Source organism: Azospirillum rugosum (genome assembly GCF_017876155.1).
GTDB lineage: Bacteria > Pseudomonadota > Alphaproteobacteria > Azospirillales > Azospirillaceae > Azospirillum > Azospirillum rugosum.
In genome coordinates this window covers 1-112038 of the sequence record NZ_JAGINP010000021.1, presented here as the reverse complement: position 1 = coordinate 112038, position 112038 = coordinate 1, and the positions used below count along the sequence as shown (strand labels likewise).

The 112038-nt window shown below is 69.1% G+C and carries 101 protein-coding genes, 3 tRNA genes, 1 other RNA gene, 1 pseudogene and 1 riboswitch (1 of these 107 only partly in view); of the genes and pseudogenes, 52 read left to right on the top strand and 54 right to left on the bottom strand.

Annotated features, from left to right (window positions below; genetic code table 11):
* Together J2851_RS25605 and J2851_RS25600 are read right to left on the bottom strand one after the other, a co-directional pair.
* On the bottom strand, positions 1-538 hold the 5' portion of the coding sequence (locus J2851_RS25605; RefSeq protein WP_209769833.1) for a LuxR C-terminal-related transcriptional regulator. It extends 131 nt beyond the left edge of the window; 538 of the gene's 669 nt are visible here — the first part of the coding sequence; it begins with the start codon at positions 536-538; its stop codon lies beyond the left edge, outside the window.
* A gap of 258 nt (positions 539-796) precedes the next feature.
* On the bottom strand, positions 797-1486 hold the full coding sequence (locus tag J2851_RS25600; RefSeq protein ID WP_209769832.1) for a LuxR C-terminal-related transcriptional regulator: 690 nt from the start codon (positions 1484-1486) through the stop codon (positions 797-799).
* Between the two features lie 520 nt (positions 1487-2006).
* On the opposite strand from J2851_RS25600, the gene J2851_RS25595 reads away from it, so the two are divergent.
* The 11 genes from J2851_RS25595 (at position 2007) to recN (ending at position 15367) form a co-directional block, all read left to right on the top strand.
* Positions 2007-4319: an ATP-dependent helicase gene (locus tag J2851_RS25595; protein WP_209769831.1), complete on the top strand. Its 2313-nt coding sequence runs from the start codon at positions 2007-2009 to the stop codon at positions 4317-4319.
* 126 nt (positions 4320-4445) lie between these two features.
* The gene (locus tag J2851_RS25590) at positions 4446-5642 is read left to right on the top strand and encodes a hypothetical protein (RefSeq protein WP_209769830.1); all 1197 of its coding nucleotides are present in this window, start codon (positions 4446-4448) and stop codon (positions 5640-5642) included.
* Positions 5643-5735: 93 nt separating this feature from the next.
* Entirely contained in the window at positions 5736-6125 is a 390-nt protein-coding gene (locus J2851_RS25585) for a GxxExxY protein (protein ID WP_209769829.1), read from the top strand.
* A gap of 94 nt (positions 6126-6219) precedes the next feature.
* Positions 6220-7134: a 50S ribosomal protein L11 methyltransferase gene (locus tag J2851_RS25580; RefSeq protein WP_209769827.1), complete on the top strand. Its 915-nt coding sequence runs from the start codon at positions 6220-6222 to the stop codon at positions 7132-7134.
* 97 nt (positions 7135-7231) lie between these two features.
* Positions 7232-7696 carry a tellurite resistance TerB family protein gene (locus J2851_RS25575; protein ID WP_209769825.1) on the top strand — a complete coding sequence of 155 codons (465 nt, stop codon included), beginning with the start codon at positions 7232-7234 and terminating at the stop codon, positions 7694-7696.
* Positions 7697-7948: 252 nt separating this feature from the next.
* The gene (locus J2851_RS25570; protein ID WP_209769823.1) at positions 7949-9970 is read left to right on the top strand and encodes a M24 family metallopeptidase; all 2022 of its coding nucleotides are present in this window, start codon (positions 7949-7951) and stop codon (positions 9968-9970) included.
* 398 nt (positions 9971-10368) lie between these two features.
* Positions 10369-10734, top strand: a complete 366-nt coding sequence (locus J2851_RS25565; RefSeq protein ID WP_012974572.1) for a chemotaxis response regulator CheY — start codon at positions 10369-10371, stop codon at positions 10732-10734.
* Positions 10735-10770: 36 nt separating this feature from the next.
* A complete protein-coding gene (locus J2851_RS25560; RefSeq protein WP_209769821.1) occupies positions 10771-11826 on the top strand; it encodes a hypothetical protein in 1056 nt (351 codons plus the stop codon).
* Between the two features lie 180 nt (positions 11827-12006).
* Complete coding sequence (locus J2851_RS25555; RefSeq protein ID WP_209769819.1) at positions 12007-12735, top strand: protein phosphatase CheZ; 729 nt, start codon at positions 12007-12009, stop codon at positions 12733-12735.
* A gap of 134 nt (positions 12736-12869) precedes the next feature.
* Positions 12870-13688: an outer membrane protein assembly factor BamD gene (locus J2851_RS25550; RefSeq protein WP_209769912.1), complete on the top strand. Its 819-nt coding sequence runs from the start codon at positions 12870-12872 to the stop codon at positions 13686-13688.
* An 8-nt stretch (positions 13689-13696) separates the two neighbouring features.
* Positions 13697-15367 (top strand): DNA repair protein RecN, encoded by a 1671-nt coding sequence (gene recN, locus J2851_RS25545; protein WP_209769817.1) that lies wholly within the window; start codon positions 13697-13699, stop codon positions 15365-15367.
* 112 nt (positions 15368-15479) lie between these two features.
* On the opposite strand, the gene J2851_RS25540 is transcribed toward recN, so the two are convergent.
* Positions 15480-15884 (bottom strand): response regulator, encoded by a 405-nt coding sequence (locus tag J2851_RS25540; protein WP_209769815.1) that lies wholly within the window; start codon positions 15882-15884, stop codon positions 15480-15482.
* A 238-nt stretch (positions 15885-16122) separates the two neighbouring features.
* On the opposite strand from J2851_RS25540, the gene J2851_RS36025 reads away from it, so the two are divergent.
* Positions 16123-17958, top strand: a complete 1836-nt coding sequence (locus J2851_RS36025; protein WP_246500921.1) for a carbohydrate-binding domain-containing protein — start codon at positions 16123-16125, stop codon at positions 17956-17958.
* A gap of 168 nt (positions 17959-18126) precedes the next feature.
* Here J2851_RS36025 and J2851_RS25530 read toward each other — a convergent pair whose 3' ends face one another.
* A complete protein-coding gene (locus J2851_RS25530; RefSeq protein WP_209769813.1) occupies positions 18127-18669 on the bottom strand; it encodes a hypothetical protein in 543 nt (180 codons plus the stop codon).
* A gap of 160 nt (positions 18670-18829) precedes the next feature.
* Between J2851_RS25530 and ligA the strand changes: the two genes are divergently transcribed.
* The gene (ligA, locus tag J2851_RS25525) at positions 18830-21205 is read left to right on the top strand and encodes an NAD-dependent DNA ligase LigA (protein WP_209769810.1); all 2376 of its coding nucleotides are present in this window, start codon (positions 18830-18832) and stop codon (positions 21203-21205) included.
* A gap of 122 nt (positions 21206-21327) precedes the next feature.
* Positions 21328-21747: a bacteriohemerythrin gene (locus J2851_RS25520; RefSeq protein WP_211114436.1), complete on the top strand. Its 420-nt coding sequence runs from the start codon at positions 21328-21330 to the stop codon at positions 21745-21747.
* 402 nt (positions 21748-22149) lie between these two features.
* On the opposite strand, the gene lpxC is transcribed toward J2851_RS25520, so the two are convergent.
* From lpxC to J2851_RS25405, 23 genes and pseudogenes are all read right to left on the bottom strand, one after another.
* On the bottom strand, positions 22150-23088 hold the full coding sequence (gene lpxC, locus J2851_RS25515; protein ID WP_209769808.1) for a UDP-3-O-acyl-N-acetylglucosamine deacetylase: 939 nt from the start codon (positions 23086-23088) through the stop codon (positions 22150-22152).
* A 332-nt stretch (positions 23089-23420) separates the two neighbouring features.
* Positions 23421-25217, bottom strand: a complete 1797-nt coding sequence (ftsZ, locus tag J2851_RS25510) for a cell division protein FtsZ (protein WP_209769806.1) — start codon at positions 25215-25217, stop codon at positions 23421-23423.
* A 122-nt stretch (positions 25218-25339) separates the two neighbouring features.
* Positions 25340-26602, bottom strand: a complete 1263-nt coding sequence (gene ftsA / locus J2851_RS25505) for a cell division protein FtsA (RefSeq protein WP_209769804.1) — start codon at positions 26600-26602, stop codon at positions 25340-25342.
* Between the two features lie 96 nt (positions 26603-26698).
* Complete coding sequence (locus J2851_RS25500) at positions 26699-27664, bottom strand: cell division protein FtsQ/DivIB (RefSeq protein WP_209769802.1); 966 nt, start codon at positions 27662-27664, stop codon at positions 26699-26701.
* A complete protein-coding gene (locus tag J2851_RS25495) occupies positions 27649-28587 on the bottom strand; it encodes a D-alanine--D-alanine ligase (RefSeq protein ID WP_209769800.1) in 939 nt (312 codons plus the stop codon). The genes J2851_RS25500 and J2851_RS25495 overlap by 16 nt, the downstream gene beginning before the upstream one ends.
* A 149-nt stretch (positions 28588-28736) precedes the next feature.
* A pseudogene (gene murB, locus J2851_RS25490) lies at positions 28737-29651 on the bottom strand (UDP-N-acetylmuramate dehydrogenase); the annotation flags it as partial.
* 11 nt (positions 29652-29662) lie between these two features.
* Positions 29663-31081, bottom strand: coding sequence for a UDP-N-acetylmuramate--L-alanine ligase (murC, locus tag J2851_RS25485; RefSeq protein ID WP_209769795.1), 1419 nt, complete (start codon positions 31079-31081; stop codon positions 29663-29665).
* 6 nt (positions 31082-31087) lie between these two features.
* Positions 31088-31345: a hypothetical protein gene (locus J2851_RS25480; protein WP_209769793.1), complete on the bottom strand. Its 258-nt coding sequence runs from the start codon at positions 31343-31345 to the stop codon at positions 31088-31090.
* The gene (murG, locus tag J2851_RS25475; RefSeq protein ID WP_209769791.1) at positions 31342-32487 is read right to left on the bottom strand and encodes an undecaprenyldiphospho-muramoylpentapeptide beta-N-acetylglucosaminyltransferase; all 1146 of its coding nucleotides are present in this window, start codon (positions 32485-32487) and stop codon (positions 31342-31344) included. Before murG ends, J2851_RS25480 begins: the two co-directional genes overlap by 4 nt.
* Before the next feature lie 8 nt (positions 32488-32495).
* The gene (gene ftsW, locus J2851_RS25470; protein ID WP_209769790.1) at positions 32496-33617 is read right to left on the bottom strand and encodes a putative lipid II flippase FtsW; all 1122 of its coding nucleotides are present in this window, start codon (positions 33615-33617) and stop codon (positions 32496-32498) included.
* 1 nt (position 33618) lies between these two features.
* Entirely contained in the window at positions 33619-35007 is a 1389-nt protein-coding gene (gene murD, locus J2851_RS25465; RefSeq protein ID WP_209769789.1) for a UDP-N-acetylmuramoyl-L-alanine--D-glutamate ligase, read from the bottom strand.
* A gap of 13 nt (positions 35008-35020) precedes the next feature.
* On the bottom strand, positions 35021-36106 hold the full coding sequence (gene mraY, locus J2851_RS25460; RefSeq protein WP_209769788.1) for a phospho-N-acetylmuramoyl-pentapeptide-transferase: 1086 nt from the start codon (positions 36104-36106) through the stop codon (positions 35021-35023).
* Between the two features lie 10 nt (positions 36107-36116).
* On the bottom strand, positions 36117-37589 hold the full coding sequence (locus J2851_RS25455) for a UDP-N-acetylmuramoylalanyl-D-glutamyl-2,6-diaminopimelate--D-alanyl-D-alanine ligase (RefSeq protein WP_209769787.1): 1473 nt from the start codon (positions 37587-37589) through the stop codon (positions 36117-36119).
* Positions 37586-39046, bottom strand: a complete 1461-nt coding sequence (locus J2851_RS25450) for a UDP-N-acetylmuramoyl-L-alanyl-D-glutamate--2,6-diaminopimelate ligase (protein ID WP_209769786.1) — start codon at positions 39044-39046, stop codon at positions 37586-37588. The genes J2851_RS25455 and J2851_RS25450 overlap by 4 nt, the downstream gene beginning before the upstream one ends.
* Complete coding sequence (locus tag J2851_RS25445) at positions 39009-40844, bottom strand: peptidoglycan D,D-transpeptidase FtsI family protein (RefSeq protein ID WP_209769785.1); 1836 nt, start codon at positions 40842-40844, stop codon at positions 39009-39011. Before J2851_RS25445 ends, J2851_RS25450 begins: the two co-directional genes overlap by 38 nt.
* Complete coding sequence (gene ftsL, locus J2851_RS25440) at positions 40841-41644, bottom strand: cell division protein FtsL (RefSeq protein ID WP_209769784.1); 804 nt, start codon at positions 41642-41644, stop codon at positions 40841-40843. The genes J2851_RS25445 and ftsL overlap by 4 nt, the downstream gene beginning before the upstream one ends.
* On the bottom strand, positions 41641-42618 hold the full coding sequence (rsmH, locus tag J2851_RS25435; RefSeq protein ID WP_209769783.1) for a 16S rRNA (cytosine(1402)-N(4))-methyltransferase RsmH: 978 nt from the start codon (positions 42616-42618) through the stop codon (positions 41641-41643). Before rsmH ends, ftsL begins: the two co-directional genes overlap by 4 nt.
* A gap of 6 nt (positions 42619-42624) precedes the next feature.
* Positions 42625-43119, bottom strand: a complete 495-nt coding sequence (locus J2851_RS25430) for a division/cell wall cluster transcriptional repressor MraZ (protein ID WP_209769782.1) — start codon at positions 43117-43119, stop codon at positions 42625-42627.
* A gap of 666 nt (positions 43120-43785) precedes the next feature.
* Positions 43786-44201, bottom strand: an RNA gene (gene rnpB / locus J2851_RS25425) — RNase P RNA component class A.
* A gap of 235 nt (positions 44202-44436) precedes the next feature.
* Complete coding sequence (locus J2851_RS25420; protein ID WP_209769781.1) at positions 44437-45117, bottom strand: N-acetylmuramoyl-L-alanine amidase; 681 nt, start codon at positions 45115-45117, stop codon at positions 44437-44439.
* Positions 45114-45992: a DMT family transporter gene (locus tag J2851_RS25415; protein ID WP_209769780.1), complete on the bottom strand. Its 879-nt coding sequence runs from the start codon at positions 45990-45992 to the stop codon at positions 45114-45116. Before J2851_RS25415 ends, J2851_RS25420 begins: the two co-directional genes overlap by 4 nt.
* Positions 45989-47815 carry an ATP-binding cassette domain-containing protein gene (locus J2851_RS25410; RefSeq protein WP_209769779.1) on the bottom strand — a complete coding sequence of 609 codons (1827 nt, stop codon included), beginning with the start codon at positions 47813-47815 and terminating at the stop codon, positions 45989-45991. The genes J2851_RS25415 and J2851_RS25410 overlap by 4 nt, the downstream gene beginning before the upstream one ends.
* A gap of 235 nt (positions 47816-48050) precedes the next feature.
* On the bottom strand, positions 48051-48812 hold the full coding sequence (locus J2851_RS25405; RefSeq protein ID WP_209769778.1) for a TerB family tellurite resistance protein: 762 nt from the start codon (positions 48810-48812) through the stop codon (positions 48051-48053).
* Positions 48813-49064: 252 nt separating this feature from the next.
* On the opposite strand from J2851_RS25405, the gene J2851_RS25400 reads away from it, so the two are divergent.
* A complete protein-coding gene (locus J2851_RS25400) occupies positions 49065-49622 on the top strand; it encodes a GNAT family N-acetyltransferase (RefSeq protein ID WP_209769777.1) in 558 nt (185 codons plus the stop codon).
* A gap of 144 nt (positions 49623-49766) precedes the next feature.
* A complete protein-coding gene (locus tag J2851_RS25395) occupies positions 49767-53375 on the top strand; it encodes a hydantoinase B/oxoprolinase family protein (RefSeq protein WP_209769775.1) in 3609 nt (1202 codons plus the stop codon).
* A gap of 232 nt (positions 53376-53607) precedes the next feature.
* Here J2851_RS25395 and J2851_RS25390 read toward each other — a convergent pair whose 3' ends face one another.
* A complete protein-coding gene (locus J2851_RS25390) occupies positions 53608-54480 on the bottom strand; it encodes a manganese catalase family protein (protein WP_209769774.1) in 873 nt (290 codons plus the stop codon).
* Positions 54481-54614: 134 nt separating this feature from the next.
* Positions 54615-55622 carry a GNAT family N-acetyltransferase gene (locus J2851_RS25385; protein ID WP_209769773.1) on the bottom strand — a complete coding sequence of 336 codons (1008 nt, stop codon included), beginning with the start codon at positions 55620-55622 and terminating at the stop codon, positions 54615-54617.
* A 282-nt stretch (positions 55623-55904) separates the two neighbouring features.
* Here J2851_RS25385 and J2851_RS25380 point away from each other — a divergent pair, with 282 nt between their 5' ends.
* Together J2851_RS25380 and J2851_RS25375 are read left to right on the top strand one after the other, a co-directional pair.
* Positions 55905-57308: an FAD-binding oxidoreductase gene (locus J2851_RS25380; RefSeq protein ID WP_209769772.1), complete on the top strand. Its 1404-nt coding sequence runs from the start codon at positions 55905-55907 to the stop codon at positions 57306-57308.
* 242 nt (positions 57309-57550) lie between these two features.
* Entirely contained in the window at positions 57551-59200 is a 1650-nt protein-coding gene (locus J2851_RS25375; RefSeq protein ID WP_209769771.1) for a hybrid sensor histidine kinase/response regulator, read from the top strand.
* Here the strand turns inward: J2851_RS25375 and J2851_RS25370 are convergent.
* Positions 59197-60084, bottom strand: coding sequence for an NAD(P)-dependent oxidoreductase (locus J2851_RS25370; RefSeq protein WP_209769770.1), 888 nt, complete (start codon positions 60082-60084; stop codon positions 59197-59199). The genes J2851_RS25375 and J2851_RS25370 overlap by 4 nt on opposite strands.
* Positions 60085-60386: 302 nt before the next feature.
* Here J2851_RS25370 and J2851_RS25365 point away from each other — a divergent pair, with 302 nt between their 5' ends.
* Together J2851_RS25365 and J2851_RS25360 are read left to right on the top strand one after the other, a co-directional pair.
* On the top strand, positions 60387-60617 hold the full coding sequence (locus J2851_RS25365) for an SMc00767 family acetate metabolism repressor (RefSeq protein WP_209769769.1): 231 nt from the start codon (positions 60387-60389) through the stop codon (positions 60615-60617).
* A gap of 132 nt (positions 60618-60749) precedes the next feature.
* Positions 60750-60944, top strand: a complete 195-nt coding sequence (locus J2851_RS25360) for a hypothetical protein (RefSeq protein ID WP_209769768.1) — start codon at positions 60750-60752, stop codon at positions 60942-60944.
* Positions 60945-60957: 13 nt separating this feature from the next.
* On the opposite strand, the gene J2851_RS25355 is transcribed toward J2851_RS25360, so the two are convergent.
* The 8 genes from J2851_RS25355 to J2851_RS25320 form a co-directional block, all read right to left on the bottom strand.
* A complete protein-coding gene (locus J2851_RS25355) occupies positions 60958-63075 on the bottom strand; it encodes a hybrid sensor histidine kinase/response regulator (protein WP_246500920.1) in 2118 nt (705 codons plus the stop codon).
* Positions 63076-63240: 165 nt separating this feature from the next.
* On the bottom strand, positions 63241-64353 hold the full coding sequence (locus J2851_RS36620; RefSeq protein WP_209769765.1) for a 4Fe-4S binding protein: 1113 nt from the start codon (positions 64351-64353) through the stop codon (positions 63241-63243).
* A gap of 89 nt (positions 64354-64442) precedes the next feature.
* Positions 64443-65144 (bottom strand): TorD/DmsD family molecular chaperone, encoded by a 702-nt coding sequence (locus J2851_RS25345; RefSeq protein WP_209769764.1) that lies wholly within the window; start codon positions 65142-65144, stop codon positions 64443-64445.
* A 145-nt stretch (positions 65145-65289) separates the two neighbouring features.
* Positions 65290-65955 carry a 4Fe-4S dicluster domain-containing protein gene (locus tag J2851_RS25340; protein WP_209769763.1) on the bottom strand — a complete coding sequence of 222 codons (666 nt, stop codon included), beginning with the start codon at positions 65953-65955 and terminating at the stop codon, positions 65290-65292.
* A 15-nt stretch (positions 65956-65970) separates the two neighbouring features.
* Positions 65971-68511 (bottom strand): molybdopterin-containing oxidoreductase family protein, encoded by a 2541-nt coding sequence (locus tag J2851_RS25335; RefSeq protein WP_209769762.1) that lies wholly within the window; start codon positions 68509-68511, stop codon positions 65971-65973.
* Positions 68512-68521: 10 nt separating this feature from the next.
* A complete protein-coding gene (locus J2851_RS25330) occupies positions 68522-69649 on the bottom strand; it encodes a cytochrome c3 family protein (RefSeq protein ID WP_209769761.1) in 1128 nt (375 codons plus the stop codon).
* A gap of 129 nt (positions 69650-69778) precedes the next feature.
* Positions 69779-70447, bottom strand: coding sequence for a hypothetical protein (locus J2851_RS25325; protein ID WP_209769760.1), 669 nt, complete (start codon positions 70445-70447; stop codon positions 69779-69781).
* A 130-nt stretch (positions 70448-70577) separates the two neighbouring features.
* The gene (locus tag J2851_RS25320; RefSeq protein ID WP_209769759.1) at positions 70578-70886 is read right to left on the bottom strand and encodes a hypothetical protein; all 309 of its coding nucleotides are present in this window, start codon (positions 70884-70886) and stop codon (positions 70578-70580) included.
* Positions 70887-71284: 398 nt separating this feature from the next.
* On the opposite strand from J2851_RS25320, the gene J2851_RS25315 reads away from it, so the two are divergent.
* Entirely contained in the window at positions 71285-71674 is a 390-nt protein-coding gene (locus J2851_RS25315; RefSeq protein WP_209769757.1) for a carboxymuconolactone decarboxylase family protein, read from the top strand.
* Positions 71675-71710: 36 nt separating this feature from the next.
* Here J2851_RS25315 and J2851_RS25310 read toward each other — a convergent pair whose 3' ends face one another.
* The 6 genes from J2851_RS25310 to J2851_RS25285 form a co-directional block, all read right to left on the bottom strand.
* On the bottom strand, positions 71711-72583 hold the full coding sequence (locus tag J2851_RS25310; RefSeq protein ID WP_209769755.1) for an HNH endonuclease family protein: 873 nt from the start codon (positions 72581-72583) through the stop codon (positions 71711-71713).
* 9 nt (positions 72584-72592) lie between these two features.
* Positions 72593-73906 (bottom strand): AAA family ATPase, encoded by a 1314-nt coding sequence (locus J2851_RS25305; RefSeq protein WP_209769753.1) that lies wholly within the window; start codon positions 73904-73906, stop codon positions 72593-72595.
* A 100-nt stretch (positions 73907-74006) separates the two neighbouring features.
* Positions 74007-74399: a hypothetical protein gene (locus J2851_RS25300; protein WP_209769909.1), complete on the bottom strand. Its 393-nt coding sequence runs from the start codon at positions 74397-74399 to the stop codon at positions 74007-74009.
* 117 nt (positions 74400-74516) lie between these two features.
* Positions 74517-74593, bottom strand: a tRNA-Pro gene (locus J2851_RS25295).
* A 311-nt stretch (positions 74594-74904) separates the two neighbouring features.
* Positions 74905-74981, bottom strand: a tRNA-Pro gene (locus J2851_RS25290).
* A gap of 108 nt (positions 74982-75089) precedes the next feature.
* Positions 75090-76106 (bottom strand): polyprenyl synthetase family protein, encoded by a 1017-nt coding sequence (locus tag J2851_RS25285; RefSeq protein WP_209769751.1) that lies wholly within the window; start codon positions 76104-76106, stop codon positions 75090-75092.
* Between the two features lie 99 nt (positions 76107-76205).
* Between J2851_RS25285 and J2851_RS25280 the strand changes: the two genes are divergently transcribed.
* From J2851_RS25280 to J2851_RS25270, 3 genes are all read left to right on the top strand, one after another.
* Positions 76206-76421, top strand: a complete 216-nt coding sequence (locus J2851_RS25280) for a putative signal transducing protein (RefSeq protein WP_209769750.1) — start codon at positions 76206-76208, stop codon at positions 76419-76421.
* A gap of 183 nt (positions 76422-76604) precedes the next feature.
* On the top strand, positions 76605-77354 hold the full coding sequence (locus tag J2851_RS25275; protein WP_209769749.1) for a tRNA1(Val) (adenine(37)-N6)-methyltransferase: 750 nt from the start codon (positions 76605-76607) through the stop codon (positions 77352-77354).
* 38 nt (positions 77355-77392) lie between these two features.
* Positions 77393-78250: a S49 family peptidase gene (locus tag J2851_RS25270; RefSeq protein WP_425514325.1), complete on the top strand. Its 858-nt coding sequence runs from the start codon at positions 77393-77395 to the stop codon at positions 78248-78250.
* Between the two features lie 98 nt (positions 78251-78348).
* Here J2851_RS25270 and J2851_RS25265 read toward each other — a convergent pair whose 3' ends face one another.
* A complete protein-coding gene (locus J2851_RS25265) occupies positions 78349-78624 on the bottom strand; it encodes a type II toxin-antitoxin system HicB family antitoxin (protein ID WP_209769747.1) in 276 nt (91 codons plus the stop codon).
* Positions 78625-78711: 87 nt separating this feature from the next.
* Here J2851_RS25265 and J2851_RS25260 point away from each other — a divergent pair, with 87 nt between their 5' ends.
* The 7 genes from J2851_RS25260 (at position 78712) to J2851_RS25230 (ending at position 84858) form a co-directional block, all read left to right on the top strand.
* On the top strand, positions 78712-79509 hold the full coding sequence (locus J2851_RS25260; RefSeq protein ID WP_209769746.1) for a sulfite exporter TauE/SafE family protein: 798 nt from the start codon (positions 78712-78714) through the stop codon (positions 79507-79509).
* Between the two features lie 31 nt (positions 79510-79540).
* Positions 79541-79840 (top strand): FitA-like ribbon-helix-helix domain-containing protein, encoded by a 300-nt coding sequence (locus tag J2851_RS25255; protein ID WP_209769745.1) that lies wholly within the window; start codon positions 79541-79543, stop codon positions 79838-79840.
* A complete protein-coding gene (locus tag J2851_RS25250; protein WP_209769743.1) occupies positions 79837-80271 on the top strand; it encodes a type II toxin-antitoxin system VapC family toxin in 435 nt (144 codons plus the stop codon). The genes J2851_RS25255 and J2851_RS25250 overlap by 4 nt, the downstream gene beginning before the upstream one ends.
* A 33-nt stretch (positions 80272-80304) precedes the next feature.
* Positions 80305-80598 (top strand): hypothetical protein, encoded by a 294-nt coding sequence (locus J2851_RS25245; protein ID WP_209769741.1) that lies wholly within the window; start codon positions 80305-80307, stop codon positions 80596-80598.
* A gap of 89 nt (positions 80599-80687) precedes the next feature.
* Positions 80688-81575 (top strand): glycine--tRNA ligase subunit alpha, encoded by an 888-nt coding sequence (locus J2851_RS25240; RefSeq protein ID WP_209769739.1) that lies wholly within the window; start codon positions 80688-80690, stop codon positions 81573-81575.
* A gap of 4 nt (positions 81576-81579) precedes the next feature.
* Entirely contained in the window at positions 81580-83667 is a 2088-nt protein-coding gene (gene glyS, locus J2851_RS25235; protein ID WP_209769737.1) for a glycine--tRNA ligase subunit beta, read from the top strand.
* 327 nt (positions 83668-83994) lie between these two features.
* Positions 83995-84858: a DUF2189 domain-containing protein gene (locus J2851_RS25230; protein ID WP_209769735.1), complete on the top strand. Its 864-nt coding sequence runs from the start codon at positions 83995-83997 to the stop codon at positions 84856-84858.
* Positions 84859-84940: 82 nt separating this feature from the next.
* Here J2851_RS25230 and J2851_RS25225 read toward each other — a convergent pair whose 3' ends face one another.
* Positions 84941-86212 carry an esterase/lipase family protein gene (locus tag J2851_RS25225; RefSeq protein ID WP_209769733.1) on the bottom strand — a complete coding sequence of 424 codons (1272 nt, stop codon included), beginning with the start codon at positions 86210-86212 and terminating at the stop codon, positions 84941-84943.
* Between the two features lie 458 nt (positions 86213-86670).
* Here J2851_RS25225 and ppdK point away from each other — a divergent pair, with 458 nt between their 5' ends.
* Entirely contained in the window at positions 86671-89364 is a 2694-nt protein-coding gene (gene ppdK / locus J2851_RS25220; RefSeq protein WP_209769908.1) for a pyruvate, phosphate dikinase, read from the top strand.
* Positions 89365-89450: 86 nt separating this feature from the next.
* Entirely contained in the window at positions 89451-90494 is a 1044-nt protein-coding gene (locus J2851_RS25215; RefSeq protein WP_209769731.1) for a serine hydrolase domain-containing protein, read from the top strand.
* Positions 90495-90628: 134 nt separating this feature from the next.
* Here J2851_RS25215 and J2851_RS25210 read toward each other — a convergent pair whose 3' ends face one another.
* Both J2851_RS25210 and J2851_RS36390 read right to left on the bottom strand, forming a co-directional pair.
* A complete protein-coding gene (locus tag J2851_RS25210; protein WP_209769730.1) occupies positions 90629-91297 on the bottom strand; it encodes a chemotaxis protein in 669 nt (222 codons plus the stop codon).
* Positions 91298-91308: 11 nt separating this feature from the next.
* Complete coding sequence (locus J2851_RS36390; protein ID WP_209769729.1) at positions 91309-91869, bottom strand: cold-shock protein; 561 nt, start codon at positions 91867-91869, stop codon at positions 91309-91311.
* A gap of 298 nt (positions 91870-92167) precedes the next feature.
* Here J2851_RS36390 and J2851_RS25200 point away from each other — a divergent pair, with 298 nt between their 5' ends.
* The 4 genes from J2851_RS25200 (at position 92168) to J2851_RS25185 (ending at position 95119) form a co-directional block, all read left to right on the top strand.
* Positions 92168-93880, top strand: coding sequence for a long-chain-fatty-acid--CoA ligase (locus J2851_RS25200; protein ID WP_209769728.1), 1713 nt, complete (start codon positions 92168-92170; stop codon positions 93878-93880).
* Entirely contained in the window at positions 93877-94137 is a 261-nt protein-coding gene (locus tag J2851_RS36005; RefSeq protein WP_209769727.1) for a 2TM domain-containing protein, read from the top strand. Before J2851_RS25200 ends, J2851_RS36005 begins: the two co-directional genes overlap by 4 nt.
* The gene (locus J2851_RS25190; RefSeq protein ID WP_209769726.1) at positions 94130-94447 is read left to right on the top strand and encodes an acylphosphatase; all 318 of its coding nucleotides are present in this window, start codon (positions 94130-94132) and stop codon (positions 94445-94447) included. Before J2851_RS36005 ends, J2851_RS25190 begins: the two co-directional genes overlap by 8 nt.
* Before the next feature lie 186 nt (positions 94448-94633).
* On the top strand, positions 94634-95119 hold the full coding sequence (locus J2851_RS25185; protein WP_246500919.1) for a hypothetical protein: 486 nt from the start codon (positions 94634-94636) through the stop codon (positions 95117-95119).
* Positions 95120-95153: 34 nt separating this feature from the next.
* Here the strand turns inward: J2851_RS25185 and lipB are convergent, their stop codons facing one another.
* Positions 95154-95873 carry a lipoyl(octanoyl) transferase LipB gene (gene lipB, locus J2851_RS25180; protein ID WP_246500918.1) on the bottom strand — a complete coding sequence of 240 codons (720 nt, stop codon included), beginning with the start codon at positions 95871-95873 and terminating at the stop codon, positions 95154-95156.
* 124 nt (positions 95874-95997) lie between these two features.
* Between lipB and J2851_RS25175 the strand changes: the two genes are divergently transcribed.
* Positions 95998-96084 (top strand) — tRNA-Leu (locus J2851_RS25175).
* A 77-nt stretch (positions 96085-96161) separates the two neighbouring features.
* On the opposite strand, the gene J2851_RS25170 is transcribed toward J2851_RS25175, so the two are convergent.
* Complete coding sequence (locus J2851_RS25170; RefSeq protein WP_209769725.1) at positions 96162-96464, bottom strand: STAS domain-containing protein; 303 nt, start codon at positions 96462-96464, stop codon at positions 96162-96164.
* 262 nt (positions 96465-96726) lie between these two features.
* On the opposite strand from J2851_RS25170, the gene mgtE reads away from it, so the two are divergent.
* The 7 genes from mgtE to J2851_RS25135 all read left to right on the top strand — a co-directional run bounded on the left by mgtE (position 96727) and on the right by J2851_RS25135 (position 102432).
* On the top strand, positions 96727-98184 hold the full coding sequence (mgtE, locus tag J2851_RS25165) for a magnesium transporter (RefSeq protein WP_209769724.1): 1458 nt from the start codon (positions 96727-96729) through the stop codon (positions 98182-98184).
* 44 nt (positions 98185-98228) lie between these two features.
* Positions 98229-98332, top strand: a riboswitch (TPP riboswitch).
* Positions 98324-99478, top strand: a complete 1155-nt coding sequence (thiO, locus tag J2851_RS25160; RefSeq protein WP_209769723.1) for a glycine oxidase ThiO — start codon at positions 98324-98326, stop codon at positions 99476-99478. It overlaps the preceding riboswitch by 9 nt.
* The gene (gene thiS, locus J2851_RS25155; RefSeq protein WP_209769721.1) at positions 99475-99684 is read left to right on the top strand and encodes a sulfur carrier protein ThiS; all 210 of its coding nucleotides are present in this window, start codon (positions 99475-99477) and stop codon (positions 99682-99684) included. Before thiO ends, thiS begins: the two co-directional genes overlap by 4 nt.
* 164 nt (positions 99685-99848) lie before the next feature.
* A complete protein-coding gene (gene thiG, locus J2851_RS25150) occupies positions 99849-100634 on the top strand; it encodes a thiazole synthase (RefSeq protein ID WP_209769719.1) in 786 nt (261 codons plus the stop codon).
* Positions 100635-100688: 54 nt separating this feature from the next.
* Complete coding sequence (locus J2851_RS25145; RefSeq protein WP_209769717.1) at positions 100689-101132, top strand: PaaI family thioesterase; 444 nt, start codon at positions 100689-100691, stop codon at positions 101130-101132.
* Between the two features lie 54 nt (positions 101133-101186).
* Entirely contained in the window at positions 101187-101660 is a 474-nt protein-coding gene (locus J2851_RS25140) for a hypothetical protein (protein WP_209769715.1), read from the top strand.
* Between the two features lie 73 nt (positions 101661-101733).
* Positions 101734-102432 carry an NnrU family protein gene (locus J2851_RS25135; protein WP_209769713.1) on the top strand — a complete coding sequence of 233 codons (699 nt, stop codon included), beginning with the start codon at positions 101734-101736 and terminating at the stop codon, positions 102430-102432.
* Between the two features lie 153 nt (positions 102433-102585).
* Here the strand turns inward: J2851_RS25135 and J2851_RS25130 are convergent, their stop codons facing one another.
* The gene (locus J2851_RS25130) at positions 102586-104742 is read right to left on the bottom strand and encodes a DUF4139 domain-containing protein (RefSeq protein ID WP_209769711.1); all 2157 of its coding nucleotides are present in this window, start codon (positions 104740-104742) and stop codon (positions 102586-102588) included.
* A gap of 235 nt (positions 104743-104977) precedes the next feature.
* Here J2851_RS25130 and J2851_RS25125 point away from each other — a divergent pair, with 235 nt between their 5' ends.
* Positions 104978-105385 carry a Rid family hydrolase gene (locus J2851_RS25125; RefSeq protein ID WP_209769709.1) on the top strand — a complete coding sequence of 136 codons (408 nt, stop codon included), beginning with the start codon at positions 104978-104980 and terminating at the stop codon, positions 105383-105385.
* Positions 105386-105406: 21 nt separating this feature from the next.
* On the opposite strand, the gene J2851_RS25120 is transcribed toward J2851_RS25125, so the two are convergent.
* Both J2851_RS25120 and J2851_RS25115 read right to left on the bottom strand, forming a co-directional pair.
* Positions 105407-105556 (bottom strand): hypothetical protein, encoded by a 150-nt coding sequence (locus tag J2851_RS25120; protein ID WP_209769707.1) that lies wholly within the window; start codon positions 105554-105556, stop codon positions 105407-105409.
* A 56-nt stretch (positions 105557-105612) separates the two neighbouring features.
* Complete coding sequence (locus J2851_RS25115) at positions 105613-105798, bottom strand: hypothetical protein (RefSeq protein ID WP_209769706.1); 186 nt, start codon at positions 105796-105798, stop codon at positions 105613-105615.
* A 233-nt stretch (positions 105799-106031) separates the two neighbouring features.
* On the opposite strand from J2851_RS25115, the gene J2851_RS25110 reads away from it, so the two are divergent.
* From J2851_RS25110 to J2851_RS25095, 4 genes are all read left to right on the top strand, one after another.
* Positions 106032-106745: a response regulator gene (locus tag J2851_RS25110; RefSeq protein ID WP_209769704.1), complete on the top strand. Its 714-nt coding sequence runs from the start codon at positions 106032-106034 to the stop codon at positions 106743-106745.
* 105 nt (positions 106746-106850) lie between these two features.
* Positions 106851-107453 (top strand): 2-hydroxychromene-2-carboxylate isomerase, encoded by a 603-nt coding sequence (locus tag J2851_RS25105; RefSeq protein ID WP_209769702.1) that lies wholly within the window; start codon positions 106851-106853, stop codon positions 107451-107453.
* A 94-nt stretch (positions 107454-107547) separates the two neighbouring features.
* The gene (locus J2851_RS25100; protein WP_209769700.1) at positions 107548-108540 is read left to right on the top strand and encodes a CHAD domain-containing protein; all 993 of its coding nucleotides are present in this window, start codon (positions 107548-107550) and stop codon (positions 108538-108540) included.
* Between the two features lie 204 nt (positions 108541-108744).
* Positions 108745-109728, top strand: coding sequence for a potassium channel family protein (locus J2851_RS25095; protein ID WP_209769698.1), 984 nt, complete (start codon positions 108745-108747; stop codon positions 109726-109728).
* Here J2851_RS25095 and J2851_RS25090 read toward each other — a convergent pair.
* Positions 109676-110611 carry a DMT family transporter gene (locus J2851_RS25090; RefSeq protein ID WP_209769696.1) on the bottom strand — a complete coding sequence of 312 codons (936 nt, stop codon included), beginning with the start codon at positions 110609-110611 and terminating at the stop codon, positions 109676-109678. The two genes, J2851_RS25095 and J2851_RS25090, sit on opposite strands and share 53 nt — an antisense overlap.
* A 116-nt stretch (positions 110612-110727) precedes the next feature.
* Here J2851_RS25090 and J2851_RS25085 point away from each other — a divergent pair, with 116 nt between their 5' ends.
* Entirely contained in the window at positions 110728-111066 is a 339-nt protein-coding gene (locus J2851_RS25085; protein WP_209769694.1) for an acyl carrier protein, read from the top strand.
* A gap of 103 nt (positions 111067-111169) precedes the next feature.
* Positions 111170-111598, top strand: coding sequence for a DUF1489 family protein (locus tag J2851_RS25080; RefSeq protein WP_209769692.1), 429 nt, complete (start codon positions 111170-111172; stop codon positions 111596-111598).
* The last annotated feature ends 440 nt before the right edge of the window (positions 111599-112038 follow it).

Here is a 112038-nt window from a genome sequence, read left to right as displayed (position 1 = left end):
TGCCGTCGCGCAGGCGGTTCAGCACGTCGCGCTGGCGCGGCGTCAGCGTCTCGCTGCCGGCCAGCTGGCCCAGCGCGTCGTCCTCGCCGGCCCCACCACCGCCCATTCCGTAGGCCGCCGCCCCGTGGTCGGCCATGCGCTCGCCGCGGATCGCCTGCTCCGGCAGGTAGACGCCGCCGGCCAGCACGAGCTGAAGCGCGCCCAGCAGAACCTTGGCGCTGCTCGACTTCGGGATGAAGCCGGCCGCCCCGTTCTCCAGCGCGGCCAGCAGGTCGGACCGCTTTTCCGACGCGGAGACCACCACCAGCAGGGCGCGCGGCAGCCGCGCGTGGATCTCCCCCAGCGTCTCGAACCCCGTCCAGCCGGGCATGCCGAGGTCGAGCAGGATCAGGTCGAACGCGGTTTCGCCGTCGCACATCCGCCGTACGTCGTCGAAAGAACTCGCCTCGAAAAAGGTCATGTTCTCGTTCGACAGCACCAGCAGGCGACGCAGGCCATCGCGGAAAAGAAGATGATCGTCGGCGAGCAAAACATTCAAGGCGGGCTTATCCAAGGTTTTGTCCATGGTCTTCCTTGCTGCTGCGCCGCAAGTTCGAAACAAATTGCGCCGTCTTGCGCAGGATATCCAAGCAAGCCTGGGGTGGAAGAGTGTCTTTGGTCTTATGGCGCACCACCTAAGTCGGGAAAGCCACACCTCCTATGGACGCCGTTCAGGCTGCGCAAAACGGCAGGACGCCGGCCGCGGGATGGCGCGGCCGGCGTCCTGGATCACCGGATGGAGAGAGGGAAGGGGGCGTCAGACCACGCTGGCGCTGACCCCCGCCGCTTCGGCCGGCTGGTCGCCGATGCCGTTGTTCAGCGCCCAGATGGCCGCCTGGGTGCGGTTGGAGGCGTTGATCTTGCGCAGCAGGCTCTTCAGATGGACCTTCACCGTCGCCTCCGTGATGTGGAGGTGGTTGGCGATCATCTTGTTGGAGTTGCCGTTCAGCAGGCAGCGCAGGATCTGGATCTCGCGCTGGGACAGGCCCTTGCGGCGGGCGGGGACCTCGGTCGCCAGCTCCTCGGTGCGGCCGCTGACCAGCAGCTCGGCCAGATGGGTCGGGAACACCTTCTCGCCCATCATCACCAGCTTCAGCGACTGCATCAGCGCCTCGCAGGCGATGTCCTTCATCAGGTAGCCGTCGGCGCCGGCGCCCAGCGCGCCGGACAGGCGGCGGGTGCACAGGTCGGTGGTCAGGATGACGATGCGGATGTCCGGATGCTCGGCGCGCAGCTCGCGCATCAGATCGACTTCGTCGTCGCTGCCGTTGGCGAGATCGATGAGGATCAGTTCGGGGCGGGTGCCGGCCGCTTCCACCGCCGGTACGCCTTCACGCAGGCTGCCGGCCTCGCCGATCACGTGGAAAGGCGTGGTCTCGAACAGGCGCTTCATGCCTTCGCGGAAGAGCTTGTTCGCATCGATGAGGAAAACGTTCACGGGATCCATTGTTCCAACCCGCCTTCTGTTTGGTTCAAGTCGGTTGTGTCTATGTCTCGTCCGTGGACACCCGCTCCGCCGATGGGCCGCCTTGAGCGGCTGTCCGTTCGGCATCGGGGTGCCACGATTTGAATGCACCTTACCCCGGATTTGCGGAAACTAAAATTTCCCCAAAGGAGAAGTCGTGTCTCGCAATGGGCATATGTCATAAGCCAAAATAAGACAAAGCGCTCATCGGGTGATCGTCGCGTTTCAGTCGTGGAATAATGGCTGAGACAATGCAGTGAATAGGCCTGTGATCTTCTTGTGACGTTGGCGCGTTGTGGGGAACGTTTCTAAAAGGGACTTGCGGCTGTCGATGTAAGACCGAGGTCGCACAGCGTAACCACGATGGAGATTCGGCCGACCGACGCTAAGCATACATATCATCGGCCGTTCGGCGTGGATCCGGCCCGTTTCATCAAGGGAAGGGGTTCGATGCGCCATCGCGCGTGCTATATACGGGGGCTCTTCAGGAATCCGGTGCCTCATGTCCGACCCCTACGCCTATGACGACCCGCTGAGCCACGCCGCTCCCCCGGCACCCGCGCCGATGCAGCGTTTCGCCTATCTGGACGGCCTGAACCCGGTCCAGCGCGAGGCGGTGGAGGCGCTCGACGGCCCGGTGCTGGTGCTGGCCGGCGCCGGCACGGGCAAGACGCGCGTCCTGACGACGCGGCTGGCGCACCTGCTGATGACGCGCCGGGCGGCCGCCTTCCAGATCCTGGCGGTGACCTTCACCAACAAGGCCGCGCGCGAGATGCGCGAGCGCGTCGCCCATCTGGTGGGGATCGAGCCGGAGGGCTGGTGGCTGGGCACCTTCCACGCGCTCGCCGCGCGCATCCTGCGCCGCCATGCGGAGCTGGTGGGGCTGAAGTCCAACTTCACCATCCTGGACACCGACGACCAGATCCGCCTGATCAAGCAGCTTCTGGAGGCCGAGAACATCGACTCCAAGAAGTGGCCGGCCCGACAGGTGCTGGGCGTGATCGAGCGCTGGAAGGACCGCGGCCTGACCCCGGACAAACTGGGCGAGGCCGACGGCGGCGACGTGGCCGGCGGCCGGGTGGTCGCGCTCTACCGCCAGTACCAGGAGCGGCTGCGCACGCTGAACGCCTGCGACTTCGGCGATCTTCTGCTGCACAACCTCGCCATTTTCCAGAAGCACCCGGACGTGCTGGCCGAGTACCACCGCAAGTTCAAGTACATCCTGGTCGACGAGTACCAGGACACCAACGTGGCGCAGTATCTCTGGCTGCGCATCCTCTCCCAGGCGCACAAGAACATCTGCTGCGTGGGCGACGAGGACCAGTCGATCTACGCCTGGCGCGGGGCGGAGATCGGCAACATCCTGCGCTTCGAGGCCGACTTCCCCGGCGCCAAGGTGATCAAGCTGGAGCAGAACTACCGCTCCACCGGGCATATCCTGGCCGCGGCCTCCGGCCTGATCGCCAACAACAAGGGGCGGCTCGGCAAGACGCTGTGGACCCAGGCCGACGGCGGGGATCCGGTGCGCGTGCGCGGCGTCTGGGACGGCGAGGAGGAGGCGCGCTGGGTCGGCGACGAGATCGAGGCGATGCAGCGCCAGGGCACCCCGCTCTCCCAGGTCGCCGTGCTGGTCCGCGCCGGCTTCCAGACCCGCGAGTTCGAGGAGCGCTTCATCACGCTGGGCCTTCCCTACCGCGTGATCGGCGGCCCGCGCTTCTACGAGCGGCAGGAAATCCGCGACGCCATGGCCTATCTGCGCGTGGTGCACTCGCCCGACGACGACCTCGCCTTCGAGCGCATCATCAACCTGCCCAAGCGCGGCATCGGCCCGGCGGCGCTGCAATGCCTCTACCAGGCGGCGCGCGGGCGCGGCGTGTCGCTGACCGAGGCCGGCTGGGCGCTGACCGAGACGGACGAGCTGAAGCCCAAGCTGCGCGCGACGCTCCGCGCGCTGCTCCAGGACTTCTTCCGCTGGCGCACCATGATGGCGACGGTGCCGCACACCGACCTCGCCCGCACCATCCTGGACGAGTCCGGCTACACCCGCATGTGGCAGCAGGACAAGACGCCGGAGGCCCCGGGCCGGCTGGAGAACCTGAAGGAATTGATCACCGCCATGGCGGAGTTCGAGAACCTGCCGGGCTTCCTGGAACATGTCGCCCTGGTCATGGAGAACGCGGAGGCCGCCGGCACCGACCAGGTCACGGTGATGACCCTGCACGGCGCCAAGGGGCTGGAGTTCGACATGGTCTTCCTGCCCGGCTGGGAGGAGGGCGTGTTCCCCAACCAGCGCGCGCTGGACGAGACCGGCATCGCCGGCCTGGAGGAGGAGCGGCGGCTCGCCTACGTCGGCCTGACCCGCGCCCGCAAGCGCGCCACCATCAGCCACGCGGCCAACCGGCGCCTCTACGGCAACTGGGTCAGCGCCATCCCCTCCCGCTTCGTGGAGGAAATCCCCAACGACCACGTCGACGCCGAGGCCGCCAGCGGTCTCTACCCCGGCGGCGGTGGCGGGAACGCCTACGGCGGTGGTGGCGGCTTCCGCGAATCCTCCGCCTATTCGGCCTTCCGCAGCGCGTCTCGCCAGCAGGCCCCCGCTCCGCGCACCATCACGCTCGACGGCAGCTCCTACCATGTGGAGCCGCGCGCCCGGCCGAACGCGCCCTTCCCCAAGGGCGCGCGCGTGTTCCACCAGAAGTTCGGCTACGGCACCGTCACCGCGGTGGAGCAGGACAAGCTGGAAATCGACTTCGACCACGCCGGCGTGAAAAAGGTGATGGATAGCTTCGTGGTCCCGGCCGAGAAGGCGGGGTGAGGGCCCAACGCGACCACCCTCCGGTGCTGCCGAATGTCGCACCCGTGACGACCATCACAGCCCAAAGGCTTTCCAACCGGTAAATATGGGTTTCCGAGTTGCAGAAATCAGTCGGGAACCCAACCGGTGTTCGGCAAGAGCAGCACAGCGTTCGAGGTCCAGGTCCGTCGCGAGGGCCGGTGGGTGATCGAGGCCTCCTTCTTCGAGGAGGCCTCGGCGCTGTCCTGCGCCCGGGTTCAGATGACCAGCGGCGGCGTGGAGGAGGTGAAGGTCTTCAAGCACCGCTCGCTCGCCGGCCTGTCGCTGGAAACGCTGGTCTTCCACAAGACCGTGCCGGTGGTGAAGGACAAGCCGATGCTGCTCGGCGGCACGGCGGAGGGGGCGCCGGTCTGCACCGGCCCCGACGGCCTCTACAGCTTCGAATCGCGCGTGGTGATCAACCGGCTGCTGCGCGCCTTCCTAGACAAGTTCCGCATCACCCCGACCGAACTCCTCCACTCCTTCACCTACCTGCGCAAGCTGGACGAGCAGGGCATCCTGCTGGGCGCGGCCCTCCAGGCGGTGGCGCGCCACCACGCCGACCTGCACGGCTTCGCCGTCCCGGCGCGGGCGCGGGAGCTGCGCGGCTTCACCGACGTCGTGATGACCCGCGCCCGCGACTTCCAGGCGGAGCGCAAGCGCCTGCCGGCCTTCGACCCCAAGGACCTCCCCGCCACCAGCCGGGCCATCGAGCTTGCGGTGGGGGAGGCGCGGCACGACGCGGTCTTCCTCGGCCAGCTCACCCACCATCTGGCCGACCGCAACTCGCTGGGCGGCAAGCTCGACCTGCTGCTGGACCTGATCGACGACGACAGCGAGCCGCGCCACCTCGCCCTGATCGACGGGGTGATGGCCGACACGCTGGGCTCGGCCGACGTGGTGAAGGACCTGCTGGGCGCGCAGCCGAACCTGGCCATGGGGCTGTGCGTGCTGGCCGACCACATCCTCGGCCGCGACCCCGACCCCAAGGGCGAGCCGGCGAGCGCGCTGCTGGCCCGCGTCGGCGACCTGATCGTGCACGGCCGCACGCCCTGCTGCCGCGCCGTCCTGGTGGACCGCATCCGCCACGCCCTGAACGGCGCCCAGCCGCTCGACCGCCGCGACCCGAAGAAGGAAGCGCTGCTCGCCGACCACCTCGCCACCCACCTGCGCGACGGGCAGGGGCGGATGCTGGGCGGCCCCGACTCCGAAAAAGCGCTCGCCCGCCGCCTGATCCGCCACCGCCAGACCATCCTGCGCGAACAGGGCATGCACGACATCGCGGACCGCCTGTCGGGGCGGTGAGGGGCGTCGAGTGTTGCTGGGGTGCTTCGGTGTTGACGGGGATTCACCACAAAGACACAAAGGGCACAAAGAATTTCACAAAGGGGTCCTGGCTTGGAAACGGCTGTCTCCGCTTCGCTGAACGGCTTGTCGCGCGAGGTGGTGGACGCGGCTTACACGGTCCACAGCCGGCTCGGCCCCGGTCTGCTCGAGTCCGTTTACGAGACATGCCTCGCCTATGAACTGTCCAAGCGTGGCATCGGGGTCAAACGCCAGCTGGTTGTTCCCGTCTATTACGACGACATCCGGATCGACGAGGGATTTCGGATTGATCTCCTGATCGAAGACTCAATCGTCATCGAAATCAAGTCGGTCGAGCGTTCCCTGCCGGTCTACGAAGCACAGCTTCTGACCTACCTGAAGATGACCGGGCATCGTCTGGGATTCCTGATGAACTTCAACGTGTCGCGCTTCAAGGACGGTGTCCGGCGCATGGTGCTTTGACGGGCCGGAACCGCTTTGTGAAATTCTTTGTGTCTTAGTGTCTTAGTGGTAAAACCCCCGCCATCGCGACGATCATCCGAAAAGCGGATCCCCCATGTCCCCCACCAAGCTCTGGCGCATCGCGCTCGTCGTTCCCGAGGCCCATGCCCCCGCTTTCGCCGACGCGGTCGGCGACCACGCCGATGCGGTTTCGACCTTCGAGCTGGAGGAGGGCGGCAACTGGCTGGTCGAGGCGACGCTCTACGGCCAGCCGGACGAGGCGCGGCTGAACGCCCGCGTCGCCGTGCTGGCGGAGGCCGTGGGCATCCCTGAGCCGGCGCTCGCCATCGAGGAACTGCCGGCGATCGACTGGGTCTCGCACAGCTACCAGGGTTTTCCGCCGATCCAGGCCGGGCGCTTCTTCGTGCACGGCTCCCACCACGAGGGCATCGTGCCGGCCGGCAGCATCCCGCTGCTGGTGGACGCCGCCACCGCCTTTGGCACGGGAGAGCACGGCTCGACCAAGGGCTGCCTGCTGGCGCTCGACCGTCTGGCGCGGCGCATGACGCTGCCGCGCGGCGGGCGGGGCGGGGCGCTCGACATGGGCTGCGGCTCCGGCATCCTGGCGCTCGCCGTGGCCAAGCGCTGGGGCATCCCGGTGACCGCCGTGGACATCGACCCGGAGGCGGTGCGCGTCACCCGCGTCAACGCCGCCCTCAACGGCGTGAAGGCCCGCATCCGGGCGCAGGGCGGCGACGGCTACCACACGCCGGTCGTGGGCAAGCACAAGCCCTATGGCCTGATCACCGCCAACATCCTGGCCCGCCCGCTGGCCCGCATGGCGCCGAAGCTGACCCGCCACCTGAAGCGCGGCGGCGTCTGCGTGCTGGCCGGCCTGCTGAACCGGCAGGAGCGCCACGTCATCCAGGCCCACCGCACCCAGGGCCTGCACCTCGTCTCCCGCATCCCGGTCGGCGAGTGGACCACGCTCGTGATGAAGCGGCCGAAGCGGAAGGCGGCTAAGGGCTGATCGCCTTTTTGCGGCCGCGCCCTCCGTGCGCCATGTGCCTCTTGCCGGGGACAAGCGTTATGTCCCCAGCAACCAGGACGATTTTTGCGGAGGACCGATGCTGAACCGGATCAGGGCGCTGTTCAATGAGACCGACACCGGCGACGCCGACCACGAAACCCTTCAGGCCGCGGCGGCCGCCCTGCTGGTCGAGGCGGCCCGCACCGACGACACCATTTCGGCGCCGGAGCGGAACCGCATCATCGACGTGACGCGCCGCCATTTCAAACTGACCCAGGAGGAAGCGCAGGAGCTTCTGTCCGCCGCCGTGTTCGACACGGAGGGCGCCTCCCCCTACCACCGCTACGTCACCGTCATCAACGACCGCTGCCCGCCCGACAAGCGCCTCTGGATCATCGAGATGCTGTGGGAGGTGGCCTACGCCGACGGCACCCTGAACGACCTGGAAGCCAACCTGCTGCGCCGCATCGGCGGCCTGCTGCACGTCTCCGAAGTCGAACGCGGCGAGGCCCGCAAGCGCGTGCTGGAACGGCTGGGCCTGCCGGAAGACACGGGGTTGTAGCGCCGGCTGGAGGGTTTTCACCACAGAGGCACGGAGACACAGAGACTTCCTCTAATACGCGTTCTGGCACCTGCCCGCTGGTCGAGGAGGGGAGGAGTCTCTAAAATTTGTCTGTGTCTCCGTGTCTCTGTGGTGAATCGCTCCCCCCACCGACACCCCGCACCCCGCCTACGCCCTTTCCCGCGCTTGCGCCCCGCGGCGTCCCTGCCTAGCCTGTTGCGCATCGGCTTCACCGGACGAGGATAAGGACCCGTGTCCAGCGCGTACCGCGGCGACGAAACTCTGGCGCAACTTCTGGCGGGGGCGGGGCTCGCGCAGACCCCCGCGGGGATCCGCGACCTCGTGGCGGGCGTGCTCGCCGCGCCCGAGGGCACCGATCCCGACGCTTGGCTCGTTCTGGTCGGGGATAAGCTCCCGGACGACCTCGCCGGCCAGCTCCGCGCGCTGAAGGCGCAGCTCGCCGCCGCGCACGCGGTCACGCACGCGCCGGACCACGCCGCCCGCCTCGCGTCCCTGCGCGCCGCGCTGAAGCGGCGCGGGCTGGACGGATTCGTCGTCCCGCGCGGCGACGAGCATCAGGGCGAGTATGTCCCGCCGCGCGCCCAGCGCCTCGCCTGGCTGACCGGCTTCACCGGCTCCGCGGGCCAGGCCGTGGTGGCGGCGGAGCGTGCGGCCATCTTCGTGGATGGCCGCTACACGCTCCAGGTCCAGGCCGAGGTGTCGCGCGACCTCTACGAGTACAAGCATCTGGTGGAAGACCCGCTGCTGGACTGGGTGGCCGACGCGCTGCCGGCCGGCGGGCGGCTCGGCTACGATCCCTGGCTGCACACCGCCGGCTGGGTGGAGCGCACCCGCCAACAGGCGGAGCGCGCCGGGCTGACGCTGGTCGCCTGCGAGGACAACCCGGTGGACTCCGTCTGGGCCGACCAGCCGCCGCCGCCGCTCGCTCCGGTCGAAGCGCAGGATCTTCCCTTCGCCGGCGTGCCCGCGGCGGAGAAGCGCGCGCGCCTTGCCGACGATCTGGCCCGCAACGGCATCGGCGCCGTGGTGCTGACCCAGCCCGACTCCATCGCCTGGCTGCTGAACATCCGGGGCGCCGACGTGCCCTGCACGCCGCTGCCGCTGTCTTTCGCCATCCTGAAGGACGACGGGGCGGTGGACCTGTTCATCGACCGCCGCAAGCTGGCGCCCGGCGTCGAGTCCCACCTCGGCAACCAAGTCGCCGTGCGCGCGCCGGAGGAGCTGGGCGCGGCACTCGACGCGCTCGGCCGCGGCGGGCGCAAGGTGATGGCCGATCCGGCCTCCACATCGGCCTGGATCTTCGACCGGCTGCACATGGCAGGATCGAAGATCGAGCGCGAGCCCGACCCCTGCGCCCTGCCCAAGGCCTGCAAGAACGACGCGGAGTTGGCCGGCACCCGCGCCGCCCACGCCCGCGACGGCGCGGCGCTCGTCCGCTTCCTGCACTGGCTGTCGGAAGAGGCGCCCAAGGGAACCGTGACGGAGATCGCCGCGGCCGAGCGCCTGTACGAGTTCCGCCGCACCAACGACCGCTTCCGCGGCCTCAGCTTCGAGACCATCTCCGGGGCGGGCCCGAACGGCGCCATCGTCCATTACCGCGTGTCGGAGGCGACCGACCGCCGGCTGGAGCCGGGCAGCCTCTTCCTGCTGGACAGCGGCGCGCAGTACCGGGACGGCACCACCGACGTGACGCGCACCATCGCCATCGGCACGCCGACGCCGGAGATGAAGGAGCGCTTCACCCTCGTGCTGAAGGGGCACATCGCGCTCAGCACCGCGCGTTTCCCGCGCGGCACGACCGGGTCGCAGCTCGACGCGCTGGCGCGCCGGCCGCTGTGGTCGGCGGGGCTCGACTACGACCACGGCACGGGGCACGGGGTCGGCAGCTTCCTGTCGGTGCACGAGGGGCCGCAGCGTGTGTCCAAGGTGCCGAACACGGTGGCGCTCCAGCCCGGCATGATCCTGTCGAACGAGCCCGGCTACTACAAGACCGGCGCCTACGGCATCCGCATTGAGAACCTGGTCGTCGTGCGGCCGCTCGACCTGCCCATGGCGGAGCGGCCGATGCTGGAGTTCGAGGTGCTGACCCTGGCCCCGATCGACCGCACCCTGATCGAGCCGACCCTGCTGACCCAGGAGGAGGTCGTCTGGCTGAACGCCTACCACGCCCGCGTGCGCGAGGCGCTGGCGCCCCGGCTCGACCCTGTGGTGGCGGAGTGGCTGGGGCAGGCAACCTCCCCGATCATCCTATGACCGCCGGAGTGCGCATCGGTTTGATATATCACGCATCGTAAAGCCTGGGGCGGCAAAACATCCCGTGCGTTCGGGCGTGAAATCTGGCAAGGTCCGCACCCGGCGCATTGCCTGCCCGTTCGGGCTGCCCCGGCCGTGACCGTTGCCGATCCCCTGGGGATTCCCTGGCGATCCGCGACGTTTCGGCGCGGTTGGTAACCCGAAATTTACGAGCATGCTGCACTGTGCCGCAGAGGGATGACTTTTCGGCAGACTTAGGGCACAGAGTCCTTGAGGTATCACAGTCGGAACCAGTCCTCGACGATCGGCGCGTGGCGGCGGCACCGGCCGCACCCAGGGGCCGGTCGGGATGAGCGCCGGGCCGGGGCCTAGCAACGGAAGAATGCGGAGACGCGTAGATGAAGATCCTTGTCGTCGATGACTACGCCACCATGCGGCGCATCGTGCGGAACCTCCTGACCCAGATCGGCTACACGGACATCGACGAAGCCGGCGACGGCGTCTCGGCGCTGGCGAAGCTGCGCGAGAGCAAGTTCGGCCTCATCATTTCCGACTGGAACATGGAGCCGATGACCGGCCTGCAGCTCCTGAAGGAAATCCGCGCCGACGCCAAGCTCGCCGCGACGCCCTTCATCATGGTCACCGCCGAAAGCAAGACGGAGAACGTGATCGCCGCCAAGCAGGCGGGCGTGAACAACTACATCGTCAAGCCCTTCAACGCCGACACGCTGAAGCAGAAGATCCAGGCCGTTATCGGCGGGTAAGGCCAAGCCGCTATCGGTGCTTAAGGAGAGTCCGGTTTGGACCAGCTTCCGCAGCTTTCCGAGGAAGAGTTCGACCAGATCGAGGAAGCGATCGCCCGCACCACCAAGGGGCGCGCCTTCCTCCGCCGCTTCCACCGCCGGGCCCACGGGGCCGCGGCGGAGGAGGTGCGCAAGATGCTCGTGGAGTTCCGCGACTCCTGGCATCGGCAGAACCAGGTGGTCGAGGCCGCCAAGCACGTCGAGGTGCTGCGGCGCGAGCTGATGGAGATGGCCGCCTCCATCGAGCAGGCCCGGCGCGAGGTGGCGGCACTCCGCCCGCCCGACGGGTCGAGCGACAAGATCACCTCGGCCACCAACGAGCTGGACGCCATCGTCATCTCCACCGAACGGGCCTCCTTCGAGATCCTGAACGCCGCCGAACGGCTGATGGATCTCTCGGGCAAGCTGCGGGCGGAAGGCGCCAACGCGGGCCTGTGCGGCGAGATCGAGGGGGAGGTGACCAACATCTTCACCGCCTGCTCGTTCCAGGACCTGACCGGCCAGCGCACCAGCAAGGTCGTCAACGCGCTCCGCTACATCGAGCAGCGCGTCAACGCCATGATCGGCATCTGGGGTGCGGAAGGGCTGGCGGACTTCAAGATCCAGACGGAGGTCACCGACCACCGGCCGGACGCCCACCTGCTCAACGGCCCGCAGCTGGATGGGCTCGGCGTCAGCCAGGCGGACGTCGACAGCATGTTCGACAGCCCCGCGGTGGCCGCGGCGCCCCCGCCGCCGCCCGCGCCGGAACCGCCCCCGGCTCCGGCCCCGGTTCAATCCAGCCAGGCGGACATCGACAGCCTGTTCGACAGCCCGGCGCCCGCCGCGGCCCCCGTTCAGGCGAGCCAGGCGGACATCGACAGCATGTTCGACGCCCCGGCGCCCGCCCCGGCGAAGAAGCCGGTGCCCAAGCCGCCGTCGGCGGCAAAGCCGGTGCCGAAGCCGGCGCCCAAGCCGGCCGCCAAGCCGGCGGCACCGCCACCCCCGGCCGCCGCTTCCGATGAACCGCCAGCCCCGCTCGACCAAGCGGCCATCGACGCCCTGTTCGGGTGACGGAGCGGCCAGGACCTGGGGAGAGCGAGCAACCGTCACGAAACCGTAGGCAAAATTTTACGAAAAGCTTGATAATCCTATCGCCGCCCGCCGGGGCCACCGCAAACCCGGTTCGACGCTTCGGCGGGCTGTGCCCACCTGACGGCCCATTGGCCGCGTGATCGGAAAGGCGCAGCCTGCATGAGGAATTCCTCGAAGCCCTTCATGGCCGAGATCCAGAAGGCCCGCCGCAACGGCCATCCCTTCCAGGCGCCGGCGGACGAGGCGGCGGCGGCCCCCGTCGCGCTGCCGGCCGGCCCCTTGCAGGTGGACCACAGCGAGGTGATGCGCGCCATCGACCATCTCGGCGCGAAGCTCGACCGCTTCCTGACCATGGACGCGCAGCAGATCGAGCACATCCAGGTCGAGATCGCCGACATCTCCGGCCGAATCAAGGCGACCAAGGTGGAAATGGCGGCCATCCGCCACCCGCTGGCCGGCGACGACAAGTTCCAGCAGGCCTCGCAGGAGCTGAGCGCCGTCGTCTCCGCGACGGAGGCCGCGACCAACACCATCATGGCCTGCGCGGAGGAGCTGGAGGAGGTCGTCCACGAGCTGAAGTCGTCGTTGCCGGAGGGCTACCACAACGACCGCGTCAACGACATGAACGAGATCATCGTCCGCATCTACGAGGCCTGCAACTTCCAGGACCTGACCGGACAGCGCATCACCAAGGTCGTCCGCGCCCTGACCTTCATCGAGGAGCGCGTCGACGCCATGATGGGCCACTGGAACAAGCGCGAGTTCGAAGCGATGCCCCTGCCGCCGACCGTCACCAAGATGGACGAGAGCCTGGAACTGCACGGCCCCGGCGACCACCAGGAAATGGGCAACATCAGCCAGGCCGACATCGACGCCCTGTTCGCGTAAGCGCTTCTTCCCCTCTCCCAGCGGGGCTGGGAGAGGGGAAGAAGCGCCAAGTCTCACTCTTTCGCCCAAGCGACTTGCCGCGTCCGTGCCTGGGCGTGCTATACAGGGGCAATTCCGAAAGCATCGTGACGACCATGCCCTCCCGTCTTACCCGTCTGCCGCTCGCGGCCCTTCTCCTCGCCTCGGCCCTCTCCGCCTGCTCCTCGACCAAGGACGAAGACAAATACGTCGAGCGTCCGGCCGAAAGCATCTACCGCGAGGCGGACGCCGCCATGCAGGAGGACCGGTTCAAGACCGCGGCCAAGCTGTATGACGAGGTGGAGCGCCAGCACCCCTATTCCGAATGGGCCGGCAAGGCGCAGATCATGGCCGCCTACGCCCATTACCAGGACCTGAAGTACGACGACGCCATCCTGGCGCTCGACCGCTACATCCAGCTCCACCCCGGCAGCCAGGACGTCGCCTACGCCTACTACATGCGGGCGCTGTGCTATTACGAGCAGATCACCGACGTGCGGCGCGACCAGCGCATGACGCGCCTGGCGCTCGACGCCCTGTCGGAGGTCGTGCGCCGCTTCCCGGACAGCCAGTACGCGCGCGACGCCAAGATCAAGATCGACCTGACCAACGACCACCTCGCCGGCAAGGAGATGGAGGTCGGGCGCTTCTATCTGAAGCAGGGTCAGTACACCGCCGCCATCGGCCGGTTCCGCACGGTGATTGAAAACTACCAGACCACCTCCCATGTGCCGGAGGCTCTGCACCGCCTGGTGGAGTGCTATCTGGCGCTGGGCATCACGGACGAGGCGAAAACCGCCGCCGCCGTGCTCGGCCACAACTTCCCCGGCAGCGAATGGTACACGGACAGCTACGCACTGCTGGTGGACGCCAACGTGCGTCCGGAGCGAAACGAGAAGTCTTGGATCAGCAAAGCCTGGAGCTCCCTGTTCTAGGCCGATCCGTGCTGGCTTCGCTGACGATCAGGGACGTCGTCCTGATCGAACGCCTCGCCTTGGGCTTCCGGAAGGGCCTTTGCGTCCTGACCGGCGAGACCGGCGCGGGCAAATCGATCCTGCTCGACGCGCTGGGCCTCGCGCTCGGCGCGCGCGCCGATTCGGGGCTGGTGCGCCACGGCGCCGACCAGGCCTCCGTGACGGCGGAGTTCGAGCTGTCGGGCGACCACCCGGCGCTCGCCATCCTGAAGGAGCAGGGCCTGGACCCGGAGGAGCGGCTGGTGGTCCGGCGGACCGTCAGCGCCGATGGGCGCAGCCGCGCCTGGGTCAACGACCAGGCGGTCGGCGTCGGCCTGCTGAAGCGCCTGGGCGAGGAACTGGTCGAGGTGCACGGCCAGTTCGACACCCACGGCCTTCTCAATCCCCAGACCCACCGCGGCGTGCTCGACGCCTACGCCGGGCTCGACTCCCAGGCCGCCCAGGTGGCGGCCGCGCACCGCGCTTGGCGCCAGGTCGAGGACGCGCGCGCCAACGCCGCCGCGGAGATCGCCCGCGCCCGCTCGGAGGAGGAATACCTCCGCCACGCCGTGGCAGAGCTGGACGCGCTCGCGCCGAAGCAGGGCGAGGAGGAGGAGCTGGCGGAGACCCGCGCCGTGCTGATGCACCGCGAGAAGCTGGTCGACGCCCTGAACGCCGCCTTCGGCGACCTGTCCGGCGACCGCGGGGTGGAACGCGCCCTGTCCTCGGCCATCCGCACGCTCAGCCGCATCGCCGACAAGGCCGGCGGCAAGCTGGACCCGGTCATCGCCGGGCTCGACCGCGCGGCGGCCGAGGCGTCGGAGGCCATCGCCGGGCTCCAGGCCGTCTCCGCCGACGTGGACATGGACCCGCAGGCGCTGGAGAAGCTGGAGGAGCGGCTGTTCGCGCTGCGCGCCGCCGCCCGCAAGCATGGCGTGGACGTGGACGCGCTGGCGGGCCTGCGCAAGGACATGGCCGACCGGCTGCTGCTGATCGAGGACCAGGGCGACCTGCTGAGCCGCCTCGCCCGCGAGGCGGAGGCCGCCCGCGCTACCTACCGCAAGGCCGCGGAGGCGCTGAGCGCGGCCCGGCAGGAGGCCGCCGGCCGCCTGGACAAGGCCGTCGCCACCGAACTCGCCCCGCTGAAGCTGGAAAAGGCCAAGTTCCGCACGCTGGTCGAACCGCTGGCCGACGAGGCCGACTGGACCGCCGCCGGCCTGGACCGCGTGGCCTTCCAGGTCGCCACCAACCCCGGCTCCCCGCCGGGGGCGCTGAACAAGATCGCGTCCGGCGGCGAGCTGGCGCGCTTCATGCTGGCGCTGAAGGTGGTGCTGGCCCAGACCTCCACCGTCGGCACGCTGGTGTTCGACGAGGTGGACACCGGCATCGGCGGCGCCGTCGCCGCCGCGGTGGGCGAGCGGTTGAAGACGCTCGGCAACGGCCTCCAGGTGCTGGTCGTCACCCACAGCCCCCAGGTCGCCGCCCGCGGCTCCACGCACCTGAAGGTGCAGAAGTCGGTGAAGGGGGAGCAGGTGACCACCGGCGTGATCGAACTGGACGGCGACGACCGCCGCGAGGAGATCGCCCGCATGCTGAGCGGCGCCACCATCACCGCCGAGGCCCGCGCTGCCGCCGACAGCCTGATCGCCGGCCGGGGGTAAGGTGTCCACGTAGGTTGGGTGGAGCGTCAGCGAAACCCAACACACGTTGCCATGGTGAGGCTGTTGGGTTGCGCAGCGCTCCACCCAACCTACGAAGCTGCAAACGATTTGCCTACACCTGGAATCCCAACCCCTTCGACAGGGCGGTGCGCAGCCCCTCCTGGGTGAAGGGCTTGGTCACGATGTCCACGATGCCCAGGCGGCGGGCCGACTCCATCACCTTGTCCCGCGTGTCCTCGTCGGCCAGCTTGGGGTCGGCGGTGATGAAGATCACCGGCAGCTGCCGCCCTTTCAGCCGCGGGTTCTTCTGCACGGCGGTGCAGAAGGACAGGCCGTCCATCGGCTCCATGTGCCAGTCGCTGATCACCGCGTCGATGTCGTCGCGCTTCTTCAGGACGTTCAGCGCCTCCTCGCCGTTGGCGGTCATCACGACTTCCTTCATCTTCAAGCCCAGCAGCTGCTGGCGGACGATGGCGCGGATGGCGGAGCTGTCTTCCACCAGCAGGATGGTGAACATGGCGGGCACCGGGGGCGTCGGAACGGGGCGGTCGAAACACTTTGTATTTGAAGGAAATTGCGCTTATCGACGTGCATAATGTCGCGGCCGGCGCAACCGCGGAATCCCGCCGAAAACGCGCCAAAGTCACAGCAATCGCCCACAGCGGTCTCACGGCGGCCACAGCGAAACCCGCATAGTCCAGCCTTGTCGCGTCCGGTTCCGGGCGTCGGTTCGTAAAAAGAGCAAGGTTGGCAAGATGTCGAGCACCTCCACAAGCACTGGCAACAAGGCCGGCACGATCGTCGTGATCGACAGCGGCCTGTCCTCGGCCTGGAACTCGGGCAATCTCGTCTACCAGCATGACTTCTACGACAACGACGACAACGTCACGGTCGCTTCCAACGCGAACACGCACGGGGCCATGGTGACGTCGCAGATCGTGGCGGCCGATCCCGACGCCGACATCGTCATGCTGAAGGTCATGCCCGACGACGGCAGCGCCACCAGCGAGGCGACGATCGAAAAGGCGCTGCAGTGGGTCGTCGCCAACGCCGACGCCTACAACGTCACGGCGGTGAACCTGTCGCTGGGCGGCGGCAACCAGACGTCGGTGACCACCACCTCCATGTCGGACGAGTTGGCGGCGCTGGCCGCCAAGCGCGTCCTGACCGTGGCGGCGGCCGGCAATTCCGGCGACGGTGGTGCGACCCAGGGCGTTTCGAGCTTCGCGGCCGACCCCAACCAGATCTGCGTGTCCGCCACCACCGGCAGCGGCGCCTTCCCGACCTGGTCGCAGCGCAGCCCGCTGCTGACCGACGTCTGCGCCGACGGCACCGACATCAAGCTGACCAACCTTGCCGGCACCTCCTATGCGGCCAACGGCTCCTCCTTCGCCGCCCCGACGGTGACCGCCGCCGTGGCGCTCGCCCAGCAGGAGGCGATGGAACTGACCGGCCAGCGCCTGACCCAGCAGCAGTTCCTCGACCTCGCCAAGAGCACCGGCACGGCCATGGGCACGACCGGCTATTTCGAGATCAACACAGACGCCCTGCTGGCGAAGATCGCCCAGACGGCCACCCCGACCCCCACGGCGGAAACCAGCGGCACGACCATCACGGTCAACGCCTCGGGTGCGGCGGCCGGCGGCGTGAACGCGCATTTCAAGCTGCTGGTCGACGGCCAGAAGGTGGGCGAGGCCACGGTCGGCACCGCGTCGAAGGACTTCACCTTCACCACGAACCTGACGGCCGACCAGGCCCACAAGGTGCAGGTCCAGTACGACAACGACGGCAGCGTGAACGGCGTCGACCGCAACCTGTTCGTCAACAAGGTGACGATCAACGGCCACGCCTTCGCCCCCACCGACTCCGCCGTGACCTACGACAAGGGCACGCTGGACGGGCTGGACGTGGCGAAAGGCCAGTCGGCGATGTGGTGGGGCGGCACGCTGGTGGTCGCGGCCCCGGCCGCCGACTTCCCGGCCGGCAACGCCGCCCCGGTGGCCACCGCCGCCTCGACCATCACGGTCAACGCGTCGGGCGCGGCCGCGGGCGGCGTGAACGCCCACTTCAACCTGCTGGTCGACGGCCACAAGGTGGGCGAGGGCGTCGCCGGCAGCACGGCGAAGGACTTCACCTTCAAGACGGACCTGACCGCCGACCAGGCGCACAAGGTGCAGGTCCAGTACGACAACGACGCCGTCGTCAACGGCCAGGACCGCACGCTGTTCGTCAACAAAGTGACGATCAACGGCCACGCCGTGGCCTCCACCGCGTCCAACGTCACCTACGACAAGGGCGCGCTGGACGGTAAGGACGTCGTCGCCGGCCAGTCCGGGATGTGGTGGAACGGCACGCTCCAGGTCGCCGCGGACAAGTCGTGGTTCCCCTCCGCAACCGCCGCCACGGCGACTGCCCAGGCGGAGAGCGGCCAGGACGCCGTGTACCAGCATCTGGTGACCCAGGGCCTGGAGACCGCCGCCCACGCCGACCACCTCGCCGCCGCGATGGTCGATCACACGGGTGCGGCCGACCTCTACGGGATGGACCATCACCTCGACGCGTCGCACCTGCACCACTACGACGCAGCGTAAATGGGTGATGGGGAGTGGTCGTGTTGGGCCCCCACCCTAACCCTCCCCCACCTTCGGCGAGGGAGGGGACTGCCGCCGCTCCGTTGCTTAAAGCCCTCCCCCGCGAAGTGGGGGAGGGTTGGGTGGGGGCCCAGCGCCACCACTCCCCATAGAACCGCTCAATAACCCCTACGCCGCCTTCTTCCACGGCTGCCAGCCGCCCAGCCGCAGGCCCACGGCAATCCCGGTAAACGGTATCCGCAGCTCCAGGTCCTTCGGCTGGAAGAAGGTCAGGCGTTCCGGCGTGCCGGTGGGGCCGAACTCCAGGCGCGCGCCTTTTGGCTCCTCGGCGAATTCGTCGCTCATCACCTGCCAGATCTCCAGGTCGTCGCCGTGGTTGGAGATCTTGTACTGGCCGCAGCGCCACACGGCCGATTCGCCGACGCCGCCCTCGGTCACCTTCTTGTCGCCGTCCATCTTCACGTCGCCCACGCCGGCCGCGCGGCCGGACATGGACGGCCCCTGGCTTTCCGCGCGGAAGCCCAGTCGCAGCCAAGCCGTGCGCGTGCGCGGGATCATGCGCCGCAGCAGCCGCGCGTCCTCCGCCGCGAAATGGTCCGGATCGTCGTAGAGGATGCGGTCGAGCGCGGCGGCGATGACGAACCGGTCGTCGATGCTCAAGGAGTTGGGGCTCAAGGCGTTGGGGTTGAGGCTGTTGGCGGGCTCGGTCATGCGGCACTTCCCTGCGCGGGTGCGGCGGCATCATACACGCAACCGCATCCCTTCGTACCTCTCAAGGTTGGCGCACCCGTTCGGAAAAGCCAGACTCCCCCCTGCGGTCCCGGGACGCTATGCTGCGCGTCCAAAGAGCAAGGGACAGAAGAGACCCGCGATGACCGACCTGTTCGACACCCCCGCCGGCTTCCGCAGCATTCCCGTGGAGGGGCTGACGGTCGAGCAGGCGCAGGCCGAACTGGCCGCCCTGGCAGCCGAGATCGCCCACCATGACCGGCTCTACCACCAGCTCGACAAGCCGTCGATCTCCGACGCCGACTACGACGCGCTGGTCCGCCGCAACAACGCCATCGAGGCCCGCTATCCGGAGCTGCGCCGTTCCGATTCGCCCAGCCTCCGCGTCGGCTCCGCCCCGGCGGCCGGCTTCAAGAAGGTGCGGCACGCCGTGCCCATGCTGTCGCTCGGCAACGCGTTCGAGCCCGACGACGCGCGGGAGTTCGTGGCCCGCGTGCGCCGCTTCCTGGGCCTTGCGGACGACGCGCCCGTGGAGTTCGTGGCCGAGCCGAAGATCGACGGCCTGTCCTGCTCGCTTCGCTACGAGAACGGCAAACTCGTGCTGGCCGCCACCCGCGGCGACGGGGCGGAGGGGGAAGACGTCACCGCCAACGTCCGCACCATCAAGGACGTGCCGCAGACCCTGACCGCCCCATACCCCGCAGTGCTGGAGGTGCGCGGCGAGGTCTACATGAACCGCGACGACTTCCTGGACATGAACCGGGGCTATGCGGAGAAGGGCGAGGACCTGTTCGCCAACCCGCGCAACGCGGCGGCCGGGTCGCTGCGCCAGAAGGACCCGAAGATCACCGCGTCGCGCCCGCTCTGCTTCTTCGGCTACGCGCTGGGCGAGCTGTCGGAGCCGATCGCCGACACGCAATGGGGCATCCGCGAACGGCTGAAGGGCTGGGGCTTCTCGCTGAACCGCCCGGCGGAGCTGTGCGACGGGGCGGACAAGCTCCTCCAGTATTACGGCCAGATCGGCCAGCGCCGCTCCTCGCTGCCTTTCGACATCGACGGAGTGGTCTACAAGGTCAACAGCCTGGAGCTTCAGCAACGGCTGGGCTTCGTCAGCCGCGCGCCGCGCTGGGCCATCGCCCACAAGTTCCCGGCGGAGCAGGCGCAGACCCGCCTGAAGGCCATCACCATCCAGGTCGGCCGCACCGGCGCCCTGACTCCCGTGGCGGAGCTGGAGGACATCACCGTCGGCGGCGTCGTGGTCAGCCGCGCCACCCTGCACAACGAGGACGAGATCGCCCGCAAGGACATCCGCGTCGGCGACCTCGTCACCGTGCAGCGGGCGGGCGACGTCATCCCGCAGATCGTCGGCGTGGTGGAAGGCCAGCGCCCGGCCGACGCCGTGGCTTACGTCTTCCCCGACCATTGCCCGGTCTGCGGCAGCCTTGCGGTGCGCGAGCCGGACGAGGCGGTGCGCCGCTGCACCGGCGGGCTGATCTGCGCCGCCCAGGCGAAGGAGCGGCTGCGCCACTTCGTCGCCCGCAACGCCTTCGACATCGAAGGGCTGGGCGAGAAGACAATCGAGGAGTTCTGGGAGATCGAGCTGATCCGCTCCCCCGTCGACATCTTCACGCTGGAGAGCCACCGCGACACCATCCTCGGCCGGCCGGGCTGGAAGGAGAAGTCGGTCGAGAACCTGTTCAACGCCATCAACGAACGGCGCCGGCGCATCGACCTGCACCGCTTCATCTTCGCGCTGGGCATCCGCCACATCGGCGAGGTGACGGCCAAGGCGCTGGCCCGCCACTACGGCTCCATCGACGGCTGGCTTGAGGGGATGGACCGCGCCGTCGCCGCCATGCCCGGCCAAGCGTGGCTGGATCTGCACGGGCTGAGCGGCCTCGGTCCCGTGAAGGCCGACGCGCTGCTCGCCTGGTTCGCTGATCCCGAGAATCTGCCGAAGTTGGACTTCTACGCCGGGCAGGAGGCGCTGCGCCTGGAGAGCGTGGTCAAGATGCTGGGCATCAAGAAGGTGGACAGCCGCGCCGCCCAGGCGCTGGCCGAACGCTACGGCACGCTCGCCGCCTGGAAGGAGGCGATGATCGCCGCCGTCGGCGCGCAGCCCGCGCCCGGCTGGCACGAGCTGGTCGCCATTCCCGACGTCGGCCCCGTGGCCGCGGAGGAACTGGCCGGCTTCTTCCGGGAGGAGCGCAACCGCGCCATCATCGACGGCCTGCGCGCCGCCGGGGTCACCGTCGTCGACGCGGAGCGGCCCAAGGCGGCCGCCGGCTCCCCCGTGGCCGGCAAGACCGTGGTCTTCACCGGCACGTTGGAGACCATGACCCGCACGGAGGCCAAGACCCGCGCCGAATCACTGGGCGCCAAGGTCGCGGGTTCCGTCTCCGCCAAGACCGACTATGTCGTCTGCGGGGCCGACGCCGGCAGCAAGGCCACCAAGGCGCGCGAGCTGGGCGTCACCATCCTGACCGAGCAGGAGTGGAGCGACCTCATCGCGGGGTAAGTCGGACAGCCGAAAGGCGGTCGGCACATTGTCGCACCGCCTTTTGGCCGCGTTGACGCTCCGCCGCGGGCGGTTCCATAAATTTCCCAAACGTCGCAAGAACGAGAATTTGGGGGACCGCCATGCACATCGATTCGATCCAGTGGTCGCGCTGGATGAGCGTCGGCATCCAGGAGCTGGACGACGACCACCGCGTCCTGGTGGAGATCGTCAACAAGCTCGCCGCCGACGACAGCCGCAACTCCCCCGACGTGATCGAGGCCATCCTCGACGAGCTGATCCACTACACCAAGGATCACTTCGCCCGCGAGGAGGAGTACATGCAGCGGGCCAACTACCCGACCTTCACGGCGCACAAGGCCCTGCACGACGCCCTGACCCGCCAGGTGGAGACCTACCGCGAGCGCTTCCGCGCCAGCCGCGACACCATCCCCGGCGACGAGGTCTTCGATTTCTGCGCCGACTGGCTCGGCAAGCACATCCTGAAGGAAGACACGCGGTTCGGTGAGTACGCCACCGGGCCGGGTGTGGCTGCGCAGTAGGTTCGGGGTTTTGGGGGGAGGGGAGTGGTCGTGTTGGGCCCCCCTCCCAACCTCCCCCCACTTCGCGGGGGGAGGGGTTTTGGTCGCGGAGCGGCGGAGTTCCCTCCCCCGTCGAAGATGGGGGAGGGCTAGGGTGGGGGCCCAGCGCGAAAACTCATGGGGCCCAGTGCAACCACTCCCCACCTCACACCCCCACTGAACAAACCTCCACAACCATTTGATTCAGTTCAAATATAGATCAAATCTTGATCACTCCCCCATCCGGACTCCCCCGGAAGGGGAGGGGGGGTGCGCGCGAGACTCGCGCGGCGCGAGTCCGGTAGGGGAGGGGGGTGCGCAAAACGAAACTGCCCTCCCCCGGAAGGGGAGGGCAGGGTGCGAAGCCGGCGATGAGGACTCGCGTTACGCGACGGCGAGCTGCTTGACCGCGCGCCAGCTGGCCGGAAGCGTGGCGGCCGGCGTCTCGTAGCACCAAGCGCTGTGGTCGGCGAACAGCGCGCGCAGCAGCTTGTTGTTCAGCGCGTGGCCGGCGCGGCAGCCATGGAAGTGGCCGATGAACGGGGCGCCGGCCAGATACAGGTCGCCGACGGCATCCAGGATCTTGTGACGCACGAACTCGTCGGCGAAGCGCAGGCCGCCTTCGTTCATCACCGTGTCGCCGGAGATGACCACCGCGTTGTCCAGCGAGCCGCCGCGGGCGAGGCCCATCTTGCGCAGCCCCTCCACCTCGTGCAGGAAGCCGAAGGTGCGGGCGCTGCTGATCTCGTCCTTGAAGGTCTCGGCGTCCAGCTCCACCGCGTGGGCCTGGTGGGCGATGACGGCGCTGTCGAAGTCAATCTCGAAGCTGTAGGTGGTCACGTCGTCCGGCGTGAAGGTGGCGCTCTTGCCGCCCTCGGTCACGGTGACCGGCTTCAGGATGCGGATGGCGCGGCGCGGCGCGTTCTGCGACACGGTGCCGGCGCGCTCGATCGCGTCCACGAAGGGCGCGGCGCTGCCGTCCATGATCGGAACCTCGATGTTGTCGAGCGCGATCAGGGCGTTGTCGACGCCGCAGCCGGCGAGCGCCGACATCAGGTGTTCGATGGTGCCGACCGTGGTGCCGTGGGTGTTGCCGATCACCGTGCAGAGCTTGGTGTCGACCACATGGTCCCAACGGGCCTGGATCACCGACGCGGGGCCGGTCAGGTCGGTGCGCAGGAAGACGAAGCCGGTGTTCGGCTCCGCGGGGGAAATGGTCAGCGTGACCGTAGCGCCCGTGTGCAGGCCGACGCCCTGGAGGCGCACCGGCTTCTTCACCGTCCGCTGCAGCATGCCTTCCGTCTTGATCCGGTTCTGAGCCACGATCTCTTCCCGCCTTGGTCTTTCTTCTGTGATCCTTCGGCCGATCGTCCGGGTTCCGTTGGTGGGGACCCGCCGTCGCTTATGACCACATATGCTAGGTATCATTCGGCCCTGGGGAGGACAAATCACTCTTTGTTACCGTTTGTTGCAGGGCGGCGTAGGGCCGATCGCAGACGCGAAAAGACCGCCCCCGGAATATCCCGAAGGAATTCCGGAGGCGGTTGAAGTCGAACAGGTTGTGGATGGACCCGCCGATGCCGCTTCAAAGAGGCGGCGGCGACCGGCGGGTTGCTGTTGCCCTCAGATCAATTGGGCCAGCCTCGTGTGGCGCGTCAGTTGGCCTGACGTCGCAGGAAAGCGGGGATGTCCAGCGCTTCCTCGTCGATCTTCTGCTGCGGATTGCCGTCCATGCCCAGGGTCTGCTGGCGCGGCGCGGGGGCCATCGCCTGCGGGGCGGCCGGCGGCATCGGCGCCTGCTGGGGCGCTTGCTGGTGGACGGGCTGCTGGTGGTGGACCGGCTGCATCATCGGCTGCGGGGCCGGCTGGGGCTGCGGCGCCGGGGCCTCGGCCTTGCGGCCGGCCAGACCGGTGACCAGGCCGAACAGGAAGTTCGGCTTGCGGGCCGGGGCGGGCTCCTGCGCGGGGGCGCTGGCCAGCTGGCTCGACATCGGCATCGACTGCGGCATGGCCGGGGCGTTCATCGGCTGGCGCGGGCCGGGATCAGCCGGCTTCGGGGCGATGAAGTGGCCGTCGCGGCGCTCGCTGTGCAGCGGGCCGGTGGCGGCGGTGCGCATCGGGGCGGTCTCCACCGCGTGGGCGCCGACGTCCTGGTGGTGCACCGGAGCGTGGTGCTGCACGGCCGGGTCGACGGGGTGCATCGCCATCGGGGCCGGGGCCTCCGCATGGTGGGCGACGTGCTGCGGCTGGGCGCTCATCTGCGGGGCGGCGTTGCCCATGGCGCGCGGCGGCAGGCCGCCGGCCGGCACGCCCGGGATGGCCGGGGACACCGGGGCGGCCTGGGTCAGGCCGTTCGGGGCAGCCTGGGTCAGGCCCGTCGGGGCGGCCTGGGTCAGGCCGGCGGGGCCGCCCGGCTTCTTGCCGCCGTTGCGGTCGGACACCAGCGACAGGTTGACCGGGTGCAGGCCGCGCGGGTTGGCCATCGCCGCGGCGTCGATGCCGGTGGCGACGACGGACACGCGCATCACGCCGTCCAGCGTGCTGTCGAAGGTCGAGCCGAAGATGATGTTGGCATCGGGGTCGACCTCGTCACGGACGCGGTTCGCGGCCTCGTCGACCTCGAACAGGGTCATGTCGTAGCCGCCGGTGATGTTGATCAGGACGCCGCGGGCACCCTTCATCGACACGTCGTCCAGCAGCGGGTTGGAGATGGCGGCCTCCGCGGCCTCGATGGCGCGGCGCTCGCCGCCGGCCTCGCCGGTGCCCATCATCGCCTTGCCCATCTCGGTCATGACGGAGCGGATGTCGGCGAAGTCCAGGTTGATCAGGCCCGGCATCACCATCAGGTCGGTCACGCCGCGCACGCCGGAATGCAGCACGTCGTCGGCCATCTTGAAGGCGTCCGCGAAGGTCGTCTTCTCGTTGGCGATGCGGAACAGGTTCTGGTTCGGGATGATGATCAGCGTGTCGACATACTGCTGCAGCTCGGCGATGCCCGATTCCGCCAGGCGCATGCGGTGCGCGCCCTCGAAATGGAAGGGCTTGGTCACCACGCCGACGGTCAGGATGCCGCGCTCGCGGGCCGCGCGCGCGATGACCGGGGCAGCGCCCGTGCCGGTGCCGCCGCCCATGCCGGCGGTGATGAACACCATGTTGGAGCCTTCCAGGTGACCGACGATCTCGTCGATCTGCTCCTCGGCCGAAGCCCGGCCGACGTCCGGCTTGGAGCCGGCGCCGAGCCCGCGGGTGACCGTGGTGCCCAGCTGGATGCGCTTCTCGCACATCGACCCCTTCAGCGCCTGCGCGTCGGTGTTGCCGACGACGAAGTCCACGCCTTCCAGGTTCGACTTGATCATGTTGTTGACGGCGTTGCCGCCGGCGCCGCCGACACCGAAGACGGTGATGCGGGGCTTCAGCTCGGGTTCGATGCTGGGGATGGTCACGTTGATCATACTGGCCTCCACAACCTTTTGATTGGTTCGATCTTTGGGCGAGCAAGGGTGCCCACGGTTGGATCCGGGGGCGTTTTAGGCACGAATGACGCGCTGCGGCAGGAGCCTTTTTTGGGAACCCGTCAAAGGTTCTCCCGCAGCCACAGGCCGACGCGCCCGAAGAACCCCGAACCGGAGCCAGCCTCATGGCTCGCGACCGGAAGTTCCGTCGGGTTGCGCACGGCGTGCAGAAGGAGACCCGCGGCGGTGGCGTAGGCCGGACCGCCGTTGGCCTCGTTCAGACCGGTGATCCGCGTCGGGCGCCCGACGCGGACCTGCTTGTCGAGGATGAGCTGCGCCAGCTCCCGCGTTCCCGGCAGCTGGCTGGCGCCGCCGGTCAGCACGACGCGGCGGCCGACCAGCTTGGCATAGCCGGAATGCTCCAGGTGCGAGCGCACATGCTCGAAAATCTCTTCCAGCCGCGGCTGGATGATGCGGACCAGGTAGGACTTCGGCAGGTTGTTTGACCCCAGCCGGTCCTCCTCGCCGACCTGCGGCACGTCGATCATCTCGCGCTCGTCGGCGGGGCTGGTCATGGCGCTGCCGTGCAGCGTCTTCATGCGCTCCGCATGGACGACGGGCGTGGTCAGTCCGCGCGCGATGTCGTTGGTGACGTGGTTGCCGCCCAGGCGGATGCAGTCCGACCACATCAGCTTGCCTTCGAAGAAGACGGAGATGGTGGTCGTGCCGCCGCCCATGTCGATGCAGGCGGAGCCCATCTCCATCTCGTCCTCCACCAAGCAGGCGAGGCCGGAGGCATAGGGGCTGGCGACCAGCGTGTCGATGTCCAGGTGGCAGCGGGCGACGCAGGTCTGCAGGTTGCGCACCGCACCCGCCGGGGCGGTGATGACGTGGGCCTGGACGCCCAGCTTTTCCCCGTACATGCCCTTGGGGTCGCGGATGCCGCGGCTGCCGTCCAGCGAGAATCCCACGGGGATGGCGTGGACCAGCGCCTGGTCCGGGCCGACCTGGAGCGTGCGGGCGTGCGCCAGCGCGCGGCGCACGTCGGCCTCCGTCACCTCGGTGCCGGGGACCGGGATCTCCGCGCTGAACCCGTGGGAGATCGGGCTCGCCACGTTGACGATCACGTCGCGGATGGTTTCGTTGGCCATCTGCTCCGCGGCGTGGACGGCGGCGCCGATGGAGGTCTCCGCCGCTTCCATGTCGATGATGGAGCCCGCGCGGATGCCCGTCGCGATCTGGTGGCCCATGCCCAGGATGCGCACGGCACCCGCGTCCTCGACGCGCGCGATGAAGCAGCACACCTTGGTGGAGCCGACGTCCAGCGCGGCGATCATCCCGCCGCGCGTGGGGCGCTTTGCCTTTTTCGCGCCGTTCAAACCCATGTTCGACACCCTATGGCCTCGTGCGTCCGATCATTCGCTTCGCTGCGGATGGCGCTCAAAAATGCGGATGGTGGGGTTGGGGGTGGTGGGAACGGATCACGTCTTCTTGCCCGGCTTCTTCTTGTTGTCCTCCTCCGTCCAGGGCAGGACGGCGGTGGTCGAGGTCTGGAGCACCGCGCGATCGGGCTGGCGCAGGTCGATCGCGACGATGTCGCGGTCCAGCACCTTGCCCGCGCTGTCCATCTCGGCCAGCTGGCGGAGCGCGGTGTGCATCCCGGCCTCAGGCAGCTTCACGATGACCCCGTTGCTCAGTTTCAGGTCCCAGCGGCGGTCGCCCAGCCAGGTGGCGGCGCTCACCTTGTCGCGCAGCGACGGCACGTTGTCGAGGGCCGCCAGCAGCTTCGGCACCTGGAACGGCGCGTTGGCGCCCAGCACCTGGGGCAGCGTCTCGATCCGCTCGTTGCCGCGGCGGGCCAGCTCGGCCGCGTCGGCCAGCGGGCGCCCCTCGCGGTCGATGACGGTGAACTTGCGGTCGTGCTGCCAGATCGCCATGGGCTGGCGCTCCGACAGGCGGACGTAGAGCACGTCGGGCAGGCGACGCTCCACGGCGGCGCCGGACACCCAGGGCAGGCTCTCCAGCCGCTCCTTGGCCTCGGCCAGGTTGACGGCCAGGATCGGGTCGCCGCGCTGCACGCCCAGCGTGCGCAGGATGGCGTTCTTGTCCGTCTCCGTCCGGCCCTCGACCATCACGTCGCTGATGGCGAAGCCGGCCGAGGCGCTGACGGCGATCAGGCTGTCCTGCACGGCCGCCGCGGTCTCCGCGAAGGTGCCGCGCTTCCAGGCGGAGCCGGCGAAGCCGGCCATGACCAGCACCGGGGTCAGCAGGATCGCGGCCTTGACGGCGGGGCGCGTCCAGCGCGGCCAGGCGCGGCGTCGGTTGCCTTTCTGCGCCGACTGCGCCATGGCGCGCGGCGGCACCGGCATCTCGTCGCGCGGCCGGGCGCCCATCATGCCCCCGGAGGTCGGGCGGAACTGCGGATCGATGCTCAGTCGAGCTGACATGCGGCGTTCTCCACCATCCAAGCGACGAGGGCACCATAGGAGATCCCAACCGACGCGGCCTGTTCGGGCACCAGCGACAGCGGGGTCATGCCGGGTTGGTTGTTGATCTCCAGGAAGTACAATCCGGCCGTTCCCGTTTTACTATCATCCCAGCGAAAATCACTGCGCGAAACGCCGCGGCAGCCCAAAGTCCTATGCGCCAGGATAGCCAATCTCTTGGCTTCCTCCGCAACCTCATCGGGGATTTGCGCGGGAACAGTATGCACGGCATGACCGGCGCTGTATTTGGCCGTGTAGTCATACACCTGTGCTTCGAAACGGATCTCGGTGACCGTCAGGGCGCGGCAGTCGTCGTCGAGCCCGCCCATCACGCCGACGGTCAGCTCGCGGCCGGGGATGAACTCCTCGACCAGCGCGCGCTCGCCGAAGGTCCAGGCGTCGCCGACCGGGCTGTTCTGCCCCTCGCGCACCAGCGTGACGCCGACGGTGGAGCCTTCGTCCACCGGCTTGACGATGTAGGGGGCGGGCATCGGGTGCGCGCCGCCGGTCAGCTCGCCGCGGGTCAGCACCACGCCCTTGGGCGAGCGCACGCCGACCGCGGCCAGCACCTGCTTGGTCATCGCCTTGTCCATGGCGACGGCGGCGGCCCGCACGCCGGAATGGGTGTAGGGGATGCCGAGGAACTCCAGCACGCCCTGGATGGTGCCGTCCTCGCCGCCGCGCCCGTGCAGCGCGTTGAAGACGACGTCCGGGCGCGGGTTGCTCAGCGCCTGGATCAGCCCGGTCAGGTCGCGCTGCACGTCCACCGCGGTGACCGTGTAGCCTTCCTCCTCCAGCGCCTTGGCGACGCCGGCGCCGCTGACCAGCGACACCTCGCGCTCGGCCGACCAGCCGCCCATCAGGACCGCGACGTGCTTCTTCATGCGAGGGTTCCTTCGGAGGTCCCTCTCCCGTCCCGGGAGAGGGTGGCCGGCTCGGCCGGCCGGGTGAGGGTCGTGCGAGGATCAGTGCCTTGATCCTTGCCGGTACCCCCACCCCGACCCTCCCCCGGGGCGGGGGAGGGAGAATGAGGCACGCCGACCCGCTTGATTTCCCACTCCAGCGTGACGCCGGAGGTCTCGAACACGCGGCGCCGGACCTCTTCGCCCAACGCCTCCAGCTGCGCCGCCGTGGCGCCGCCCTGGTTGATCAGGAAGTTGCAGTGCTTCTCCGACACCTGCGCGTCGCCGATGGCGAAGCCGCGGCAGCCGGCCTTGTCGATCAGCTCCCACGCCTTGTGGCCCGGCGGGTTCTTGAAGGTGGAACCGCCGGTGCGCGAGCGGACCGGCTGGGTGTCGGCGCGCTTGTCGGAGATCTCCGCCATCCGCCGCGCGATCTCCAGCGGGTCGCCGGCCTCGCCGCGCAGGATGCCGCCCGTGAAGATCACGTCCTCCGGCACGCCGGCGTGGCGGTAGGTGAAGCCCATGGCCGCGTTGTCGTAGGACACGCGCTCACCCCTACGGGTCACGCCCTGCGCCTCGACCAGCACGTCCTTGATTTCGCGCCCGTAGGCCCCGCCGTTCATGCGCAGCGCGCCGCCGACGGTGCCGGGGATGCCCGACAGGAACTCCAGCCCCGCGATGCCCGCGTCGCGCGCGACGTTGGCGACGTTCAGGTCCAGCGCCGCGGCCCCCACCGTCAGGTTCAGCCCGTCGGCGACAATGTCCGTGAAGCCGCGCCCCAGCCGGATCACCACGCCGGGAATGCCCCCGTCGCGGATCAGCAGGTTGGAGGCCACGCCCAGCACGGTCACCGGCACGTCTTCCGGCAGGCCCGCCAGGAAGTCCGCCAGATCCTCGGCGTCGGCCGGGCGGAACATGACCTCCGCCGGGCCGCCGACGCGGAACCAGGTGACGTTCGCCAGGGCCGCGTCGGCGCTGAGCCGTCCGCGGCAGGCCGGCATCCGGTCAATCAGGTGGGGTTTGGTCATCGCGGCAACCGCCATCATCCAGCCAGCCGTCAGTCCGCCGCGCCGGCCAGCTTGTCCAGCTCGCCCGGCAGCGCGTTGGCCCACTGGGTGATGTTGCCGGCGCCCAGGCAGACCACGAGGTCGCCCGGACGCGCGATCTCGCGCACCAGCTGCGGCAGCTCCTCGGCGCCGTGCAGAGCCATCACGTGGCGGTGGCCGTGCATGCGCAGGCCCTCCACCAGGGCGTCGCGGTTGACGTTCTCGATCGGCTGCTCACCGGCGGCGTAGACGTCGGCGACGATCACCGCGTCGGCGTCGTTGAAGCAGGTGCAGAACTCCTCGAACAGGGCGGCGAGGCGCGTGTAGCGGTGCGGCTGGACCACGGCGATGGTGCGGCCGGTGCCGGCGGTGCGCGCGGCCTTCAGCACGGCGGCGATCTCCACCGGGTGGTGGCCGTAATCGTCGATGACCGTGATGCCGTTCGACACGCCGGTCTTGGTGAAGCGGCGCTTCACGCCCTGGAACTTCGCCATGCTGTCGCGCATGACCACGTCGGGCAGCCCCATCTCGTTGCCGACCGCGAAGCAGGCCAGCGAGTTCTGCACGTTGTGCGGGCCGTACATCGGCAGGCGCACGCCGGCGATGGTGCGCGTCTCGCCGGTGTGGCGGTCGTCGATCACCACGTCGTAGTCGGCACCCTCGGTGCCCAGCCGCACGTTGACGGCGCGCACGTCGGCCTGCGGGCTGAAGCCGTAGGTGATGATGCGGCGGTCCGACACGCGCGGAATCATCGCCTGCACCTCCGGATGGTCGATGCAGAGTGCGGCGAAGCCGTAGAAGGGGATGTTCTGGACGAAGCTGTCGAAGGCGGCCCGCGCGTTGTCGAAGGTGCCGTAGAAGTCCAGATGCTCCGGATCCATGTTGGTGACGACCGCGATGCAGGCCGGCAGCTTCACGAAGGTGCCGTCGCTCTCGTCCGCCTCGACCACCATCCACTCGCCGGAGCCGAGGCGCGTGTTGGTGCCATAGGCGTTGATGATGCCGCCGTTGATGACCGTGGGGTCGAGGTTGGCGTGCTCCAGCATGTTGCCGACCATCGACGTGGTCGTGGTCTTGCCGTGGGTGCCGCCGATGGCGATGGCCCACTTCAGGCGCATCAGCTCGCCCAGCATCTCCGCGCGGCGGACGACCGGGACCAGGGCGGCGCGGGCGGCGACGACCTCCGGGTTGTCGCGCTTGACGGCGGAGGAGACGACGACCACCGCGGCCCCGGCGATGTTCTCCGCGCGGTGGCCGATGGAAACCTGGATGCCAAGCTCCCGCAGGCGCTTGACGTTGGCGCTTTCGGCCAGGTCGGAGCCCTGGACGGAATAGCCGAGGTTCTTCAGCACCTCGGCGATGCCGCTCATGCCGATGCCGCCGATGCCGACGAAATGGATGGTGCCGATCGAGAGGGGGAGGGCGCGCATGTGACTTTACTTTCCGCGGCGGAGCATCAGGCTGAGGGTGGCGTCCACGGCCGGATCCGACAGGCCGATGGGCAGGGGCTGGGCCCCGGTGACGATGTGCAGGCGGTCGCGCAGGAAGCCGTGGTCGGCGACCGCGCGGGGAAGCAGCGGGCAGGCGGGGCGGTTGCTCCAGGCGCCTTCGGTCCGGGTCATGTCGGCCGGCCAGTCCCGCAGGGGCTTGGAGGCCCGGCGGCGCGTGATGGAGCTGCGCGTTGCCTTGATCATACCGCGGCCTCCCTGGTGCTGTTCGTGTTTGCGTTGGCGCCGATCATGTCCAGAACCGCGTCGGCCAGCCGGCGCGCCGCGTCGGCCATGCCCCAGGCCCGCGCGGCTTCGGCACCCTTCGCCAAGGCGTCGGGCGAACCCAGCAGGTCGGTCAGGCGCGCGGCCAGCGCGTCGGCGGTGAAGTCGGTTTGCGGCATGAGCCACGAAGCACCGGCCGATGCAAGCTGTTTTGCGTTGGCGGTCTGGTGATCATCCATGGCATGCGGGTAGGGGACCAGCAGGGCCGGCCGGCCGATGCAGGTCAGCTCCGCGATGGTCGAGGCGCCGGCCCGCGTGATGGCGAGGTGGCAGCCCGCCAGCCGCTCCGGCACGTCGCGGAAGAAGCTCTCCAGCTCCAGCCCGCTTAGGCCCATGCCGGCGTAAGCGGCGCGCGCGGCCTCCAGATCCTCCGGCCGGCACTGCTGCGCCAGATGGATGCGGGCGCGCAGGTCCGCGGGCAGCTTGCCCAGCGCCGCCGGGATCACCTCGGAAAAGACGCGGGCGCCCTGGCTGCCGCCCATGACCAGGATGCGGATGGGGCCAGCCGCGGTGGGTGCCTCGTAGGCCGCGTCGCGCTTGGCGGCGATGGCCGGGCGGACCGGGTTGCCCGTGCGCACGATCTTGGACCGGTGGTCGTCCTTGACCGCCGAAATCTCCGGGAAGGCGACGGCCAGCCGCTTTGCCGCGGCGACCAGCATGCGGTTGGCGCGGCCGAGCACGGCGTTCTGCTCGTGCAGCAGCACCGGCACGCGGGCCTGGGCGGCGGCGTAGACCGTGGGCACCGACGGGTAGCCGCCGAAGCCGACGACCGCCGCCGGCTCCAGGTGGCGCATCAGCGCGTTGGCCGCCAGCAGGCCCAGGCCCATCTGCCAAGCCGCCTTCAGCTTGCCGACCACGCTGCCGCCGGGGGCGGCGGCGCGGATGCGGTGGACCGGCACCTCCGGCAGGCTGTCGCCGAAGGCCTGGCCGCGCTTGTCGGTGACCAGCTCCACCTTGCGGCCGCGGGCCAGCAGTTCCCGCGCCAGGGCTTCCGCCGGGAAGAAGTGCCCGCCGGTGCCGCCGGCGGCCAGGACGATGGGTTTTTCCGAAGCGGGTTTCGCCATCTTGCGCGTCACTCCGCCGGGCCGAAGCGCTTGCGGGTCAGCGCCAGCACCATGCCCATGCCGAAGCCCAGCGCGATCAGCGACGAGCCGCCGTAGGAGATGAAGGGCAGCGTCATGCCCTTGGTCGGCATCAGGTGCAGGGCGGAGCCCATGTTGATCGCCGCCTGAAGCCCGAACTGGATCAGCAGGCCGCTCGCCGCCAGCAGAACGAAGTAGTTGCTGTCGTTGAAGACGCGGGCGAAGCCGCGCAGCACGATGAAGGCGAACAGGATGATGATCAGCAGGCAGAAGATCAGCCCCATCTCCTCGCCGGCGACGGCGAAGATGAAGTCGGCGTGGCTGTCCGGCAGGGAGAACTTGACCGTGCCCTGGCCGGGGCCGGTGCCCAGCAGGCCGCCGTTGGCGAAGGCCTCCAGCGAGCGGCTGACCTGGTAGTTGTCGCCGGCCGCCGGGTCGAGGAAGCGGTTGATGCGGCTGTGCACGTGCGGCAGCGTGAAATAGGCCGCGACCAGCCCGACGCCGCCCAGCACGCCCAGGATGGCGACCAGGATCACGTTCAGCCCGGCCAGGAAGAACTGCGAGAACCACACCGCCGACACGACCACGGTCATGCCCAGGTCCGGCTGCATCAGCAGGCCGGCGATGGTGAAGGCGTACAGCACGATGGACAGCAGCGCGCCGGGGAAGCCGGGGTTGGTGCGCGACAGGGAGAACAGCCAGGCGCCGACCACCGCGAAGGCGGGCTTCACGAACTCCGACGGCTGGATCGACAGGCCGGGGATGTGGATCCAGCGCTTGGCGCCCTTGATCTCCACGCCGACCACCAGCGTCGCGTAGACCAGCGCCACCGCGACCAGGAAGACGACCAGCGCCGTGCGCCGGATGCCCCGCGGGCTCAGCAGCGAGACGGCGCACATCAGCGCGATGCTGGGGACCAGCATCATCAGGTGGCGTTCGACGAAGTAGAAGGTGTCCTGGATGCCGATGCGCTCGGCCACGGGCGGGCTCGCCGCCGTGATCAGCACCGTGCCGACCGCCATCAGCACCGCCAGCGCCAGAAGCTGCCAGCGGTCCACGGTCCACCACCAGCGGCCGAAGACGGATTGGTCGGTACGGTCGAACGTCATCATGTCAGGCCGCGTCCCCCTCAAGACGGTTGACCGCCGCGGCGAAGGCCTCGCCGCGCTTCTCGAAATTCGCGAACTGGTCCCAGGACGCGCAGGCCGGCGACAGCAGCACGCAGGCGTTGGGCAGCCGCTCCGCCAACGCCAACTCCGCCGCCACGTTCACGGCGACGTCCAGCGTGCCGCAGCGCGTGTAGGGAACCTTGTTGGCCTCCAGCCACGCGGCGAAGCGGTCCGACGCCTCGCCGATCAGGAAGGCGTGCCGCACGCGGCCCATCAGGCCCTCCAGCCCGTCGAGCCCCGTCTCCTTCGCCTGGCCGCCCAGGATCCAGTAGATCGGGTCGAAGGTGGCGAGCGCCTTCTCGGTGGCGTCGGCGTTGGTCGCCTTGCTGTCGTTGACGAAGCGCACGCCATCGATGGTCCGCACCAGCTGCTGCCGGTGGGCGAGGCCGGGGAAGGTGGTCATGGCGGCGACGATGGCCGGGGCCGGCACGCCCGCCGCCTTGCAGGCCGCGTAGGCCGCCGCGGCGTTCTGCCAGTTGTGCTTGCCGAGCAGCGCCGGGAACTTGGAAAGCTCCGCCACGCGCTCCGCGTTGCCCTCCGTGTCGTCAACCAGCCAGCCGTCCGCAGCGTAGATGCCGCCGGCGACGGCCCCCTCGGCGGAGATCGGCCAGACGATCTGGTCACCCTTGGCGACCAGCTCTTCATGGATCTTGCGGCAATGCGCGTCGTCCACGCCGATCACCGCGGTGCGCGGCTTGGTCTGGCGGTGGAAGATCAGCTTCTTCGCGGCGACGTAGCCGTCCATGCCGCCGTGCCGGTCCAGATGGTCCGGCGTGATGTTCAGCAGGACCGCCACGTCGTAGGTGATGGAGACGGTCAGCTCCAGCTGGTAGCTCGACATCTCCAGCACGTAGGTGCCGCCGCCGCCCAGGCTGGGGAAGGTCAGCACCGGCGTGCCCAGGTTGCCGCCCACGGCGATGCGGCGCCCGGCGGCCTCCATCACATGGCCGACCAGCGTGGTCGTCGTGGATTTCCCGTTCGTCCCGGTGATGCCGAGATAGGCGCTGTCGCGCTCCGCGCGGGCCAGCAGCTCGATGTCGCAGACCAACTCGATCCCGGCGGCGCGGGCGCGCTCCGCCACGGGGTGCGGCTTGGGGAAGCTGTGCGGGATGCCCGGCGACCAGACGATGGTCGTCAACTCCGACAGGTCCGCCGTCATCAGGTCCACGACCTTGTAGCCCTTGGCCGCGGCGGCCTCGCGGCTCGCTTCCTTGTCGTCCCAGACCCACACGTCGGCGCCGCTGCGGGCCAGCGCCTCGGCCGTGGCGAGGCCGGACTTGCCCAGCCCCATCACCGCCACCGGCAGCCCGTCCATGTAGAAGAGGTTGATCATCGAGGGGGCGCCCTTAACGGAGCTTCAGCGTGGACAGCCCGACCAGGGCCAGGATGGAGGCGATGATCCAGAAGCGGATGACCACGGTGGATTCCGCCCATCCCTTCTTCTCGAAGTGATGGTGCAGGGGGGCCATGCGGAACACCCGCTTGCCGGTCAGCTTGAAGGAGGCGACCTGGACGATCACCGACACGGTCTCCAACACGAACAGGCCGCCGATGATCGCCAGCACGATCTCGTGCTTGGTGACCACGCTGACCGCACCCAGCGCGCCGCCGAGAGCCAGCGAGCCGGTGTCGCCCATGAAGACCATGGCGGGGGGCGCGTTGTACCAGAGGAAGCCGATGCCAGCACCGACCAGAGCCCCGCAGAAAACGGCAAGCTCGCCCGCGCCCGGCACATGATGGATTTGCAGGTAGTTGGCGAAGATCGCGTTGCCGGTCAGGTAGCTGATCAGGCCGAAGCAAGCCGCCGCGATCATCGTCGGAACGATGGCGAGGCCATCAAGGCCGTCCGTCAGGTTCACCGCGTTGGACGCGCCCACCATGATGAAGGCGCCCAGCGGGATGAAGAACCAGGACAGCTGGATCAGGAAGTCCTTCACGAAGGGCACGGCCAGCCCGCCGGACAGCGGCGGGGCCGACACGAACATGATCGCCGCCGAGGCGGCCACGCCGATGACGATCTCCCAGGTCAGGCGGAAGCGGCCCGACAGGCCCTTGGTGTTGCGCTTGGTCAGCTTCAGGTAGTCGTCGCCGAAGCCGATCAGGCCGTAGCCGATGGTCACCAGCAGCACGATCCAGGTGTAGGCGTTGGTCAGGTCGACCCACAGCAGCGTGCTGATCGTGACCGCGATCAGGATCATCAGGCCGCCCATGGTGGGCGTGCCCTTCTTCTTCATGTGGCTTTCCGGGCCGTCCGTGCGGATCGGCTGGCCTTCGCCCTGCTTGCTCTTCAGCCACGCGATCAGGCGCGGGAAGAACATGAAGCTGATGACGAGCGCCGTCAGCACCGCGCCGCCCGTCCGGAAGGTCAGGTACCGGAACAGGTTGAACGGCGTGAAGACGTCCGCCAGGGGGAAGAGCAGGTTGTAGAGCATAATGAACCGGTCAGCCTCGTTGTCCGTTCGCCGCGGCCTGCGCAGCCGCCGACGTGCTTTGATTCTTGTCCTGTCGGGTGTCCAGCGCGGAGAGCGCCTCCACCACCACCGCCATGCGGCTGCCCAGCGATCCCTTGACCAGCACGACGTCGCCGCCCTTGACGGCGCCCGTCACGACGGCGGCCAACTCCGCGCTCGTCTCCGCCCAGCCGCCGCGCATCGCCGCGGGCAGCCGGTCGAACAGGGCGCGCATGTGCGGGCCGCAGGCGTAGACCGCGTCCACATGCGCGGCCTTCAGCGGCTCGGCAAGCTGGGCGTGCAGCGCGTCGGCGCGCTCGCCCAGTTCGCGCATGTCGCCCAGCACCGCGATGCGGCGCCCGCCGGCGCCGGGGTCGATCTTGCCCAGCACCTCGAAGGTCGCGGCCATGGCCGCCGGGCTGGCGTTGTAGCTCTCGTCGATCAGGGTCAGGGCGCCGCGCGCGGCGTGGATGCGCTTGCGCGTGCCGCGGCCCTTGACCGGCTGGATGGAGGACAGCGACCGCGCCGCCGCGGCGACGTCGCCGCCCACCGCCTTCACGGCCAGCAGCACGGCCAGGCTGTTCATCACCCAATGCTTGCCGGGCAGCGCCAGGCAATACTGGATGCGCTCGCCCAGGATCACCGCGGTGACCGCGCTGCAGGTCGCGTGGAGCGAGCAGTCGAGCAGCCGCGCCTCCGCGTCCTCGTGGGCGCCGAAGCTCCAGATGCGGCTCAGCCCCTGGGTGCGGGCGGCGGCCAGCAGCCGGCCGAAATGCGGGTTGTCGCGGTTCAGCACGGCGACGCCGTTGGGGTTCATCCCCTCGAAGATCTCGGCCTTCGCGTCGGCGATCGCCTCGACGGAGCTGAAGAACTCCAGGTGCGCCGGCTCCACCGTGGTGATCACGGCGACGTCCGGCATGACCTGGCGCGACAGCGGGCCGATCTCGCCGGCGTGGTTCATGCCCAGCTCGAAGATGGCGAACTCGCGGTCGGCCGGCAGGCGGGCCAGCGACAGCGGCACGCCCCAATGGTTGTTCAGGCTGCCCTCGGTGGCGAAGGTCAGGCCCTGCGCCGACAGGACGTGGCGCAGCGCCTCCTTGGTGCCGGTCTTGCCGACCGACCCGGTGACGCCGATCACCTTCGCCTTGCTGCGCAGCCGCGCGACGTTGCCGAGGTCGGCGAGGGCCGCCAGCGTGTCCTGCTCCACGGCCAGCAGCGACGCGTCACCGGGCACGCCCGGCGGCACGGTGCTGACCAATGCTGCGGCAGCGCCGGCCTCCAGCGCCTTGGCGACGAAGTCGTGGCCGTCGAAGTTCGGCCCCTTGATCGCGACGAACAGGTCGCCGGGCTCAACCTTGCGGCTGTCGATGGTGACGCCGGTGGCCGTCCAGGGGCGCGTCGCCTGCCCATTGGTGGCGGCGGCGGCATCCTCGGCGGTCCAAAGAACGGCCTTCTCGTCGCTCATGCTCCAACCTCCGCTACGGCGGCCCTTGCCTCGGTCGCGTCGTCGAAGGGCAGAACCACCGTGCCGACGGTCTGCCCATGCTCGTGTCCCTTGCCGGCGATGACCAGGACGTCACCGGCCTGCAAGCCCTTGACGGCGGCGCGGATGGCCTCGCGCCGGTCGCCGATCTCCTCCAGGCCGGGGTGGCCCGCCAGCACCTCCTTGCGGATGGCCGCCGGCACCTCGGTGCGCGGATTGTCGTCGGTGACGATGGCGCGGTCGGCCAGGCGGCCGGCCAGTTCCCCCATCACCGGCCGCTTGCCGCGGTCGCGGTCGCCGCCGCAGCCGAACACCGCCACCAGGTGGCGCTCCGCGTGCGGCCGCAGCGCCCGCAGCACCGTTTCCAGCGCGTCGGGCGTGTGGGCGTAGTCGACGTAGACCGTCGCCCCGCTGGGATGCGTGGCGACGTGCTGAAGGCGTCCCGGCACGCCGTCCAGGCTTGCCAGTGTGTCCAGAGCAAGGTCGCGGTCTTCTCCCGAGCCGATCACCAGGCCGAGCGCGCACAGCACGTTCCACGCCTGGAAGCGGCCCGCCAGCGGCAGGTCCACGGTGGTGTCGCGGCCCAGCACGGACAGGGCGAGGCGCTGGCCGTGCGCCAGCGGTTCGACCCCGTTCACCCGTATCTCGCGGCCGGCCAGACCGTACCCGAAGACGCGGTGACCGCGCTGTGAACAAATCTCGGAAAGATGTGGAAAGGCGTCGCTGTCGGCGTTCAGCACGGCGGTCCCGCCCGGCGGCAGCAGCCGGCCGAACAGCATCGCCTTGGCCTCGAAATAGGCCTCCATGCTGCCGTGGTAGTCCAGGTGGTCGCGGGTCAGGTTGGTGAAGCCCGCGGCCTTCAGGGTCACGCCGTCCAGCCGCGCCTGCTCCAGCCCATGGCTGGAGGCCTCCATGGCCAGCCGCTCGATCCCCGCGTCCTTGACCGCGGCCAGATCCCGGTGCAGCGACACCGGGTCCGGCGTCGTCATCCCGCCGTAAGAGTCCAGCCCCGGCCCGATCAGCCCCAGCGTGCCCAGGCTGGCGCCCCGGTGGCCCAGCCGCTCCCAGATCTGGCGGGCGAACTGCACGGTGGAGGTCTTGCCGTTGGTCCCGGTCACCGCCACCACCGTGTCCGGCTGGCGGCCGTGAAAGGCGGCGGCCATCAGCGCGAAGCGGCGGCGCGGCTCCGCGTCCTCGATCAGCAGCGCGGCGCTGCCGGCGGGCAGGGCGGTGCCATGCGGCGCCACCACCGCGACGGCGCCTTTGGCGAGCGCGTCGGCGATGAAGGCGCGCCCGTCGGCCTTCGCGCCGGGCAGGGCCGCAAAGACGAAACCGGGCCTGACCGCGCGGCTGTCCGCGGTCAGCCCGGTCACCTCGATGGCGGAGGATCCGGCAGGCGCGTCAGCGCTGCTTTCCGGAAGGAGGCGGGACAGAAGCAACGGTGCTGCCTTTCGATTGCGCGGGCGGAGGCGGCGGTCCAGGCGGGATCGTCTGACCCGCGGTGTTGATGTAGGTGGCGTTGATGACCTCGGGCGAGGCGTCGTCCACCGGCGGGACGCCGAGCAGCGGCCCGATCTGCTTCACGACGCGGCCGACCGCCGGGGCGGCGACCCAGCCGCCGGTCGCGAAGCCGTAGGTCTTCTTGGTGCCCTTCGGCTCGTCGACCAGCACGTAGACGATGTAGCGCGGGTCGTGCATCGGGAAGGCGCCGAGGAAGGACGACATGCGCGAGTTGCGCTCGTAATGCCGGCCCTTCTGCTTTTCCGCCGTGCCGGTCTTGCCGCCGACGACATAGCCCTTGGCGTTGGCCGCCTTGGCCGTGCCGTCGGTGACCACGAAGCGGAACAGCCGGCGCATCATCGCGGAGGTCTGCGGCGCGATGACCTGCTCGCCCGGCACCTCGGCCGCGGGGTCGCGCTTCAGCAGGGTCGGCGGGTGCAGGACGCCGCCGTTGATGGTCGAGGCGGCGGCCGTCACCGTGTGCATCGGGCTGACCGACATGCCATGGCCGAAGGAGATGGTCATGGTGTTGATCTCGCGCCACGGGTTCGGCACCAGCGGCCAGCCGTTCTCCGGCAGCTCCAGCGCCGTCGGGCGGGTCAGGCCGAGCTTGGTCAGGAAGGCCTTCTGCGCCGCCACGCCCACGGTCAGCGCCATGTGCAGCGAGCCGAGGTTGGACGACTCCTGGAAGATCTCCGCCACGTTCAGGTTGTGGTGGAACGGGTGGTATTCCCGGATCGTGAAGCGCCCGACCGAAACGTTGTGCGTCGTGTCGAAGACGTCGGTGACCTTGATCTTGCCCGAGTCCAGCGACATCGCCGTGTTGAAGATCTTGAAGGTCGAGCCCATCTCGTACACGCCGAGCGTCGCCCGGTTGAACAGCGCGTCCTGGCCCGCCTTGTCGTTGAGCGGCGGCGGTTCGTGCGGATCGAAATCGGGCAGCGAGACCATCGACAGCACCTCGCCGTTGCGCACGTCGAAGATGATGCCGGTGGCGCCGATGGCGCTGAATTCCTGGATGGTCGCCGTCAGCTCCTTCTTCAGGATGTGCTGCAGGCGCAGGTCGATCGACAGCTGGAGCGGCTTGTTCGGCTCGTTCACCAGCCGCTTGTTCATGGACTGCTCAAGCCCGGACAGGCCGTTGTTGTCCACGCCGGTGAAGCCGACGATGTGCGAGGCCAGGTTGGAGGCCGGGTAGAAGCGGCGCTCCTCGCGCTCGAAATAGACGCCGGGCAGGCCCAGCCGGAACACCGCGGCCTGCTGCTTCGGCGTCAGGTTGCGCTTGATCCAGACGAATCGCTTCTCGCCGGTCAGCTTGCCGAGCAGCTCCTTGTAGTCCAGCTCCGGCAGGGCGACGGACAGCTTCTTGGCCACCTCGTCCGGCCGGCTGATCAGCTTCGGGTCGGCGTAGAGCGACTGCGTGGCGAGCGAGGTCGCCAGCAGGTTGCCGTTGCGGTCGACGATGTCGGCGCGGTTGACCGGCGGCGCGTCGATCTCCGCCGCCATGCGCTGGCGCGGCTCCGACGCGTGGCTCAGCAGCGTTGCGTCCACCAGCTTGATGCCAATGGCCGTGAAGACCAGCGTCACCATGGCGGCGGTGACCATCAGCCGGTTCCGGCTCCGCTCCAGCGCGACCGACAGCGACGTCCGCGGCTTGGACGCCGGGGGCGGCACGCCGTAGGCGCCGGGGGGCGGCCCACTGAGGGGGGTGTCGAAGCCGGGCGGCTGGTCGTTCATCGATTGGCCCCCAGACGGGCGACGAGGACGCCGATGCTGTCGGTGGCCTTCGGGGCCGGGGGCGGAGCCGGGACGGCGGCAACCGCGGCCGGCTGGGCGGCCGGCTGCTTGGCGGCCGGCACGGACAGGGTCTTCACCGTCGAGGAGGGGGCGGACGCCGTCTGGGTCGGCATGGGCTGGGACGGCGTGGGCTGGGACGGCGTGGGACGCGCGGCGACGTCCACCTGCTTGATGGTGGGCGCCGGCGCCGGGGCCGCCTTGGCGGCGGGCAGGGCGGGGGCCTTGCCGGCGCCGGGGATCAGGGTGGACGGCTTGATCGGGGCCGGCTTGGCCGGGGTGGCCATGCCGGACGGCAGCGACGCCGGGATGATGCCGCCATTGTTGGTTGCGTTGCTGCCGGAAGCCACGGCGGTGCCCGGCGCCGACGGCGCCAGACGGACCATGGGCGGCAGCGGCGCCACGCCGTCGTGCTTCCCGTCGTTCTTCAGGCCGTCGCCGGCCTTGGGCGCGTCGGGCGGCGGCACGGGGCGCATGGGCACCACGTCCATGGCGACGAACTGCCGCGCCTCGGTCGGCTGCAGCTGAAGATGCTGGGAGGCAAGCGATTCCAGGCGCGTCGGGTCGTTCAGGTAGCTCCATTCCGCTTTCAGGATCTGGATCGCTTCCTGCTCGTCCATGATCTGACGGTTCAGGGAGCCGAGCTTGTCCTCAAGCTCCTGGACCTCGTAGCTGGTCTGGAACAGCACGCCGCCGGCGGCAGCGGCCAGGCCGAGCCAGAACAGCGCGGATTTACCCTTCATGCCGCCTCCTTGCCCGGCGCCGGGAATGCCGGCGCCGTGGTGCGTTCGGCCGCGCGCAGCCGGGCAGAGCGCGCGCGGGGGTTGCTGTGGGACTCCGCTTCGGTCGGCAGGATCGGCTTGCGCGACAGAAGGCGGAAGGATGGGGACCGCGCGTCGGCCGCAAGGCTTGGCGCGTGTCGGGACGGGGAGGGGGGAGGCGAAGACCGTTCCTTCAGGAACGTCTTTACTTCCCGATCCTCCAGCGAATGGAAAGAGACAACGGCAAGCCGCCCGCCGGGCTTCAGCAGCGATTCGGCGGCGGCGAGGCCGCGGCGCAGTTCGCCCAGCTCGTCGTTCACGTGGATGCGCAGCGCCTGGAAGGTGCGGGTCGCCGGGTCGATGGCGTCGCCCTTCCCCTTCGGCACCACGGACCGGACGATCTCGGCCAGCTGCCGGGTGCGCTCGATCGGCGCGCTCTTGCGGGCGGCGACGATGGCGCGGGCCACGCGGCGGGCCATGCGCTCCTCGCCGTAGTGGTACACGATGTCGGCCAGCTCGCCCTCGTCGGCGGTGTTGACCACGTCGGCGGCCGTCGGCCCATCCCGTCCCATGCGCATGTCGAGCGGGCCGTCGAAGCGGAAGGAGAACCCGCGCTCCGGCTCGTCGATCTGCGGGGAGGAGACGCCGACGTCCAGCGCCACGCCGTCCACCGACTCGACTCCGCGCTCGGCGAGCAGGGCGTCCATGTCGCCGAAGCGGCCTTCGATGACCTCCAGCCGCCCGGGGTAGGCGAGGGCGAGCTGGCGGCCGCGCGCGATGGCGGCGGGGTCGCGGTCGATGCCCCATACGCGGCAGTCGGCCGACTCGAGAAGGGCGCGGCTGTAGCCGCCGACGCCGAAGGTGCCGTCCACATAGACGCCGCCGTCGCGCGGGGAGAGCGCGTCGACGACCTCGTTCAGGAGGACGGAAATGTGGCGGGCATCAGGAGCGGTCATGGCGGATCAGCCCTCCCCTGCCCGGTTGGCGGCGCCGCGGGACGCCTTGGCGACGATCTGGCTCAGCGAGATGTCCTTGCGCACGACCTGGTCGCGCAGCGTCTGCTCGTGGGCCTTCAGGGCGCCCGGCTCCCAGATCTGGAAGGTCTTGCGGCGGCCGATGAAGGCGGCTTCCTCGCCGATGCCGGCGAACTCCGCCAGTTCCTTGGGCAGGACGATCCGGCCCTCGTTGTCGAGGGAGACGGGGATCAGCTTGCCGAAGATGAAGGTCTCGATCATGTCCCGCTCGTCCGCGTCCAGGTCGGGGGACTCCAGGCTTTCGGAGAGGATGTCGAGATAGTCCTGGTCGGCGCCTTCCAGCGCCTGGTGGTTCAGCGAGGGCCACAGGTAGACGGTGCCGGGGGCCGAGCTTTTGGCAAGCGACTGCCGGAACTGCGCCGGGATGGAGCAGCGACCTTTCCTGTCAACTTTGTTGACGTATGTGGACAGGAAAATGGCCATCGGCCCGACGAACGCCCCCCTTCCCCGTTGTTCGGGACCCGCCGTCGCGAGGCCCCTATCCGCCCGTTCCGCCAAACCCGCCCAACCCGGCTACCTTGGTTGGGTAGGTCTCCCCCCGAACTGGGCTTTCATGGGATAGCATGGGACAACATGGGCGTCAACGCCCCCGCCAGTATTCAGACAGGACTGTCAAGACTTAACGCCCGATGTGTTGCAAGGGCGCAAATAGGTGAGCGGATTCGGCGAGATCCAGCAACATTTCGGCGCCTTATCGGGCGTAACGCTGCGGTCCAGGGCGAGAGTTGCCCGGATGTTCCAAACAATCCGTTGCCGTGACTCGTGAAGTGGTTCTGCAAAAAGGCGAATCGCACCCACCAAAAGGCCTACCCTGCGGGGGTAGCCGGGGCGGGTCGGTCATGGGACGGCATGGGAAATTGCCCCACAGTTATCCACCGCCTGTGGATGAAGCTGGGGAAAGATGGGCGCAACCATCCCCAGCCCCGCAACAAGGGGGTAGGGCGCTACGCCGGAGGAGGTGGATGGGCTGTGGATAAGCGGATCGCGATCCGCTTCGGGCCGCGACGGCGGCCCCGGCCGCTCGTGCGGCCGAAGCCCGGCTGGCGTGTGAAGCCGATAAAAAGCTTCAACCGAACGCCGTTCGGTTGAAGCGCCAGATGGCCTGTAAGCCGGGTTTTGTCCTCGGGGTTTCCCCCGATGGATGGCCATTCATCTGGGACGCCGGTTGCCCGGCGCCTCTCGCGACCAACCCGGGCGGCGGCGCGGAAACGCGCTTGGCCCCATACCATCCCAAAAGGGATGGCGGGCCGTGCCGCCCCTATTCGGTCTTGCTCCCGGTGGGGTTTACCGTGCCGCCCCTGTTGCCAGGGGCGCGGTGCGCTCTTACCGCACCCTTTCACCCTTACCGCGGCCCCCATGGCAAAAGCCTGGATGCGCGCGGCGGTTTGCTTTCTGTGGCACTTTCCCTAGGGTCGCCCCCGCCGGCCGTTAGCCGGCACCGTGTTTCCGTGGAGCCCGGACTTTCCTCCCCCGACGGAGTCGAAGGCGGCCATCCGGCCATCTGGCGCGGCCTTGTTTATAGAGGTGTGTGGAAAACCGCAATGGCGGATGGGTGCAGTGTCACCACAGAGACACGGAGGCACAGAGATATGCCTTTCCACAGCCGTCCCCCGGCACGGAGGTCGGCGCTGTCCCGACCTCTCCGTGTCTCCGTGCCTCTGTGGTGAGTCCCCTCTGGCCCACCCGACGCCACCCCAGTGGGGCTCGATCCCAAATATAAATATAAGAGTGTAGGAACGGCTACCGTCCCGTCATCCGGACCAGGGCGCGCAGCCTTCGCACCGTCTCCGCATCCGCCGCGCCGGTCATCGCCTCCGGGTGGAAATGGCGCTGGAAGGACAGCAGCGCGCGCGGGGCCGCTGCGTCGTACCCATAGCGTCCCAGCAGCGCCGTCACCTCGTCGGCCGTGAACGGCCCGTCATCCTCCGCCTGCGGCTCCGGCCAGACCCCGATCCCATCCGCGGCCAACCCGCGCCAATCGAACAGCTCGCCCGGATCCTCCTTGCGGTCAGGGGCGATGTCGCTGTGCCCGATCACATCGGCGGGCGCGATCCCATGACGTCCCACGATCGCTCGGCACAGCTCCACCACCGCCTGCATCTGGACGGCGGGGTAGGGGCGGTAGCCGAACTCGTGGCCCGGGTTGACGATCTCCACGCCGATGGAGCGGCTGTTCACGTCGCCCCGCCCGCGCCAGTTCGACACGCCCGCGTGCCAGGCGCGCCGGTCCTCCGGAACGTGGGCGTAGACGGTGCCGTCCTCGTCCACCGTGTAGTGGGCGCTGACCTGGGCCGCCGGGTCGCACAGCCGGTCGAGCGCCGAGGCGGCGGTCGGCATGCCCGTGTAATGCAGGATCAGAAGCTCCACCCCCGCGCCGTCCGCCCGGGGGCCATGGTTGGGGGAGGGGCGGTCCACAATCATGTCGGATTCGTCACCTTGTCGCCGACCACGTTCGGGCGGCGCTGCACGATGAAGGCGACCCCGCCCAGCGTCAGGCAGCCGCCAAGCACCAGCCGCAGCGTGAAGGGATCGCCCATCAGCATCACCCCAGCCGCCACCCCGAACACCGGCACGGTCAGCAGGTAGGGCATGGTCTGGTTCACCGCGTACTTGCGCAGCAGAGGGTACCACAGGCCGTAGGCGATGATCGTCACCCCAATGGCCATGTAGGCGATGGAGCCCCAGCCCCAGGCGCTGGCGTTGCCGAGCGCGGCCAGATGCCCGTCCTCCAGAAGCAGCGACAGGACCAGCAGCTGAGGCGCGGCGAACAGCGCCATCCAGCCGTTCAGCGCGAAGCCGTCCACGCCGATGATCGTCTTCATCTGCATGCTGGCGATGGCGAAGGCGAAGCTCGCCGCCAGGATCATCAGCATCGGCGTCAGCGATCCGGCCAGCCGCGGCTCGCCCGCGATGACCATCACCCCGGCAAAGGCCGTCGCCATGCCCAGCGCCCGGCGCCCGCCCAGCTTGTCCTTGAACAGGATCGACGCCAGCAGGGACGAGAAGGGCACCTGCGCCTGCGCGGCCAGCGAGGCGGTGGCCGCGTCGATGCCGTTCAGCCCGGTGAACATCAGCGGAAAATGGATGCTCCCCAGCGTCACCGACAGGACGGCGATGGGCAGCATCTTGCCGCGCGGGATGCGGGCGAAGGGGACCAGCAGCGCCGCCACCAGGACGAAGCGCAGCGCCATGATGAACAGCGGCGGGAATTCCGCCAGCCCCCATTTCGCCACGACGAAGTTGAGGCCCCAGATCGCCATGACCAGGAGCGCCAGCAGCGAATCGCGCAAGCTCATGCGCGGCCGCCTTCCAACTCCTCGCGCAGGGCCTCCAGCTCCAGCCAGCGTTCCTCGGCGGCGGACAGCTCCGCCTGTTTGGCCTGCAACTGGTCCGACGTCTTCTGGAACTTCGCGGCGTCGCGGGCGAACAGGTCGGGGTCGGCCAGCGCCGCTTCCAGCTTGGCCACCTCGGCCGTCAGCTTCTCCATGCGGGCCGGCAGGTCGTCCAACTCCCGCTGGTCCTTGTAGCTCAGCTTGCCCTTCGGCTTGGCCGCGGCCGGTGCGGCGGCGGGCTTCGCCTTGGGCGCCGCGGCGGCCTTGGCCTGCGGCTGCGGGCGCTGCACCAGGTAATCGGCATAGCCGCCGGCGTATTCGGTGACCACCCCGTCGCCCTCCACCGCGATCGTGCTGGTCACCAGCCGGTCGAGGAAGTCGCGGTCGTGGCTGACCAGCAGCAGCGTGCCCTGGTAGTCGCCCAGCACGTCCTCCAGCAGGTCCAGCGTGTCCATGTCGAGGTCGTTGGTCGGCTCGTCGAGGATCATCATGTTGCTGGGCCGCGCGAACAGCCGGGCGAGCAGCAGCCGGTTGCGCTCGCCGCCCGACAGCGCCTTCACCGGGCTGTCGAGCTGGCGGGTGTCGAACAGGAAGTCGCGGATGTAGCCGGCGACGTGGCGCGGCTGGCCGTTGACCATCACGCTGTCGCCGCCGAAGGGGCACAGCACCTGGCGGATCGTCTCCTCCGGGTCCAGCCCGACGCGGCGCTGGTCGAAGTAGGCGGTCTCAAGATTGGTGCCGAGCCGGATCGTTCCGCTGTCGGGATCCATCTGGCCGGTCAGCATCTTCAGCAGGGTGGACTTGCCGGCCCCGTTCGGCCCGATCAGCCCGACGCGGTCGCCGCGCAGGATGCGGGTGGAGAAGTCCTTGACGATGGTCTTGCGACCGTCGGCCGTGTCGAAGCCCTTGGAGATGCGGTCGGCCTCGATCACCATGCGGCCGCCGCGCTCGGCTTCCGCGATGGCCAGCTTGGCCTGCTGGCCGCCCTTGATCCGCTCGGCGCGATCGGTGCGAAGCTGCAACAAGGCGCGCACGCGGCCCATGTTGCGGGTGCGCCGGGCGGAAATGCCCTCGCGCAGCCACTTCATTTCGCCTTCGATCTTGCGGTCCAGCTTCTGGGCGGCGATGTCCTCCGCCTCGAACACCTCGGCCTGCCAGGTCTCGAACTCGGCGAAGCCGCGGTCGGTGGCGCGCACCGTGCCGCGGTCCAGCCACAGCGTGCGCTTCGCCAGCCGGTTCAGGAAGCTGCGGTCGTGGCTGATCAGCAGCAACCCGCCGCGGTAGGCCAGCAACTCCTCCTCCAGCCACTCGATGGTCGGCAGGTCCAGGTGGTTGGTCGGTTCGTCCAGCAGCATCACGTCGGGGTTGCCGACCAGCGTGCGGGCCAGCGCCGCGCGGCGCGCCTCGCCGCCCGACAGCGTGCCGGGGTCCAGGTGGCCTTCCAGCTGCAAGCGGTCGAGCACCGCGTCCACCCGGTGCGCCTCGTCCTGCTCGTCAGCGGGCAGGCCGGCGGCGACGTAGTCGTGGACGGTGGCGCAGCCCGTGAAGTCCGGCTCCTGCGGCAGGTAGGCGATGCGGGCGCCCGGCTGCACGAACACGTTCCCGCCGTCCGGCTGGACCATGCCGGCCAGCACCTTCATCAGCGTGGACTTGCCGGAGCCGTTGCGCCCGACCAGACAGGCCTTGTCGCCCCGCCCGATGGACAGGTCGATGGATTCGAACAGCGGCCGGCCGCCGAAGGTGACGGACACGCCCTGGAGCGCGGTGATCGGAGCGGGAGGAGCCATGACTGACGGGGCGACCCAACGATACGGTGTGCGGAAGGCTGCTTATATAGCGCGCTCCCCCCACCCCCGCGACACCCGATTGCGCCGGGGCGGGGATGCGTTGTCTTGGAAATGGGGGAGTGGTTGCGTTGGGCCCCCCTCCCAACCTCCCCCCGTCGAAGATGGGGGGAGGGGCAATCCCCTCCCCCGTCGAAGATGGGGGAGGGCTAGGGTGGGGGCCCAACGCGACTACTTTCTACCCCCGCCCCCGTTCCTTCTCGATTCGATCATACGCCGCGTTGATGGCGGCGACCTTCTGCGTGGCGAGGTCCACGAACTCCTGCGGCAGGCCTTGCGCGATCAGCTTGTCGGGGTGGTGCTCGCGGACCAGGCGGCGGTGGGCGGCCTTGATCTCCTCGTCGCTGGCGCGGCGCGACACCCCCAGCACCCCGTACGGGTCGGTGTCGTCGCTGGTGCCGGCGATATGGTGCCCGGCCAGGATCCGCTCGAAGTCGGCGTCGGCGAATCCGAAGATGTGGGCGACCTGGCGCAGGTAGTCGACCTCCGTCTCGTGCAGCTCGTCATCGGCCTCCGCGATCATCAGAAGGCTGTCCAGCAGCTCCTCCAGCACCGCGTGGCGGTCCTCGAACAGGGCGGCGATCTGCGTCGCGTACTCCTCGAAGCCGTGCGTGTCCTTGCGGGCGAGGTCGAAGACGCGGCCGACGTTCGGCAGTTCGTCCGGCGGCACGCGGAACAGGCGGTTGAAGGTGTCCACCTCCACCCGCTTCACCACGCCGTCGGCGCGCGCCATCTTGGCCGACAGGGCGATCACGCCGATGGTGAAGGCGACGGACTTGGTCCCGTCGGCCGGGCCGCACAGTCCCAGAAGGCCGCCCGTCAGGCCGCCCTGGACACCGCGGTCCACCGCATAGCCGGCGGCGACCCCCACCAGGGCGCCGAGCGGCCCGCCGATGGCGAAGCCCGCGGCCCCGCCCAGGATCTTGCCCCAAATGCTCATGGATTCCGCCCCTTGACCGAAGGTGGCGCAGCATAGCGGCAGCCTCCGGCACCCGCCACTGTTGCGATGGTGCCACAAGCTTGGCCGTCGTGCGGCGGGCGCCCTTGTCTGTGCTTGGCTCATGCCCATGTTGCAGTGCAGTATGACTTATGGCCGAGCCAACGGCCGAACACGCCCCGCCATCGAAGGGCCATCCGGGAACGAACGCTCTGCGCAGTGCGAACACACCCCCACGCACCGAGAGCCCGCGCCATGCCCGTCTTCCGCAAGCTTCTTCCCGCAGAACTCGCCCAGTACCGGGCCCATCTGCTGCGGCTGGACCGGGCCGACCGCTACGCCCGCTTCACCGGCACCGTGTCGGATGAGACCATCGCGAAGCACTGCGCGAAACTGGACTGGGGCCGCACCATCCTGCTGGGCGTCTTCGACCAGGGCGAACTGCGCGGCGCGGTGGAGCTGTGCACCGACCGCCTGCTCTGGCCGCACGAGGCGGAACTCGCCATCAGCGTGGAGAAGGGGCTTCAGGGGCGCCGAGTCGGCACCACGCTGGTCCGCCGCGCGCTGGCCGTCGCCGCCAACCGCGGGATCCGGCGTGTGCACATGATGTGCCTTTCCGACAACGTCCGCATGCGCGCCCTGTCGCGCAAGTTCGGCGGCCGCATGTCCCTTCAGGACGGGGAGATCGCCGTCGCCTTCGACCTGCCGCACCCGACGCAATTCTCCCTCGCCCTGGAGGCGCTGGAGGACGGGGCGGGCGCCGTCAACGCCATGCTCGATACCCTGCCGGCGATTCTCAAAGCCGCGGCGTAGGCCCCCATAGGCCCAAGGAGACGGTCGGGGTCGGCCGCTCCCTGCACCTCCGTGCATCCCACCCTTTCGCGCACCCCGGCTTGAACCTGCGGTGTCGTATGGTCACACTCCCGTCTTCAAAGGTAAAAAATCAGGGAGTGGTAGATGGCGCCCCAACAGCCGGGCCGGTGGCAGTTCTGGATCGATCGCGGCGGTACCTTCACCGACATCGTGGCGAAACGGCCCGACGGTTCGGTCGCGACGCACAAGCTGCTGTCGGAAAATCCGGAGCGCTATCCGGACGCCGCCATCCAGGGCATCCGCGACCTGCTCGGCCTCGCTCCCGACCAGCCGATCCAGGCGGAGGCTGTCGAGGCCGTGAAGATGGGCACCACCGTCGCCACCAACGCGCTGCTGGAGCGCAAGGGCGAGCGCACGCTGCTCCTCATCACCGAAGGGCTGGGCGACCAGCTGCGCATCGGCTATCAGGCGCGGCCCAAGATCTTCGCCCGCCACATCGTCCTGCCCGAACTGCTGTACGAGCGCGTGGCCGAGGTGCCGGAGCGCATCAAGGCCGACGGCACGGTGCTGAAGCCGGTGGACATCCGCGCGGTGCGTTTGCAGCTGGAAGAGGCCTTCAACGACGGCTTCCGCGCCGCCGCGGTGGTGCTGATGCACGGCTACCGCCACCCGGAGCATGAACGGCAGGTGGCCGCGCTGGCGCGCACCATCGGCTTCACCCAGGTGTCGGTCAGCCACCAGGTCAGCCCGCTGATGAAGATCGTCGGGCGCGGCGACACCACGGTGGTGGACGCCTACCTGTCGCCGATCCTGCGCCGCTATGTGGAGCAGGTGGCGGGGGAGCTGAACGGCATCCGCCTGATGTTCATGCAGTCGAACGGCGGCCTGACCGACGCGCGCTGGTTCCAGGGCAAGGACGCCATCCTGTCCGGCCCGGCCGGCGGCATCGTCGGGGCGGTGCGCACCGCGCGCATGGCCGGCTTCGACCGGGTCATCGGCTTCGACATGGGCGGCACCTCCACCGACGTGTCGCATTACGCCGGGGAGTATGAGCGCGCCTTCGACACCCAGGTGGCCGGCGTGCGCATGCGGGCGCCGATGATGCACATCCACACGGTGGCGGCCGGCGGCGGCTCCGTCTGCTTCTTCGACGGCGCGCGCTTCCGCGTGGGTCCGGAAAGCGCCGGGGCCAACCCGGGCCCGGCCTGCTACCGCCGCGGTGGCCCGCTGACCGTGACCGACTGCAACGTCATGGTTGGCAAGCTGCACCCCAAATTCTTCCCCCGCGTCTTCGGGCCGGAGGCCGACCAGCCGCTCGACGCCGCCATCGTCCGCGAGAAGTTCACCGCCTTGGCCGAGGAGGTGAACGCGGCGCTCGGCACCGCCATGACGCCTCAGCAGGTGGCGGAAGGATTCCTGAAGATCGCCGTGGACAACATGGCGAACGCCATCAAGAAGATCTCGGTCCAGCGCGGCTACGACGTCACCCAATACACGCTGAATGGCTTCGGCGGGGCGGCGGGCCAGCATGTCTGCCTGGTCGCCGATGCGCTCGGCATGACGAAGGTGTTCCTGCACCCGCACGCCGGCGTGCTGTCCGCCTACGGCATCGGCCTCGCCGACACCGTCGCCATCCGGGAGCGCGCGGTGGAGGCCCGCCTGGACGAGTCCCTCGTCGGCCAGCTCTCCGAAACCCTCGCGACACTGGAGGCTGAGGGGCGCGTCGAACTGGCCCGCCAGGGCGTGCCGGAGGACCGGCTGTCCGTCCTGCGCAAGGCGCACATCAAGGTGGAGGGCTCCGACAGCCCGCTCATCGTCGATTTCGGGCCGCTTGCCGCGATGAAATCCGCCTTCGAGGCGGCGCACCGCCAGCGCTACGGCTTCATGATGGAAGGCAAGGCCCTGGTGGTGGAGGCCGTCTCCGTCGAGGCCGTGGGCCGGACGGAGAGCGCCGACGACCTGGACCTGCCCAACGTCACCGGCGCCCTGCCGCGCCGCCTCGCCACCCTGACCATCCACACCGGCGGGGAGGACCGCGAGGCGCCGGTCTATGACCGCGACCTGCTGCAGCCCGGCAACCGCATCACCGGCCCGGCGGTGATCCGCGAGAAGATCGCCACCACCGTGATCGAGCCGGGCTGGATCGCCGAGGTGACGCGCAAGAACCACCTCGTGCTCACCCGCTATGAGGAGCTGCCGCAGCGAGTCGCCGTCGGGGCCAAGGCCGACCCGGTGATGCTGGAGGTCTTCAACAACCTGTTCATGTCGATCGCGGAACAAATGGGCTTCACGCTGGAGAAGACCGCCTATTCCGTGAACATCAAGGAACGGCTGGACTTCTCCTGCGCGCTGTTCGACGCCGACGGCGGGCTGATCGCCAACGCGCCGCACATGCCCGTGCATCTGGGATCCATGGGCGAGAGCGTGCGCGCCATCATGGTGCAGCGCCAGGACGGCATGAGCCCCGGCGACGTCTACATGCTGAACGACCCCTACCACGGGGGCACGCACCTGCCGGACATCACCGTCGTCACCCCGGTCTTCGACGAGGCCGGCGATGAGGTGCTGTTCTACGTGGCGTCGCGCGGCCACCACGCCGACGTCGGCGGCATCACGCCGGGCTCCATGCCGCCGGACAGCACGACCATCGACCAGGAAGGCGTCCTGCTCGACAACGTCCAGCTGGTCGACCGGGGGGAGTTCCTGGAGGAGGCGGTGGTCAGCCTCTTCACCGCCGGCCCGCACCCGGCGCGCAACGTCCAGCAGAACCTGGGCGACCTGAAGGCCCAGATCGCCGCCAACGAGCAGGGCGCGCAGGAGCTGCGCCGCATCGTCGCCCAGTTCGGGCTCGACACCGTGCGCGCCTACATGCGCCTCGTCCAGGACAACGCGGAGGAGCAGGTCCGCCGCGCCATCGACGTGCTGACCGACGGGGAGTTCACGCAGGAGCTGGACAACGGCGCGGTCATCAAGGTCCGCATTTCCATCGACAAGGCGGAACGTTCCGCCATCGTTGACTTCACCGGCACCAGCCCGCAGCTGACCAGCAACTTCAACGCGCCGACCGCGGTCTGCCGCGCGGCGGTGCTGTACGTCTTCCGCACGCTGGTGGACGACGAGATCCCTATGAACGAGGGTTGCCTGAAGCCCATCGACATCGTCATCCCGCCCGGCACCATGCTGTCGCCCAGCTATCCCGCCGCGGTGGTCGCCGGCAACGTGGAGACCAGCCAGTGCATCACCGACGCGCTCTACGGCGCGCTCGGCGTTCTGGCCTCGGCCCAGGGAACGATGAACAACACGACCTTCGGCAACGAGCGCTACCAGTATTACGAGACGGTCTGCGGCGGCTCCGGCGCCGGCCCCGGCTTCGACGGGACGGACGCGGTGCACACCCACATGACCAACTCCCGCCTGACCGACCCGGAGGTGCTGGAATGGCGCTTCCCGGTTCTGCTCGACAGCTTCCGCATCCGCCGCGGCTCCGGCGGGGCGGGGCGCTGGCACGGCGGCGACGGGGTGGTGCGGCGCCTGCGCTTCCTGGAGCCGATGACCGCCGCGATCCTGTCCAACCACCGCCGCGTCCCGCCCTTCGGCCTGAAGGGCGGCGCCCCCGGCCAGATCGGCCGCACCTGGGTCCAGCGCACCGACGGCTCCGTCGAGGAACTCGGCCCCCAGGACAAGACCGCGATGGGCGAGGGCGACGTGCTGGTGGTGGAAACCCCGGGCGGGGGTGGGTACGGGGAGGGGTGAGGTTCTCGCGCCGGGCCCCCCTCCCAACCTCCCCCACTTCGCTCTCGCGCAAGCGAAGCTTGCGCTGACGCGGCAGGCGGACCCTTTGGGTCCGCCGAGAGCGGGGGGAGGAGTTGAGCGTCGGAGTGGCGGAGTTCCCTCCCCCGTCGAAGATGGGGGAGGGTAGGGAGGGGGCCCAACGCGAAAACTATGTGGGGGCCCAACACGACCACCCCCCACCCAAGAATCCCCCCTACGCCCCCTTGCCGGGCCCCATCTGCTCCCGCTGGGCGCCGGAGCCTTCGCGCGCCGGGCCGAGCATCGGTTCCTCGCCCAGCGGCTGGGCCTGTTTCGCGCTGAACTGGCCCTTGCCGTCCAGCGACGGGCCGCTGGTGAAGCGGCCGGCGGGCGGCGGCTCGCCGTTGCGCTCCGTCCCGGCGAAGACGTAGCTGAACTCCTGCTTCTCCAGCGACTGGTCGAAGCTGTTGGGGATGGGCAGGGCTTCCGGCCCGCCCAGCTCCTCCACCACCGCCAGCCACTGCTGCTGGTGCATGGTGTCGCGGGCGATGAGGAAGGCCAGCATGTCCTTCATGCCCGGGTCGTGGGCGGCGTTGTACAGGCGCACGGCCAGGGTGCGGCCGGTCGCCTCCGCGGTCACGTTGGAATACATGTCCGCTGCAAGGTTGCCGCTGGCGTAGATGTTGGAGCAGTCGAACGGGACGCCGTCGGCGTTTCCCGGGAAGGCCGCGAGCCCGGTGGACAGCAGGTGCTTGTGCAGCATGCCCTCGACCATGTGCCGGGGCCGCTCCCCGCCCATGACGGCGTTGACCACCGGGTTGGCCTCCGCGGTGCTTTCCTGGAGGGACAGCGGGGCGTTTTCCAGGTTCATGGCGACGGCGGTGGCCAGCATCTCGATGTGGCCGATCTCCTCCGTCGCCGTGTTCAGCAGCATGTCGCGGTATTTGCTGGTCGGCCCCCGCGCGCCCCAGGCCTGGAAGAAATACTGAAGGCAGACGCGCAGCTCGCCTTCGACGCCGCCGATCGCCTGCTGCAATTGACGTGCGAACAACGGGTCCGGCGTCTCGACGCGGACGGGATATTGCAGGCGTTTGTCGAAAAAATACATTGGAATGGCCTGTGCTGTTGGGGACGATTGCTCATCGATCGCCGACAACAAGAGCCATTTATCAAAGGTGCGCAGAAAATAGGTTCACTTTACTTGCGATGGGCGGCCTTTCGCGGGCGTGGCATGCCTTTCGGTCAGGGCAGGGGCGCGGCCGGTGCTTCCGCCTCCGGAACGTTCCGGTCCCCGTTTAATCGCCGCGCCCGGCCCTCGTGCAACCGCGCCATCAGCACGCGCTGGCCCTGGACGACCCGCTGCTTGAAGGACCCCAAATGCCGGCGGGCGTCGAACAGCAGGCTGCCCTTTTCCACGACGGTGCGGTGCGCCACCGCCCCGCCGAAGCCCATCATGAACTGAAGCCGCTCCCGGCTGGTGATCCCGTCGAAGTCGAAGCGCAGGCCGCGCGCCAGCGCGTCCTGGATGCCGTGCCAGATCAGCAGGCTGACCGCCCCCAGCTCCGCCGACCGCCGCGTGCGGGTGGACAGGAAGTAATAGTAATCCCGCTCGTCCCAGACGAAGAAGACCGCCGCGTGCAGCTCCCCGTGCCGGTCGAAGGCGCCCAGGATGCGGCCCTGCCCGTGACTCTCGGCGGCCTCGGACAGGCGGGGGATCAGTTCGGAATCGAAATAAGGCTCCACGCCGTCCAGGTTCTCCAGATAGAAGGTCCGGAAGGCGATCGCCGGCAACGGCACGGCGTCCAGCCGCTCCTCGGCGCGGCGGATCACGTTGCGGGTCTTGTCGCGCATCTCGCTCCAGGCGTCGAAGCCGGGCCGGCGCGTGTCGACGACCAGCGTGTGCAGCAGCCGCGTGCGGAAGCCGTTCATCTGCCAGGCCAGCGCGTCCGGGCAATCCGGCCCCAGAACGAAATGGGTGATGTGCGCGCTCGGCAACTGCGCCACGAGGTCCGAGACGATGGCCAGCGTCCGGCGGTTCAGCGATTCGTTCTTCTTTCCCTCCACCGACAGCACCGGGTGCAGCACCCGCGTCAGCTGCGGCGTGCCGCAGGCGGTCATGCCCCGCTCCTTGAAGGTGCCGTAGGGCAGCCAGCCCTGCACATGCCCACCCTTTTCGGACAGGGCGGTTCCCCAGTGCCCGCCGGACACGACGTCGAGCCACCAGGGCTCGTGAAAGATCGTGCGGTGCATGCGGTCGTGTCCCCGTCTGGGCCTTTGCGTGCGTGCGGGCTCCGGCCATGGTTTCAAGGGAGTAACGGCGCAGGTTCGGAAAAGAGCCATAACGAAGCCGTGGATCGAGCGTTTTTTGCACCGCTTTAGCCGGCGAATCCTTGCTGCGGGTGCGAAATCCTAGGCGTTTCCCGCCCCGGTCATCCGTGGATTGCGATCGCCCCGCTTGCCAGCCTTCCCGCCGGGCCTTAGCCTTGCGTGGTCGTACCACCAAGCAAGAACCCCCAGGGGAGGTCTTCGTCCATGTCCGTCGTCCCGTCCACCCGGCCCCGCGTCGCCCTCACCGACGAGGCGAAGGCCGAACTGAAGGCCCTGCTCGGCGACCGGTTCAGCACCGCCGCGGCGGTGCGCGAGCATCACGGCAAGGACGAATCCTACCACCCGAACTTCCCCCCGGACGGCGTCGCCTTCGCCGCCTCGACGGAGGAGGTCAGCGCCATCGTCAAGATCTGCGCGAAACACACGCTGCCGATCGTCCCCTTCGGCACCGGCACCTCGTTGGAAGGCGGCGTCGCGGCGCTGGCCGGCGGCATCTGCATCGACGTGTCGGGCATGAAGGACATCCTGCGCGTCAGCCCGGAGGATCTGGACGTCACCGTCCAGGCCGGCGTGACCCGCAAGCAGCTGAACGAGCATCTGCGCGACACCGGCCTGTTCTTCCCGATCGACCCCGGCGCCGACGCCTCGCTGGGCGGCATGGCCTCCACCCGCGCCAGCGGCACCAACGCGGTGCGCTACGGCACGATGCGCGAGAATGTGCTGGGCCTGACGGTGGTGCTGGCCGACGGCCGGATCATCAAGACTGGCGGGCGCGCCCGCAAGTCCGCCGCCGGCTACGACCTGACCCGCCTGTTCGTCGGCGCGGAAGGGACGCTGGGCATCATCACGGAAGTGACCCTGCGCCTCTACGGCATTCCGGAGGCGATTTCCGCCGCCGTCTGCCCCTTCAAGGACATCCGCGGCGCGGTGGACACGGTGATCCAGACCATCCAGACCGGCATCCCCGTCGCCCGCATCGAGCTTCTGGACGAGGTCCAGATGGACGCGGTGAACAAGTACTCGAAGCTGGACTACGCCGTCGCCCCGACCCTGTTCTTCGAATTCCACGGCACCGCCGCCGGGGTGCAGGAGCAGGCCGAGATGGTCGCGGCCATCGCGGCGGAGAACGGCGGCACGGAGTTCGCCTGGGCGACCCGGCCGGAGGACCGCTCCAAGCTCTGGCAGGCCCGCCACGACGGCTATTACGCGGCGCTGGCGCTCCGCCCCGGCTCCAAGGGCTGGCCGACCGACGTCTGCGTGCCGATCTCCCGGCTGGCCGACTGCATCCTGGAGACCAAGCAGGATATCGCCGAGTCCTACCTCCTGGCCCCGCTGGTCGGCCATGTCGGCGACGGCAACTTCCACCTCGTCTACGTCGTCGATCCCGACAAGCCGGAGGAGCTGGCCGAGGCCAAGCGCCTGAACGACCGCATGGTCGACCGCGCGCTCGCCATGGGCGGCACCTGCACCGGCGAGCACGGCATCGGCTACGGCAAGATGGAGTTCCTGGAGAAGGAAGCCGGCGAGGCCTTCGCCGTGATGGGCGAGTTGAAGCGCGCCTTCGACCCGCACAACCTGATGAACCCGGGCAAGGTCGTGCGGATCTGACGCGCGTCAAAATTTGAAGTGCCCGCGGCGCGCGAATCGACCGATTCGCGCGCCGTTTTCGTTGCACGCACCGCGCGTGCCCTTCGCATCGCCGGGACTCGCCTAAAACAAAGCTACAAATCTTCAAGAAAACAGGGGTGGCGTGGAACCTTCGTCATAAGCGACGCTTGTGTTTCCAGCACTTTTTGACGACTGAGAATGCGTTTCCGGTTCCTCTATCCTGTTGTGAAAGAGGAGGCGGAATGCAAATAGACAAAATCGAACCGCCGTGGCCTTTGGATGAGCTTGCCCGGCTCGACAGCCTGAAGAGTTACGGCGTGCTGGACACGCCCGCGGAGGAGGTGTTCGACCGGATCACGCGCCTTGCCGCCCGCCATTTCGACGCGCCGATCGCGCTGGTCAGCCTCGTCGACGAAACCCGCCAGTGGTTCAAGGCCCGCTTCGGGCTGGACGTCTCCTGCACCGGCCGCAAGCTGGCCTTCTGCGCCTACAGCATTCTGGAAGAGCGGGTGATGGTCGTCCCCGACGCCACGGCGGACGATCGCTTCGCCGACAACGTCCTGGTGACCGGGCCGCCGCACATCCGCTTCTACGCCGGTGCCCCGCTGATCACGCCGGACCGCCACCTGCTCGGCACGCTCTGCGTGATCGACCGAAGGCCGCGCGACGACTTCGGCCTCGACCAGCGCCGCGACCTCGCGGAGTTCTCCCGCCTCGTCATGCATGAACTGGAGGCCAGGCGCGCCATGGACGAGGCGCAGCGAGCGCGCCGGGACGCCCAGCGGGCGGACCGCGCGAAGACGCGCTTCCTGGCCGCCGCCAGCCACGACCTGCGCCAGCCCTTCCAGGCGATGGAGCTTCTTCTCGGCGTCCTGGCCCAGCGTCTCGCCGGCCAGCCGACGCCGTTGGAACTGCTGGAGCGCGTGCAGGAGGCGCTGCATTCCGGCCAGGACCTGCTGAACGGCCTTCTGGACATCGCGACGCTGGAGGCCGGCACGGTCGAGCCCACCGTCACCGCCTTCCCGGTCCGTCAGGTGGCCGAGCGGCTGACGCGCGAGATGAGCGCGCAGGCCGACCTGAAGGGGCTGCGCCTGCGCGTCATGGACTGCAACGCCGTGGTGCGCAGCGACCCGCTGCTGCTGGAACGCATCCTGCGCAACCTGCTCAGCAACGCCATCGCCCACACATCGGGTGGAAAGATCCTGCTCGGCTGCCGCCGGCGCGACGCGACCCTGTGGCTGGACGTGTGGGACACCGGCCCCGGCATCCCGCCGGAGCAGCTGGACCTTGTCTTCGAGGAGTTCTACCAGCTCGGCAATCCGGAGCGGAACCGCAACAAGGGCCTCGGCCTCGGCCTCGCCATCGTGCGCCGCACCGCGGATCTGCTGGGCCATCGCGTCACGGTGCGCTCGCAGGTCGGCAAGGGGACGATGTTCCGCCTGGAACTGCCCCTGGCCGACGCCCCCACTCCGTCCGCCGACCCGTCCGCGTCGCCGGACGCCCCCAACCTCGCCGGCCACACGGTCCTGGTCATCGAGGACGAGCAGCAGCAGCGCGGCGCCCTGGCCATGTACCTGCGATCCCAGGGCTGCCGGACCATCGACGTGGCCTCCGCGGAGGAGGCGGTCGCCCGCATGGGGGAGGGGAGCGGGCTGCCGGACGTCGTGGTCAGCGACTTCCGCCTGACCGGCCGGACAACCGGGCTGGACGCCATCGCCGCCGTCCGTCAGAAGGCCGGGCGCCCGATTCCCGCGGTCCTGGTGACCGGCGACACTGACCCGCAACGGCTGCGCCAGGCGAAGCGGGCGGGCTGCGCGCTGTTGCACAAGCCCTTCCGCCCCGACGACCTCCGCCGCGCCCTGTCCCGCGCCTTCGAGCGGAAGCCGGGCTAACGGACGAGTCGCGTCATCAGGCTCGACGTGTCCAGCCGGTTTCCGCCCATGGCCTGGACCTCGGCGTAGAACTGGTCGACCAGCGCGGTGACCGGCACGGCGGAGCCGTTGCGGCGCGCCTCGTCCAGCACGATGCCCAGATCCTTGCGCATCCAGTCCACCGCGAAGCCGAAGTCGAATTTGCCGTCCAGCATGGTCTTGGCGCGGTTCTCCATCTGCCAGGACTGGGCGGCGCCCTTGGAGATCACGTCGACGACCTGATGCCCGTCCAGCCCGGCCTTCTGCGCGAAGGCCATGCCCTCGGCCAGTGCCTGCACCAGCCCGGCGATGCAGATCTGGTTGACCATCTTGGTCAGCTGCCCCGCGCCCGACGGCCCCATGTGGGTGACGGAGCGGCCGTAGCAGGCCATCGCGTCGCGGGCCTGCTCGAAGGCGCCGGAGTCGCCGCCGACCATCACGGTCAGCACGCCCTTCTCCGCCCCGGCCTGCCCGCCGGACACCGGCGCGTCGAGGAAGGACAGGCCGCGCGCCTTCGCCGCCGCGTCCATCTCGCGCGCGACGGCGGCGGACGCGGTCGAATGGTCGGCGATCACGGTGCCCGGCTCCATGCCGGTCATGGCGGCCCCGGCGACCTGCCGCACGTCGTCGTCGCCGCCCACGCACAGGAATACCAGCTCCGCCCCGCGCGCGGCGTCGGCCGGGCTGTCGGCGCGCCGGCCGCCGAATTCGCCGAATTGCTCCACCCAGGCGGCGGCCTTGGCGGCGGTGCGGTTGTAGACGGTGACGCGGTGCCCGGCGCGCGCGAGGTGGCCGGCCATGGGAAAGCCCATGGTGCCCAGCCCCAGGAAGGCGATGGTGCGGGATAAGGTCGCAGTCTCGGCCATCGGTCTTGTCTTTCCGTTGTTGTCGGCGGTTGTTATGGCTCTCGGTGGAGCGGAGCCTAGGGCGGGCCTGCTTGGCGATCAACGGCCGGCGATCAAACGCCGGATTACCGCAGGCGAGGCGGGGCTCCTTTGCCCGTTTCGCGTGTTCCTTCTTTCGAAGGAGGTTGTCTCGCCGCGCGCTTGCTCCCCGCGCAAGATGTGTTAAGAGGGTAAGAGCCGGACGCAAGATTCGTGTCCGGGAACCGATTTCCGACACTCACAGCCACGGGCTTTGGGCCAGACAACAAGGGAAGGACTGCCGCATGAGCAACCAGTCGGGTTTCCAGGACGCGCCGCCGGACGATCGCTCGGGCTTCACCGAGGACCAGGAGAGCGCCATCCGCATTCTCGCCAACAGCCTGCACCGCCTGAATGACGCCGTCGTCAAGGCCGTCGAGGCCGGCGTGACGGTTGAGCTGATGCGCACCGCCCGCTACCACAACGCGTCGGGCAACTGGGGCGACCAGCTCACCCCGGTGATCCGCACCAAGTAACCGGCGCGACCGCCGGCGGCCAAGGCCCCCCTTCCTCCGGGAAGCGGGGGCTTTTTCATGCCCCGGCGGGCGGAACCGGCGGAGCGTTCAGGGGTTCCACTCCCGTGCGGATTCCGTCCGGAGTGAACGGCCATGAACGACGCCCAGCAGCAGCCCCCCCGCGATCCGGGGCCCTTCCACGACCGCGGGACCGACGAGCGCGAAGCCATCTGGCGCATCCACAGCCTGTGCGAACCGACCTTCACCGACCTGACCCACGGCATCTTCCTGGGCGTCGTCTGGTCGGCGCTGCTCTGGGCGCCGATGTTTATAAGTGCGCTTATGTGATCAGGCCACCTGATCAGGCCACCGTGGCCGGCCGCAGCAGGGCGCGGATGCGGGCGGCGAGCTGGTCGGGGGTGAAGGGCTTGGGCAGGACCACCGTGTCGCTGCCCAGACCGGTCAGCGACTCCGGGCTGTAGCCGGAGGTCAGCAGGACCCGGATGCGCGGCCAGCGCTCGCGCACCTGGCGGGCGAGGTCGATTCCCGACACGCCGTAGGGCATCACCACGTCCGACACGATGACGTCGAAGGCGGAATCTTGCTCCAGCAGCTCCAGCGCGGCGGCGCCGTGGTCGGCGGTCATCACCTCGAACCCTTCCTGGACCAGCCCCTCCACCGTGGCCATCAGGACCAGCGCGTTGTCCTCCACCACCAGCAGCCGCACGGGGCCGGTGGCGCCGGCCGCTGCCTCGGGCATGGGCAGGTCCGCCGCCGGGCATTTGGCCGTCGCCGGCAGGGCGACGCGCACCACCGTGCCGCGGCCGGGCGCGCTCTCGATCCGGGCGGTCCCGCCGGACTGCCGGGCAAAGCCGTAGACCATCGACAGGCCGAGCCCGGTGCCCTTGCCCATGCTCTTGGTGGTGAAGAAGGGGTCGAAGGCGCGGGCGGCGACATCGGGGGGCATGCCGGTGCCGGTGTCGGCGATTTCCAGCACGACGGCTCCGGCCCCGCGGTCCTCCACCCCCGGCTCCGGGTCCGCGACGGCGCGGCTGGAGATGCGGATGCGCCCGCCGTCCGGCATGGCGTCGCGGGCGTTCAGCACCAGGTTCAGCACCGCCATTTCCAGCTGCACCGGGTCCACCTCCACCCTCTGCGGTCCCGGGTCCAGGTCCCAGTCCAGCCGGATGTCGGCGCGGACGGACCGTTCCAGCAGGTCGTCCATCGCGCGCAGGCTGTCCGCCAAGTCGACCACCTGCGGATCCACCGCCTCCTGCCGCGAGAAGGCGAGCAGCTGCCCCGTCAGCTTCTTCGCCCGCTCCAGCGCCGTCCGCGTCCCGTCCAGATAGCGGGCACCCGGGGCCGGCAGGTGCGGCGCCATCAGGTGCAGGTTGGCCAGCGCCGCCGTCAGCAGGTTGTTGAAGTCGTGGGCGACCCCGCCGGTCAGCTGGCCCAGCGCCTCCATCTTCTGCGACTGGCGCAGCGCGGCCTCCAGGCTTTCGCGGTTGCGCACCTCCTCGGCCCAGCGGTGCATGGCGACGGCCTCGCTCCGCGCGCGCCGCATGGCCAGCGAGGTGATCCCGACCAGCGCCAGCGTGGCCGGCAGGGCGAAGGTGGCGTACAGCAACATGTTGCGCCGCCAGGTCGCCATGATCTCCGTTTGCGGCATGCCGTAGGTCACGTACACCGGATAGGGGGTGATGCGCTTGAAGGCGTACAGCCGGTCGATGCCGTCCACCTGGCTGACGTTGCGGTACATCCCTTCGCCGGCCCCGCGGGCGGAGGCCTGCATCAGCCCGTTCCCCGGCGAAAGCCGCGCGGGATTGGCGTTCGGGATTTCCGGCACGCGCATCAGGACGGTGCCGTCCTGCCGCACGATGGAGATGGACTCCTCGCCCCCGGGCAGGACGCGGCTGTAGAAGTCTTTGAAATAGTCGGCGTGCAGGGCGGCGACCAGGATGCCGTTGAAGGCCCCGTCGGGACCGCCCGGGCCGCTGCGGCGGCGGCTGACGTTGAACTGCCTGGCCTTGGTGTTGCGCCCGATCACCGGTTCGCTGATGAACAGGCCGGCGTCGTGATCCCTCTGAACGCGCAGGTACTCGCGGTCGCTGACGTTGGTGGGCGGCTCCACCGGGAAGGCTCGGCTGAGCGCGCGGGTGAAGCCATTGGGGTCGATCAGCGCGATGACGCCCACCTGCGGCAGCTCGTCGTCCAGCGTCTTCATGTAGACGTGCACGGACTCCGACCGGGCGATCTCGTCCCAGCTCATCCCCTGGGTGCGCTCGTCGACGCGGTCCAGCGTCTGCTGCACGGTGTCGAAGATCTTGTGCAGATGCTCGTGCAGCACCTGCACCGTCTTGTTCATGTTGCGCTCGGTCTCGGCGACCACGGCGTGGTAGTCGCGCCACGCGATGACCGCGAACAGGACCGACGGCACGAGCACCGACGCCACGAGCATTGCCCGCAGCAGCCGCAGCATTCCAGCCGATTCACTGGCCAGTGCGTCGAGGAACCGTGTGGGCATCGGCGAAAGGCGGGTACCGGACAGGATGGGACAGGATCCGGAGGCTTGGCCGCCGGAGTGGCTAAGCTATGGCGTCGCTCTTGCGGTTCGGCAAGCCGGACTTTCCGGTAGGTCTATGCCTTAAGGGGTAGCGGAAGGGCCCGGGGATTCGTCGGCATCGTCCAGCACCTGGAACAGGCGCCTCCGGTTGGTGGTCCGGCGGCACACCGGGCACAGCGCGTCCGCCCCCGGCCGGGGGGCCGGCAGGCGCGCGGTCACGCCGCAGGACGGGCAGCGCCGGGCGTGCAGCGGCACGGCGGTCTGCCGGCGCGGGGCCAGCCGCTCCAGGATCAGCGCGTCGGGCCGGCAGACGTCCACGCACAGGCGGCAGCCGGTGCAGTCCTCCGCCGCGATGCGGAAGGCCGCGGACTCCGGATCCAGGCGGATCGCCCCGGTCGGGCAGAGCCGCGCGCAGCCGGCGCAGCCCTCGCAGACCGACGCGTCGATGGAGGGCACCCACGGCCAGGGCTGCGAGTCGGCCAGCCGCGGGAAGGCCGGCGGCGGCAACAGCCGTCCGAGCGGAGTCCCGGCCGGGGACGCGCCGCCCCCGGTGCCCGCCGCCGGCGCGTTCCCCGTCCGGCGCAGGCCGGACAGGCGGAACAGGCCGCGGCGGCTGAGGCCGACGTCGTCCGGGCCGTCCTTGGGGAGGTCCTCGTGGTCGGGGACCGTGTCGAAGGCCAGTTGGGCGCGCCAGGGCGTGGCGGAGCGGCGGGTCAGCAGCAGCGGCGGCAGGCCGCGCCCCTCCAGCAGGACGTTCAGCTCCGCCACAGCGCGCTCCAGCCGCACCGCGGTGCCGCTGCCCGTGGTGCAGGAGGCGCAGGCCCCCCGCGCGACGACCAGCTTCCGTACCCCGGCGCCATAGAGCGCCACGAGGTCGGCCAGTCCCACCACGTTCAGGCAGGGCAGCACACCGTCCACCCCGTCGTCACCGCCCTCATGGGCATTTCGGAGGCCGGTGCGCGAGCAGGCGGCGAATCCCACGGGGCGACCGCGCCCCGCCCCCCGTCGCTCCAAACGGCGCGCGACCCGGTGACCGTGGGCGATGACCGATTGCGGGCAGGCCGCGGCGCACAGGCCGCAGCCGTCGCAGACCGGCAAGTCGATGGACACCCCGTCGCCGTCGACGACCCAGGCGCCGCGCGGGCAGGCGTCGGCGCAGGCGCGGCAGCTCGCCACCACGGCCTTGTTGTGCACGCAGCGCTCCGCCGCGATGCTCGGCGGGGCGCTCGGGCGCCTTGCTGTGGCCGGCCATCCTATGACCGACTGCCCGGTCCTGTGTGTCGTCAACCGCAGGCCTCCTTGCGCCGCGACTCCGCGTCTTGCCTCGCCGGCCGGGGCCGGTCGAAGCCCTGCGCCAGCAGGTCGCGCAACGCATCCAAATAGCCGCCCGTGAGCAGCGCCGTCCCCGCGAAATAGGGCGTGCGGCACCGTGCCGCGACCCGGCCGCAGAAAGCCGGGACCCAGCGCAGCGGGTGCTGGTCGAGGAAGTCCGCCGCCTCCGCGCCCAGCCCGCGCTCCAGCAGCTCGGCCAGGAAGTGCAGCTCCAGCACCAGATGGTCGGGGTCACGCGGGTCGTCGGTCACGACGCCGAAGCGGCGGTGCCAAGCCTTCACGCGGAACATGGCCTCCTGCCGGCGCAGCGGCTCCTCGTGCACCCAGACGGATTCGATGGGGCAGGCGCGCAGCGCGTTGGTCAGGTGGATCGCCGCGAAGTCGGCGGCCAGCTCGTCCAGCGCCGCCGCGTCGGCGGGACGGGGCAGGGTGTCCAGCGCCTCCCCCAGCAGCGCCAGCGCCTGGGCGATGTCCGGCCGGTCGAGCGTCAGCCCGAAAAGGTCCTGGAGGGGCTGCGCGCGCAGCTCCTCCAGGAGGTCTGTGGTCGGCTCATGGTCGTGCAGGCCGGCCAGCCGACGAACATCGGCCGCCGCGGCCCGCCCAAACGCGACGACCACCGGGGACGCCTCGGTCATATGGATGATTCCGTCCATGTGCGCGTTCCTGTGTTGGGGTGGAGTGGTCGCGCTGGGCCCCCCTCCCAGCCTCCCCCCATCTTCGACGGGGGGAGGAGTTAGTCCCCTCCCCCGCGAAGTGGGGGAGGGTTAGGGTGGGGGCCCAGCGCGACCACTCCACCACTCACCCCTCCACCCGCCCCTTCGGGTGCGCGACGAAGGCAACCGACGGGTTGGTCAGTTCCGGATCGGCCATGTTGCGCACCTGCCGCACCACCCGCTCACCCGGCCCCACCGCCTTCGTCGCATAGGACCCGTCGCGGATCTTGTCGATCGGGCCGACGTCCAGCACGCGCATCATGCAGCCCATGACGCAATAGGGCTTGCGCCCGGCGTCGATCTCGTCGACGCACAGGTTGCACTTCATGACGGTGTTGCTGATCGGGTCGAACTGCGGCGCGCCGAAGGGGCAGGCGGCCTCGCAGCGGCGGCAGCCGATGCACAGGCTGCTGTCGATGTCGACGATGCCGTCCTTCGTCCGCTTGAAGATCGCGCCCGTGGGGCAGGTCGGCAGGCAGGCCGGCTCCGCGCAGTGGTTGCAGGACATGTTCACCTTGTAGGCGAACACCTCCGGGTACCGGCCGCCCTCCACATACATCACGCGGCGGAAGCGCGGGCCCGGCGGCAGGCCGTTCTTGTCCTTGCAGGCGATCTCGCAGGCGCGGCAGCCGATGCAGTCCACGTTGTTGTGGACGAAGCCCAGCTGCGTGTCCGGCACCACCGGCGTGTAGCCCTCCCGCTTGCGCGCGGCGACGGCCACCTGGACGCGGGCCTTCTTTTCCTCTTCCATGATGGTCGGCCCCCCTTACGTGCTGCGGCGGAAGACATGCGCCCGCGAGGTGGCGAGCTGGTCCCAGCCGGGCCGGTGGTTCAGGTCGGTCTTGCGCAGGTTCACCAGGATGGTGTTGTAGGCGAAGCCGCCGGCCGGGCTCGGCTCGTCCAGCGTCAGCACGTCCGGGTTGCCGGCGCGGTCCACCCCGTCGCCGTCCAGGTCCAGCCAGGCGCCCTCATGCACCACCACCACGCCGGGCATCACGCGCTCGGTCACATAGGCCGGCAGCACCATGCGGCCGCGGGCGTTGTAGACCTCCACCGTGTCGCCGGTCCTGATCCCCAGCCCCTTGGCGTCGGCCGCGTTGATGGTGACCTCCTGCTCGTAGGTCTCGCGCAGCCAGGGGATGTTGTTGAAGATGGAGTGCGTGCGCCAGCGCGGGTGCGGCGTGATCAGGTGGAACGGGTGCTCCGCCCGCTTCTCCGCGTGGTTCAGGCTCTCGAAGGGCTCGGTCCACTTCGGAATCGCCGGGATGGGATGGCCCCAGGCCGTGCGGGTCCAGTCGGTCACCTGGGCCAGCTGGGTGGACAGGATCTCGATCTTGCCGCTGGGGGTCTGGAAGGGGATGCCCTTCTCGATCTGGTCCTGGAAGGCGACGTGCGGGCGCGGCAGCTTGAACTTGTAGGTGCCGCGCGCCTTGAACTCCTCCCAGCTGATGTCGGCGCCCTGGTGGTGCTGCACCTTCTCCCACCAGGCGGCCAGATAGGCCTCGTCCACCGCGTCGTCGTGGTGGAAATACTCGCGGCTGGCGCGGGGGTTGTAGCGCTCCCCGAAGCCCAGCCGGTGGGCCAGCTCCGTGTAGATCTGGAAGTCGGTCTTCGATTCGCCGAGCGGCTGGATGACCTTCGGGCGGTGGATGTAGTAGTGGCCCTTGTACCAGGGCAGCGCCACGTCGTGCCGCTCGAAATGGGTCGCCACCGGGAACAGCACGTCGGCGTAGAGGCCCGACGGCGTGATGGTGCTGTCGTTGCAGACGACGAGGTCCAGCTTCTTCATGGCCTCGATCTGCTTGTTGATGTTGGGCAGCTGGTTGAACCAGTTGGACCCCTGCCAGAAGATGCCCCGCACGTTGGGGATCACCCCGTCCAGGTTGTCCGACCGCGGCCAGAGCCCGATCTCCTCCCGTTTCAGGTTCGGGTAGTTCAGGACCAGATGCGCCCAGCGGTCCGACTTGATGGAGGCGTACCAGACGTTGGCGAACTCGTCGTAGGGGTAGGCGACGCCCTCCGCGTGCCAGGCCTTGCCGACGCCCTCCGCGCAGCCGCCCAGCTTGCCGATGTTGCCGGTCATGGCCTGGAGGGCGGCGGCCATGCGGTTGTACTGCTCGCCGTTCGAATTGCGCCCCGGCGCCCAGCTGGCCTTCAGCGCGGCGGGCTTGGTGCGGGCGTAGAGGTCGGCAAGCTTCACGATGTCGCTGGCCGGCACGCCGCAGATGGCGCTGGCCCACTCCGGCGTCTTCGGCTGCCCGTCGCGGGTGCCCAGGATGTAGTCCTTGAAACTCTCGCCGCCTTGCGCCCACTGCGGCATCGTTCCCGCGTCCATGCCCTGGGTGAAGCGGTTGATGAAGTCCTGGTCCTGCAAATTGTTCGTGAAGATGTGGAAGGCCATGCCGGCCATCATCGCCGCGTCCGTCGCCGGCCGGATCGGGATCCACCAGGCATCATACGCCGACGCGCTGTCCGAATATTGCGGATCCACCAGCACGAAGCGGCAGCCGCGCTGCTTGGCCAGCCGCATGTAGTAGAAGGTGTTGCCGCCGTGGAAGGTGTAGGCCGGATTCCAGCCCCACATGATGATCAGTTTGGAATGGGCGAAGGTGTCGTCCTCGTTCCCATCCTCGATGGTGCCGAAGGTCATGCGGCTGGAGAAGGTGGTCGCCTGGTAGGAGGGCACCGACCAGCTCGACGTGCGGCAGCCGAACATGCCGAGGAAGCGGCCGAGCAGCCCCTCGATCTGGTCGGACTTGTGCAGCACGCCGTAGGACGCGCCGGCGTAGCTCTGGTCCAGCAGGGCGTGCGGGCCGTGCTTCTGCTTCAGGTCCAGCATCTTGCCGGCGACATAGTCCAGCGCGGCGTCCCAGGAGGCGCGCTTGAACTTGCCCTCGCCCCGTTCGCCGACGCGGATCATCGGGTAGAGCAGCCGTTCCGCCGAATAAAGCCGCGAGCGGTAGGAGCGGCCGCGCAGGCAGGCGCGCAGCTGCGGCATCTCCTCCGTGTCGTAGCCGAACCCGCCCTGCGGCCCCTGGTAGCGGCCGTCGTCGGTGGACAGGCGGACGATCACGTCGCCCTTCTTGTGCGCCACCAGCATGTGGCGGCTGCCGCAATTGTGGGCGCAGCTGGTCGGCACGGTGACCAGCTCATCGTCGGTGGGGTAGGGGCTGTAGGCGAAGGCCTTGGCCTCCCGCGGTTCCACCGCGCGGAACAGGCCGGCGGTTGCCGCCGCCCCAGCCGCTCCCTGCAGGACGTCGCGCCGCGAGACGTTCAGCGCGCTCCCCAGGATCGTTTTCGCGTCCATCTCGCCTCTCTCAATTCTTTGGCAGCGCGTAGCGCGGGTCGGAGGAGGTCGGGCGCCCCTTCGCCCAGTCGGGCGTGTCCTCCGGCATGCCGGGCCAGGGGTGGCGCGGGTAGGGGAAGCTGATCCGGTACCAGGCGCGCCCGCCGTGGCAGCCATAGCAGGTATCGGCATTCTCCGTGGCCGCCTGCTCGATCGCCTCGGCCTTCAGGTAGCTGACCTTGTGCCGCTCCGTGCGGAAGCCGCCTTCCGGGTTGTGGCAGGACAGGCAGCCGTTGGGCGCGTCCGCCGACTCGAAACTCTCGCGCGCCTCGTGCCAGGGGCCGGGCAGCCCTTCCATGTTCTGCCAGGGGAACTGGCCGTGGCAGGCGAGGCAGGTCGTCTCCGGGTTCACCTGCTTGCGCAGCGTGTAGCCTGCATTCGTCGCGGTGGGCGGGACCGGAGCCTCCTCCCGCGGGTTGGAGCCCTGGTGGCAGAAATTGCATTGCAGGTTCATCAGCCGCTCCGCCATCGGCGTGCTGAGGTGCCGGCGGTGGAAGCTGTCCTGCGCGCCGATGTAGGTGTCCAGCGTCTGGTACCAGGCCAGCGTGTCGGCGGACTTGACCCCGGCGGGGGAGGCGGCGCGCACGCTCGGCTCCAGCACCTCCTGGTGGCAGGCGAGGCACTGGTCGTTGGTGGCGGTGTCGATGGCCGGCTTGAAGTGCAGCGGGTTCCACAGCGCCTTGCCATAGTCCGGCTCGCCCGACGCGCTCAGCACCGCCTTGGGGAAGGCGGGCGCGGGTGGCGCCTTGGCCGCTTCCGGCGCCGGGGCCGGCTGTGCGGCCGGTGCTGGGACCGGGGCCGGTGCCGGTGCCTTGGCCACCAGGGGCTGCGGGTCCGGCTTCGGCGGGGTCGGCGGGACGGCGCGGGCCGCCTCCAACAGCAGCTGCGCGGTCGGCGACACCGGCGTGGGCGCCGGCCGAGCGGCCTGGGCGCTTTCCGCCGTGGCCGCGGCCTGCGCGGGGGCCTTGACCGGCTGGTCGGCCTTCTTCGCCGGGAAAGCCAGCTGGACGAGCCCGAAGACCAGGAAGAATCCCAGGAAATAGGCCACCGGGTGGATGGCCTTCGCGGGTTGATCGCTTTTTGGATGGTTGGACGTCATGCGGCCGGCCCTTCGGCGGTTCGGAGTCCCGGCCGGGCGTCCGCCCGGCCTTTCCTGACGAAATCCCGACGGGAGCGGCGCGCCGGAGCCCTCCCAGCCCCCGGCGCGCCGTCTCCCCGCGCGTCGGGCTTACGGCTTGCCCTGCATGCCGGACATTCCGCTCATCCCACCCATGCCGGACATTCCGCCCATGCCGGACATGCCGGACATGCCGCCCATACCGGACATGCCGCTCATCCCGCCCATGCCGGACATTCCGCCCATGCCGCCCATGCCGGACATTCCGCCCATACCGGACATGCCGCTCATCCCACCCATGCCGGACATCCCGCCCATGCCGGACATGCCGCTCATCCCGCCCATGCCGGACATCCCGCTCATCCCGCCCATGCCGGACATCCCGCCCATACCGGACATTCCGCCCATGCCGGACATGCCGCTCATCCCGCCCATGCCGGACATGCCGCTCATCCCGCCCATGCCGGACATCCCGCTCATCCCGCCCATGCCGGACATTCCGCCCATGCCGGACATGCCGCTCATCCCACCCATGCCGGACATCCCACCCATGCCGGACATACCGCTCATCCCGCCCATGCCGGACATTCCGCCCATGCCGGACATGCCGCTCATCCCGCCCATACCGGACATTCCCGACATCCCACCCATGCCGCTCATTCCACCCATGCCGGACATGCCGCTCATGCCCTGGGCGATGGCGGCGGAGGTGGTGGCGAGTCCGCCAACCAGGGCGGCGGCGATCAGGGCGGTGCGCAGGGTCTTCTTCATCGTTTCCATCGCGGTTTCCTCCATTGGGGTGTGTTGTGGCGTTTCCGGGCCGGGGTTCCGCCGGCTCGGATTGGGTGTTTTCGTTTTGTCGTTCTGATTGGGTGGGCGGCCCCACCGAGGGGCGGGTGCGGGAACCGCCTCAGCGGTGCCAGTGCCGCAGGTCGTAGCGCCCGGTCATCCCGGGCTGGGTGAAGGGCGTGTACCAGTTGCCCTGGTCGTCCAGGAACTTCAGGCTGGTGGGGTAGGGCGAGTCCACGCCGGACAGCGCCTTCTGGTACCAGCGCGCGTCCTTCGCCACGGCCGCCAGCGCGGGCGCGTCGGGCCGGCGCACCGATGGGGCGCTGCCCGCCACGAAGGAGGGCGCCTGCGCGGCGTCGTTCGCCGCCATATTGGGCGCCGTGTCGGCCGCCAAGGACGGTCCGGCCTGCGCCAGAACCACCTGCGCCAACAAGGCATGCGCCAGTATTAAAGCGCTCCGGAGTGCCGCTTTGTGCATGGTTTCCTCGCCCGGTGACAGTTGCTTAGCTTTCTTATTATTCGGGTGCTTCCCCGACATTTATGACCGCAACATTTGTCCGGTTATTACCACCGGGGATCCCTTTCGGTCAACTTTGCACAATCGCCGTTTGCATTGCAGCATTCCTTAACCGACTCTGAGAAACGCCCGAATCCTGGGCGCTCTAGGACCCTTGCATGTGGCCTTAACCACCTGACGGAACTGTAGTTTTTACGGGCTTGGCCACACCCTTTCGCCGCCGGCGCGGCCATTCGCCTGTGGCCGGCGCGCGCGGAAACGGCGAAAATGTCGCAGCATCAACCATCCGTAGGACGCAGGAGTCCCCCGCCATGCCCCTGAAGCCCATCGACGCGGCCGACGCCGCCCCCGAGGTCCGCGCCGTCTTCGACGACATCAAGGCGACCCGCAACGTTCCGGACGTGAACAACTTCTGGAAGATGGTGGCCCACCACCCGGAAACCCTGAAGCGGACCTGGGAAAGCCTGAAGGAGGTGATGGCACCGGGCGCGCTCGACCCGCTGGTGAAGGAGATGATCTTCGTCGCGGTCAGCGTCACCAACGGCTGCGCCTACTGCATCCGCTCCCACGAGGCGGCGGCGCGCAAGGCGGGCATGACCGACGCCCAGTTCGGGGAGCTGATGGCCGTCATCGGCATGGCCAACGAGACCAACCGCCTCGCCAACGGCTATCAGGTGGAGATCGACGAGTCGCTGAAGTAGGCGGCTGGCGCCCGGGGGCGATTCGACCGAATCGCCTTACGGCACGATCGGCGCCCGTGGGCCGAACGTCCAGGAAAGTGCCTCCGGCGCCGCGTCGAACAAAGCCTTCAAGGGAGGAAGGAGGCTTTGCTGGCGTTGCATTTCCACGAAGACCAAGGGGTGGTCCATGTCGAGAATGCCATCGCGCATGGTGTCGAGGTCGGCCTGGGCTTTGCCCGTTGCCTTGTCCTCGACATATTCCCTCAGGCGAGCCTTGTAGTTGCGAAAGGCGGTCCGGCGGGCTCTGGGCAAAGGATCGCGGTTCAAGCCGAGTGTCCGGACCGTGTAGTCGGCCCGTGTCCACTCGCGCGCCGACAGGTCCAGGCGGGGGAGAATGTGCAGCGAGCCGACATCATAGGTTCCGTTCGGCAACCGCGACATAAGGTCGAGTTCGAGGAAATGGCGCGGGTCCTCCGTGCGGGGATTGATCAGCGCGTGCACGCCCTTGCCGGGCGCCCGGACCGCGGCGCCCCGCTTGCGCACAACCTCCTTCAGTACCCCGCGCCTGTCCAGATAGGCATATTGGTCGCGCTTTTCGCCGCCGTTGCAGGGTCCGCAGGCGAACAGATGGTTGTCCCAGTCGAAGGCGTGCTGGGGGAAAAAGGATTTCGGCAGAATGTGTTCGATCTCGTCGGCCATCGAATCGCTGCAATAGCCGCACCGAACCGCACCGAAGCACATCCGCTTCAACTCGGTCCGGATCGCCAGGAAGGCCGCCTTTCCGGCCGGCGTGTTCGTCTTGGCCGCCCACAGACGTTTGGCTGCGGCGACCCGTTGCGGGTAGCGCGCGAGAGAATCGACCTGCCGTTGCAGATCCTCGATGTGGGCCTTGGTCAGCGGATCCAGCGCGCCCGCGGGCAGCTTCAGCATGATGACGGGCTATTCCGGTGCCGTTTCGCTGGATTCGGATGGCAGCGTGGCCCGCAACTCCATCATGCGCGCCGCTTCCCTTCTGGTCAGCTTGCCCTGGATGGACTTGCGGTTGAGCAGCGCCAACTCGTCGGCGAGCTTCTTGCCGTCGTCCGACCGCGCGACGTCGTGCCCGAACAGGTCCGTGCCATAGGCATCGACGATGGAGCCGTAGATCAGCCGGTTCAGCGCCACACCGGTCACCCGTCCTGCCGACTCCTCGTTGCCGGGATCGGGCAACTTCCAAACGCTCGTGGCGGCCCGGCAGATGATCGGGCTGTGCGTGGTGACGAAGAACTGCACGTTGGGGAACCGGCGGGTGAACCAGTGCCCGATGTCGCGTTGCCAGGTGGGGTGGAGATGGCTGTCCACCTCGTCGATGCACACCACGCCCGGCAGGTTGATGGTGCCCTTGCGGACGTCGATCGCCCGGCCCAGGGCGGCCTCGCCGAAGACGAAGGCCATCTGGTGCATGATCTCGAAGATGGTGGAGAGCACGGACTTGTAGCCGCTGCTCATCTGCTCGATGTCGACATCGTTGCCCTGGCCGTCGCGCAGCACGATCCGGTCGCTGGCGACCCGGACGATTTGGGCGCCGAAGGGCAGCAGGTCGGTCTTGTTTACGAACTCCACGATCTTCTTGGCGAGCTTCGCCGAGGCCTCGTCCTTCTCCAGCCCCTTCACGTGCAGGCGCTGGATCATCTCCAGCCCGGACGACAGGGCGATGTCCTCCCCGAACGCCGACAGGTGCGGGGCGACCTTCGGGGACGATGCAAAGAGCTTGTCCGTATTCCGAGTGCTCCCTTCCATCCGGCGGTAAGGGCCGAAGGAAGAAGCAAAGTAAAGAGATTTGCTAGACCACAACGATTGACCGTAGATCCTAAATGTTTCCTCTCCATCCTGCGCAATCTGCGCAACAAATGCGCCGATAACAACTTGTCTTTTCTGCTTTCTCCCATAATAAACTTCAGAAATGGAAATTTTCGCGTTTAATTCGCTTTTGTCCTCTGCTTGTGGAAAGCTATCGTCTGAATGGGGATCGACTTCAATATGAATCGTTCCTTCCTTTTCCCCGCGCCGGAGCCATTCTTCCCAGTTCTGGCGCAGCGCGCCGGCTTCCTCCATCCCAATCAACGCCAACGCAATCGACCGGATGACGGTCGACTTCCCCGACGCGTTCGAGCCGATGATGACATGCCAACCGGCCCGCTCCTTGGGCGGCAGTTCGATGCAGAAATGCTTGAGCGAACGGATATTCTCGATTTCTAGCTTGGCGATGTGCATCCAACCCCTCCGGACCTCGCGGGGATACTAGCCAGAAACCGCGGCGCTGGCACGCGCCTGTTTCCGGTCGCGATGTGTGGGGTCCGTGGGGAAACCTGGGTCAGGCGAAATCGCTCATCGCCTCCTCCAGCGACGGGTAGATGGCTTCGGCCAGCGACCCGTCCACCCGCACCGGCCGGGGCAGGATGGCGACGGCGTCGAGCGCGGCCTGAAGCGTCAGCCCGGTGACCTCGATGAAGCCGCCCTTGTCGCCATAGCGCCCGGCCGTCCATTCCCCGCGGTCGGGGTCGCCGGACAGGGCGCCGTTGGCGGAAATCATCACGTGGGTGCCGTCGCCGTCCCGCCGGTTCCAGGCCATGCCGTCGCCGGTGTCGCGCGGGCGGAAGCCGGCTTCCAGGAGTTCGTCGCGCAGGGCCTGCGGGACCTTCACGCGGGCCGGTTCGACGTCGGTCCCGTACGGCCCGCCGGCCCCGTGCGGGCGGCTGCTGATCATCTCTTCCACGTCTCCCTCCTCGGTCGTTCACGTCCTTTCCAACGTCAACAGGGCCGTGGGGGGAATGGTTCAAAAGCGAAAGGGCCGGCACGTTTCCGTACCGGCCCCTTGCCGTGTTGGTCGGAGAGAGAGGATTCGAACCTCCGGCCCCTGCCTCCCGAAAGCAGTGCTCTACCAGGCTGAGCTACTCTCCGTTCCTGTCGGTCCCGCCGTCGCCAGCGTCGCCGTGGGGCGGGTGTATAGCCCCTTTACCCGCGCTCTGCAACGCCATAAGCGATGGACGACGAATGTTTTTTTGTGGGGCGCTTATTCTCCCTCTCCCCGTTCCGCAGGGAGAGGGAAGGGGCCCGCGGAGCGGGAAGGGTGAGGGCTTGGTTTCTCGGGAAGACCTTGCCCTCACCCTCCCGCGCCGCGGGCGCGGGTCCCTCCCTCTCCCAGCAGGGCTGGGAGAGGGGAAGAACGCGAAAAGGGCCGGCGCGTTTCCGCACCGGCCCTTTTGCCGTGTTGGTCGGAGAGAGAGGATTCGAACCTCCGGCCCCTGCCTCCCGAAAGCAGTGCTCTACCAGGCTGAGCTACTCTCCGTTCCTGTCGGCGGCGCCGTCGCCAGCGTCGCCGTGGGCCGCGTATATAGCCGCTGGAACCGGGGGGTGCAACGCCAAAATCGTTACCCACCCGAAAAAATAAGCTCCGTCAGAAATCCCGCTCGATGACGAAGTCCAGCACGTCCAGCAGGGCGCGCTTCACCGGGCTGTCGGCGAACAGGCCCAGCGAGTCGCGGGCGATGGCGCCGTAATGGCGGGCGCGCTCCACCGTATCCTTCAGCGCGTTGTGCTTGATCATCAGCTCCTGCGCGCGCTCCAGGTCGCCGTCCTGCTGATCCAGGTCCTCCATGGTGCGGCGCCAGAAGGCCCGCTCCTCGTCGCTGCCGCGGCGGAAGGCCAGCACGACGGGAAGGGTGATCTTGCCCTCGCGGAAGTCGTCGCCGACGGTCTTGCCCAGCTTCGCCTGCTTGGCCGAGTAGTCCAGCACGTCGTCGACCAGCTGGAAGGCGATGCCCAGGTTCATGCCGTAGTCGTAGAGCGCCAGCTCCTCCGCCTGCGGCCGCTTGGCGACGACGGCGCCGACGCGGCAGGCCGCGGCGAACAGCTCGGCCGTCTTGGCCTTGATGACCTCCAGGTAGGCCTGCTCGCTGGTCTCCGTGTCGTTGGTGGTGCGCAGCTGCAGCACCTCGCCCTCGGCGATGACGGCCGACGCCTTGGACAGGATGCGCAGCACGTCCAGCGACCCGACCTCGACCATCAGCTCGAAGGCGCGGGAGAACAGGAAGTCGCCGACCAGCACGCTGGCCTTGTTCCCGAACACCGCGTTGGCGGAGGCGAGGCCGCGCCGCAGGTCGCTTTCATCGACCACGTCGTCGTGCAGCAGCGTGGCGGTGTGGATGAACTCCACCACCGCGGCCAGCATCTTGTGGTCGTCGCCCTTGTAGCCGCACAACTCCGCGGCGGCGAGGGTGAGCACGGGGCGCAGCCGCTTGCCGCCGGCGGCGATGATGTAGCCGGCCAGCTGCGGGATCAGCTCCACGGACGAGTGCATCCGCGCGACGATGATGTCGTTGACCGCGCTCAGGTCGTTGGCCACCAGGGCGGTCAAATCGTCGAGCGGGTTAGACTTGCGCCGTTTCGGCTCGAGGTTGGTCACGACCGCCAAGGTCGACTCCAATATGATTGACGTGACGATTTCCGGCAGGGAGCATAACGGCATAGCCTCTTCGGTCAAGTCCGCAGGGCGCCGTAACGTCGAGATGTGATGAAGGAACTTCTGCGCACCACCGATCCGGTCCGCCTCAGCTGGCTTCTGGCGCTGCTGGCCGACGCCGGGATCGAGGCCGTCGTGCTCGACACCCACACCAGCATCCTGGAGGGATCCATCGGCGCGATCCCCCGCCGCCTGATGGTCCCGGAAGACGACCACGCCCAGGCCTGCCTCCTCTTGCGCGACGCCGGCGAAGAGTTGGGGGTGTGAGGTGGTGGCGAGTTGGAATGGAGGCGATAGTGAAAGCAATTCACCACAGAGACACGGAGACACAGAGTATTTTTTGATCGAGCGCTCGTCTATCCGGCATCTGCGGGGCAGGCAGCGTGTTTTCAATAAATCTCTCTGTGTCTCCGTGTCTCTGTGGTTAATCCACACTCCCATCACAACGCCATGACCGAGCCCATCGACACGCTGCTCGACGGCCGGGTCCGCCTGCACCAGCCGGAATCCGGCTACCGCGCCGCCATCGACCCCGTTCTGCTCGCCGCCTTCACCGCCGCTGTCGCCGGCGACCGCGTGCTCGACGTCGGCACCGGCACCGGCGCCGCAGCGCTCTGCCTTGCCGCGCGGGTCCCCGGCGCCACCATCGTCGGGCTGGAAAAGCGCGCGGAGGCCGCCGCCTTCGCCCGGCGCAACGTCGCCCTCAACGACGCTGCATTCAATATGGCTGGCCGCGTCACCATCCTCGACGGCGACCTGCTCGCCCCGCCGCCGGACCTTGCGCCCGCCGGCTTCGACCGCGTGATGATGAACCCGCCCTACCTCCGCGCCGGGGCCGCGAGCCCGCCGCCCGACCCCTGGAAGGCCGCGGCGAACGTGGAGGGGGAGGCCGGTCTGGCCGACTGGCTGCGCTTCGCGTCCGCCATGCTGAAGCCCAACGGGACTCTGACCCTGGTGCACCGCGCCGACCGGCTGGACGAGATCCTGGCCGCCCTGCACGGCGCCCGATTCGGTTCGCTTACCCTCGTGCCCCTGTGGCCGAAGCCGGGGGAGGACGCCCGGCGCATCCTGTTGTCGGCGCGCAAGGGCGGCCGCTCGCCGGCCCGATTGACCGCCGGCCTGACGCTGCACGACTCCGACGGGGCCTACACCGAACCGGCCCGGCGGATCCTCCGCGACATGCTGCCGCTGGCGCTTTAAGTCCGCCGTCAGCGTCACCATGTCCAGCGGCGATGAGCATGCATGACCTCCTCGCCAAACTTCCCTTCGGCCCCTGGCGCGACGCCGGGCCGATCGTGTCCGTCCTCCGCCTGTCCGGCGTCATCGGCCAAGTCGGCCCCTTGAGCCGGGGCCTGACGCTCGCCGGCATGGCCGGGCTGATCGAGCGCGCCTTCGCGGTGAAGAAGCAGGCGGCGGTGGCGCTGGTCGTCAACTCGCCGGGCGGCTCGCCCGTGCAGTCGGCCCTGATCGCCAAGCGCATCCGCGACCTGGCGACCGAGAAGAACGTGCCCGTGCTGGCCTTCTGCGAGGACGCGGCGGCGTCCGGCGGCTATTGGCTGGCCTGCGCGGCGGACGAGATCTGGGCGGACGAAAGCTCCATCGTCGGGTCGATCGGCGTGGTGTCCTCCAGCTTCGGCGCGCACGAGTTCATCCAGCGCTACGGCATCGAGCGGCGGGTCTACACGGCCGGCGACAAGAAGGTTCTGCTCGACCCCTTCTCGCCGGAGCGCGAGGACGGGGTGGCGCACCTGAAGGCCATCCAGGCGGAGATCCACGACGCTTTCAAGACGATGGTTCGCACCCGCCGCGGCGCCCGCCTCGCCGGGTCGGAAGAGGAACTGTTCTCCGGCGCCTTCTGGGCCGGGCGCCGGGCGCTGGAGCTGGGCCTGATCGACGGCATCGGCGACCTGCGCACCATCCTGCGCGGCCGTTACGGCGAGAAGCTGCGCCTGCGCGTGGTGCAGGAGGACCGCCGCTGGTTCCGCCGCATCGGCTTCCGAGTCGAGTCGCTGCCGAATCAAATCGCGTCGGAACTCCCCACCGCGGCGCTGGCCGCCGTGGAGGAACGCGCCCTGTGGTCCCGCTACGGGCTGTAACCGCGTAGGTTGGGTGGAGCCGAAGGCGCAACCCAACATCCTTGCGCCATCGGCGGTGTTGGGTTGCGCTGCGCTCCACCCAACCTACGGCCGCACTTTCACTGCGTCACCTCGCGCAGGCGCTCCGACGGGGGCGGGACCGGCTGGCCGGTGCGCCGGGCCTCCGCGACCCAGGCGATGATGGCGTCGCGCGCGGCGGCGGTGGCCTCCGCCGGGCTGGTGCCGCCGGCGGTGCAGCCGGGCAGGTCGGGCACCTCGGCCGTGTAGCCGACGCCCTGTTCGGGGGCCAGCGGACGGACGATGACCGGATAGGCGCTGGCGTCCCAAGTGGCGTCCCAAGTGGCGTCCTGATTGGCGTCCCGAGCGGTGTTCATTGGATTTCGTCTCCTCTTTCTCGGTTTTCTTTCATAAAGTGCCGGCTTTCCGCCGCACGACAAGACCTATTTCGACGGAATCCCGGAATGCTCAGCGTCCTCATCTTTCTGGCCGGTGGCGCGGCCGGCGGACTTCTCCTGGGGATGCTGGGCGTCGGCACGGCGCTGGTGGCGGTGCCTCTGCTGACGCTGGTCCTGCCCTGGCTCGGCGTCCCGGCCCCGGACGCGCCGCTGACGGCGCTGGCGACCTCCATGGCGGTGGTGGCCGTGACCTCGGTCTCCTCCGTCCTGTCGCACCACCGGCTGGGCAACATCGACTGGACCGTCTTCCGCACGACCATCCTGGCGAGCCTGCTCGGCGTGGCGCTGGGCAGCGCCGTGGCCACGCACCTGCCGGGCGGGATGCTGCGCGCCGTGGTCGGCGCCTTCCTGCTCTACACCGCCTGGCGCATGCTGCGCGCGCCGTCCGCGAAAAGCGCGGGTCCGGTTCCGGCCGAGGTCCCGCCAACCACCTACCGCCTGGGCGGCGCGTTGATCGGCGTGGCGGGCAGCTTCATCGGGGCGGGCGGCGGCGTGCTGATGGTGCCCTTCCTCAGCGGGCGCGGCCACCCGATGACGCGGGCGGTCGCCACCTCCACCGCCATCGGCCTGCCGGTCACCGTGCTGGGCGCCACCCTCTACACCGGCCTCGGCCTGCGCGAGGGCGTCCACCTGCCGGGCCAATTCGGCTACCTGCACCTGCCGGCCTTCCTGGAGATCAGCGCCGCCAGCGTCCTGGCCGCCCCCTTCGGCGCGCGGCTCGCCTCCCGCGTGCCGGCGGGCCTGCTGAAGAAGGGCTTCGCGGTGGTCCTGGTGCCGCTTGCCTTGAAGATCGCGTTGGGGTGATGTTGAGACCGGGAACCGACGGAGCCGAGCGATGGGCCATCTGATCCTGAACGACCTGGACGACGACCTGCTGAACCGCCTGAAGACCCGCGCCGCGACTCACGGCCGCTCTTTGGAAGAAGAGCATCTCGCCATCCTGAGAGAGGCGCTGAGTTCGTCGACCGACCAGCCGGTCGCGGAGGACGAGCCCAGCGACTTTTGGGAACGCGCCGCGCGCCGCCGCGAGCGGATGCGCGAACGGCTGGGCGGACAGCCTTTTCCCGATACGACCCGGATGATCCGTGAGATGCGGGATCAGCGTGCCGGACTGATCCCGGACGACGAGGAATGACACGCTCCTTCGTCATCGACACGAGCATCGCCGTGAAGTGGGAGGTGCCCGAGCCGGACTCGGAACTGGCAGGCGGGCTGCGCCGGTTTCAGCTGCTGGCACCCGATCTGCTGCGCATCGAATGCGGCAACGTGTTCTGGCGGTTGGCTTCGGCGGGCAAAATGCCCGTGGAGGAGGCTTTCGGAGCGCTGTCCGATCTCAGCTCCGGTCTGATCGCCTTCCACCCCTGCGCCGACCTTGAACAGGATGCGCTGCGCATCGCGCTCGACCTGGGACATCCCGTGTACGACTGCTATTACCTCGCGCTCAGCCTGCGCACGGGCAGCCCGCTCGTCACCGACGACCGACGCCTTCTCCGCGTGGCGCGGGAGGATGACCACTTCCGGCCGCTCGTGCGCTCTCTGACCGAAGCGCTTGACGAGCACCCTTGACCCCGCACCCCCGCACCCCCTAATCCTGGCGCCATGTTCAGTCTTTCGAAGCTCCTGTTCCTGGCGCTGGTGATCGGCGCGGTGTGGTTCGGCTGGCGCTGGTTCAACCGCGTCGGCGCGGTCGGGCGCGAGCGCCTGCGCGAACGCGAGCAGCGTGCCGGCGGCGGCCCGTTCGGCGCCGGCGCCGGCGCCAACCCCCGCGCGCCCCGTTCCACGAACGGGGACTCCATGACCGAGGACATGGAGAAGTGCCCGGAATGCGGCGCCTATGTCGCCCCGCGCTCCGCCGTGTCCTGCGGCCGGCCGGGTTGTCCTTACGGTCGGTAACCCCTTAAGCCCCGGCGGGCGCTTGATTCCCGGAATACCGCCGCGTATCGTGCGGCGCGTTTTTCCACACCAATCATAAGTGACCGCCGATGGCCTCCCAGAGCGGGTCTTCCCAAGACAGCCGCGGCCTGTCCTTCCAGGCCCTGATCCTCAAGCTCCACCAGTTCTGGTCGGAGCAGGGCTGCGTGATCCTGCAGCCTTACGACATGGAGGTGGGTGCGGGCACCTTCCATCCGGCGACGACCCTGCGGGCGCTCGGCCCGCAGCCGTGGAAGGCGGCCTATGTGCAGCCCTCCCGCCGGCCGAAGGACGGCCGCTACGGCGAGAACCCGAACCGGCTGCAGCACTATTACCAGTATCAGGTGATCCTGAAGCCCTCGCCGGCCAACGCGCAGGACCTCTACCTGCAAAGCCTGAAGGTGCTGGGCATCGACCCGTCGCTGCACGACATCCGCTTCGTCGAGGACGACTGGGAGAGTCCGACGCTCGGCGCCTGGGGTCTGGGCTGGGAGGTCTGGTGCGACGGCATGGAGGTCACCCAGTACACCTATTTCCAGCAGGTCGGCGGCATCGAGTGCGACCCGGTGGCGGTGGAACTGACCTACGGGCTGGAACGTCTGGCCATGTACGTGCAGGGCGTGGAGAACGTCTACGACCTGGACTTCAACGGGCAGGGTGTGAAGTACGGCGACGTTTTCAAGCGTGCCGAGGTCGAGTATTCGGCGCACAACTTCGAGCACGCCAACACCGACATGCTGCTCCAGCATTTCAAGGACGCCGAGGCCGAGTGCCAGTCGCTGATCGCCAAGGGCGTCGCCCTGCCGGCCTACGACCAGTGCATCAAGGCGTCGCACCTCTTCAACCTGCTGGACGCGCGCGGCGTCATCAGCGTCGTGGAGCGCGCCGCCTACATCGGCCGCGTGCGCGCGCTGGCGAAGGCCTGCTGCGAGGCCTGGACCGCCGGGGGGGCCAAGTAAGACCATGCCCGAACTTCTGATCGAATTCTTCTCCGAGGAAATCCCGGCCCGCATGCAGGCGCGCGCGGCGGACGACCTCAAGCGCCTCGTCACCGAGAAGCTGGCCGCCAACGGCCTGTCTTTCGACAAGGCCGAGGCCCACTCCACCCCCCGCCGCCTCACCCTCGTCCTCGACGGCTTGGCCGAGCGCACCGCCGACGTCCGCGAGGAGAAGAAGGGCCCGCGCGTCGGCTCGCCGGAGCAGGCCGTTGCCGGCTTCCTGAAGTCCGCCGGCCTGACCAGCCTCGACCAGTGCGAGCAGCGCGACACCGGCAAGGGCGTCTTCTACTTCGCCGTGGCGGAGAAGAAGGGCCGCGCGACGGCCGAGGTGCTGGCGGAGATCATCCCGGCCGTCATGGCCGACTTCCCCTGGCCGAAGTCCATGCGCTGGGGCACCAGCACGGTGCGCTGGGTGCGCCCGCTGCACTCCATCATCGCGCTGTTCGGCGGCACGGTCCTGGAAGGGTCCTTCGACCTCGGCGGCAGCCAGGGCAAGCTGGTGTTCGGCAACAGCACCCGCGGCCACCGTTTCCTGTCGCCGGACAGCTTCACCGTCAGCGACTTCGCCGACTACAAGGCCAAGCTGCGCGCCGCGCACGTCGTGCTGGACCGTGAAGAGCGCAAGGCCAAGATCAAGGCCGACGCCGAGGCGCTCGCCGCCAAGGAAGGCCTGACCCTGTCGCCCGACGACGGGCTGCTGGAGGAGGTCGCCGGCCTCGTCGAATGGCCGGTCGCGCTGGTCGGCTCCATCGACGAGAAGTTCATGGACGTGCCGTCGGAGGTGCTGATCACCTCCATGCGCACGCACCAGAAGTATTTCGCGCTGCTGGACAAGGCCGGGAAGATGGCCCCGCGCTTCGTCGTGGTCGCCAACACCCAGACGGCGGACGGGGGCAAGGCCATCGTCGCCGGCAACGAGCGCGTGCTGCGCGCCCGCCTGTCCGACGCCAAGTTCTTCTGGGACCAGGACCGCAAGACGAAGCTGGAGGAGCGCGTCCCGCGGCTGGCCGCCATCACCTTCCACGCCAAGCTCGGCACGGTGGCGGAGAAGGTCACCCGCGTGCAGATCCTGGCGGCGGAGATCGCCCGCGCCATCGGCGCCGACGCCGATGCGGCCACCCGCGCCGCGCTGCTGTCCAAGGCGGACCTCGTGACCGAAGTGGTCGGCGAGTTCCCCGAGGTCCAGGGCATCATGGGCCGCTACTACGCCCTGGGCGAGGGCGAGAACCCGGTGGTCGCCGAGGCCATCGCCGAGCATTACAAGCCGCTGGGCCCGTCCGACAGCTGCCCGAAGGCCCCGGTGTCGGTCGCTGTGGCGCTGGCCGACAAGCTGGACACGCTGGTCGGCTTCTTCGCCATCGACGAGAAGCCCACGGGCTCCAAGGACCCCTACGCGCTCCGCCGCGCGGCCTTGGGCATCATCCGCCTGATCCTGGAGAACGGCCTGCGGCTGAACCTCGCCCAGGTCTTCAAGGCCGCCCACGGTGCCTACGGCGTCGGCGGCTTCGCCGCGGCCGATTCGGTGGCGTCGGACCTCATGGCCTTCTTCGCCGATCGCCTGAAGGTCACGCTGCGCGACCAGGGTGTGCGCCACGACTTGATCGACGCGGTGTTCGCGCTGGGTGGTGAGGACGACCTCGTCCGCCTGCTCGCCCGCGTGACGGCGTTGCAGGCCTTCGTCGGCTCCGAGGAGGGGGCGAACCTGCTGGCTGCCTACAAGCGCGCCAGCAACATCGTCCGCATCGAGGAGAAGAAGGACGGCAAGGCCTACGACCAGCCGGTCGACCCGGCCCTGCTGACGCTGGCGGAGGAAAAGGACCTCTACGGCGCCCTGACCGACGCCGCGGCGACGGCCAAGCCGCTGCTGGCGCAGGAGGACTTCACCGGCACCATGGGGGCGCTCGCCCGCCTGCGCGGCCCGGTGGACGCCTTCTTCGACAAGGTGACGGTGAACGCCGAGCAGGCCGACCTGCGCGCCAACCGCCTGCGCCTGCTGAGCCAAATCCGCGCCACGCTGAACGCCGTGGCGGATTTCTCGCGGATTGAGGGGTGATCGGCGGTGTAGGGGAGGGTGGTCGCGTAGGGCCCCCACCCTAACCCTCCCCCATCTCCGACGGGGGAGGGAACTCCGCCGCTCCGCGACAAAGCCCCTCCCCCCGCGAAGTGGGGGGAGGTTGGGAGGGGGGCCCTACGCGACCACGTCCCACTCCCCACCTCCCCCAAATTGTCCAGCCATCAAACATTCGACGGCGTATGATCCGTCCCCATGTCGGGTCGCGGCCGTTCCGTGACCGATCGCCGGACTGAAGCGACCGGCCACACCAACGGATCCAACCACAGGCGCGCGGCCCCTCGGACGAACTGTTCGGGAGGAACGGGCATGACCATCCGAAACCCGGCTGAATGGGGCGCAGCCCATTTCAAAGTCTGGTCGCACGCCGTGGCCGAGGCGAGCCACGCCGTCTCGCCGACCGGCGAGGACCGCAGCGCCTACGAGCCGACGGTGCGCCGCATCCGCACCGCCGACCTGCGCGACGCGCTGGCGAAGGGGCTTCAGGACTTCGCGGCCTACCGCACCGACGTTTTTTTCCTGTGCCTGATCTATCCGCTGGTCGGCCTCGTGCTGGCGGTCGCGGTGTTCAACGGCGATGCCTTGCACCTGCTGTTCCCGCTGGCCTCCGGCTTCACGCTGATCGGCCCCTTCGCGGCGATCGGCCTCTACGAGATGAGCCGGCGGCGGGAGCAGGGGGCCACCGTCACCTGGGCCGACGCCTTCGGCGTGGCGGCCTCGCCGGCCTTCGGCGCGGTTCTGGTGATGGGGCTGATCCTGACCGCGATCTTCCTGCTCTGGCTGGTCGCGGCGCAGCTGATCTACATGGCGACGATCGGGCCGCAGGCTCCCGACACCGTCGGCGCCTTCCTGGACCAGACCATCACCACCCGCGCCGGCTGGGCGATGATCATCCTCGGCTGCGGGGTGGGATTCCTGTTCGCGGCCGTGGTGCTGGCGATCAGCGTGGTCAGCTTCCCGCTGCTGCTCGACCGCCGCGTCGGCGTGGCGATGGCCATCCGCACTTCGGTCCGCGCCACCCTGAAGAACCCGGAGCCCATGGCGCTGTGGGGGCTGATCGTCGTCGGGGCCCTGATCCTCGGCTCGATCCCGGCCTTTGTCGGGCTCGCCATCGTCATGCCGGTGCTGGGGCACGGAACCTGGCACCTTTACCGCCGGCTGGTGCCGGACTGACCGGGCTCTCGGAAGAGGCGGGACGGGCAGGGGACTGGGATCCCCCGCCCGGCACCCGCCTTGGGGCCGTCACACGACGCCGTCAGACGAAGGCGTGTTCGGCGATGTCCGGCTCCGCCGCGGCCTGCGCCACCGCGTCGGCGGTCGACACCACCTTCACGCCGGCCAGCGCCAGCATGGTGACGATGGCGTTCGGGTAGTCCGCCATGTCGCTGCCGCCCATATGGCCGTGGTTGTAGCCGCTGAAGGTCGTCACCGCCACGTTCGCGGCGTTGGTGGCGAAGCTGGCGCTTTCCGCCGGAACCACGGTGTCGCCGCTGTTCTGGGTGGTCTGCGCCGTGATCGCGTCGATCCCGTTGAAGGTGAAGGCATAGTCCGACCCGCTGTCGGCGCAGGTCGCCATGTCGATACCGGCAAAGCAATAGTAGGGCTTCGGCGGCTTGGCCGTGTAGTTCAGGTTGCCGAAGAAGGTCTTCGTCTCGGCCAGCACGCCGGTCTTGAGGCCCTTCAGCGCCAGCACGGCCTGGAAGACGGTCTCGCCGGCGTCATAGATGTCGTACAGTTTCGTGGCGTCGTCCCCGGTGCCCTGAACGAACAGCTGCTGGTTCGGGGCCGCCAGATCCGGCGGCAGCAGCTCGTAGGTGGACGGGAAGCCCTTGCTGTCCACGGCCTCCTGCAGGAACCAGTTCACGAACAGCTTGGCGTACCAGGGCAGGGACATGGTGTCGGCCAGCGTCCCCAGGATCGCCGACAGGGCCAGCGGCGCGCCCAGGTGCGGCGTGGCCAGCGTGGTCAGCGACTGCAGGTTGCTCCACCAGCTCGTCGACGACGAGACGATGCCCGATTCCAGCATCCCGCGGCAGACCAGCCCGCCCATGCTGTGGCCGACGAGGTACAGGTTGTAGGCCTGGTCCTGGGCCTTGTAGGCGGCGTCCAGGTAGGAAATCGCGCCGGACAGCCAGTTCGCCGAGGCCATGTTGTCCTGACGCCAGTCGTAGGGGACCATGTAGAACAGCAGGTCGGACACCGGCACCGGCGTGCTGTTGGTCTGCACCGCCGTGTTGTAGGTGAAGGTGGTGAAGGCCGTGCCGCTCTGGAAGTTGGACGCGGTCGTCAGGTAGCTGAGCAGGCTGCCGTAGCACGCGACCTGTTCCGTGCTCGACAGCGGGTAGGAGGAGACGACGTTTCCGACGGCCAGGTTGCCGACGTTCAGCACGTCGTAGGCGTCTTCCAGCTTCTGGGCGATGCCGTCATCGCTGTTCATGACGTTCGGCCACACGTTGGTGGTGCCGTCGTACAGTTCCGACGCGGTCGTCCCCGGAACGAAAACGATGACCGTCGCGGTTCCCGACATTGAAGCCTCCGATTGTAGTATTGTTGCGATATATCCTTTATCGAAGCAATTTACCGCACTCAATCCAACAAAGTTGACAAATGTCGACGAGAGTCGACCGATGGGTGCATATCGATGCGCCGGGCGTCTCAAGGGTTTCCCCCAACCCTCCCGCCGGGCGGGGCAGGGCCGATGTGCGTTCCCTTCCCCCCCAGCGGAGGGAGGGACAGGGTGGGAGCAATCGCGAATTCGTGGGCTCCACCCCTTATGGACGGATCCATCGGATTCGGTGTGACACAAAACGGATACGCACGGTCGCGCTCACGCTATGCAACGGATCGTCTTGTGTTCTCCTTCCGCGGGGAGATAGAAGGTCACCATCGGATGCGGTTGCGCGGTCATACCAGATGGACACGCGTCCATCGGTGACGCGCGCAGCCGACGGCCGGACGACCATAGAGGTGAACGAGGATTTCACGATGGCGAGCCAGGGCGACAGCAAGTGGGTCTACAGCTTCGGGGCCGGTGCCACCGAAGGCCGCGCGGACATGAAGAATCTCCTCGGCGGCAAGGGTGCCAATCTGGCCGAGATGGCCAACCTGGGACTTCCGGTTCCTCCGGGCTTCACCATCACCACAGAGGTCTGCACGTACTTCTATGCCAACGGCCGCAACTATCCGCCGGAGCTGAAGAGCCAGGTGGAAACGGCGGTGAAGCGGCTGGAGAAGGCCATGGACGCCAGCTTCGGCGACCCGGCCAACCCGCTGCTGGTGTCGGTGCGCTCCGGCGCCCGCGCCTCCATGCCGGGCATGATGGACACGGTGCTGAACCTCGGCCTGAACGACGCGACGGCCGCGGGCCTCGCCAAGCGCTCGGGCGACGCCCGATTCGCGTACGACAGCTACCGCCGCTTCATCCAGATGTACTCGAACGTGGTGCTGGACGTCGACCACCACCACTTTGAAGAGATCCTGGACAACCACAAGCGCGACAAGAGCCACAACCTCGACACCGACCTGTCGGCCGAGGACTGGCAGGCGGTCATCGAGGACTACAAGAAGGCGGTCGAGCATGAACTCGGCAAGCCCTTCCCGCAGGACGTGCAGGAGCAGCTGTGGGGCGCCGTCGGCGCCGTGTTCGGCTCCTGGATGAACGCCCGCGCCATCACCTACCGCAAGCTGCACGACATCCCGGCCAGCTGGGGCACCGCGGTCAACGTGCAGTGCATGGTGTTCGGCAACATGGGCAACGACTGCGCCACCGGCGTGGCCTTCACCCGCAACCCGTCCACCGGCGAGAACGCCTTCTACGGCGAATACCTCGTCAACGCCCAGGGCGAGGACGTGGTGGCCGGCATCCGCACGCCGCAGCACCTGACCATCGCCGGCAAGCTCGCCAACAAGTCCGACCTCCCCGCCATGGAAGAGGTCATGCCGGAGGTCTTCAACCAGCTGAACGAGGTTCGCCTCAAGCTGGAGAAGCACTACCGCGACATGCAGGACATCGAGTTCACGGTCCAGCAGAACAAGCTGTTCATGCTGCAGACCCGCAACGGCAAGCGCACGGCCCCGGCCGCGCTGAAGATCGCCGTTGATCTGGCCAACGAAGGCCTGATCGACCAGGCCGAAGCCGTGCGCCGCATCGACCCGGCCTCGCTCGACCAGCTGCTGCACCCGACGCTCGACCCGAAGGCCGACCGCAAGGTCATCGCCAAGGGCCTGCCGGCGTCGCCGGGTGCGGCCTCGGGCAAGGTCGTCTTCACCGCCGACGAGGCGGAGACCCAGGCCGGCCAGGGCGAGTCGGTCATCCTCTGCCGCATCGAGACGTCGCCGGAAGACATCCACGGCATGCACGCGGCCCGCGGCATCCTGACGACCCGCGGCGGCATGACCAGCCACGCGGCCGTCGTGGCTCGCGGCATGGGCCGCGCCTGCGTGTCGGGTGCGGGCGACCTGCGTATCGACTACAAGTCGAAGATCATGATGGTGCGCGGCCTGACGGTGAAGGAAGGCGACATCCTCACCATCGACGGTTCGACCGGCGAGGTGATGCTGGGCGAAGTCCCGACCATCCAGCCGGAACTGTCGGGCGACTTCGCCACGCTGATGGGCTGGGCTGACGGCATCCGCCGCATGAAGATCCGCACCAACGCGGAAACCCCGCTCGACGCCCGCACCGCGCGGAAGTTCGGCGCGGAGGGCATCGGCCTGTCGCGCACCGAGCACATGTTCTTCGACCCGGACCGCATCCTGGCGGTGCGCGAGATGATCCTGGCGGAGAACGAGGCTGGCCGCCGCGCCGCGCTGGCGAAGCTGGAGCCCTTCCAGAAGAAGGACTTCGTCGAGCTGTTCACGATCATGTCCGGCCTGCCGGTCACCATCCGCCTGCTCGACCCGCCGCTGCACGAGTTCCTGCCGAACACCGACGCGGAGATGGAGGAGGTCGCCAAGGCCACCGGCACCGACCTGCTGCGGGTGAACCACCGCGTGGTTCAGCTGCACGAGGCCAACCCGATGCTCGGCCACCGCGGCTGCCGCCTCGGCATCACCTACCCCGAGATCTACGAGATGCAGGCCCGCGCCATCTTCAGCGCGGCCGCCGAAGTCTGCAAGACCACGGGCGAGACGGTGATGCCGGAGGTCATGATCCCGCTCATCGGCACCAAGAAGGAGCTGGACATCCTCAAGGCCGTCGTGGACCGCGTCGCCAAGGAGGTCATGGAGTCGACGGGCGTCACGTTCGAATACATGGTCGGCACCATGATCGAGCTGCCGCGCGCCGCCCTGAAGGCCGGTGAGATCGCCGAGTCGGCGGAGTTCTTCTCCTACGGCACGAACGACCTGACCCAGACCACCTTCGGCCTGTCGCGCGACGACGCCGGCGCCTTCCTGCCGGAGTACCAGCGCCAGGGCATCCTGGAGCACGACCCGTTCCAGACGCTCGACCAGGACGGCGTCGGCGAGCTGATCGCCATCGCCACGGAGCGCGGCCGCAAGGTCCGCCCGAACATCAAGCTCGGCATCTGCGGCGAGCATGGCGGCGACCCGGCCTCCATCTCCTTCTGCGAGAAGGTCGGGCTCGACTACGTGTCCTGCTCGCCCTACCGCGTGCCGATCGCGCGTCTGGCCGCCGCCCAGGCGGCTCTGGCCGCCGACACGGTCAAGCGCGACTGACCTGACACAGCGAAGGCCCCCTCTCCGGGGGCCTTCGTCTTTTCGGACTGCCTTTCGCGCACGAAGCGAGGGGAGGGGGTGTTCGAATGTTTGATGAAGCCGCTTCCCGCCTCACGACCCTCCTGGAGGAGGGCTCCGGCCCCACCGCCGCCCGGACCGCCGTGCTGGCCGCCTGCTCCGGCGACCGCTTCTGGACCACCGGCTTCGCCCGCGCGGGGGAAGCGCCCCCGGCCCCGACCGCCCGGTTCCTGACCTACAGCATCACCAAGACCATGGCCGCGGCGGCCGCCCTGCGCCTGGCCGGCCGGGGCGAAATCGACCTCGACGCGCCGCTGGACCGCTGGCTGCCGGACTTCGCCCCCGCCGCCCGCCTGACCCTGGCCGACCTGCTGTCGCACCGGGCCGGCCTCTACAACTACGGCGGCATGCCCACGTACCACGCCGCCGTCCGCGCCGGCGCGGAGCCCTGGACGGAGGACGAGTTCCTCGCCCGCTGCCGCGCCGCCGAGCCCTTCGCCCCGCCGGGGCAGCAATTCTCCTACTCCAACATCGGCTACCTGCTGGTGAAGCGCCTGCTGGAGCGCGCCTCCGGCCTGTCCTTCGCCGCCCTGCTGGAGCGGGAGCTGTTCGGCCCCCTCGGCCTGACCGACTGGTCCGTTCCCACGACCCGCGCCGACCTCGCCGGCCTCCACCTCGGCCCTAGCCCCTATCTGGGCGGCGACGGCCCGCCGGTCGCCGTGGCCGGCCTCTACCACCCCGGCTGGGTATCGCACGGCGTGGTCGCCGCCACCGCGCTCGACACCGCCCGCCTGCTGCACGGCCTCTTCACCGCCGGCCTGCTGGCTCCCCAACTTGCCGCCCGCATGGTGAGTTCATGGCCCGTCCCCGGCCAGATGCGCGGCCGCCCCTGGGTGGAGCCCGGCTACGGCCTCGGCCTGATGGTGGAGCGCGACCCGCAGGCCGGCCCCTGCTGGGGCCACACCGGCGGCGGCCCGGGCTGCACCCCCACGGCCTACCATTTCCCCGGCCCCACACCCCTGACCATCGCCGTCTTCACCGACGGCGAGGACGGCGACCAAGCCGAATGGATGGTGATGGAAGCCGCGGACGCGCTGCGGTCCCCGCGGTAAGCCCTGGCGCTGGGCCCCCACCCATCCTCCCCCACTTCGCGGGGGAGGGGTTTTGGCATCGGAGCGGCGGAGTTCCCTCCCCCGTCGAAGATGGGGGAGGGTTAGGGTGGGGGCCCAGTGCGACAACCCTGCGCCTAACCCCGGTCGAACAGCTCCATCTCCCCCTCCACGGCAGTGCCTTTCAGCGCCTTCAGGAAGTCCAGCTCCTGGTGCACCGTCTCGCGTTCGGTTTCCGGCCGCAGCAGGCGGCGGAAGGCCTTGCCGGTGGTGGGGAAGAAATGCACGCGGCGGCCGGCCGGGCCGCCCAGATCCTCGCCGGCGAGCGCCAGCCCCTCCCGCCGCACATAGTCCAGGGCGAAATCCCGGTTGGCCGCGCCCACGTCCAGGCTGGTCTCGATGACGCGGGCGCCGCCGAACAGCTTCACCTCCAGCCGCTCGCGCCGCGCGCCGCGGGCCAGCAGGTCGTTGATCAGCCGCTCCATCGCCACGCTGCCATAGCGGGTGGCGACGCCGAAGCCGTCCCCGACCGGGGACCCCGGCAGCAGGAAGTGGTTCATGCCACCGACTAGCGCCACGGGATCGTGGATGCAGGCGGCGACGCAGGATCCCAGCGTCGTCACCAGCATGTCGTCGGCGCGGCTGGAGATGCGGTGATGGCCCAGCACCACCGGCACCACATAGGCCTGGAACTCCGGATCGAAGAAGCTGCCGTCCGCCCGCAGCCCGTCGGCCGCGGTTCGCCGGTCAACCGTGCCGTCGAAGCCGCCGGTGTGCTGGAAAGGATTCAGTCCGCCACGCGTCATGATCGTCAGCGCTACAGCAGGACGACCCAGGAGGCCTCGCGGCCCTTCGGCGCCTCCCGCACCCGCAGGTGCACGCGCTGGCCCGTCTCCAGCTCCAGCAGGTTGCAGCGGCGCAGCACGCTCTTGTGCACGAACACGTCCTTGGCGCCGTCGTCGGCGGTCACGAAGCCGAAGCCCTGCTCCGGCTTGAACCACTTCACGGTGCCGGTGACCTCCGTCTCCGGCCCGGTGGGCGCCGCGCGCCGGTCCGCCGCCGGCTGTTGCTGCTGCCCGGCACCGCCGACCACGCCCTCGCTCACCACCTCCAGGATGTGGGCGACCTGCGGGCCCTTGCCGCCCGGCAGGATCTGGCACAGAAGCTCCGCCCCGTCGCCGATCTCGTGCCGGCCGATGCGGTTCAGGACGGAGATGTGGAGGAAGGCGTCCCCCGTCCCGTCCTCCGGCGACACGAAGCCGAAGCCCTTGGCGGCGTTGAACCATCGGACGGTGGCCCGCGTGCGGGCGCCTTCGCTGAGCGATGGTCCGGAGAAGGGCGGGCCGGAGAAGGGCGGGGTGGGGTCGTACCGGGACAAGGGCTGGTATCCTTCGGCCAAGGCATCGCGCGGTCATGCCGCTCCGGCGATGCCGATCCTTCCCGGTGCGTTCTGCCGGGGGCCCGCCGCGAAGAATTTAGCCACATCAACAATAGGGTCACCAGTGTAATTTTTCCTTCAACCCCCTGTGGCGATGCCTGCGGCGGTCGTTGGCGGTCTTGCGGCCCCAAAGTCGGCGGACCATTTCGCCCAAAGAGCGGTTACAATCGGCGCAAAACCCCTGCGTCCGGGGCGCCGGAAAAAAAGGGACGCACAAAGAACGATGAGGGAGAAGCGCATGGGTGAAGCGGCCCGCAACCTGTCAGAGCATCTCTGGGAACACGGCTATCCGCCGGAGGTGGACTGGAACGCGCCGCTGCCGGCGCAACCCCTGACGGCCCTGTTCGACGACTCGGCGGCCCGCTTCGCCGCGCGGCCGATGCTGGACTTCCTGGGCAAGCGCAGCAGCTACGCGGAGATCGCCGCCCTGGTGGACCGCGCGGCCAAGGGCTTCCAGGCCGCCGGGGTGGGGAAGGGCGTGCGCGTCGGCCTGTTCCTGCCCAACACCCCCTACTACGTGATCTGTTTCTTCGCCGTGTTGAAGGCCGGCGGCATCGTGGTGAACTTCAACCCCCTCTACGCGGAGCGGGAGTTGCAGCACCAGATCGCCGACAGCGGCGTGGAGATGATGGTCACGCTCGACCTGAAGGTCCTCTACGACAAGATGGCCCGCATGCTGGCCGAATCGCGGCTGAAGCGGCTGGTCGTCTGCCCGATGGCCGACATCCTGCCCTTCCCGAAGAACTGGCTGTTCCCCATCGCCAAGCGGGCGGAGGTGGCGCGCATCCCCGCCGACGACCGGCACCTGCCCTTCAAGCGGCTGGTCGCCAACGACGGGCGGCCGCAGCCTGTGACGGTCGATCCGGACAAGGACATCGCCGTCCTGCAATACACCGGCGGCACGACGGGCGTGCCGAAGGGGGCGATGCTGACCCACGCCAACCTCACCGCCAACACGGAGCAGTGCCGGCTGTGGTTCGTCGGCGCCAAGCCGGGGGAGGAGCGGATGCTGGGCGTGCTGCCCTTCTTCCACGTCTTCGCCATGACGGTGGTGATGAACCTCAGCATCCGGCTGGGGGCGGAGATCGTCATGCTCCCGCGCTTCAACCTGGACGAGGTGATGGAGACCATCCACAAGAAGCGGCCGACCCTGTTCCCCGCGGTGCCGACCATCTACACCGCCATCAACCATCACAAGCACCTGGAAAAGTACGACCTCTCCTGCGTCCGCTTCTGCTTCTCCGGCGGCGCGCCCCTGCCGGTGGAGGTGAAGCAGGCCTTCGAGCGGACGACCGGCTGCGTGCTGGTGGAAGGCTACGGCCTGTCGGAATCCTCGCCGGTGGCCACCGGCAACCCGATGACGGCGCCGGGCAAGGCCGGCTCCATCGGCCTGCCGCTGCCCGGCACGGTGATCGAGATCGTCAGCCTGGAGGAGCCGCGCCGCGTGCTGCCGCCCGGCGAGAAGGGGGAGGTCTGCATCCGCGGCCCGCAGGTGATGCAGGGCTATTGGAAGAAGCCGGAGGAGACCGCCATGACTCTGGTCGACGGGCGCCTGCACACCGGCGACGTCGGCTACATGGACGAGGACGGCTACACCTTCATCGTGGACCGCATCAAGGACATGATCCTGTGCAGCGGCTTCAACGTCTACCCACGCAACGTGGAGGAGGCGATCTACCTGCACCCGGCCGTGGCCGAATGCGTGGTGGCCGGCCTGCCCGACGAATACCGCGGCCAGACGGTGAAGGCCTACATCCGCGTGGACGAGGGCAAGACCCTGACCCGCGAGGAGCTGATCGACTTCCTGAAGGACAAGCTGTCGCCCATCGAAATGCCCAAGGTGATCGAGTTCCGCGACCAGCTGCCCAAGACCATGATCGGCAAGCTGTCCCGCAAGGCCCTGCTGGACGAGGAGGCGGCGCGCCGCGACGGCGCCGGGGGTGCGGCGTGACCTATCCCGACTCACCGAAGGGTGAGGCGTCGCCCGACGACGCGGTGAGGCGTCGCCGCTTGCGCGGTTTCCTCAACCACCTGATCGCCTATTTCATCGTGATGGTGGTGCTGGTGCCGGTGAACGCGGTGCTGGATCCCGGCTATCCTTGGTTCCTCTTCCCCCTGGTCGCCTGGGGAGCCCCTCTGGCGCTCCACGCGGCCTATGTGATGGGGTGGTGGGGACGCAAGAACGATACGGAGCCTGGACATGGCTGAATCTGGGGCCAAGCCCGGAACGGGCCGCACCGAACGCAAGGCGGTGCTGGCCCGCATCCACGGCAAGGTGCAGGGGGTGTGGTACCGCGGCTGGACCGTGGACACCGCGACCGCCTTCGGCCTCGACGGCTGGGTGCGCAACCGCAGCGACGGCACGGTGGAGGCGCTGTTCGCCGGCCCGCCTGACGCTGTGGACCGCATGCTGGAGGCCTGCCGCCGCGGCCCCTCCGCCGCCATCGTCCGCGACATCGCCATTGAGTCCGCCCGCGACCCGGGCTCCCTGCCGTTCGAGCAGCGCGGGACGCTGTGATGGAACGTTGTCGGGCTGGAGACGATTCACCACAAAGACACAAAGGCACAAAGATTTTCACAAAGAGCTGTCGATAAGCCGGCGCGCCAGCCTGTCGGCCGACGCCCCTTTGTGAAATTCTTAGTGTTCTTTGTGTCTTTGTGGTGAAAGCCCCTGGCAATTCAGCCACTGCTCGGATCGCACAACATGACGCGGTGTTCCCCGGTGCTCCTCGCCGCCGCGGCCATCCTCGCGGCGCTACCCGCGCTGGCCGACAGCCCGCTGAACCGGACGGAGGACGGGCACCAGCCGCCCGTGCCGCCCGGTGGCTACGACCTGCCGCTGGCCCCGCCGGTTGTGCGCTACCCGCTGCCGCCGCAGTGGGTGACGATCCGCTCCACCCAGGACTGGCGCAAGGCCGGACGCTTCGAAAAGGCGCTGAGCGACCTCTGCGCCGCCCGGACGTTCCGGGAGGTGATGCCCATGCGCTTCCGGGCCATCTTCAAGGGCGACGTGCTGGGCGTCGCCTTCGGCCACGGGCTGAACCTCTACGACCCGAAGAAGCAGGCCAACCGCAAGCTGATCTACCTGTTCCGCAACGGCGACTCGACCGGCTGCACGGTGGTCTCCATCACCAACGAGGACCTGCGCATCCTCAACGACGGCGAAGCGCTTGCAAAGAAGAAACCGTAGGTTGGGTGGAGCCACACGCCAACCAACGGCGGCGTCAACCCTCCGCCGGCCCGTCGCCGAACACCTCGGCGAAGCTCGCGATCAGCGCCGCGTCCACATCCTCCATGGTCACCAGGTGGCCCAGCGCCACCATGGACGTCACGCCATGCTCGCTGATCCCGCAGGGCACGATGCCGGAGAAGTGGGACAGGTCCGGCTCCACGTTCAGGGCGACGCCGTGGAAGCTGACCCAGCGCCGCACCCGCACGCCGATGGCGGCGATCTTGTCCTCCTGGCCCGGAGCGCCGCCGTAGGGGCGCTTGTCGACCCAGATGCCGACGCGGCCCTCGCGCCGCTCCCCCCTGATGTTGAAGGCGGCCAGCGTGCGGATCAGCCACTCCTCCAGGTCGTGGACGAAGGCCCGGATGTCGGCGCCGCGCTTCTTCAGGTCCAGCATCACATAGGCCACGCGCTGGCCGGGCCCATGGTAGGTGAACTGGCCGCCGCGACCGGCGTCGTAGACGGGGAAGCGGTCGGGCTCCAGCAGGTCCTCCCGGCGGGCGCTGGTGCCGGCGGTGTAGAGCGGCGGGTGCTCCAGCAGCCAGACCAGTTCCGGCGCGGTTCCGGCCCGGATGGCTTCCACGCGCGCCTCCATTTCCGCCAGGGCGTCCGGGTAGGGGACGGGCGTGTCGCTGATCCGCCATTCGATGCCATCAGCGATGGGGGCAGCGGCGGTCGCGAGGGCGTTCGGGTCGGTCTGGTGCAGGTCGCTCATGACGGAACGGAGACTTTCTTGACGGGCTGCGCGAGACGCCGCTTGATCGGGCGTTGGGGATCTGGTATTCCCCCGCTCCACCTGTTGGCAAGAGCAATCCTGTCAATGGTGCTACCAGCCTCGTGCGGTCGTGGCGGAATTGGTAGACGCGCAGCGTTGAGGTCGCTGTGGCAGAGATGCCGTGGAAGTTCGAGTCTTCTCGACCGCACCATCCCACATCGCTGGGACACTTCGAAAAGCCCGCAGGCCGAACGGCCGAGCGGGCTTTTTCGCGTCCTGGCCCTTCCTTCAGCGGAAGGTGACGTACTGGTCCAGCGCCACGCGGCGCAGGGTCTGCACGAGGTATGGTTGCGCGTTGTGGATCACCACCTGTCCCTTGGCGTCGCGGCAGCGGTTCGCCAGGATGAACAGCATGCCGATGGCCGTGGAATCCAGGAACGTCAGGTAGCGCAGGTCCAGGTGCACGTCCGGGCGGGCGGCGACGTCCCAATCCGCCAGCATGGCGTGGAACTTGGGGCTGTCGTCGTAGGTGAAACGCCCCGACAGCAGAATGCCTTCCTGGCCGTCGACCTCGGTGTAGGCGTATTCCATCGGTCCGTCCGCTGGCTGGGGAACCCTATTATGGGTGCCCTAACTTTTCCGCAAGCGCAAGCATTGCGCGAAGGAGGAACCGGGCGTGCGGGCGGCGTTTGCCATGCTGGACAAAGCGGAGGCGCACCTATATTTCGTGGGCGCCCCGGCGACGACCCGCGCGGGGGCTCCCCCAACCCGCAAACCCCGGTGCGCCATGGCCGCCAGCCCTCTGGACCATGCCGTCGCGTCGCGTTGCCATCGCTAAGGGAGGGTGTCCGCCATGCACGCCGACCCCCAGGAGCCGAATCGCATCCCGGACGATGAGCCGCAACGGGCGGCGGAACGCCCCCATCAACTCCGTGAGGCCCAGCTCCGTGAGGAAGGCGAGGAGGAGCGGCGCTACGGCGTCGAGCCGGAGTTCGTGGAGGAGGTCGTCGCCCACCTGCGCGACAACCGGCGCGAGGAGCTGCGCGCCGAGATCGCGGACCTGCACCCCGCCGACGTCGCCGACCTGATCGAGCAGCTGGGCCACGACGAGCGCGAGGCGCTGGTCGGCCTGCTGCGCCCCGACTTCGACGGCGAGGTGCTGAGCTACCTGAACCCCGACCTCCGCGAGGAGATCGTCGGGCTGTTCGAGCCGAAGGAACTGGCCGCCGCCGTCGCCGACCTCGACACCGACGACGCGGTGGACGTCATCGAGGACCTGGACGAGGAGACCCGGCGGGAGGTGCTGGAGAACCTGCCGGCCGCCGACCGCGCGCTGGTCCAGGAGAACCTGACCTACGACGAGTACACCGCCGGCCGCCTGATGCAGCGCGACCTGGTTGCGGTGCCGCTGTTCTGGACGGTCGGCAAGACCATCGACTACGTCCGCGCGGCGTCCGACGACCTGCCGGAGGATTTCTACGACATCTTCGTCGTCGACCCCATGCACCGGGTCGTCGGCGCCGTTCCGCTGTCGCGGCTGCTGCGGCAGAAGCGCTCCGTCCGCATCGCCGACATCGTGACGGAGGAGGTGGACACCATCCCGGCCACCATGGACCAGGAGGAGGTGGCGAACCTCTTCCGCCAGTACGCGCTGGTGTCCGCCCCGGTGGTGGACGCGGGCGGGCGGCTGATCGGCGTCATCACCGTGGACGACGTCGTCCACATCATCGACGAGGAGGCGGAGGACGACATCCGCAAGCTGGGCGGCGTCGGCGACACCGGCGTGTTCAGCGGCATCCGCGATATCGCCCGCTCGCGCGTGTGGTGGCTGGCGGTCAACCTCGTCACCGCCTTCATCGCGTCCGGCGTGATCTCGCTGTTCGAGGGCACGATCTCGCAGATCGTGGCGCTGGCCGTGCTGATGCCCATCGTCGCCTCCATGGGCGGCAACGCCGGCACCCAGACGCTGACCGTGGTGGTCCGCGCGCTGGCGACGCGCGAGCTGTCCTCCTCCAACGCGCTGCGCGTCGTTGGGAAGGAGGTGCTGGTCGGGCTGATCAACGGCGTGGTCTTCGCGGTGCTGGTCGGGCTGATCGCCTGGACCTGGTTCTCGCCCATGATCGGGGTGGTGATCGCCTGCGCCATGGTCATCAACCTGTTCGTCGCCGGCCTGTTCGGGGCGCTGCTGCCGCTGGGGCTCGACAAGCTGGGCGTCGATCCGGCGGTGGCCAGTGCCGTGTTCCTGACCACCGTCACCGACGTGGTCGGCTTCTTCGCCTTCCTGGGACTTGCCGCGGCGATTCTCCTGTAGGCCGATTTCGGGCTTGCCAAACCAAAGGTGGTTTTGGATTATCGCCGCATTGGCTGGGGTGCCGCGCGGGATGCGCTCGTGCGGCTGAGATCACACCCATCGAACCTGTCTGGATAATGCCAGCGAAGGGAGCCGCCGCATGCGATCTGCGCCCTCATTCGATTCTCCATCCGTCGCCATAGTCGGGGCCGGGGCCATTGGCCTGTCCATCGCCTGGAAGCTCGCCGCCGCCGGCTGCCGCGTCCAGGTCTTCGACCGTGGGCTTGCCGGCCGCGGCGCCACCCACGCGGCCGGCGGCATGCTCGCCGCCTGCGTGGAGACAGAGCCCGCCGAGGACAACCTGCTGCCGCTGACCCGCGCCTCCCAGGCGCTCTGGCCCGCCTTCGCGGCGGAGTTGGAAGAGGCGAGCGGCCAGTCCGTCGACCTGCGCACCGAAGGCACCATGGTCATCGCGCAGACCGCCGACGACGCGGCCAAGCTGCGCTTCCTCCATGGCCTCCAGTCCGGCTTCGGCCTGCCGGTGGAGTGGCTGAGCGGCGCGGAGGTGCGCCGGCGGGAGCCCTACCTCCAGCCCGGCGTGGCTGGCGCGCTCTACTGCGCGGAGGACCACCAGGTCGACAACCGCAAGCTCGCCGCCGCCCTGCACACCGCCGCCCTGCGCGCCGGGGTGGAACTGCACGAGAACGCCCCGGTCAGCCGCATCGAGATGCACAGTGGCCGCGTCACCGGCCTGCGCGTCGGCGATAATCTGGTCGAGGCCGACCGCGTCGTTCTGGCCGCTGGCGCCTGGTCCGCCGGCATCGAGGGCCTGCCCCCGGCCGCGCGCCCGCCCGTGCGTCCGGTCAAGGGCCAGATGGTCTGCCTGCGCATGGACCCGCGCCTGCCTCTGCTGCGCCACGTGGTGTGGACGCCCGGCACCTACCTGATCCCGCGGCTGGACGGCCGCCTGCTGATCGGCGCCACGACGGAGGAGCGCGGCTTCGACGACCGGCTGACCGCCGGGGGCCAGTTCGCCCTGCTGGAGGGCGCCTGGCGCGCCCTGCCGGGCATCGCCGAGCTTCCCATCGAGGAGGCCTGGGCCGGCTTCCGCCCCGGCAGCCGCGACGACGCGCCGATCCTCGGTCTGAGCGAGGTGGAAGGGCTGGTGCTCGCCACCGGGCACCACCGCAACGGCATCCTGCTGACCCCGGTCACCGCCGATTCCATCGCCCGCCTCGTCCTGACCGGCGAGAGCGACCCGGTGATCCGCCCCTTCGCGCTCGACCGCTTCCAGCCGAAGGGAGCCGCGGCATGAACGGCACCATCCGCATCAACGGCCGCGACGAGGATCTCGCCGCCGACACCGTTGCCGCCCTGCTGGCCGGCCGCGGCATCGTCCCCGGCACCCGCGGCGTCGCCGTGGCGCTGAACGGCGCCGTCGTCCCCTCCCGCCACTGGGACCAGACGCCGCTGTCCGCCGGCGACGCCCTGGAAATCATCCGCCCCGTCCAGGGCGGGTGAGGGGCAGAGTCCTTCTCCCCTCCGGGGAGAAGGGTTGGGATGAGGGGGCGGCCGCAGGCCGGAAACGCTGGCTCATTGCAGTGCTTGGACGCCCTTCGGGCGCCCCCTCACCCTAACCCTCTCCCCAGGGGGAGAGGGGACAAGAATGCTTTCGAGGAAACCCCATGCACACCGACACCCTCACCATCGCCGGCCGCGGCCTCGGTTCGCGGCTGTTCCTGGGCACCGCCGGATACCCGAACCAGCAGGTCATGCTCGACGCGCTGGAGGCGAGCGGCAGCGAGCTTGCCACCGTCGCCATCCGCCGCATCAGCCTGGACGGCTATTCGGAAAGCCTCACCGACGTGCTGGCGAGCCGATTCGGCGGTCGGGTCGGGCTGCTGCCCAACACCGCCGGCTGCCTGACCGCCAGGGAGGCGGTGCTGACCGCCCAGCTGGCGCGCGAGGCGCTGGGCGTCGACTGGATCAAGCTGGAGGTCATCGGCGACCGCGAGCTGCTCTACCCCGACGTGGAGGAGCTTCTCCGCGCCACCGAAGAGCTGGTGGCCGACGGCTTCACCGTGCTGCCCTACTGCAACGACGACCCGGTCACCTGCCGCAAGCTGGCCGATCTGGGGGCCGCGGCGGTGATGCCGCTGGGGGCCTTCATCGGCTCCGGCCTCGGCATCCGCAACCCGCACGCGATCGAGACCATCTGCGCGCGCAGCCCGGTGCCCGTGGTGCTGGACGCCGGCATCGGCACCGCGTCCGACGCGGCGCTGGCGATGGAGTTGGGCTGCGCCGCCGTCCTGCTGAACACCGCCGTGTCGAAGGCGCGCGACCCGGTCCGCATGGCGGCGGCCATGCGCGACGCGGTGGCCGCCGGCCGCGGGGCGCATCTCGCCGGGCGCATGCCCAAGCGCGCCTTCGCGGAGCCGTCCAGCCCTCAGCTTGGCTTGATCGGGACGTAAGGCTGGCGCAGGGTAGGGGCCGCTCCCGTTTCCACAACCGGAAAGGCCCATCCCTTGACCAAGCGCCTCGATCCACGCGATCCCAATTGGGAGGCGCGCTGCCGCGCCAGCTTCGAACGCCAGCCGATCTGCCGCACCCTGGGCATCGAGCTGACCCGCGTGGAGCCCGGCTTCTGCGAGATGCGGATGCCGTTCAACCCCGCGCTGACGCAGCAGCACGGCTATTTCCACGCGGGCATGGTGTCCACGCTGGCCGACAACGCCGGGGGCTACGCCGCCCTGTCGCTGACCGCGCCGGGCAGCGAGGTGCTGGCCGTGGAGTTCAAGATCAACCTGATGTCCCCGGCCAAGGGTGAGGTGATGATCGCCCGCGCCCGCGTGCTGAAGGCCGGCCGCACCCTGGCCGTCACCAGCGTGGAGGTCTCCATGCTCGACGGCGGGGTGGAGAAGGACTGTGCGATCATGCAGCAGACCGTCTTTTGTCAGTCGCCGGCCTGACTGTTCCGCTGTATGGGGTAGCCCGGTTGCGTCATCCCTAAGGAAGAGAATCCAATGTCGCTGTCGCGTCTTTGCGGGGCCGTGCTGGTCGCCGGGCTCGCCACCCTTACGCTCGCCGGCCCGGCCCACGCCCAGAAGAAGGAGCCGCCGTCCTGCGCCGCCATCTCCTTCCGCACCATCCCGCCGGGCGCGCCGGACGGGGAGCAGGACGCCGGGCTCTACAAGTCCCGATTCGGCAAGATCGAGATCAAGGCCGACGTGAAGGGCGGGCAGGCGACCAACTACTACATGGTCCTGAACGGCAAGAAGGTCGACGGCCCGGCCAACCCGCCGAAGGTCTCCGACACCTGCCTGAAGTCCAAGCACGTCAAGCTGCCCTACCAGAAGCAGGCCGCAGGATCCTGCACCGGCAGCCGCTTCCGCGTCGTCATCGACCGCTCCGGCAAGCAGCCGGTGGCGATGTTCTTCGGCCTGCAGGGCGACGACTGGGCCTATTGCAGCGCCACCACGGTCGAAAAGGGCGCGTGACCTGACACTGACAGGGCGCCGCGGCGGCGATTGGCGTAAGCTGGGCGGGTTCGTCTCCATCGCGGAGCCCCGCATGACCGGCAGCATCGCCCACGTCGCCGCGGCAGGCCTGTTCCTGCTGATCACGCATTTCGGCATCTCCAGCACGCCGCTGCGCGGTGCCCTGACGTCACGGCTGGGGGAGAAGCCCTACCTCGGCCTCTATTCGCTGATCGCCGCGCTGTCCTTCTGGTGGCTGGGCGCCGCCTACAACAACGCCCCCTACGAGCCGCTGTGGTCGGTGGCCGGCTGGCAGGCCTGGGTGCCGCTGCTGGTCGTCCCGCTGTCGCTCCTGCTGCTCGTCGCCGGTTTCAGCACGCCGAACCCGACCGCCGTCGGGCAGGAGGCGCTGCTGGCCGGGGAAGGGGATCCGGCGCGGGGCATCCTGCGCGTGACCCGCAACCCCTTCCTGTGGGGCGTCGGCCTGTGGGCGCTGGCCCATCTTGTCCCGAACGGCGACCTCGCGTCCGTGATCCTGTTCGGCACCCTGGCAATTCTGGCGCTCGCCGGCAGCGCGCTGATCGACGCCAAGCTGGCGCGGCGCCTCGGCCCCGCCTGGGACCGCTACGCCGCGCGCACCTCCAACATCCCCTTCGCCGCCATCCTGTCCGGCCGCCAGAGCTTCGTCTGGCGCGAGATCGGCTGGTGGCGCGTCGCCCTGGCGCTGGTGCTCTACGCCGCCTTCCTGCACCTGCACCGCTGGGTGTTCGGGGTGTCGCCGCTGCCTTACTGATTCCGTCCTTGCACTGGGCCCCCACCCTAACCCTCCCCCACTTCGCGGGGGAGGGGACTGCCGCCGCTCCGACGTCAAGCCCCTCCCCCCGCGAAGTGGGGGGAGGTTGGGAGGGGGGCCCAACGCAACCACTCCCCACCCCACACACCCCCATCAGAACTTCATCCCCCGCACCTGATCCCGCAGGCCCGCCCGCGCCGCGTCCGCCTCCTTGCGGGCGGCGCCAAGGTCGCGCGACAGAGCGTCGAGTCGCGTTTCCTGCTCGCCCATCTTGCCGATGGTCCGCTTGAACAGGTCGCTGTCGCGCGGCAGGGTGGACAGGTTCTGCCGCAGGCGTTCCTGCTCCTTGGCGATGTCGGCCTGCTCGCGCTCGATGTCGGCGACGCGGCGTTCCTTCTCGGCGACGGTGGTGCGCAGGGCGGCGACCTTGCCCAGCGCCTCGCGCACCGGGGCCGGCAACTCGGCGGAGGCGGCGTAGGCCAGCACCTGCTCCGGCGCCAGGTCGGCGAGGCCGATGCGCTCCACCCGCGGGCGTTCCAGCGCCACGGCCAGCGTCGCCGTCTTGCCGGCCGGCACGGAGACCGGCAGGCGGTAGGCGTTGGCCGTCGTGTCCGGCGCGGCGTTCGCCGGCTCCACCAGATCCCAGCCGGGGCGGCGCGGGTGCTCGACGATCACGCTGCGGTCCTCGCGGACGGCGCCGGCGATCCGGTAGGTGGTCGTCTGGCGCTCCGTCACCGTCAGCTGGAGCACGCCGTCGGCGAGGCTGGCGCGCGACAGCGTGCGGCTCGGCTGGTCGGAGCGGTCGACGGTCACCGCCTGGTCCACCGCGAAGCTCAGCAGGCGGCTCTCGCCCGAGGGCAGGGCGGCGAGCCGCGCGTCGCCCACATAGGCCGGAGCGCCGCCGACCGTCTCGTACAGCGTCAGCACGCCGGGCGGCAGGCCGCTTCCGCCGCCCCCCGCCGCCGAACCGGCTGCCGAGTCGTTCGTCAGGCGCAGCGCGGCCAGCGGGTTCCGCGGCTGGGTGCCGGGCTGGTACAGCGACAGCCGTTCGGCCGGCACGGCGCGGGCGACGATCGGCATCATCAGCGTGCCGCCGTTGACCAGCGTGACCGGCTGCGGGTAGCGGAACAGCACCTGCGCTGTGGCCTCGCTGCTCTCCGCGGCGAAGGGCTCGGCAGCGTTCGGCGGCAGCGGCTTCGGCATCTGCAACGGGGCGGGCGGCGGTGCATCCGCCCCCATGGACGCTCCGGGGGACGGCGCCATCGGCGCGGCCATGGCGACCGGCGGCGCCATCCCTCCGCCCGTGCGGGCGCGGGGCATGGGGGCCTCGGCCTTGGCCATGCGGTCGGCGGCGATCGCGCCCTCGTCCGGCGTGGGCAGCACGCGGCCCAGCACCTCCACCGGCACCTCCGGCCGGTTCACGAAATAGGCGGAGTAGAGCGCCTGCCGGAAGGTCACCGGATTGCCGGAGGCGACCGACAGCTCCACCCCGTTCCAATCGTCGCCGCTCAGGTTCTCCAGCACGGCCCAGCCCTGGAGGTTGCCGGTCTTCGCCCCGGCCCCAACCTCCGGCAGGGTCAGCCGGTAGGTCGCCTTCCACAGCGGGGCGCCGACCACATAGGCGACGCGCACCGTGCGCTCCGCTCCCGCGTTGTCCTTCGGCGCGGTCATGCGGATGGTCAGGCGCCGCCGCTCCTTGCCCGCCGAGTCGGCGACCGCGGCGAGCGCCTTGTCGAGTTGCGCCTGCACGCGCGGGTCGGCGAAGCGCAGCGAGTCGGTGTCCTCCAGGACCAGCTGGCGCAACCCCTCCGCCGTCATCAGGCTGACGCGGTGCCGCGTCGTCACGCCAACGCCGTTCGGCAGCTGGACGGCCTCCTCGGTCACCGACAGCAGGCGCCCGGACAGGTCCCGGGAGCCGGCGGCGCGCACCTCCGCCCCTTTCAGCGCGTTCAGCAGCGCGGTGGGGGAGGCCAGGTCGTCCGGCGTGAAGGGCAGCTCGCGGAAGGCGGTCTCCAGCGGCTCCTGCCCGGCGAGATCGACCGTGCCGACTCCGCCGCGGTCGTCGTAGACGACGATGCTCTTCAGCACGTCGTCCACCTGGTCGCGGCGCACTTCCAGCGTCAGGGCGGCGTCGCCGCTCACCCGCGCTTCATGCTCGAAATAGCCGACGCCGCCGGTGGACAGCAGCACGCGCTTCAACGCCAGCCCGCCGGCCGGCTGCTCTGCGGCGAAGGCCGGCAGGGCCGCGTAGGACGCGACCAGCAGCGGGGCTGCCAGTGCAGCGGCGGCGGCTTTGGTGATCCCGGACATGCGGGTACTCCCGTGATGGACAGAACTCCTCCAAAGCCCGGCTTACGCTCCCAATTGGGAAAGAATGGGGCGGCGGAGGCCTATGACCTTCCGCGGAGCCCGATTCGCCAAAAGCTGCAGCCGCGCCGTGGAGTTCGCCGAAAGAGAGGGGCAGTGGACGCTGGCCCGCGCCGGGGATTGTGTCATGCTGTTCGTAGACGACAAAAACGATAACGCCGTATCGGGGGAGGACAGCATGGGGCAATCGAGGCATCCGTCCGGCGCCGTGCCGTCCGAAGGCCCCTTCGGGGTTGCCGGCGGGTGCGCCCGCGCCCTGGTGGCCCGTGCCTTGGTCAACGGGCGGTGGGTGTTCATCCCCGGCACGGCGGGATACGACCAGGACGGCGGGGCCATGCCGGACGACGTGGCGGAGCAGACCCGACAGACCGTGCGCAACATCCGCGCGATCCTGCGCCGGGCGGACGCGGACTTGGCCGACGTGGTTCGGGTGCGGGTGTATCTGGCGGACGCCGCCGATTTCGCGCGGGTCGCCCCCATCCTGGCGGACCAGTTCCGCGACATCCAGCCGGCCAGCACCACCATCGAATGCCCGCTGGCCGATCCGCGCATGAAGATCGAGATCGAGGTCACCGCGCGGCGATGATCGCAACCGGGGAAGGCCCGATCAGCCGGCCGGGTCCTCCGGCAGCCAGCGGTTCATCATCTCGCGCCAGAGACCGTTGGAGTCCGCGGGATGGTCGGCGTGCCGTTCGCCGTCGCAGCCCTGGCCATGGGCCAGCGGAGCATGGGCCGGCGGGGTATGGACCGGGGGCATGCGCGGATCGCCTTAGGATGTCGGTTGGCCGGATATCGCGTGGCCGGCTCAGGGGATCAGGCTTCGCCGGTCAGCGACCGGGCCGATTCGATGTGGCGCCGCGCCTCGCTCAGCAGCGCGCGGTGCTGCGCCATGGCTTCGCGGATGGGCAGGCGCGCGTTGTAGACGCGCATCTCGTTCAGCAGGTGATCGGCCCGATCGAGATGAGCCATCCGCTCCAGGCACTGGTCGATCACGGACATGGTGTCTATTCCCCCGGCGTTCCCGCGACGTTGCGGTGTTTCGGTGCGGGGCGGAGTAAAACCCATTCATATGAACGCGAGATTTCAGGAACCCTGCGGTTTCGTTTCCGTCGACGCGCAGGATGTTTCAGCCGATTCACCCATGGGTCGCAGGACGCGTGCCTGTTACGGGGTTGTAACCGATTGCGTGTAGCCTCTACAGTGGGTTAAGAAGGGGTCGGGAGGTATTGGGCATGCATATTCTCGCGGTCGATGATGACGAGCCCATTCGGGAGCTTCTGGCGTCGTATTTGGCGTCGGAAGGCTATCGCGTCACGACTGCCCCCGACACCGCGACGGCGAAGGTGGCGCTGGAAGGCGACCCGATCGACCTCGTGGTCTGCGATTTACGGCTGCCGGACGGCGACGGGCTGGGGCTCGTGCGCCAGATCCGCACCGAATCGCACATTCCCGTCATCATCCTGTCCTCAAAGGACCAGGACGTGGACCGCATCGTCGGGCTGGAGCTTGGCGCCGACGATTACCTGACCAAGCCCTTCAACCCGCGGGAGCTGCTGGCCCGCATCAAGGCCGTGCTGCGCCGCGTGTCGGGGGAGGGGCGGCCGCCCCGCAGCCCGGACGAACTGCGCGCGGTGGTGCAGTTCGCGAACTGGGAGCTGGACCTGACCGCCCAGCGCCTGCGCGGCCAGGACGGGCGCGAGGTGGAGCTGACCAAGGCGGAGTTCGGCCTGCTGGCCGCCTTCGTGAAGCGCCCGCAGCGCGTGCTGACGCGCGACCAGCTCCTCGACCTGACGCGCGCCGACGGGGCGGAGGTGTTCGACCGCTCCATCGACGTGCTGATCCTGCGCCTGCGCCGCAAGATCGAGGCGAATCCGAAGGAGCCGCGCATCATCAAGACGGAACGCGGGGCGGGCTACGTCTTCGACGCCAAGGTGAAGACGGTCTGACAAGCGTCTGCCCCGTCAGAGGCGCCGTTCTGACCTCCCGCCGGATGGACGGGGGCGCCGCCGCGGGATAGCCTTTCCGGAAAACCGAATCCGGGAGGACCGTGGATGCCCGATCCCATCGACTTCTACTTCGACTTCTCCTCGCCCTACGGCTATTTCGCCAGCCGCCGCATCGAGGAGCTGGCTGCGGCGCATGGCCGCACCGTCACCTGGCGCCCCGTCCTGCTCGGCGCGATCTTCAAGGTGACGGGCATGAAACCGAACCTCGAACAGCCCCTGCGCGGCGAGTATCTGGTCCACGACGTCGGCCGGATCGCGCGGCTGACCAAGGCGCCCTTCACCTACCCCGACTCGGCCCCGGCCAACAGCGTGGCGGCGGCGCGCGCCTTCTACTGGCTGACAGACGAGCATCCGGAGCAGGCGAAGCTGCTGGCCCGCAACATCTTCCACGCCCACTGGGGCGAGGGGCGCGACATCGGCCCCGCCACGACCATCGTGGAGATCGCCGGCGCTCAGGGACTCGACCGCGCGGCCGTCGCCGCGGCGCTCCAGGACCAGGACGTGAAGGACCGCCTGCGCGCGGAGAACGAGGCGGCCGTCGACCGCGGCGTCTTCGGCTCCCCCTTTATCATCGTGGACGAGGAGCCCTTCTGGGGCTGGGACCGGCTGGACATGGTCGACCGCTGGCTCGCCACCGGCGGCTGGTGAGCGGCGGAACCTCCGAATGGCCGCGGCTGTCGTACAGCCGCAGTCATTCGGCCGCGGCTGCCATGCAGCCGCAGTCATTCGGAGGGGGACGATCATGGGCTATTGCATCCGGCGGGACGAACCCGTCGCCGACGGCATCCGCCGCATCGCGCTCGAACAGATCGACAAGGCGGTGCGCTCCCTGGCCGAGCCCGAGGAGGGCCGCCACAAGGGCGTGCACGAGGCGCGCAAGGCCTGCAAGAAGCTGCGCGCCCTGCTCCGTCTCGCCCGCGGCGCGCTCGGCGCGGAGGCCTACCGGCGCGAGAACCTGTTCGTCCGCGACGCGCAGCGGGAACTGTCCGCGGTCCGCGACACCGCGGCCATCATCGAGTCGCTGGACAAGCTGACCGCCCACTTCGCGGACCAGCTCGACGGGCAGGCCTTCGCCCGCCTGCGCGCCACCCTGGTCGAACGCTGCCGCGCCATCGAAGCGGAGCAGATGGACAAGGGCGACATGCCCGCCCGTGTCGCCAAGCAGCTGGACGGCGCGCGGGAGCGGATCGCCGCCTGGCACTTGTCCGGCAAGGGCAACGGCAAGACCAACGGCAAGGGGATGGCCATGCTCCGCCCCGGCCTGCACCGGGTCTACCGCGACGGCCGCCAGCTGTTCCGCGCGCTCGACGCCGGGTCCGACGCCCACGCCTGGCACGATTGGCGCAAGCAGGTGAAGTATTTCTGGTACCACACGCGCATCCTGTGCCCCCTCTGGCCGGGGCCGCTCGATGCCCTGTCGGACGAGCTGGAGCGGGTGAGCGACCTGGTCGGCCATGACCACGACCTCGTGGTGCTCCGCGACATCGCCGCCTCCAGCGACCTGGACGCCACGACGGCGGAGGCGCTGGCCGCCCTGGTCGAGCGGCGCTGCCGGGAGCTGCGGCACGAGGCCATGCCGATCGGGCTGCGCCTCTACGCCGACCGGCCGTCCGACGTCGTCGACCGGTTCGGCGTCTATTGGAAGGCGTGGCACGGGTCGGTTCTGGCCCCGGCCCCGGCCGGCACCGCGAAGCGAGTCGCGGGCGTCGCCCCAAGCCGCCCGGCGGCGGCGTGACGGGCGCCTTTCCCGGTAAACGGAAAGCCGGTGGCGGTACGCTCAACCTGTGGCGGAGAATCCGCGCCGGCGGATTGTGACCAAGGACGCGACGGCTTCCGACCGCGCGAAAATCCTGCCAAACGGAAAGCCCATGGCGCTATAAAGGGTAAGTCACCGCAAGCCGATTCGCCCCCCTTCGACTCGCCCCCATTCGATTCGCCCATGGACCAGATCGTACCCGAACGCCGCGCCAAGACTGTCGGCCCGGCGCACATGCCGCGCAACGCAGCGCATCATTCCTGGGTCAGCGGGGCGGTGCTCACCGCGCTGCTGCTGGGCATGATCGCCTTGTCGATCCGCTCGGTGTCGGGCGACCTCGCCTTCGTCCTGCTGGGGTCGGTGGGCCTGGTGGTGGGGGCGTTCCACTACCTCTTTCCGGGCAGCCAGTTCTTCAGCCTGGCGCTGGCGAACTTCATCGGCGTCTACGCCTGCGTCTTCGTCTTCTTCCTGGAAAGCAACTTCCACGACATCCAGCCGCACATCCAAGCCATCGCCTTCGTGATACCGCTCGCCGGTTTCCTGGGCGGCGCCTGGTGGCGGGCCGGCACGATCCGGACCATCGTGATGTCGCGCCGCTTGCGCGACGGCGGGCATTTCGACCGCATCTTCCTGTGGATGGCCCCGGTCTGGGGCATCGGCGCCCTGACCTTCCTGCTCCCCGGCCGGAACATCGCGCCGGAGACGCTGACCCTCATCTTCCTGCTGTCCATGACGGCGATCGGCGCGATCGTGGCCTTCGTCGCGCGGGACATCGCGATCTTCCTTCTCGACGCCGGGCTGCTGTTCGAAGGCTTCTTCCAGCAGGCGTCGCGGCTGGTGCTCCCGGCCTTCGCCTTCCTGACCTTCTATTCGCTCTGCATCATCATGTTCGGCGCGCTCTACACCATCATGGACCGCTTCATGATGGAGCCGAACTTCGTCGTCGACGGCGTGCGGCGCGACCTGACCTTTCCGGAGGGGCTGTATTTCTCGCTGGTCACCTTCGCGACGGTCGGCTACGGCGACATCCACCCGGTGACGGGGGCGGTCCGGCTCGTCTGCGGGATCGAGATCGTGATGGGCGTGCTGCTCCTGCTGTTCGGCTTCAGCGCGATCATCGGCCACGCGAACCCGCGCGACCGCCGCGACCGGAACGACCCCCTGTAAAGCCCGGCCATCGCAGCGCGCCGGTTCCCAGCACGATCCCAAGCAGCACGCACAACAGCCCCGCGGCGTGGGCGAGCGTGAACTCCTCGCCCAGGAACAGCACCGCGGCCAGCACGCCGGCGGCGGGGATCAGGCCGGTGAACAGGCCGGCCCGGCTGGCCGGCACATGGGCGATCCCGCGCATCCACAGGACCACCGCGACCAAGCCGCTCGCCAGCCCGGACGCCACGAACAGCACCCAGACCCAGCCCGGAACCAGCGCCGGGTCGAACCCGCCTGAGGTGGCGAGCGCCCCCGGCGCCATCATCACCGCCGCCAGGGCGTTGGCCAGGAAGGTCAGGGTCAGCGGCGGCACCCGCCCGCCGAGTCGCCGCGTGAAGACCCCATAGAGCGCCTCCGACACCACCGCGCCCACCACCAGCGCGTTGCCCGCCAGCGTGTCGTCCGGACCGCCGCCGCCGCCCGGCCGCAGGTTCAGCGCCGCCATGCCCAGCACCGCCAGCGCGATGGCGGCCATGCTGCCGCCCGACACCCGCTCGCGCAGGATCAGGGCGGCGGACAGGGCGGTCATCGCCGGGATGGTGCTGGTGATGATGCCGGCGGCGACCGCGCTGGTGGCGCGCAGGCCGTACAGCAGGAACAGGTTGAACAGCACCATGCCGAACAGCGCCAGCAGCGACAGGCTCGTCCAATCCCGCGCGGAGGCGGGCAGGGACCCGCGCCCGCCCCGCAGGGCGAGGGGGGCCAGCAGCAAGGCCACCATCGCGAAGCGCAGTTCGGCGGTCAGCAGCGGCGGGACATAAGCCACGACCACCTTGGAGGCCGGGACCGACAGGCCGACCAGGGTCATGGACAGGGCGAGGTTCAGGGACGGTGCACGCATGGGCCGCACTCTAACAGTCCCTCCCGGGCCGGCCGGAAGCGTCATTTTCACGCAATGAATTTGCAAGAAATGCGTGTCATTGTTCGTGCCGACGTCGCGTGCATAAGGGGCGGGGTATGTCGGAGCCGATCCTCGGGATCACCAACTGGATGCATCTCTTCCGCTGGATCGTGAAGCTGATCCGTGATGAATACGGCGTGGACGAGAAGATCCTGATCCGTGGTGCTCAGCTGGATGGGGGGATCGGTCTCACCGCGGAACAGCTCGAACAGGTTCTGGATCACATCGCCGAGACCTTCGAACTGACCTTTCCCGAGAACACGCTCCACGAAACCGTGCGGCTGGAAGACCTCTGCACGCTGACGGCGTGGATGCGCGGTTTGCTCAAGAAGCCGGACTTCGTGACCCCGCTCTTCGAAGAACGCTGCCGCTCCCTCAACAACGTGCCCGCCTGACTCCCGCGCGTTGGAACGGAAAACGGCGTGGCTGGAAACGCGGCGGCGGATGCCCATCTGCGGCAGCGAACCTGTCCCGCCAACGTTCTTCCTCGAGTCGTCCATGCCGCTGCACCTCATCAAGCTCGCCGTCGGAATCCGCGACCTCGACCATCTCGCCGAGGTCCAAGGGCGCCGCGCCGTCCGGACCGCCGGCGGGACGGTCGTTCCGGTCTACACCCGCCGCGTGCCGAAGCGCGGCGACGACATCCTGGCCGGCGGCTCGATCTATTGGGTGGTGAAGGGCAGCGTGGCGGCGCGCCAGCGGGTGCTCGCCATCGACACCGGCGTGGACGAGGAGGGGGAATCCTATTGCACCCTGGGCATCGACGCGGCCCTGGTCCCCACCGTTCCGACCGCCCACCGCCCGTTCCAGGGGTGGCGCTATCTGGAACCGTCCGCCGCGCCGAGGGATCTCGCCGAGGCCGGAGGGCAGGGGGACGAGTTGCCCGCGCATCTCGCCGCGGAACTTCGCTCCCTCGGCCTTCTCTGAGGCCGCTCGCCGCGCCTGCGGCCCGGCAACCCCTTGAACCCGCGGCTCTCTGTCGAAATTTTCATTCCCTTGTCAAAAAAGCCCTTGCGTCGCAGCCGGGGCCGCGCCTATAACCCCGTCCACCGCAGCGACGGTCGCCAACGAGGCGGCGGCGCGGCGGAAAAAGACAGACAATTCGCCCTGGCGGCTCACTCCTTCGGGAGGGTTGAGCGCGGGGCATTGCGGTTCCTCGTTTCGGGGCCGCGGGTTCTTGGATAAGTGGATACCGTGTTGTGAGAAGGGATGCGCAGGCGGCGGCGATGAGCCGTTGTGGTCCGCGGGCTGGTTCCTGGTATGGGATCGGCAAAACGCGGGATCGCCTGGAGCATCCTGGTCAAGCAGTATGAGACGTACAGTTTCGAAAGCTTGGGTAGGAACGCTTTGAGCGGTCCTGATCAAGT

Excerpts from the sequence above, each read along its gene's own strand:
- J2851_RS25600 (WP_209769832.1), bottom strand. The coding sequence starts at position 1,486 with ATGGATCCCGTGAACGTTTTCCTCATCGATGCGAACAAGCTCTTCCGC.
- J2851_RS25595 (WP_209769831.1), top strand. The coding sequence starts at position 2,007 with ATGTCCGACCCCTACGCCTATGACGACCCGCTGAGCCACGCCGCTCCC.
- J2851_RS25580 (WP_209769827.1), top strand. The coding sequence starts at position 6,220 with ATGTCCCCCACCAAGCTCTGGCGCATCGCGCTCGTCGTTCCCGAGGCC.
- J2851_RS25575 (WP_209769825.1), top strand. The coding sequence starts at position 7,232 with ATGCTGAACCGGATCAGGGCGCTGTTCAATGAGACCGACACCGGCGAC.
- J2851_RS25565 (WP_012974572.1), top strand. The coding sequence starts at position 10,369 with ATGAAGATCCTTGTCGTCGATGACTACGCCACCATGCGGCGCATCGTG.
- J2851_RS25555 (WP_209769819.1), top strand. The coding sequence starts at position 12,007 with ATGAGGAATTCCTCGAAGCCCTTCATGGCCGAGATCCAGAAGGCCCGC.
- J2851_RS25550 (WP_209769912.1), top strand. The coding sequence starts at position 12,870 with ATGCCCTCCCGTCTTACCCGTCTGCCGCTCGCGGCCCTTCTCCTCGCC.
- J2851_RS25540 (WP_209769815.1), bottom strand. The coding sequence starts at position 15,884 with ATGTTCACCATCCTGCTGGTGGAAGACAGCTCCGCCATCCGCGCCATC.
- J2851_RS36025 (WP_246500921.1), top strand. The coding sequence starts at position 16,123 with ATGTCGAGCACCTCCACAAGCACTGGCAACAAGGCCGGCACGATCGTC.
- J2851_RS25530 (WP_209769813.1), bottom strand. The coding sequence starts at position 18,669 with ATGACCGAGCCCGCCAACAGCCTCAACCCCAACGCCTTGAGCCCCAAC.
- ligA (WP_209769810.1), top strand. The coding sequence starts at position 18,830 with ATGACCGACCTGTTCGACACCCCCGCCGGCTTCCGCAGCATTCCCGTG.
- J2851_RS25520 (WP_211114436.1), top strand. The coding sequence starts at position 21,328 with ATGCACATCGATTCGATCCAGTGGTCGCGCTGGATGAGCGTCGGCATC.
- ftsZ (WP_209769806.1), bottom strand. The coding sequence starts at position 25,217 with ATGATCAACGTGACCATCCCCAGCATCGAACCCGAGCTGAAGCCCCGC.
- ftsA (WP_209769804.1), bottom strand. The coding sequence starts at position 26,602 with ATGGGTTTGAACGGCGCGAAAAAGGCAAAGCGCCCCACGCGCGGCGGG.
- J2851_RS25500 (WP_209769802.1), bottom strand. The coding sequence starts at position 27,664 with ATGTCAGCTCGACTGAGCATCGATCCGCAGTTCCGCCCGACCTCCGGG.
- J2851_RS25495 (WP_209769800.1), bottom strand. The coding sequence starts at position 28,587 with ATGAAGAAGCACGTCGCGGTCCTGATGGGCGGCTGGTCGGCCGAGCGC.
- murC (WP_209769795.1), bottom strand. The coding sequence starts at position 31,081 with ATGCGCGCCCTCCCCCTCTCGATCGGCACCATCCATTTCGTCGGCATC.
- J2851_RS25480 (WP_209769793.1), bottom strand. The coding sequence starts at position 31,345 with ATGATCAAGGCAACGCGCAGCTCCATCACGCGCCGCCGGGCCTCCAAG.
- murG (WP_209769791.1), bottom strand. The coding sequence starts at position 32,487 with ATGGCGAAACCCGCTTCGGAAAAACCCATCGTCCTGGCCGCCGGCGGC.
- ftsW (WP_209769790.1), bottom strand. The coding sequence starts at position 33,617 with ATGATGACGTTCGACCGTACCGACCAATCCGTCTTCGGCCGCTGGTGG.
- murD (WP_209769789.1), bottom strand. The coding sequence starts at position 35,007 with ATGATCAACCTCTTCTACATGGACGGGCTGCCGGTGGCGGTGATGGGG.
- mraY (WP_209769788.1), bottom strand. The coding sequence starts at position 36,106 with ATGCTCTACAACCTGCTCTTCCCCCTGGCGGACGTCTTCACGCCGTTC.
- J2851_RS25455 (WP_209769787.1), bottom strand. The coding sequence starts at position 37,589 with ATGAGCGACGAGAAGGCCGTTCTTTGGACCGCCGAGGATGCCGCCGCC.
- J2851_RS25445 (WP_209769785.1), bottom strand. The coding sequence starts at position 40,844 with ATGAACGACCAGCCGCCCGGCTTCGACACCCCCCTCAGTGGGCCGCCC.
- ftsL (WP_209769784.1), bottom strand. The coding sequence starts at position 41,644 with ATGAAGGGTAAATCCGCGCTGTTCTGGCTCGGCCTGGCCGCTGCCGCC.
- rsmH (WP_209769783.1), bottom strand. The coding sequence starts at position 42,618 with ATGACCGCTCCTGATGCCCGCCACATTTCCGTCCTCCTGAACGAGGTC.
- J2851_RS25430 (WP_209769782.1), bottom strand. The coding sequence starts at position 43,119 with ATGGCCATTTTCCTGTCCACATACGTCAACAAAGTTGACAGGAAAGGT.
- J2851_RS25420 (WP_209769781.1), bottom strand. The coding sequence starts at position 45,117 with ATGATTGTGGACCGCCCCTCCCCCAACCATGGCCCCCGGGCGGACGGC.
- J2851_RS25415 (WP_209769780.1), bottom strand. The coding sequence starts at position 45,992 with ATGAGCTTGCGCGATTCGCTGCTGGCGCTCCTGGTCATGGCGATCTGG.
- J2851_RS25410 (WP_209769779.1), bottom strand. The coding sequence starts at position 47,815 with ATGGCTCCTCCCGCTCCGATCACCGCGCTCCAGGGCGTGTCCGTCACC.
- J2851_RS25405 (WP_209769778.1), bottom strand. The coding sequence starts at position 48,812 with ATGAGCATTTGGGGCAAGATCCTGGGCGGGGCCGCGGGCTTCGCCATC.
- J2851_RS25400 (WP_209769777.1), top strand. The coding sequence starts at position 49,065 with ATGCCCGTCTTCCGCAAGCTTCTTCCCGCAGAACTCGCCCAGTACCGG.
- J2851_RS25395 (WP_209769775.1), top strand. The coding sequence starts at position 49,767 with ATGGCGCCCCAACAGCCGGGCCGGTGGCAGTTCTGGATCGATCGCGGC.
- J2851_RS25390 (WP_209769774.1), bottom strand. The coding sequence starts at position 54,480 with ATGTATTTTTTCGACAAACGCCTGCAATATCCCGTCCGCGTCGAGACG.
- J2851_RS25385 (WP_209769773.1), bottom strand. The coding sequence starts at position 55,622 with ATGCACCGCACGATCTTTCACGAGCCCTGGTGGCTCGACGTCGTGTCC.
- J2851_RS25380 (WP_209769772.1), top strand. The coding sequence starts at position 55,905 with ATGTCCGTCGTCCCGTCCACCCGGCCCCGCGTCGCCCTCACCGACGAG.
- J2851_RS25375 (WP_209769771.1), top strand. The coding sequence starts at position 57,551 with ATGCAAATAGACAAAATCGAACCGCCGTGGCCTTTGGATGAGCTTGCC.
- J2851_RS25370 (WP_209769770.1), bottom strand. The coding sequence starts at position 60,084 with ATGGCCGAGACTGCGACCTTATCCCGCACCATCGCCTTCCTGGGGCTG.
- J2851_RS25365 (WP_209769769.1), top strand. The coding sequence starts at position 60,387 with ATGAGCAACCAGTCGGGTTTCCAGGACGCGCCGCCGGACGATCGCTCG.
- J2851_RS25360 (WP_209769768.1), top strand. The coding sequence starts at position 60,750 with ATGAACGACGCCCAGCAGCAGCCCCCCCGCGATCCGGGGCCCTTCCAC.
- J2851_RS25355 (WP_246500920.1), bottom strand. The coding sequence starts at position 63,075 with ATGCTGCGGCTGCTGCGGGCAATGCTCGTGGCGTCGGTGCTCGTGCCG.
- J2851_RS25345 (WP_209769764.1), bottom strand. The coding sequence starts at position 65,144 with ATGGACGGAATCATCCATATGACCGAGGCGTCCCCGGTGGTCGTCGCG.
- J2851_RS25340 (WP_209769763.1), bottom strand. The coding sequence starts at position 65,955 with ATGGAAGAGGAAAAGAAGGCCCGCGTCCAGGTGGCCGTCGCCGCGCGC.
- J2851_RS25335 (WP_209769762.1), bottom strand. The coding sequence starts at position 68,511 with ATGGACGCGAAAACGATCCTGGGGAGCGCGCTGAACGTCTCGCGGCGC.
- J2851_RS25330 (WP_209769761.1), bottom strand. The coding sequence starts at position 69,649 with ATGACGTCCAACCATCCAAAAAGCGATCAACCCGCGAAGGCCATCCAC.
- J2851_RS25325 (WP_209769760.1), bottom strand. The coding sequence starts at position 70,447 with ATGGAAACGATGAAGAAGACCCTGCGCACCGCCCTGATCGCCGCCGCC.
- J2851_RS25315 (WP_209769757.1), top strand. The coding sequence starts at position 71,285 with ATGCCCCTGAAGCCCATCGACGCGGCCGACGCCGCCCCCGAGGTCCGC.
- J2851_RS25310 (WP_209769755.1), bottom strand. The coding sequence starts at position 72,583 with ATGCTGAAGCTGCCCGCGGGCGCGCTGGATCCGCTGACCAAGGCCCAC.
- J2851_RS25305 (WP_209769753.1), bottom strand. The coding sequence starts at position 73,906 with ATGCACATCGCCAAGCTAGAAATCGAGAATATCCGTTCGCTCAAGCAT.
- J2851_RS25300 (WP_209769909.1), bottom strand. The coding sequence starts at position 74,399 with ATGATCAGCAGCCGCCCGCACGGGGCCGGCGGGCCGTACGGGACCGAC.
- J2851_RS25280 (WP_209769750.1), top strand. The coding sequence starts at position 76,206 with ATGAAGGAACTTCTGCGCACCACCGATCCGGTCCGCCTCAGCTGGCTT.
- J2851_RS25275 (WP_209769749.1), top strand. The coding sequence starts at position 76,605 with ATGACCGAGCCCATCGACACGCTGCTCGACGGCCGGGTCCGCCTGCAC.
- J2851_RS25270 (WP_425514325.1), top strand. The coding sequence starts at position 77,393 with ATGCATGACCTCCTCGCCAAACTTCCCTTCGGCCCCTGGCGCGACGCC.
- J2851_RS25265 (WP_209769747.1), bottom strand. The coding sequence starts at position 78,624 with ATGAACACCGCTCGGGACGCCAATCAGGACGCCACTTGGGACGCCACT.
- J2851_RS25260 (WP_209769746.1), top strand. The coding sequence starts at position 78,712 with ATGCTCAGCGTCCTCATCTTTCTGGCCGGTGGCGCGGCCGGCGGACTT.
- J2851_RS25255 (WP_209769745.1), top strand. The coding sequence starts at position 79,541 with ATGGGCCATCTGATCCTGAACGACCTGGACGACGACCTGCTGAACCGC.
- J2851_RS25250 (WP_209769743.1), top strand. The coding sequence starts at position 79,837 with ATGACACGCTCCTTCGTCATCGACACGAGCATCGCCGTGAAGTGGGAG.
- J2851_RS25245 (WP_209769741.1), top strand. The coding sequence starts at position 80,305 with ATGTTCAGTCTTTCGAAGCTCCTGTTCCTGGCGCTGGTGATCGGCGCG.
- J2851_RS25240 (WP_209769739.1), top strand. The coding sequence starts at position 80,688 with ATGGCCTCCCAGAGCGGGTCTTCCCAAGACAGCCGCGGCCTGTCCTTC.
- glyS (WP_209769737.1), top strand. The coding sequence starts at position 81,580 with ATGCCCGAACTTCTGATCGAATTCTTCTCCGAGGAAATCCCGGCCCGC.
- J2851_RS25230 (WP_209769735.1), top strand. The coding sequence starts at position 83,995 with ATGACCATCCGAAACCCGGCTGAATGGGGCGCAGCCCATTTCAAAGTC.
- J2851_RS25225 (WP_209769733.1), bottom strand. The coding sequence starts at position 86,212 with ATGTCGGGAACCGCGACGGTCATCGTTTTCGTTCCGGGGACGACCGCG.
- ppdK (WP_209769908.1), top strand. The coding sequence starts at position 86,671 with ATGGCGAGCCAGGGCGACAGCAAGTGGGTCTACAGCTTCGGGGCCGGT.
- J2851_RS25215 (WP_209769731.1), top strand. The coding sequence starts at position 89,451 with ATGTTTGATGAAGCCGCTTCCCGCCTCACGACCCTCCTGGAGGAGGGC.
- J2851_RS25210 (WP_209769730.1), bottom strand. The coding sequence starts at position 91,297 with ATGACGCGTGGCGGACTGAATCCTTTCCAGCACACCGGCGGCTTCGAC.
- J2851_RS25200 (WP_209769728.1), top strand. The coding sequence starts at position 92,168 with ATGGGTGAAGCGGCCCGCAACCTGTCAGAGCATCTCTGGGAACACGGC.
- J2851_RS25190 (WP_209769726.1), top strand. The coding sequence starts at position 94,130 with ATGGCTGAATCTGGGGCCAAGCCCGGAACGGGCCGCACCGAACGCAAG.
- J2851_RS25185 (WP_246500919.1), top strand. The coding sequence starts at position 94,634 with ATGACGCGGTGTTCCCCGGTGCTCCTCGCCGCCGCGGCCATCCTCGCG.
- lipB (WP_246500918.1), bottom strand. The coding sequence starts at position 95,873 with ATGAGCGACCTGCACCAGACCGACCCGAACGCCCTCGCGACCGCCGCT.
- J2851_RS25170 (WP_209769725.1), bottom strand. The coding sequence starts at position 96,464 with ATGGAATACGCCTACACCGAGGTCGACGGCCAGGAAGGCATTCTGCTG.
- mgtE (WP_209769724.1), top strand. The coding sequence starts at position 96,727 with ATGCACGCCGACCCCCAGGAGCCGAATCGCATCCCGGACGATGAGCCG.
- thiO (WP_209769723.1), top strand. The coding sequence starts at position 98,324 with ATGCGATCTGCGCCCTCATTCGATTCTCCATCCGTCGCCATAGTCGGG.
- thiS (WP_209769721.1), top strand. The coding sequence starts at position 99,475 with ATGAACGGCACCATCCGCATCAACGGCCGCGACGAGGATCTCGCCGCC.
- thiG (WP_209769719.1), top strand. The coding sequence starts at position 99,849 with ATGCACACCGACACCCTCACCATCGCCGGCCGCGGCCTCGGTTCGCGG.
- J2851_RS25140 (WP_209769715.1), top strand. The coding sequence starts at position 101,187 with ATGTCGCTGTCGCGTCTTTGCGGGGCCGTGCTGGTCGCCGGGCTCGCC.
- J2851_RS25135 (WP_209769713.1), top strand. The coding sequence starts at position 101,734 with ATGACCGGCAGCATCGCCCACGTCGCCGCGGCAGGCCTGTTCCTGCTG.
- J2851_RS25130 (WP_209769711.1), bottom strand. The coding sequence starts at position 104,742 with ATGTCCGGGATCACCAAAGCCGCCGCCGCTGCACTGGCAGCCCCGCTG.
- J2851_RS25125 (WP_209769709.1), top strand. The coding sequence starts at position 104,978 with ATGGGGCAATCGAGGCATCCGTCCGGCGCCGTGCCGTCCGAAGGCCCC.
- J2851_RS25120 (WP_209769707.1), bottom strand. The coding sequence starts at position 105,556 with ATGCCCCCGGTCCATACCCCGCCGGCCCATGCTCCGCTGGCCCATGGC.
- J2851_RS25115 (WP_209769706.1), bottom strand. The coding sequence starts at position 105,798 with ATGTCCGTGATCGACCAGTGCCTGGAGCGGATGGCTCATCTCGATCGG.
- J2851_RS25110 (WP_209769704.1), top strand. The coding sequence starts at position 106,032 with ATGCATATTCTCGCGGTCGATGATGACGAGCCCATTCGGGAGCTTCTG.
- J2851_RS25105 (WP_209769702.1), top strand. The coding sequence starts at position 106,851 with ATGCCCGATCCCATCGACTTCTACTTCGACTTCTCCTCGCCCTACGGC.
- J2851_RS25100 (WP_209769700.1), top strand. The coding sequence starts at position 107,548 with ATGGGCTATTGCATCCGGCGGGACGAACCCGTCGCCGACGGCATCCGC.
- J2851_RS25095 (WP_209769698.1), top strand. The coding sequence starts at position 108,745 with ATGGACCAGATCGTACCCGAACGCCGCGCCAAGACTGTCGGCCCGGCG.
- J2851_RS25090 (WP_209769696.1), bottom strand. The coding sequence starts at position 110,611 with ATGCGTGCACCGTCCCTGAACCTCGCCCTGTCCATGACCCTGGTCGGC.
- J2851_RS25085 (WP_209769694.1), top strand. The coding sequence starts at position 110,728 with ATGTCGGAGCCGATCCTCGGGATCACCAACTGGATGCATCTCTTCCGC.
- J2851_RS25080 (WP_209769692.1), top strand. The coding sequence starts at position 111,170 with ATGCCGCTGCACCTCATCAAGCTCGCCGTCGGAATCCGCGACCTCGAC.